A 113,990-nucleotide genomic window follows, 5' to 3' on the forward strand; every position below is an offset into this window, starting at 1 on the left:
TGTGCCGGGCCCACGGCGTGGCGGTGTGGTGCGGCGGCATGCTGGAGACCGGGCTCGGCCGGGCCGCGAACGTGGCGCTGGCCGCCCTGCCCGGCTTCACGCTGCCGGGCGACACCTCGGCCTCGCGCCGCTACTACGCCACCGACATCACCGCGCCGTTCGAGCTGAGCGACGGCCACCTGGACGTGCCGACCGGGCCCGGCCTGGGCGTGGACCCGGTCCCGTCGATCCTGGAGGAGGTCACCACGTCCACAGAGTGGATCCCGCTCTGAGGCGCGGGGGCCGCTTTCCGGCGTCCTTCCTGGGTAGGGGGTACGCATGGCTACGCTCATGGACAAGCTGCGCGGGTACCTGCGCAGCCCTCAGGGTCAGCAGACGATGGAGAAGGCCAAGCGGATGGCGAGCGATCCGCAGAACCAGGAGAAGGCCCGCCGGTTCCTGGACAAGCTGCGCACCAAGCGCCACTGAGCCGGGAGTCCCCGGGGCCCCCATGAGGGCCCCGGGTCCCGGACGGCCGCGATCAGGGCTCGGGCCGCGTGTCGGCCCGGATCTCGGACCGGGTGTCAGGCCAGGTCTCCAACCGCGGCTCAGGCCGGGTCGAAGCGCAGCCGGAAGGCGGCCGGCTCGGCGCGCAGCTCGTAGGCGGGCAGCGTGCCGGGGCCGCAGCTCGCCGTTCCGACGCCCTGCTGGGCGAGGTCCAGGTTGACGTGGACCCGGTCGCCGGGCACGAGGTCGGGCCGGTGGCGGGCGCGTTCGAGGTCGGCCGTGGTCCAGCGCCGGGCGGTGAGCCCGAACACGGGATCACCCGACACCCGCACGCCCCGCCCGCCGGGCCCGGTCAGCGTGGCCCAGCGCACCTCCGCACGGTGCCCGTTCTCCTGGGGGCGCACGTACGGGGTCTGCATCGCGTCCACGGTCGCCGACCAGCGGCCGACCCGCGCCGCCATCCCGGTGTCGGGATACGCCTCGCCGGGGCCGCGGCCGAACCAGGTGACCTCGCCCAGCTCGCCGGGCAGCGCCATGACGACGCCGAGCCTGGGGATCGGGCCGGTCCACTCGCCCTCCGGCTCGACCTCGACGGTGAGGACGAGGCCGTCGCCGTCGGCGGCCCAGCGGTAGGCGACGCGCATGCCGAGGTCGGTCGCCGCAGGGGCGACCCGGGTCCGCACGGCCAGGCCCGTCCCGTCGTCCACGGGGGTCACCTCGTCCACGCGGTGGGTGAGCCGGTGCAGGCCCGCCGCCCGCCAGGTGCCGGCCAGCCCGCCGTAGCGGTCGTTGTCCGTGGGCGCCCGCCACAGCTCCAGGCGCGGCCCCTCCACGTCCAGCCCGAAGAGCCGCACGAGCCGGCCACGGGCGTCGAACCGCCCGCCGCCGACCGCGAACTCCCCGACCACGAACTCCCCGACCACGAGCTCCCCGACCACGGGCTCCCCGACCGCGGACCCGCCCACGGCCGGCTGCCCTGCGGCGGGCTCACCGGCGACCAGCCGCGCGGCGGCGAGCTCCTCGGCGGCGCCGCCCGCGCCCGCATCCGCCCGCGGCGCCGCCGCGGGCAGGCGGGTCTGGCCCCACGCCACCTCGTGCCCGGCCTCGGCCCACGGCTCGTCGCGGGCCAGCACGGCGCGCACGGTGAGCCACCGCTCCCCCTCGCCGCCCGGCGCGGCGGGCGGCTCGACCTCGCCGCCCTCGGCGGGCACGTCGAGCGGGAAGCGCGCCACCTCCTCGCCGTCGGCCTCCACCGTGGCCACGAACTCCAGGTGCGACAGGTCGCGGAAACCGTACATGTTGTGGACCCGGACGACGCCGTCGTCGAAGGCGAAGCGGACCGGCTCGAACACCTTCTTCAGGTCCAGCAGCCCGGGCGACGGCGTGCGGTCGGGGAAGACGAGCCCGTCGATGACGAAGTTGCCGTCGTGGACCGGCTCGCCGTAGTCGCCGCCGTAGGCGTACCCGTGCTCGGGGTGGGCGAGGCCGTGGTCGATCCACTCCCACACGAAGCCGCCGGCCAGGCGCGGGTACCGCTCGAACAGCTCCTGGTAGTCGGCCAGCCCGCCGGGGCCGAGGCCCATCGCGTGGGCGTACTCGCACTGCACGAACGGCATCGCGCGCCGCCGCGCGTCGAGCCGCGGGTCGGGCAGCGGGTCCTCGACGCCCCGGCCGATCGCCTCGACCTCGGTGTGGCTCGCGTACATCCGCGAGTACACGTCGGCGTCCGCGCACGACCAGTCGCCCTCGTAGTGGATCGGCCGGGACGGGTCTCGCTCGCGCGTCCAGCGGGCCATGACGGCGAGGTTGCGGCCGACGCCCGCCTCGTTGCCGAGCGACCACATGATGACGCTCGGGTGGTTCTTGTCGCGCTCGACCATGCGGCGCATGCGGTCGAGCAGCGCCTCCTCCCAGCGCGGGTCGTCGGTGGGGTTGGCGCGCCAGCCGACCTGACCGAATCCGTGGGTCTCCAGGTCGCACTCGTCCACGACCCACAGGCCCAGCTCGTCGCACAGGTCGAGGAACGCGGGGTGGGGCGGGTAGTGGCTGGTGCGCACGGCGTTGACGTTGTGCCGCTTCATCAGCAGGATGTCCTGCCGCATGGTCTCGTACGGCACGGCCCGCCCGTGCTCGGGGTGGAACTCGTGCCGGTTCACGCCCTTGAGCAGCAGCGGCCGGCCGTTGGCGAGCAGGACGCCGTCCTCGATGGCGACGGTACGGAAGCCGACGCGCAGCCGCATGGTCTCCTCCGGGCCGGACACGACGGCGTCGTACAGGCGCGGCGTCTCGGCGGACCACGGCTCCACGTCCACGGTGACCGGCGTGCCGGGCTCCAGGCCGTCGACGCCCAGCTCGGGCACGCTGAGCCGGCCGGGGCCGTCGAAGCTCAGCGTTCCCCGCCCGGTGCCGGCGTCGTAGGAGGCGTGGACGAACACGTCGGCGGTGGAGCGGGTGAGCGTGACATCCCGGAAGATGCCGGGAAGCCACCACATGTCCTGGTCCTCCAGGTAGCTGGCGGCCGACCACTGGTGGACGCGGACGGCCAGCACGTTGCGGCCCGGTCGCAGGTACGGGCCGGCGTCGAACTCGGCGGGCAGCCTGCTGCCGGTGGTGAAGCCGAGCTCGTGGCCGTTGAGCCAGACCCGGGCGTACGACTCGACGCCCTCGAACCGCAGCCGGCCGCCGCTCCACCCCTCGGGCAGGTCGAAGGCGCGGCGGTAGTCGCCGGTGGGGTTCTCGGTGGGCACGTGCGGCGGGTCGATCGGGAAGGGGTAGGACACGTTGGTGTAGGCCGGGGCGCCGTGGCCGTGCAGCGGCCAGTGCGACGGCACGGGCAGCTCGTCCCACGCGGAGTCGTCGTGATCGGGGTCGGCGAAGTCCTCCGGCACGTCGGCCGCGGGCGAGAGGCGGAAGCGCCACATGCCGTCGAGGACGAGGGAGGGCGCGTCGGAACGCAGGGCCGCCCGGGGCGCCAGGCGGCCCGAGCCGGGGGTGAAGTGTGCGAGATCCATCGCCGCCCCAGCCTAGAGGTTGCGGCCTGTTTCGTCAGCGATGAGCTGATTGGGGCGTGGGAGCCGAGCGTAAGTGTTGCTTGGGCTTGGGCGGGAATCTGTCGGTCTGCCGGGTCTTGGTTTCGGCCGGACGTCCCCGCAAGGTGGGACGGAGGGATCCGGACGAGGGACGCGAGGGGGACATGGTGGGCACGGCCGCCGGCGACACCCGTACGACCGCCGAGGACGAGGGCGGCGGCGCGGACGCGAAGCTCGCGCGCCTGGTCGCCGCGCTGCGCGAGGCGGGCTGCGGCGAGGTGGCCGCCGACGCGGGCCGGCGCGCCCAGTACTCCGCCGACGCGTCCAACTACCGGCGCGTCCCCATGGCCGTGGTCTTCCCCCGCGAGCGGCGGCACGTCGTCGAGGCGGTCGCCGTGTGCCGCCGTCTGGGCGTGCCGATCACCTCGCGCGGCGCCGGGACGAGCACGTCCGGCCAGGCCGTCGGCTCGGGCGTGGTGCTCGACTTCTCCCGCCACTTCAACCGCGTCCTCGCGGTGGACCCGGAGGCGCGTACGGCGACCGTCGAGCCGGGCGTGGTCCTGGACGACCTGCAGGCGGCCGCCGCCGCCCACGGGCTGGTCTTCGGCGCCGACCCGTCCACGCACAGCCGCTGCACGCTCGGCGGCATGATCGGCAACAACGCCTGCGGCTCCCATTCGCTGGCCTGGGGGCGCACCGCCGACAACCTGGTGGAGCTGGAGGTGCTCACCTACGGCGGCACCGTGCTGACGGTCGGCGCGATGACCGCGGAGGAGGTCGCGGCGGCGGTGGCGGAGGGCGGCGAGCGCGGCCGGCTGGTCGGCGCGCTGGCGGAGCTGGCCCGCGCCAACCTGGCCACGCTGCGGACCGGCCTCGGCCGCTTCCCCCGGCAGGTGTCGGGGTACGCGCTGGAGCACCTGCTGCCCGAGCACGGCTTCCACCTGGCCCGCGCGCTGGCCGGCAGCGAGGGCACGTGCGCGGTGATCCTGTCGGCGACGGTGCGCCTGGTCGCTCCGCCGCCGGCGCGCGCCCTGGTCGTCCTCGGGTTCGAGGGGGCGGGCGAGGCGGCGGACGCGGTGCCCGCGCTGCTGGAGCACCGGCCGCTGGCCCTGGAGGGCCTGGACCGGGCGCTGACCGGCATCGTGACCCGCCCGGCGACGCGGGCCGAGATCGAGGCGCTGCCGCCGGGGCAGGCGTGGCTGTTCGCCGAGCTGGGCGGCGAGCCGGCGGAGCTGCCGGAGCGGGCGCTGGCCCTGGGCGAGGCCGCGGGACGGGCGGCCGGGTTCACCGGCGCGCTGACCGTCACCGACCCGGAGCGGGCGCGGCGCCTGTGGCGGATCCGCGAGGACGGGGCGGGCCTGGCGACCCGGATGCCCGACGGCTCGGAGGCGTGGCCGGGCTGGGAGGACGCCGCGGTGCCGCCCGCGCGGCTCGGCTCGTACCTGCGCGGCTTCACCGCCCTCATGGGCCGCCACGGGCTGCGCGGCGCCGTCTACGGCCACTTCGGCGAGGGCTGCCTGCACGTGCGGATCGACTTCGACTTCGGCACCGCCGAGGGCGTGGCGACGTTCCGGTCCTTCGTGACGGACGCGGCCCGGCTGGTGGCCGAGCACGGCGGCTCGCTGTCCGGCGAGCACGGCGACGGGCAGGCCCGCTCGGAGCTGCTGCCGCTCATGTACGGGCCGGAGATCATGGCGCTGTTCGAGCGGTTCAAGGAGCTGTGGGACCCCGACGGCGGGCTCAACCCGGGCATGATCGTCCGGCCCCGGCCGGTGGACGGCGACCTGCGCGTGGACCCGCGCCGGCCGGCGATCCCGCTGGCCACCGTGCTGCCGCTGCACGCCGACGGCGGCGACCTGGCCCGGGCCGCCCGCCGCTGCGTCGGCGTCGGCAAGTGCCGCACCGCCGGGCAGCGGGGCGACGTCATGTGCCCCAGCTACCGCGTCACGCTCGACGAGAAGGACTCCACGCGCGGGCGCGCCCGCCTGCTGTACGAGATGACGCAGGGGCAGGTGATCACCACCGGCTGGCGTTCGCCGGAGGTGCGCGACGCGCTCGACCTGTGCCTGTCGTGCAAGGGGTGCAGCGTGGACTGCCCCGTGGGCGTGGACGTCGCGACCTACAAGTCGGAGTTCCTGCACCATCACTACCGCCACCGGGTGCGGCCCGCCTCGCACTACTCCATGGGCTGGCTGCCGCTGCTCGCCCGGCCCGCCTCCCGGATGCCGCGCCTGGTGAACGCGGTCCTGTCCTCGCGCCTGTCGCCGCTGGTCAAGCGGCTCGGCGGGATCGCCGCCGAGCGCGAGCTGCCGCGCTTCGCCGACCGGACGTTCCTGTCGTGGTTCCGGCGCCGGCCCGCCCCCGTTCTGGAGGGCGGGGCTCCGCGCGGGCCGGTCACGCTCTGGGTGGACTCCTTCAACAACCACTTCGCCCCGTCGGTGCTGCGCGCCGGCGTGCGGGTGCTGGAGGCCGCCGGATACGAGGTGCGCGTGCCGCCGGGCACGCAGTGCTGCGGCCTGACCTGGTTCACCACCGGCCAGCTCGGCACGGCCCGCCGCCTCGGCCGCCGGACCCTGGACGCGCTCGGCCCGTCGCTGGAGGCGGGCGTGCCGGTCGTCGGGCTGGAGCCGAGCTGCACGGCCGCGCTCAGGACGGACCTGCCCGAGCTGCTGCACGAGGACGGGCGGGCCCGCCTGCTCGCCGGGTCGGCCGTGGGCCTGGCCGAGCTGCTGGTCCGCTCCGGCTGGGAGCCGCCCCGCGCCGGGGGCCGCTCGATCAGCCAGACCCACTGCCACCAGCACGCCACCAGCGGCTTCGACGCCGACGCCGAGCTGCTGCGGCGCATGGGCGTGGACAACACCGTGCTGCGGTCGGGCTGCTGCGGGCTGGCCGGCAACTTCGGGTTCGAGCGGGAGCACTACGCGGTGTCGGTGGCGGCGGGCGAGCAGGTGCTGCTGCCGGCCGTACGCGCCGCCGGGCCGGACACCGCCGTGCTGGCCGACGGTTTCAGCTGCCGCACCCAGATCGCCCAGGGCGCCGGACGCCGGGCCACCCACCTCGCCGAGCTGATCGCCGAAGCCCTCTGATCCCGCTCTTCTTCGCGCACCACCGGGAAAGGCAACGCATGTCATCGATCACCCAGGGGCGGCTGCGTGCCGCGTTCGCGCGCCGCCTGTCCGAGATGTACGGCCGGGAGGTCCCCGCGTACCGGACGCTCGTGGAGGTCTCCCACGAGGTCAACCTCGACGTCCTGCGGCGGGCCGGGGCCGGGGCGGAACGGCTGGGCTCCATCGGCCGGGTCACGGCCGAGCGGCACGGCGCCATCCGCGTCGGCACACCCGGCGAGCTGCGGCAGGTGGCGCGGATCTTCGGGGCGATGGGCATGCGGCCGGTCGGCTTCTACGATCTGCGCGACACGGCCTCCAGCGCCGTGCCCGTCGTCTCGACGGCCTTCCGGCCGGTGACGGAGGACGAGCTGGCCGTCAACCCGTTCCGGGTGTTCACCTCGATGCTCACCCCCGGCGACCCGCGCTTCTTCGACGCCGGTCTGCGGGGGCGGCTGGAGGCGTTCCTGTCGGCCAGGCGGCTGTTCCCGCCGGAGCTGCTGGAGCTCGCCGCCGAGGCCGAGGCCGAGGGCGGGCTGCCGGAGGAGCGGGCCGAGCGCTTCCTGCGGCTCGCGGTCGAGGCGTTCGCGCTGTCCGCCGAGCCGATCGACCGGGCCTGGTACGAGGAGCTGGAGCGCGTGTCGGCGGTCGCGGCCGACATCGGCGGGGTGGCGAGCACGCACATCAACCACCTGACGCCGCGCGTGCTCGACATCGACGAGCTGTACCGGCGGATGACCGGGCGCGGCATCACCATGATCGACGCGATCCAGGGGCCGCCCCGGTGGGCGGGGCCCGACGTGCTGCTGCGGCAGACGTCGTTCCGGGCGCTGGCCGAGCCGCGCGTCCTGCGGGAGCCGGACGGGACGGTGACGACGGGATCGCTGCGGGTGCGCTTCGGCGAGGTGGAGGCGCGCGGGATCGCGCTCACCCGCGACGGGCGCCGCCTCTACGACGACCTGATGTCCCGCGCCGACCACCTGGCCCGCGAGACCGTCCCCGCCGGCTCCTCGGTCTCGGGGGGCTCCTCGGCGGGCGGCTCGTCGGTCTCGGGCGGCTCTCCGGCCGGCGCCGGGCGGGGCGAGGCGGCGCGCCGCGACGCGGTGGCGCGCTCCCTTTGGGAGCGGGAGTTCCCCGCATCCGAGCGGGACCTCGCCGTGCGCCGCATGGGGTTCTTCACCTACCACGCGGTCGAGGACCGCCCGCGCGACGGCCGCCCGCCGGTGGCCGACCTGGCCGCGCTGCTGGACGCCGGCTGGCTGCGCGCCGAGCCCATCGTGTACGAGGACTTCCTGCCCCGCTCGGCGGCCGGGATCTTCCAGTCGAACCTCAGCGGCGAGGGCGTCAAGGACGACAGCCTCACCGGCGCCGGGTACGACCTCGGGCTGCTGTCGGAGGCGATCGGCCGCGAGGTGCTGGACCCGTTCGCGCTCTACGAGGCCCAGCAGGAGCGCTCCCTCCGGCAGGCCGCCCGCGCCCTCGGCCTCCCCGCCGTCCTCTGACCGGCCACCGCCCCCCATCGACCCCCACCGTCCCCTGACGGCCGCCCCCCCATCGACTCCCACCGTCCCCTGACGGCCGCCCCCCATCGACCCCCACCGTCCCCTGACGGGCGCGCCCCCACATCGATCCCCGCCCCTCCCCCCTCACGGAGACTCACCCATGACCGCGACCGCGCTTCCCTCCACACTTCCCTCCACCGACGCGCTGCGGCGGCGCGCGCTCGACGTCCTGGCCCGCCTGGACGCCGTCCCCGCCGAGGGCCACGGCGTGCGGGCCCGCACGCCCATCACCGGCGGGAGCCTGCTCGACCTGGCCGCCACCACCGCCGACGCCGCGGAGGAGGCGGTCGCCGCCGCGCACGCCGCGTTCCTGACCTGGCGGGCCGTGCCCGCGCCGCGCCGCGGCGAGCTGGTGCGAAGGCTGGGCGACCTGCTGCGCGAGCACAAGGCGGACCTGGCCGACCTCGTCACGATCGAGGCGGGCAAGATCCGTTCGGAGGCGCTCGGCGAGGTCCAGGAGATGATCGACATCTGCGACTTCGCCGTCGGCCTGTCCCGCCAGCTCTACGGGCGCACCATCGCCTCCGAGCGGCCCGGCCACCGGCTCACCGAGACCTGGCACCCGCTGGGGGTCGTCGGCGTCATCTCGGCGTTCAACTTCCCGGCGGCCGTGTGGGCGTGGAACACCGCCGTCGCCCTGGTCTGCGGCGACACCGTGGTGTGGAAGCCGTCCGAGCTGACCCCGCTCACCGCGCTGGCCTGCGACCGCCTGCTCGCCAGGGCGGCCGACGAGACCGGCGCGCCGCGCGAGGTGCACCGGCTGCTGCTCGGCGACCGCGTCCTCGGGGAGCTGCTGGCCGACGACCCGCGCGTGGCCCTGGTCAGCGCCACCGGCTCCGTGCGCATGGGACGCCAGGTGGGCCCCCGGGTGGCCGCGCGCTTCGGCCGCACGCTGCTGGAGCTGGGCGGCAACAACGCCGCCGTCGTCGCCCCGTCGGCCGACCTGGACCTCGCCGCGTCCGCCATCGTGTTCGCCGCCGCGGGCACGGCCGGGCAGCGCTGCACCACGCTGCGACGGCTCATCGCGCACGAGGACGTGGCGGGCGCCCTCCTCGACCGGCTGACCTCCGCGTACGGCCGGCTGCCCATCGGCGACCCGTTCGACGACGCCACGCTGGTCGGGCCGCTCATCACCGGGCAGGCGCACGACGCGATGCGGCACGCCCTGGACACCGCGCGGGCCGAGGGCGGCAAGCTGCTGGCCGGCGGCGGCCGGCGCCTGGCGCAGGCCGCCCCGGCCGCGTTCTACGCCGAGCCGGCGATCGTGCGCGTGGAGGGGCAGAACGGCATCGTGCGGGAGGAGACGTTCGCCCCCATCCTGTACGTCCAGACGTACCGCACGCTGGACGAGGCGATCGCGCTGAACAACGCGGTGCCGCAGGGCCTGTCGTCCAGCGTCTTCACCCGCGACGTGGGTGAGGCGGAGCTGTTCACCTCGGCGACGGGCTCCGACTGCGGGATCGTCAACGTCAACATCGGCACGTCCGGGGCGGAGATCGGCGGGGCGTTCGGCGGGGAGAAGGAGACGGGCGGCGGGCGCGAGTCCGGCTCGGACGCCTGGCGCGCCTACATGCGGCGCTCGACCGCCACCGTGAACTATTCCGACCGCCTCACCTTGGCCCAGAACGTCAGCTTCCTCTGAACCCGTCCGACCCCTGCCGGCCCCCGAGGCTCCCGGCCGTACGCCGCGCGCCTCGGGGGCCGCGCCGATTCTTCCGGGCCGATTTTTCCGGGCCGATATCCGCGCCGCTTCCCCGCGCAGGGAAGGACCGGCCGATATGACGGATACGGTGGTTTCCGGAACTCTGCGTTGATCTTGTGCGGATATCCGCGCGTCGAGTAGCGTCGCAGCTTGCAAACGGTTTCCGCAGATGTGAACCGATAATCCTCACGATCGGAGTGGATCGTGGCATTGTCCAAAGTCTCGCGATCACTGGCCGCGGCAGTCGCCGGAATCCTCTGTGTGAGCGTCAGCGCGACCCCCGCGTCCGCGCACTGGAACGGAACCGGCCAGCTCATCGCCCGCATCGGCGTCTACCCCTACAACTACAACGACACCTGGCAGAAGCCGATGAACAAGGCGCTGGCCAACTGGAACGCCACCTCCTCGCCCGCCGACCTCTACAAGAACCGGAACTCCGGCTCGACCATCACCGTGAAGTCGTATCGGAACACCTGGTACGGCCACTACACCCGATGCGGCGACAGCTGCTTCTACATCAAGCTGAACTCCCGCACCATCAACCGGGATGCGAGCAATTTCTCCAACTACGTGACGGGCGTCCTCGTGCACGAATTCGGGCACGCGCTCAATCTCGCGCACAACAGCACGACGTCCATCATGAACAGCAGCAGAAACCGCGACACGATGACCAAACCGCAGGCGCACGACGTCTCCGACGTCAACGCCTATTACTGACCCCCGGCCTCGCCCGACGACATTCACGACGAGAACGGGAGTCGAAGCCGATGAAGGCTCGAATGCGGCGACTCGGGGCGGTCGCCCTGGCCGTGCTGTTCATGTCCGCCTGCGCGGCGGAGCAGAAAACAGTCGTGTACGCGGCCGACTATCCGGCGTACGACAGCGCCGACGCGCTGTTCGCCGGGGCGAAGCTGGTGATCGAGGGCCGGCTGACCGGGACGAAACACGTCATGACCGAGGTCGAACCGGCGGATGACGACAGCGAGACCGATCCGCGGCTCAATCCGAACGCCGGGGCCACGCCCGATCCGGCGGCTCCGCCCGCCGCGCCGCCCACCGTCATGACGGTCAGCTCCGTCGAGGTGGTCAAGGTGCGCAAGGGGCTCGCCCGGGTCGGCCAGGTCATCCAGGTGAAGGAGCTCGGCGGCACGCTGGACGGCGTGACCTACGAGGAGGCGGACGCGACGCCGTTGAAGACCGGCGTCACCTACATGCTGTTCCTGGAGACCTATCCCGACTCGCCGGCCTCGCTGCTCAATCCGGAGCAGGCGAAGTACGTCGTCACCTCGGCGGGCACCTATACGGCGATGCCGGACAACCCGGTCAGGCTTGAGGACACCGACGTCCAGCGGTTGTCGATCAAGGAGTGATGCCCCAGCACGCTGAGCGCATTGCTTGTTTGTACAAACGATCGATAGAATAACCCGCATGGCGGAGCTTACGGGGGCGGCGGCCGGCCGTGTGCGCACCGTGCTGGGGGACGTCTCCCCCGACGCGCTCGGGCACACGCAGCCGCACGAACACGTCCTGTGCGACATGTCGGCGATCATCCATCCGTCGGGCCTGCGGCCGGTGGCGGGGGACGACGACGTCCCGCCCGGGGCGGCCGGCCGGGTCGCCCCGGAGTTCCCCGCCTCGGTGCGCGCCCGCATCAACGACCCGGTGCGCCCCGACACCTACGACTGGATCCGCCGCACCGTCCTCAACCTCGACAACCTGCGCCTGCTCTCCGAGGACGACGCCGCCGGGGAGCTCGGCCTCTACCGCGCCGCGGGTGGCGGCACGGTGGTCGACTCCTCCCCCGTCGGCCTGGGGCGCGATCCGCTGGGGCTGGCGCGGGTGTCGCGGGCGAGCGGCGTGCACATCGTGATGGGCAGCGGCTACTACTGCCGCGACTACCATCCGCCCGGCCTCGCCCGGACACCGATGGAGGCCGTGCGCGACGAGATCGTGCGCGACGTGGAGGAGGGCGTGGGCGACACCGGCGTCCGCGCCGGGCTCATCGGCGAGATCGGCCTGAGCTGGCCGGTCCACCCGGTCGAGGAGAAGGTGCTGCGCGCGGCCTGCCTCGCGCAGGCCGCCACCGGGGCGCCGCTGCAGATCCACCCCGGCCGCCATCCCGACGCGCCGCTCCAGGCGATGCGCGTGGTCGCCGAGGCGGGCGGCGTCCCCGAGCGGGTCGTCATGTCCCACCTGGACCGCACGCTGTGGCGGGCCGAGGACCTGCTGGCACTGGCGGGTACGGGGTGCTATCTGGAGCTCGACCTGTTCGGCCAGGAGTCCAGCTACTACGCCTTCAACCCCGACGCGCGCCGCCCCAACGACCGCACCCGCGTCGAATGGCTGCAGGCGCTGGCCGAGGCCGGCCACCTGGACCGGCTGCTCGTCTCCCAGGACATCTGCCAGAAGGTCTACCTGCGCCGCTACGGCGGCCCCGGGTACACGCACGTCCTCGACAGCGTCGTCCCGCTCATGCGGCGCATGGGGATGTCCGACAAGGAGATCACGACGCTGACGGTCGCGAACCCCGCCGCCGTCCTGACTGTGGGATAGTCGGCGCCATGGCCACGACCAACCAGACGGGCGGCAGCCAGCGCACCAAGGGCGGCAGGATGAAGGCGACGTCCACCAGACGGGCGCAGTCGGCGCGCACGGAGCTGGGCCTGTTGCGGACCGCGTGCTGGCTCTTCTCCGAGCGCGGCTTCCACGGCACCGGCATCCGCGACATCTCCGAGGCCGCCGGGGTGGCCGTCTCGGCGATGTACTACTACGCCTCCTCCAAGGACGAGCTGCTGGAGGCGGTCTCCCGCCGGGTCATGGACGCGCTGACCACCGCGAGCGCGCAGACGGTCGCCGACGTGGACGACCCGGCCGAGCGCCTGGCCGCTCTGATGGCCGTCCACGTCGCCTTCCACGCCCGCAACCCGCGCGCCGCCAAGGTGGCCGACCACGAGTTCCAGGCGCTGACCGGCGCGGCCCGGCGCGACATCCAGCGGATGCGCGACGCCTATGAGGAGGTCTGGGCGGACACGCTCCGTGCGGGGGTCGAGGCGGGGGTCTTCAAGGACCGCGGCAGCGTGGCGCGGCTGGCCATGCTGCAGATGGCGACGGGCGTCGCGCAGTGGTTCCGGCCCACGGGCGAGCTGGGCATCGCCGAGCTCTGCGAGCGGTTCGCCGACATGGGGCTCGCGCTGATGGGCGCCAACCGCGACGGGCGTCCGCTGGAGGCGCGCGACCTGCGCGTGCCGGAGCCGGACACACTGCTGGAGCGCGTCGAGCTGGCCATCGAGCCGCGCCGCAAGCCCTCCGGTCTCTGACCCGCCGGGCCCCGGCGCCGTCCCTTCCGGCTGATCAGGAGGACGGCGCCAGGGTCTTGACAGTGCGCTGAATTTGAGCGATCGTTCGATCAGATTTGCATTGTGTCCGGCGGCGACGCCGGACGGTGAGCGGAGATCCACGTGACGCGTACGGACCTGTCCCCCGCCGAGGAGACGCCGCGAGACCCCGGTGAGCCGGCGCTCGCCTCGGGCGTGGCGCGGGAGCTGTTCGGGCTGGAGGGGCGGCTGGAGCCGCTGCCGGGCGAGCAGGACCGCAACTACCGGCTGACCACCCCGGACGGCGACCGCTACGTCCTGAAGATCCACGCACCGGGCGCCGACCCGGTGGAGCTCGACCTGCAGGACGCCGCGCTGCTGCACCTCGCCTCGGCGCCCGGCGCCCCCGCCGCGCCGCGCCCGGTGGCGGCCCGCGACGGGCGGCACACCGTGCCGGTGCCCTGGCCGGACGGCACGCGGGCCGCCCGGGTGCTCACCTGGATGGACGGCCGCCCCTGGGCGCAGGTCCGGCCGACCGAGGAGCGGCTGCGCGACCTCGGGCGGCACGTCGCCGCCGTCGATCTCGCGCTGCGCGGCTTCACCCACCCCGGCATGCGCCGGGAGCTGCTGTGGAGCCTCACCAGCGCGCCCCGGGTGGCCGGGCTGGCGCCGCTGGTGGCCGGAGAGCTCCGGCCGCTGGTGGACGAGGTCTTCGACCGCTACCGCGCCCATGTCGCGCCGCGCCTGGCCGCGCTGCCGCACCAGGTGATCCACAACGACGCCAACGAGCTCAACATCCTCGTGGACGACAGGGGCGCGGTGACCGGGCTCATCGACTTCGGCGACGTGGCGTGGAATCCGCGCGTGTGCGGCCTGGCGATCGCCGCGGCGTACGCGGCGCAGGGGCACGCCGACCCGCTCGGAGCGGTCCTGCCGCTGCTGGCCGGGTACGACGAGGTGACGCCGCCGCGCCCGGAGGAGCTGGAGGTGCTGTTCGACCTGATGCGCACGCGGCTGGCGATCAGCCTGTGCCTGTCGGCCCACCACCACGCCCAGGACCCGGGCAACGCGTACCTGCTGGTCAGCCGGCACGGGATGGCGCAGGCGCTGCGGCGCCTGGCGGGCACGGACCCGGGCCTCGCGCACTTCCGGCTGCGCGACGCCGTCGGGTACGCGCCGGACCCCCGGGCCCGTGCCGTGCGCCGTCATCTCGACGCGGACGAGGCACGGCCGCTGCCGCCGCTGGAGGAAGGGCTGGAGGGCGGCGTCGTGGGCGCGTACGGCGATCTCGTCGCCCCCGCTCCGTCGCCGGACGACATGGAGCCGGAGGGCGGCACAGAACGGGAGGGCGGCACGGAACGAGAGGGCGGCACGGAGGCGGATGAGACCGGGCCGGCGGTGCGGCTCGGGGTCGAGGTGGCCGCCGTCGCCGGAGCCCCCGTGCGGTGCCCGCTCCCCTCGGTCGTCCACGCGGTGCGCGCCGAGGGCGAGGGGGTCGTGGTGCTGGAGCATCGCACCGGTGACGGGGAGCCGTTCTGGACGCTCTACCGGCGCCTCGCCCCGGCCTCCCTGACACGGCTGCGGCCCGGGACGCGGCTTCCGGCGGGCGCCCCCCTGGGCACCCTGGCCGTTCCCGCGCGGGGAGCGGCGACGCTGGGGGTGCAGCTCGTCACGCATCTCGCCGGCCTCGGAGCCGCGTTCCCCTGGGCGGCGCCCGCCGGCGAGGCCGGCCTGTGGACCGGCGTCAGCCTCCACCCCGGCGCGCTGCTCCACCCACGTCCCCGGGAACGGCCCGTCCCTCCCGACGGCGGTCCCGCGGCGCCCCGGCGGGCGGCGCGGGACCTCGCGGCGCGCCGCCGCGTCAATTTCAGCCGCGCGCTCGGCCTGTCCTACCGCGAGCCGCTGCACATCGTGCGCGGGGAGGGCGCCCACCTCTACGACGCCTCCGGCCGCCGCTGGCTGGACCTGGTCAACAACGTCTGCCACGTCGGGCACTGTCACCCGCGGGTGGTCGAGGCCGGTCACCGGCAGGCCGCGCTGCTCAACACGAACACCCGCTACCTGCACGAGTCGGTCGTCGCGTACGCGCACCGGCTGGTCGAGCTGCTGCCCGACCCGCTGCGCGTGTGCTTCTTCGTCAACTCCGGCTCCGAGGCCAACGACCTGGCCCTGCGCCTGGCCACCGCGCACACCGGCGCCGAGGACGTGCTGGTCCTGGACCACGCCTACCACGGCCATCTGAGCTCGCAGATCGCGCTCAGCCCGTACAAGTTCGACAGGCGGGGCGGGCGGGGCAAGCCGCGCGCCACGCACGTGTGCGAGCTGCCCGACCCCTACCGCGGGCGCCTGCGGGAGGGCCGCGACCGCGACCTGGGGCGCGGGTACGCGGCGTCGGTGGCGGAGCGGCTGGCCGAACTGGGCGCGGCGGGACGGCGGCCGGCGGCGTTCTTCGCCGAGTCGCTGCAGAGCTGCGGCGGTCAGATCGTCTACCCGGACGGCTACCTGCGCGAGGCGTTCGCGCTCGTGCGCGCGGCCGGCGGGGTGTGCGTGTCCGACGAGGTCCAGGTGGGCCTGGGGAGGGTGGGCCGGCACTTCTGGGGGTTCGAGACGCAGGGCGTCACGCCCGACATCGTCACGCTGGGCAAACCGATGGGCAACGGCCATCCGCTCGCGGCCGTGGTGACGACCCCGGAGATCGCGCGCTCGTTCGAGAACGGCATGGAGTACTTCAACACCTTCGGCGGCAACCCCGTCTCGGCCGAGGTGGGGCTCGCGGTGCTCGACGTCATCCGCGACGAGCGGCTCCAGGCGCGGGCGCGGCGGCTCGGCGAGCGGCTGCTGGGCGGCCTGCGCGCGCTCCAGGAGCGCCACCCGCTGGTCGGGGACGTGCGCGGCGAGGGCCTGTTCCTCGGCGTGGAGCTCAGCCTGGACGACCGCCGGCCGGCCACGGCGCAGGCGGCGGCCGTGAAGGAGGCGGTGAAGGCGCGCGGCGTGCTCCTGTCCACCGATGGTCCGTGCGACAACGTTCTCAAGATCAAGCCGCCGCTCGCGCTGGGCGAGGCGGACTGCGACCTGTTCCTGGACGTCCTCGGCGACGCCCTGGACGAGGTCGGGACGACCCTCTGAGAAACATCCCTTCTGTCAGAAGTGCCTTGACGCGGGCACATATTTGAGCGATCGTTCGATTACTTAACCGGCTGGGACGGCAGCGCCCCCGAGCACCATGGGCGGTTCAACAGATGCAAGGCATGCGGAAGACGGTCCTCGCGGCCACGGCGGCGACCCTGGCGATGACCACGGCCGGCTGCTACCGGGACACCACCGGCGGCGCCCCCGCGAACACGGCGGACAGCGGCGCTCCGGGCGGCGCGGCGCGGCGCGAGCTGGTCACCACGACCCCGCCCGGCACCGGCCGGGCGGACCGGGTCACCTGGGCCCTGTACCGGGGCACCACCTCCATCGACCCCATCACCGCGGGCGACTATCCCGAGATCACCGTGACGAGCCTCATGTGCGAGTCGCTGTTCCGCCAGGGCCCCGACGGCTCCCCCGGGCCGGGGCTGGCGACCTCGCTGGAGTACCCCGACCCGCGTACGGCCGTCCTCAAGCTGCGCGAGGGCGTGCGGTTCTGGGACGGCTCCCCCATGACCGCCGAGGACGTCGCGTTCAGCATCGAGCGCAACCGCGACCCGAAGGGCGGCGGCTACTGGGTGCCCGTGCTGAGCCGCGTCACCTCCGTGAAGGCCACCGGCCCGCTGGAGGTCACGCTGAAGCTGAGCCGGCCCGACCACTGGCTGCGCGACGTCCTGTCGTACATGCCGGGCATGGTGGTGTCCAAGGCGTATGTCACCGCGAAGGGCAAGGACTACGGCACCGCGCGGGGCGGGGCCATGTGCACCGGCTCGTACAAGCTCGGCGAGTGGCGCACCGGCGACGTCCTGTCGGTCGTGCGCAACGACGCGTACTGGAACCGCTCGGCCGTGCCCCTGACGGGCCGGATCGACTTCAAGGGCATCCCGGACGAGGCCACGCTGACGGCGGCGCTGCTGACCGGGGAGGTGGACGGCGCCTACCTGGAGCTGCCGCTGTCCACGATGGACCAGGTCCGGGCGAGCGACGCGGTCAAGGTGTACCAGGGGCCGTCGTACCTGATCGACGCGCTGATCGTGGCCGACCTGCGCCGCGGCCCGCTGGCCGACGCGCGCGTGCGCCGGGCCCTGTCCCTCGCGATCGACCGCGAGGCGTACGTCGCCACCCTCTACAAGGGCACCGCCCAGCCGGCCCGCGCGCTCGGCACACCCGGCACCTGGGGCTACGAGCGCGGCACGTTCGAGGCCGCCTGGAGCGCCCTGCCCGACCCGAAGGCGGACCTGGAGACCGCGCGCCGCCTCGTCCAGGAGGCCGGCGCGAGCGGGAAGACCGTGACGTTCGGCATGAGCAACGAGCTGAACAAGCTCGTCACCGAGGCCAACCTGTTCAAGACGGCCGCCGAGCGCATCGGGCTCAAGCCCCGGCTCAAGGCGGTCTCCGCCGACGCCTACGGCGGCTTCTTCCTGGACCCGAAGGCCCGCGCCGACGTGGACGGCTTCTTCACCACCAACTATCCCAACTGGGCCGACCCCGGTGCCCTCTACGCCTCCTTCGCCCTGCCCGGCGGCCCGCAGGACTACGGCGGCTACCGCAGCGCCGAGGCGGCGGACCTGCTCGAGCGCGCCCGCGGCGCGGCCGGGCCGAAGGAACGGGCCGAGCTGACCGTGCGGGCGCAGCGGACCGTGACCGGCGACCTGCCGTGGATCCCGGTCGTCGCCCCCGACACCGTGCTCGTGCTCAACGCGCGGCTGAGCGGCGCGACGGTCTCGTCCCAGCACCTGTTCGCGCCGTGGGCGGACCGGCTCGGGGCGGTGGGCTGAGGCATGGCCTCCTACCTCGTCCGGCGGCTGGTCATGCTGGCCGCGACGCTGCTGGTGTCGAGCCTGGTGGTCTTCGCCGGCCTGTCGGCCGCCCCGGGCGACCCGCTGACGACGCTGTCCGGCGGCCGGTCCCTGCCGCCGCAGACCGTCGCGCTGCTCGTCGAGCGCTACCACCTGAACGAGCCGTTCCTCGTGCGCTACGCCTCCTGGCTGGGCGGCGCGGCGCGCGGCGACCTCGGCGTGTCGATCCAGCTCCGGCAGGACGTCTCCGCCCTCATCGCCGCCCGCGCCGGCACCACTCTCGGCCTGATCGGGTACGCGGCGCTGATCGTGGTGGTCGCGGGCGTGGCGGCCGGGCTGCTGGCGGCGCTGCGGCCCGGGACCGTGGACACGGTCGTGGTCGCGGCGACGGCCGTGGTGGTGGCCGTGCCGCCGTTCGTGGCCGCGATGGCGCTCATCGGGGTCTTCGCGGTCGGCCTGCGCTGGCTGCCCGCCCTCGGCGACGGCGCCGGGCTGTGGGACGGGGTCCGGCACCTCACGCTCCCGGCGCTCGCGCTGGCGGCGGCCGCCGCGGCGGCCGTCGCCCGCATCACCCGCACCTCGGTGCGCGAGGAGCTGGGCCGCGAGCACGTGCAGACGGCCGTCGCCCGCGGCATCCCGTACGCGGCGGTCGTGCGCCGCCACGCGCTGCGCAACGCGGCCGTGCCCATCGGCACGCTCACCGGCATGACCGTCGCCTCCATGATCGCGCTGGCGGCCGTGGTCGAGCGCGCCTTCGGGCTGAGCGGCCTGGGCGCGACGCTGGTGAACGCCGCGCTGTCGAAGGACTTCGCGGTCGTCCAGGGCGTCTCGCTGGTGCTCGTCACCGCGTTCGTGCTCGTCAACACCCTGGTCGACGTGGGGGCGGCGCTGCTCGACCCCCGGATCACGCTGGGAGGCCGGTCATGACCGGGATCACCGTGGCGCGGCGGGCGGGAGCGGGGACGATCCGTCGCGCCGGGCTCGGCCCGCTCGGGACCGCGGCCGCGGGCGTCGTCGTCGTGGCGGTGGTGCTGGCCGTGCTCGGCCCGGCGCTGTCGCCCGCCGACCCGAACGCCAGCGACTTCGCCAGCGCCTACGCCCCGCCCGCGCCCGGACACCCGCTCGGGTTCGACGGGCAGGGGCGCGACCTGCTGGCCCGCCTGCTGGAGGGGGCGCGGACCTCGCTGCTCGGGCCGCTGCTCGTCGTCGCGCTGAGCATGGCGGCCGGCACGGCCCTCGCGATCGCGGCGGCCTGGGCGGGCGGCTGGCTGGACGCGGCGGTGTCGGCGGCGCTGGAGGTGGTCTTCGCCTTCCCCGGCGTGCTGCTGGCGATGCTGGTCGCGGCGGTCTTCGGCCCCGGGCTCGGGGCGGCGGTGGTGGCACTGGCCGTGGCCTACGTCCCGTACATCGCCCGGTTGCTGCGCGGCGCGGCGCTGGCCGAGCGGGGCAAGCCATACGTGCGGGCGCTGGAGGTGCAGGGGGCGGGCGCGCTCGCGATCTGCCTGCGCCACCTCGTGCCCAACCTCCTGCCGCTGATCGCCGCCCAGGCCACCCTGTTCTTCGGGTACGCGATGGTGGACCTGGCGATCGTGTCCTTCTTCGGCCTCGGCGTGCAGCCGCCCGACGCGGACTGGGGCGTCATGGTGGCGAGCGGGCGCTCCGGGGTCCTGCAGGGCTACCCGGCCGAGGCGTTGCTGGCCGGCGGCTGCGTGGTGGTGCTGGTGGTGGCGTTCAACGTGCTGGGCGAACGGCTGCCCGGCGCCGCGGGCGCGGGCGGGCGCCCGTGGCGGCGGACCGGGCTGCGGACCGGGCGGCGGACCGGGCGGCGGGGAGGCGCCGCGTGAACGCCTCCCTGCTGGACGTCGAGGGGCTCACCGTGTTCCTGCCCGTGGAGGGCGAGGAACGGCCGGTGCTCCGGGACGTGTCCCTGTCGATCGCCGCGGGCGAGGCGGTCGGCCTCGTGGGCGAGTCGGGCTCGGGCAAGTCCATGACGGCCCGCGCGATCGTCCGGCTGCTGCCGCCGGGTGCGCGGACCGAGGGCGTGATCCGCTACCGGGGCGAGGACGTCGGTTCGCTGCGCGGCGCGGCGCTGCGCGCGCTGCGGACCGACGTGGCCATGGTCTTCCAGGATCCGCGGGCCCATGTGAACCCCGTCCGGACCGTGGGCGACTTCCTGACCGAGGGACTGCGGACGCACCGGCGCCTGTCGCGGCGGGCGGCCGAGGAGCGCGCGGTCCGCGTGCTGGACGAGGTCGGGATCGCGGCGGGCGCGCGGCGGCTGCGCCAGTACCCGCACGAGCTGTCGGGCGGGCTGCTGCAACGCGTGATGATCGCCGCCGCGCTGCTGGCCGAGCCGCGGCTGCTGCTGGCCGACGAGCCGACGACCGCGCTCGACGTCACCACGCAGGCCGAGGTCATGGCGCTGCTCGACGAGCTGCGCCGCGAGCGGGAGCTGGCCCTGCTGTTCATCACCCACGACCTGGAGCTGGCCGCCGCCGTCTGCGACCGCACCGCGGTGATGTACGCGGGACGCGTCATGGAGGTACGCGCGTCGGCGCTGCTCCACGACGACCCGCTCCACCCGTACACGGCGGCGCTGGCCGCGGCCCGGCCGTCCCTGGCCCGGCGCGCCGACCGGCTGCCGGCCACGCCGGGCCGTCCGCTGTCGGCGTTCGAGGCGCCGCCCGGATGCGCGTTCGGCCCCCGCTGCGCGCACGCCCGCGACGCCTGCCACGAACGGCGGCCCGAGCTGCTGCCCCTCGCGGGCGGGCAGGCGGCCTGCGCCCGCGCCGAGGAGCTGCGCGGACTGCTCCGCGACCGGAACGGGAAGCCGGTGGTGTCCCATGACCACGCCTGATCCCCGGGGGCCCGTGCTGGAGGTCGAGGGGCTGCGCAAGACGTTCGGCGACGTCGTGGCCGTGGCCGGCGTGGACCTCACCCTCCACGCGGGCGGGGCGCTGGCCGTCGTCGGCGAGTCGGGCTCGGGCAAGACCACGGTCGCGCGGATGATCGTCGGCCTCGAACGGCCGGCGGCCGGGCGGATCACCGCCTGCGGGCGTGACCGCTCCCGGCCGGCCCGCTCGGCGCGGGAGCGGCGGCGGCGCGGCGGCGAGGTGCAGATCGTCTTCCAGGACCCCTACTCCAGCCTGGACCCGCGGCAGAGCCCCGCGTCGGCCGTGGAGGAGGTGCTGCGCCTGCACACCTCCCTCGACGCCGCCGGACGGCGCGGACGGGTGGCGGAGCTGGCCGGGCTGGTCGGCCTCGACGAGCGCCAGATGGCGGCGGCGCCGTCGCGGCTGTCGGGCGGGCAGCGGCAGCGGGTGGCCATCGCCCGCGCGCTCGCGGCCGAGCCACGGGTGCTCATCCTCGACGAGTCCGTGGCCGCGCTCGACGTCTCCATCCAGGCGCAGGTCCTGAACGTGCTGGCGGACGTGCGCGAGCGCACCGGCGTGGCGTACCTGTTCATCAGCCACGACCTGGCCGTGGTCCGCCAGGTCACCGACGACGTGGTGGTGATGCGAGGCGGCGCGATCGTCGAGCGCGGCCCCACGGCGCGCGTGCTCGACGCGCCCGCGCACCCGTACACCCGCCTGCTGCGCGAAAGCGTTCCCCGTCCCGGCTGGCGGCCCGCCCGCCGGGCCCTCCGAACCGGCCAGGACGACGAGCTGAAGGAGTCACGATGACCGAGACGACCCCGCGACCCGCGCTGAGGGAGCCGGTCGGCACCGGCCCGGAGGGCTGGCCCACCGCCATGGAGCTGGCCGGGCTCATCGCCCGGCGCGAGGTGAGCGCCCGGGAGGTGCTGGACGGCTACCTGGAGCGGATCGACGCGATCGACCCCGCGCTCAACGCCTTCTGCCGCGTCGACCACGACGACGCCAGGAAGGCGGCCGGCGAGGCCGACGCCCGCACCGCCCGGGCCGCGGCGACCGGCGAGCCGCTCCCGCCGTTCCACGGCGTGCCCACCGCGATCAAGGACCTGCACCCGGTGCGCGGCCGGCCGCTGTGCAGCGCCTCCAACGCCGTCGGGAGCCAGGTGATGGCCGACGACGCGCCCGCCGTGAAGGCGCTGCGCCAGGCGGGCTTCGTGTTCCTGGGCGCGACGACGTCGCCCGAGTTCGGCACCGTGTCGGTCACCGAGTCGGCCCGGCACGGCGTCACCCGCAGCCCGTGGGACCTCGGGCGCAGCCCGGGCGGGTCCAGCGGCGGCGCGGCGGCGGCCGTCGCGGCCGGGCTGCTGCCCGTGGCGCACGGCTCCGACGGGGCCGGCTCCATCCGCGAGCCGGCCAGCTTCTGCGGGCTCGTCGGCATGAAGCCGAGCCGCGGGCTCGTGCCGTCCGACGCCCACTACATGGAGGGCTTCGCGACCGAAGGCGTGCTGTCGCGGACGGTGCTCGACACGGCGGCCATCCTGGACGAGCTCGCCGCGGCCCCGCGCACCACCTGGTACGAGGTCCCCCGGCCGGAGGTGCCGCTGCGCGAGCGCGCCCTGCGCGACCCCCGGCCGCTGCGGATCGGGCTGGTCGTGCAGCCGGCCTTCCCCGCGGAGGTGGACCCGCGGGCCGTGGCGCTGGCGCGCCGGGCGGCCGACCTGCTGTCGGACCTGGGGCACGAGGTGGTCGACCACCGCGTCCCGGGGCTCGACCCGGAGTGGTTCACGCCGCGCTTCGACGTCCTGTACGCCACGGGCTCGGCCGACACCCCGGTCGTCGACGAGGAGGCCGTCGAGCCGCTCAACCGGACCCTGCGCGCGGCGGCGCGCCGCACCGACTCGCTCGCGTACGTCACGACGGTGCTGGAGCTGCAGTGGCGTTCGGCGGAGATGTACCGAGCGTGGGACGGCGAGGACGGCGTGGACGTCGTGCTCACCCCCACCAACCCGGTGCTCGCGCCGGGCGAGGGGGCGCTGTGGGAGGGGCAGGACGCCGACCCGTGGCTGCCGCTGCGGCGCGCCGAGGAGACCGCCTCCCTCACCGTCCTGGGCAATCTGCTGGGCCTGCCCGCCATCTCCGTTCCGCTGGTCGAGCAGCCCGGCGGCCTCCCCCTGGGCGTGCAGCTCATCGGCGGCAGGTGGCAGGACGGCACGGTCCTGTCCCTGGCCGCCCAGCTCGAACGCGCCCACCCGTGGCGGCACCGCCGGCCCGCCGGCCTCCCGCTCTGAACCCCTCTCACCCTCACCTGGAGGAGACACCCATGGATCCGACCGCACTGTCGACGGTGATCGACTTCCGCGTGCGCGTGCCGAGCGCGGCGCGGCCCCCGCTGTCCGCCGGAGGTGACGTCTACACGCAGTACGAGGCGGTCCTGGACATCGGCGGCGGCTGGCACAAGGGCATGGACGCGCTGCTGGCCGAGATGGACGAGGCCGGCGTCGGCCACGCCGTCCTGCACGCCGAGTACGAGCACGGCGACTACGCCGACGCGCTCAACGAGGAGGTGGCCGAGCAGGTGCGGCTGCGCCCGGAGCGGTTCTCCGGCTTCGGCACCGTGACGCTGGAGCCGCTCACGATCATGCGGGCGGTGCGTCAGGTGGAGCGGGCGGCGGCGCTCGGGCTGCGCGGGATCAACGTGCAGCCGTCGTTCTTCGGCCACGCGATCGACGACCGCCAGCTCTACCCGGTGTACGCCAAGGCGACGGAGCTCGGCCTGGCCGTGGCGATCCACACGGGCGTCAACTACTCGCGGGTCCACCCCATCGAGGGCGAGCGGCCGGCCCGCCTCGACCAGGTGGCCTGCGACTTCCCCGAGGCGACGCTCGTCGCCTGCCACGGGGCCTGGCCGTGGGTGCCGGAGATGGTCGCCGTGGCGCGGCGGCACCCGAACGTGCTGGTCGACTTCGGCGGCCTGGCCCCGAAGTACCTGGGGGTGCCGGGCTCGGGCTGGGAGACGATGCTGCGCTTCATGGACCGGGTGCTGCGCGGTCAGGTGCTGTTCGCCACCGACTGGCCGGTCTTCCCGCACCTGCGGGCGCTGCGGGAGTGGCACGGGCTCGGCCTGCGGGAGGAGACTTTGGACGCGCTGCTGCACGGCAACGCGGCGCGCCTGCTCGCGGCCGGGCATGATGTCCAGGAGGAGGTGGCGGTGTGAGCATCCCCCGGCTGCCGCGCATCACCGACTACGTCCACCACTGGGCCGAGCGCCGTCCCTCACGGGAGGCGCTGGTCGGCGAGGGCACGCGGTGGACGTACGAGCGGCTGCGCGACGAGGTCGACCGCTGCGCCACCGCGCTGCTCGCCGCGGGCGTGCGGCACGGCGACCGGGTGGCCCTGCTCGGCCATCCGGCGCCGGAGTCGTTCGCCGTGTTCCTGGCGGCGGCGAGCATCGGCGCGATCTGGGTGGGCCTCAACCCGAAGTACACGCTCGCCGAGCTGTCCCACGTCGTCGGCCACAGCGGTCCGGCGGTGCTGTTCGGCATGCTCGGCCCCGGCGATCCCGCGCAGGCGTCCATCCTCGACGCGCTGCGCCCTCTCGCCCCGGCACGGGTCGTCACGCTCGGCACGGAGGTGCCCGGCCTGTCCGTCTCGTACGAGGCGTTCGCCCGGACGGGCGAGGCGGTGCCCCGCGAGCTGCTCACCTCCGCCCGCGCCCAGGTGCGGCCGCTCGACCCGGCCGCCATGATCTACACCTCGGGCAGCACCGGCCGCCCGAAGGGCGCCCTCGTCCCGCACGGCGGGCTGGCGTTCTGCGGGACGGTCCAGGCCGGCCGCTGGTACGGCGACGCGCCGCGCAAGCTGTGCGACCTGCCGCTCAACCACATCGGCGGGCTCGGCGACATCAGCACCTCCGTCCTCACGGCCGGCGGCACCGTCGTCTACATGCGCCGCTTCGACCCCGCCGGGGCGCTGCGCATGGTGGAGAACGAGCGTCTGACCCACCTGTACTGCATCCCGACGCAGCTGCTCGCCATGGTCGGCACGCCCGAGTGGCGCGAGCGGGACCTCTCCTCGCTGGAGCACATCCTGTGGGGAGGCGCCGCGGCCCCGCTGAGCCTGCTGCGGACCCTGTCCCGCACGGGGGCCGGGCTCGCCACCAGCTACAGCCTGACCGAGTCGACCGGCTCCGTCACCTACACCGATCCCGGCGACCCGCTGGAGACGCTGGCGTGGAGCGTCGGCCGGGTCGACCCGAACTACGAGGTGGTGCTGCGACGCCCCGGCGGCGGGGTCGCCGCGCCCGGGGAGTCGGGCGAGCTGCTGGTGCGGGGCGACTTCATCACCCGCGGCTACTTCCGCGACCCGGCGGCCACGCGGGCCGCGATCGACGAGGCCGGCTGGCTGCACACCGGCGATCTGGCCGTGGAGGAGCCGGGCGGGCACATCCGGCTGGTGGGCCGGCTGAAGGAGATGTTCAAGTCGGGCGGCTACAACGTCTACCCGCGGGAGATCGAGGCGGCTCTGGAAGCGCACCCGGCCGTCGCGCTCGCCGCCGTGGTGGGCGTCCCGGACGAGCGGTGGGGCGAGGTCGGCCACGCGTTCGTGGTGCCGCGCGGACCGCTGACCGAGGGTGAGCTGCGCGACCACGCCCGCGCGCGGCTGGCCAACTACAAGGTGCCGAAGGTGTTCCGGCTGGAGGGCGAGCTGCCGAAGCTGGCCGTCGGAAAGATCGACAAGGTGGAGCTGCGCCGCCGCGCCGCCTCCGGCGCCGTCTGAGTCCGTCCTTTCCACCTCTGCCCGTCTCGTCCTCACGCCTCCGCCTTTCCAGGCGGGCTGCGACTGCACTGGAGATCCCCACATGTCTGATGTTCCCGTCCTGCGCAACGTGATCGGCGGCGAGTCCACCGCCTCCATCAGCGGCGCGACGGCGCCCGTGATCGACCCGTCCACGGGCGGGACGATCGCCCACGCTCCCCTGTCCGGCCCGGAGGACGTCGCCCGGGCGGTGGCCGCGGCCCGCGCCGCGTTCCCCGGCTGGGCCGGCACCACCCCGGGGGTGCGGGCGCGCGCCCTGCTCGAACTGGCCGACGCCATCGAGGGGCACGGCCCGGAGCTCGCCGCCCTGGAATCGGCCAACGCCGGCAAGCCGCTGCACGTGACGCTCTCCGACGAGATCGGCGCCATGGCCGACAACCTGCGCTTCTTCGCCGGCGCGGCCCGCTGCCTGGAGGGCCGTGCGGCCGGCGAGTACGTGGCGGGGTACACCTCGATGGTCCGCCGGGAGCCGGTGGGCGTGGTCGGGCAGATCACGCCGTGGAACTACCCGATGATGATGGCGGTGTGGAAGCTCGGCCCGGCGCTCGCGGCGGGCTGCACCACCGTGCTCAAGCCCGCGCCGACGACCCCGGTGACCACGATCCGCCTGGCCGAGCTGGCCGCGGAGCTCCTGCCGCCGGGGGTGCTCAACGTCGTCGCGGGCGGCAACGAGCCGGGTGCCGCGCTGGTCGAGCACCCGGACGTCGAGCTGGTCTCGCTGACCGGGTCCGTGGAGACCGGCAGGTGGGTGGCCGAGCACGCGGCCGGCACGCTCAAGCGCGTCCACCTGGAACTGGGCGGCAAGGCCCCGGTCGTGATCTTCGACGACGCCGACCTGGACGCCGCGCTGGACGTCATCGCGGGCGCCGCCTACTACAACGCCGGCCAGGACTGCACGGCCGCCACCCGGGTGCTCGTCTCGGCCCGCCGTTACGAGGCCGTGGTGGACGGGCTCGCCGCCCGGGCCGCGAAGCTCGTGATGGGCGACCCGCGTGACCCCGGCACGACGCTCGGCCCGGTCAACAGCGCCCGCCAGCGCGAGCGGGTGGCGGGCTTCCTCGACCGCCGGCCCGCCCACGCCGAGGTCGTCACCGGGGGGCGGGCCGTCGAGGGGCCCGGCTTCTTCTACGAGCCCACGGTCGTCGCGGGCCTGCGCCAGGACGACGAGCTGGTGCAGCGGGAGGTGTTCGGCCCGGTCGTCACAGTCCAGCCGTTCACCGGCGAGGAGGAGGCGGTGCGGATGGCCAACGGCACGCCGTACGGGCTGGCGGCGTCGGTGTGGACGCGCGACGTCGGCCGCGCCCTGCGGGTGTCGGGCGCGCTGCGCTGCGGCTGCGTATGGATCAACGACCACGTGCCGCTGGCCTCGGAGATGCCGCACGGCGGGTACAAGCAGTCGGGTTACGGCAAGGACCTGTCGGCGTACGCGCTGGAGGACTACACGCACGTCAAGCACGTGATGGCCGCCCTGAGCTGACCACCCGCGGCGGCGCCCGGGCCTGGCGCGGACCGGCCCTCCCGCGCGGGGGCGGGCCGGCCTTCCCCGCGCCGGGGTGGGCCGGTCCTCCGTGCGCCGGGTGGGCCGGTCCTCCGTGCGGCGCTCAGGTGGCCGGGGTGGTGAGCTCGGCCCAGGACGGGCCGTACGAGCGGCGCATGACGTCCGTCATCAGCCGCACCACCTCGACCGGTGCCTTGCCGACCGACCCCGCGTCGTGCGGCGGCTGAGGGTCGTACTCGATCCCCAGCTGCACCGCCTGGGCGTAGGCGGCGCCCTCCAGCCGGTCCACGACGTGCAGGGCCATGTCGATGCCGGAGGAGACCCCGGCCGCCGTCATGATCCTCCCGTCCTCCACGACCCGCTCGGACACGGGCTCGGCGCCGAAGCCGCGCAGGCTCTCCAGCTCGTACCAGTGCGTGGTGGCGCGGCGGCCCTCCAGCAGTCCCGCGGCGCCGAGCAGGAGCGAGCCGGTGCACACCGACGTCGTCCACCTGCTCGTCTCGTGCGCCCGGCGCAGCCAGGTCAGCAGCGCGTCGTCGCCGAGGAGGCGCTGGGTGGTGCTGCCCCCGGCGACCACGACCACGTCCGGCCGGTCCATGCTCTCCAGCGGCGCGGCCTCGAGCGCGAAGCCCGGCTGGTCGGCCGGGGTCATGCCGGGCGTCCCCGCGACGAACCGCACGCGGACGTCCGGCAGGCGGCTCAGCACCTCGAAGGGCCCGGTGGCGTCCAGCGCGGTGAACCCGTCGTAGACGAGGATGGCGACGTCCATGTCCGTTCGCCCCTTTCCTTGATTTTATCGACCGTTCGATTAAACTCCGTTCCATGGTAAGCCTCGCCACCCCCCATGACCAGCCCGTCCGCGCCGACATCGCGGTGCTCGGCGGCGGAACCGCGGGCGCGGTCGTCGCCGGCCGGCTGGTGGGCCGCACTTCCGCGTCGGTCGTGCTCGTCGAGGCCGGGCCCGACTACGGTCCGGCGGGCTCCGGCCGGTGGCCCCGTGAGCTGCTCGACAGCACGACACTGCCCACCACCCACGACTGGGGCTACCGGGGCCCGGGCGCGGCGGCCGGGCGGGAGCTGCCGTTCGAGCGGGCCCGGGTCGCCGGCGGCTGCTCCTCCCACAACGGCTGCTCGCAGACCGTCGGCCACGCCGACGACTACCGCGCGTGGGGGCTGTCCTGGACGTCCGGGTCGCTGTCCGGGCTGATGGAGCGCGCCGCGAGCCGGCTGCGCGTGCGGCGCGACGCGGACGAGGAGCTCACGCCGTTCCAGGCGGCGGCCATGGAGGCCATGGTGCAGTCGGGGATCCCGCGTACCGACGACCTGGACGACCTGCTCGGCGGCGCGGGCTGCGGCCCGTCACCGGTGAACAACCCCGGCGGGATCCGATGGAACACCGGCTTCGCCTATCTCGACCCGGTCCGCGGTGAACCGCGGCTGCGCGTGCTCGACCACGCGCTCGTCGACCGGCTGGAGTTCGAGGGCTCGGCGGTGCGGCGGGCGCGCGTGCGGCGTGGGGGCCGCCTCGTCACCGTCGAGGCGGACCGGTTCGTGCTGTGCGGCGGCGCGTACGGCAGCCCGGAGATCCTGCTGCGCAGCGGCGTGGGACCGGCCGCCGACCTGCGGACGCTGGGCGTCGAGGTCCGCCTCGACCTGCCCGGGGTCGGCCGCAACCTGCACGACCACCCCCTGGCCGAGCTGCGGTTCGCGGCGGGCGAGGAGCTGGCGCGGCGGCTGGCGGCGTACGCGCGGGTGCGGCCCGTGCCCGACGAGCAGGTCATCGGCAAGGCGCTGTCACCAGGCGGGCGCGCCCCGTACGACCTGCACCTGCTCCCGTGGACGGGCGCCGACGAGCGGAACGGGTGGACGTGCGTGCTGCCCGCCGCCTGCCTGACGCCGCGCTCGCGCGGCACGCTCCGGCTGGTCTCCCCCGATCCGGAGGTACGGCCCGTCATCGACCACGCGTACCTGTCGGACCCGGCCGGAGCCGACCTGGCGGCGTTGCGGGCCGGGGTGGAGCTGTGCCGGGCCATGGCCGCCTCCCCCGCGCTGCGGCCGCTGCTCGGGGAGCCGCTGGACGCGTTCAGCGGCTCCCCGGCGGCGGACGACGCGGCGCTGCGCCGTGTCGCGGCCCACTACTGGCACCCGGTGGGCACCTGCGCGATCGGCGCCGACCCCGCGGCCGGGGCGGTGGTGGACCGGCGAGGGCTGGTGCACGGCGCCGACAACCTGTGGGTCGCCGACGCCTCGGTCATGCCGGTGATCCCCCGGGCGACCACGAACCTCCCCGTGGTGGCGCTGGCGGAGCACCTGGTGGGCGAGCTCGTGGACGAGCTCGTGGGCGACCTCGCTCCGGAGCCGTCCGGTCGGAGGTGAGCCCGGTGGGAGCACGCTCCTGACCGGGGACGCGGTCAGAGGCGGGGAGTCAGAGGCGGGTGTCCGAGAGTCAGAGGCGGGGGGCGGTCAGGTCGTAGACGCGGCGGGCGTTCCCAGCGGCCACCATGGCGGCGACCCGCGCCGCCTGGCCGGCCGACCACTCCCCCTCGGCCACGAACTCGCCCAGGACCCGCGCCAGCGCCCGCCGCCACAGCCGCGCGCCGAGGTGGTGCAGCTCGGCCGGGCCCCACGCGTCCGAGGAGAACAGCACCTTGGCGAACGGCGCCACCTCCAGGCTCTGCGCCACCAGCGCGGCGGCGCGGGCGCCCGTGTAGGTGACGCCGAGGCCCACGTCGAGGTGGACGGCCGGGTAGGCGTGGGCGAGGTGACCGGCGCCCCGGACGTACGGGTAGCAGTGGAGCAGCAGGATCGGCACGCCGGTCGGCTCGGCCCGTTCGATGAGCCCGCGCAGCAGGAGCGGGTCCGCCCGGCGCAGGTCCACGTCGGGGTCGCCGAAGCCGGTGTGGAACTGGAGCGGCAGCCCACGATCGAGGCCGGTCCAGATGAGGTGCCGCAGGAGGACGGGGTCGGTGACCCGCCACCCGCTCCGCCCCGGCCCGGCGGCCGTCCCGGGCACCGGGTCCTGCACCGGGTCCTGCACCAGACCGAGCCGCCTGTCCGGCCTCCCGCCGGGTCCGCTGTCCAGCGCTCCGGAGGATTCCTCGTGTTCCTCGTCCGGCCCTCTCCCGGTCCCGCCGGCCGGCCCCCTCTCATCCCCTCCCCCGACGCCACCGTCCAGTTCTCTCCCGGCTTCTCCCCCAGGTCCCTCGTGCGGCGCCGCCTCGCGCTCCGCCAGCCAGCGGCCGGCCGCCTCCGTGACCTCGGCCGCCGAGGGCCGTGACGGGTCGAAGTCGAGGCCGTGGCGGTAGGCCACGACGGTCTTCAGGGCGCGCGCCGTACGGGTGCGTTCCCACAGCGCCTCGGCGAAGCGCCGCGCGAACGCGCCCGCCCCGCAGCCGGAGGCCGCCACCTGCTCGGCGACCTGCTCCAGCCGCACCACCTCGTCCACGGGGACGCCGGTGACCTCCGCCATGCCGCCGGGACCCAGGATCTCCTCGCCCCGGTAGCCGGTCTCCAGCAGGTAGTGCTCCACGCCGGAGGCGCCGAGGAGCCGCCGGTTGACCTCGTCGGCGCCGAGCCGGGCCCGGCGCGCCAGGTACTCCTCGGGCGAGGCGTGCGGGTCGAGCCCCAGCTCGGGAGCGCAGTGCCGGAGGATGGCATGCCCGACCTGGGAGTCGAACGTGGTCATCCAGGGCGGCACCGGGCGGTCCGACTCGGTGATCAGCTGCTCGAACGCGCGGCGGGACAGGTCGTGCGCGGTCGCCCCGTGGACGTGGTGGTCCACCAGGGGCAGTTCGTCGATGAGCTCGGTGAGGTCGGCGGCCATCGGCGGTCCTTCCCGGGTGCGGCGGCGTCCGATGCCGCCGTACCCGCCGGCCGTACCCCTCATGCGGCGGGCAGGGAGTGCGGTGGGCCGCCGCATGGGCGAGGGCGCCCGCCCGTGTCCGGGCAGGCGCCCTCGAAAGGGTCACGCCGATCCGGGCGGGCGCCCGGACGTCAGGCGGCGGCCTTGGCGGTGATCGCCACCGTGGCCTGGCGGGTGACCCCGCTGACCGTGACCGCGACCGTCACCTGCCCCGCGCGCCGCGCCGTCAGCGTCCCCGTCTCCGGGTCGAGCACCGCCACGTGCCACGGCTTGGCCGTACGGGCCGGGCCGACGTGCAGGTTGGGCGAGCCCGACCATGCGGCCGACACCGGGTACGCCGCGGGGACCGTCCGCGTCCCCTGCCTGATCTCGGCCGCGACCCGGCCGGTGCCGCCGGCGGCGAGCGTGGCGGGGGCCGTGAGCGTGAGCTCGTCCAGGTGCGGGCGCACCTGCGTGCCGATCCAGGCCGGCGCGTCGACGAACCAGTTGCGCCGCACCTGCTCGGCCTCCTTCTCCGTCACCGGGTCCACGCCCCACAGCGACCATCCGGTGAACCCGCCGTCGTCGGCGGCCGTGGCCGGGTTCTTGCCGGAGTTGCCGTTGATGAAGTACGGCACCGCGTCCACCCGCGAAGCGTGGAAGGTGCCGACGTGCGCGCCGATGTAGGCGGCGCCCTTGCCGGTGGTGCGCTGGAAGTCGGCGAGCCACTGCTCGACCAGCGCGGCCTCCTTGCGGTCGCCGAGCTGGCTGCCCTTGCCGGGCGTGGGGTCGCGCGGCGGCACGTGGAACAGCACGGCGACCGAGCCGACGGAGGCGTCGCGGGCCGCCGCGTCGAGCTGCTCACGCAGCATCGCGACCTGCTCGAAGCCGCCGCCGCGCAGGTTCAGGCGGGAGGTGTCGAGCGTGACGAAGCGGGTGCCCTTGTGGTCGAACGTCTTGTACGTGTCGCCGAAGACGGCCTTGAAGTTGTCGATCTTGCCGCCCATGACCTCGTGGTTGCCGGGCACGTAGTGGTAGGGCAGCTCGCCGCCCAGCTCCTCGTCGAGGATGCGCTTGGCCAGCGCGAAGTCCTCCGGCGACGCCTCGTCCACGAGGTCGCCGTTGATGAGCAGGAAGTCCGGCTTGGCGGCCTTGATCTCGCGCAGCGTGCGGCGGGCGTTGCGGACGATGTCGCTGTCGGGGTCGCGGGCGACGAACTGGGCGTCCGACATGACCGCGAACCGCCACGGCATCGCGGCCACGTCCGGCCTGACGACCGGGTCGGTGACCTTGGCGGCGGGCGGGGCCGTCACCGACGGCGGCACCTTGGCGACGAGCCCGTCGATGACGATCTCGTTGGCGTACTTCTGGTCGGCGCGCGTCTCGGCCACGTAGAAGCGCCGCAGCTTCAGCGGGTAGTTGACGCCCGCCGGCACGGCGAACTCGACGTACTTCCAGCCGGTCCACGTCATGTACGGCCCGCGCAGGATCTGCGACTGGCCGAGCGCGTCGTAGAACTCCAGGCTGGGCCACTCGCCCTTGCCGGTGGAGTTGATCCACATGCCGAACGCCTGCGGCTGTCCCGGCACGACGATCTGCTGGGGCGGGCTGGCGTACGCGGCGCGGGTGGCGGTGGACTGGGTGAAGTCGTAGGCCAGCTTGAGGCCGCCGCCGCTCTGCCCGGTCGTGGCCGACAGGGAGCCGGTGGCGCGGGCCGCGGCGAACGTCCAGGACGCGGCGTCGTCGAAGCCGGCGACCGGCTTGTCCTCGAAGCCGACGGTGACGGGCACGGCGGCGCTGATCGAGCCGACCTTGGCGGTGATGAGGCCGGAGCCGGTCTCCTTCTTGGCCTTGACCGTGAAGTAGCCCTGGTCGGCGGGCGTCACCTCGAACAGGTCCTTGTCGTAGGACAGGCTCAGGTCGGCGGGCTCGATGGGCGCCGAGTTGCCGTTGCGGTCGTAGCCGACGACGCCGAACGTGGCGCTGCCCGAGGCGCCGGGCAGGCCGACGCGGTCGGTGGTGAGGCCGAGCCGCCGCAGCGGCTGCAGGACGGTGAGCTCCAGCGTGCCCTTGGCGGCGCCGCGCGAGGCGGTGACCGTGGCCTGGCCGGGCACGAGCGCGTGGAACCGCCCGTCGCGGACGACACCGTGGACGGCCGGCTCGGAGCGCCAGGCCGGGGTGCCGGCGGCGGGGCCGTACGTCTCGTCGTAGCCGGCGGCGGTCAGCCGCCGGGTGAGGCCGGGGAAGACGCGGTCGGGCCGGCCGCCCGCGACCGGGCCGGTGCCGGGCACGCGGGACGGGTCGCCGGCGGTCTCCAGCCAGAAGCCCTTCAGCTTGCCGCTGCCCTCGGGGGCGAACAGGGCGAGGCCGTTGGGGACGTGCCGCTCGCCGCCGTCGGACGGGCTGTTCTCGACCTGGACGTCGGCCTGGCCCGGCTCGCGGGCGAGCATGGTCGAGGAGCCGCCGCCGTCGAGGTTGAGGGCGTTGGCGGCGCCGAGCTCGGCCATCATGGCGGCCAGCTCGTTGAGGGTGACGCCGCGGCTGTCGGCCTGGCGGCCGTCCACGGTCAGCAGGTACATCGTGCGGCCGTCGGCGGAGAAGCCGACCGCGGTGCGCGGGTGCGCGGCCGGGTCGGCGGAGTTCTGCACGACGCCGTCCTTGACCAGCACGTAGTTGCCGCCGACGGCGGCCTTGAGCGTGCTGCCGTCGGACGTCTTGGGCCGGTAGGCGACGTCGATCCGGTCGCCGGCCTTGAGCGCGGCCAGCGCGGCGGCCCCGGCGTCGCGGCCCAGCAGGACGGTCGTGCCCGCGGGGACGGGGCCGGTGCCGGCCGCCTGCCGCACCTCGGCCACGACGCCGTCCTTGAGGACGACCTCGGTGACGGCGGAGGCGCCCTCGACGGCGCGAGCCCGCGGGTAGGAGCCCCACAGCGGCGTGAACAGGCCGACGCCGTCCTTCTGGATCACCTGGTTGAACTGGGTGAGCGTGATCGGCGCGCCGCCCGCCGGGGTGGCGGTGCCCTCGAAGTACGCCTTGAGGACCCGGCCGACGCCGTCGCCGGTGATCGCGACGGCGTTCTCGTGGCCGGCGACGGGCGACTGGATGAGGGTGCCGTCCTGGACGCCGACGCCCTGGGCGGCACCGGAGGCGTTGATGTCGAAGAAGTCGCCGTTGACGGCCACGACGGCGCGGGCGCGCTTGGCGGGGCCGGACAGCGGCTCGGTCTTGGTGACCTCGCCGGAGTAGAGGTAGTCGGCCCTGGCGCCGCCGAGGTCGGCGGTGACGGCGTCGCCGCGTAGCCAGCCGAGCGCGTCGTAGCGGTCGAAGGAGGTGAGCGAGACGCCGGGGGCGACGGGCCGGGTCCGCTTGTCGGTCTCCAGCCGCTGCGTGGCGGTGGTGGCCGCGGCCGTGGCGTCGGCGAGGAGCGTGGAGGAGGGAGCGTAGGAGGACGCCTGGAGCGCGTCCTCGGCGGGGGGCTGGGGGTCGGCCTGCGCCGGGAGCGCGACTCCTAACAGGAGCGCGGACGCGGCGGCGGCCACGTAACGGAGGGTCTGCACGACCGAACTCAATCGCTCGTGGCTATAACTTTCAAGACTTGGCGATGAACTAAAAGAAAACTTCAAGGGCAGGTGCCGCGAGGGCGGGCCGCCCACGCCCCGGCTCGGCGGACGCGGGGCGCGGGCCGGTATGCGGAGAGGTAAGCGCGGGCGGCGCGAGGGCGGGCCGCCCGCGCCCCGGCTCGGCGGGAGCGGGGCGCGGGCGGGTACGTGGAGCGGTCAGGTGGGGCAGGGCGCGGGCGGGTGCGCGGAGGGGTCAGGCGGGGGTGCGGGCCGCGCCGTGGGGTTCGAGCGTGTCGGGCCGGGTGTCGGCCTCGGGCTCGGGCATCGGCGAGCGCAGGCCCGCGTACAGCACCAGCGGCACGGCCAGCGACACCGCCATCGACAGCACCGCCGTGCCCGAGTCGTTGACCAGCATGCCGACCACGCCGCTGACCAGCGCGCCGACGAGGCCGGCCCGCAGCATCGGGGCGCGCGCGAAGGCCTGCGGCACGAGGCCGGCGCTCACCTTGGCCGGCCGCAGCAGCGCGAAGATGAGGAACGCCAGCCCGACGATCACGATCGGCATGAGGTTGGGCGAGAGCATGGTGTTGAGCATCGCGCCGAGCTTGCGGCCGATCATGGGCCAGAACGTCCCGTCGATCACCTGGCCGACGAACCGGCCGAGGTGCGTCTGCGACGCGACCGGCCGCGTGTGGTCCAGCACCGCGATGATCGTCACCGCCACGCCGCCCAGCACGCAGAACCCGGCCAGCTTGACCAGCGACACCCGCCGTCCCGCCACCAGCATCGCCGTCACCGCGATGCCGGGCACGAACGCGATCACGCCGCCGAAGTCGCTGCCCACGCCCGGCCAGCCGGCCAGCAGCATGGCGACGAGGCCGAGCGTGGAGACCAGCGCCACCGCGACCGTCCGGCGGCCGACCCGCACCAGATGGTCGGCGGCCACGGCGGTCACCATGAGCACGGCGGTGGCGAGCAGCGCGAAGGGGATGTTGGCCAGCCCGTAGTAGCGGCCGCCCACGACCGCGGTGTAACCCATGAGGCTGTTGAACTGCAGGGTCGTGCCGCTCAGCAGGTCGCCGATCAGGGTGGCGGCGGTGACCCCGGCGACCACGGCGGGCGGGCCGAGCGGATGGCGCCGCCACGGGCCCGCCAGGGCCGCCAGCACGATCAGGGCCGCGATCCCGAGCACCCCGCCGACCAGGGCCGCGGTCGGCACGCCGGCGCGCACCCACGGCAGCAGGTTCACCAGGTACGTGGAGACGGGGATCGAGGCGACCCCCAGGGCGGCGACGCCGACCGCGTAGGGCCGCCGGCGGCGCGAGAGCAGCAGGTAGGCGGTGACGTAGAACGACACCTGCAGGATGGCGAACCCGGTGAAGAACAGGCCGGTCGTGGAGCGCACGGTGGTGCCGGTCAGGTCCGACTCGCGCAGGTGGGAGACCGCCTCGTCCAGCGTCAGCACGGCGCCCGGGTGCCAGGGGACGCCGATGACGGTGGCCGGCGCCGCGATGCCGGCGGCGGCCAGCACGGTGGGGGCGACGTCGGGCAGGATGACGATGTCGTCGCGGCGGGTCGAGGTGGTGCCGAGCAGCGCGCCCGGCTTCGCGTGCGCGCCCTTCCACATGGCCACCCGCAGGTGGGGCACGGTGCCGTGGTCGCCGATGCCGGCCAGCACCACGTCGCTGCCGGCGGGGACCTTGGCCAGCGCCTCGCCGACCTTCGCGTCGGCGGCGCGGGCCGCCTCCTCGCGCCGCGCCGGCGCCAGCGCCTCGGGCTCGGCGGGCAGCCCGCCGCCGGAGAGGTATGGAGTGATCAGCTCGTTCACGTCGACGGCCGTCACGCGGCAGCGGGTCCAGTCGGCCAGCGCGGCGGGTTCGGCGGCGTACACGTCCACCTTGCCCTCCAGGTCGGCCAGGGCGAGCGCCGCTCCCGGGCCGACCGCGGCGGTGCACTGCCCGGCGGCGTGGACGGCCTGGCCGAGCGTGCCCGCGTACGTGCCGTCGCGCAGGCCGCGCAGGTCCTGGAAGCCGGGCACGACCGCGCCGGCGCCGCGCGTCTCGGGCTCCGGCGGCAGGCCGCAGCCGTGGCCGACCGCGGAGCGGACGCCGGCGGAGACGCTGAGCCAGCCGTCGTACGGGCACGCGACGGTGCCGACGGTCTTGACCGAGATCGATCCGAGCGCGCTCTGGCCCGCGAGCCGCCACAGGTGGGGGGTGCGGGCCGGGTCGAGGTCGGTCCAGTGCAGGCCGGGCACGCCGATGAAGACGACCCGTCCCTCCGCGTCCATGGCCCGGGCCGTGTGCGTGGCCTGGGCCGTGTCCCCGGCCTGGGCTCTGTCCGTAGCCTGGACCGCGTCCACGGCACGGGCCGTGTCCATGGTCTGGGCCGCGGCGGGCTGTGCCAGCCACAGCGTCGTCGCGGCCGCGAGCAGCAGCGCCCACCTCACCGTCGGTGCCCCCATCCGGATGAGGAGCCCCGCGCGGCTGTGACACCCCGGCCGCCGCCCGGCGCTCGAGTCGGGAAGTGTCGGAAACCTAGCACGTGCCCGTCCCCGGGCGCTCTCCTTTTCGATCACGTGTGATCATGCCGTTGACCGTGAATCCGCACGGCGACGGGGTTCTCCCCCCGCTCGTCCCCCGTGCCGGACCTCCCCCGGCAGAGGTCTCCGAACAGCTACGTACCCGGCGATCCCCGCACCAACCTGCGCAGACCGGCCGCCGCCCCGGGAGGCGCCATTCGTCCGATGTCCGGCGCCCCGTGGGCCCCTGATCTGCGGCCACGAGGCGGACCGAGGCCGGAACATCCCATCACTGGCGCTCCCGCGATCGGCGGCGCAGACTGGAATCACGGCGATCCGTCGAGTTGGAGCACCCGTGGACAATCACCTTGATCACATGCCGGTCCTGTCCCGAGGGAGACATCGCAACCCGAAGCGCGGTGCCTGCTTCATGGAGCTGGCGTCCTATCTCGCCGGCGAGCGGTGGAGCGATCACCCGGCCTGCACGCACCCGCTGCTGGCCGCGCTCGCCCGCCTGGTCAACGACAACACCAGTGACGACAACCGGGGCAAGCTCATCGAACTGGTCCCGTCCATCATCGGCCTGGCCGGCGACGACCTGCGCCTCGACGCCCGGATCTCCCTGCGGTGCGCGACGACGGCGCTGCCGGTGGCCGCCGCCGAGCGGCAGCTCGCCCTGGCCGTCTCGGTGCTGGCGGCCGAGGAGGTCATGTGCCGGCTCGACGGCGCCCCGTCCGGGACGTTGAGCGAGCGCAGCGAACAGGCGCTGGCCCAGGTGCCGCGCGCGGCCGAGCAGGCCAGGAAGTTCAGCCGCGCGGCGAAGATCACGGAGAAGGGTTTCCGCCGCTACGCCGCCCCGAACGCGGTGCAGCTCTCGGTGGTGGGCATCGTGCAGGCGTGCATCCCCGACCCGGACACGCTGCTGCGGGAACTGCTGACCGAGGCGATCGCCGACTGCGCGGCGCTCGTCCGCGGCCCCGCCCTGCCCGTGCCCCGGCCCGCCGCCGAGCCGATGCCGGGCTCCGCCGGACCCGGCGCGGCCGGCCCGGCGCCCGCCCTGCGCGCACACCGGTAACGCCTCAGAGACCGGCCCGGGGACAGTCGACGCCCCCGGGCCGGTCCTTCGCCGGCCCGAGCACGTGTTCGACCCGGACGCGGCTTCCCCGGTAACGCCGCAGCTCAGGCAAGCCTCGCCTTCGTTGCGGCTGATCCGGAACTATGCCTAAATTTCACGTAGTAATAGGCATTTGGAGGCTTTGTCATGACCGTCGAGCTCGCCCAGCCGCAGTCCCCCGAGCTGCACCACACCCACCGTGACGTGACCGGTGGATGGCTGCGGCCGGCGGTGTTCGGAGCCATGGACGGACTCGTCTCGAACTTCGCGTTGATCGCCGGCGTCGTGGGCGCCGCGGGCGCGGGCCGCGGGGCGGTGCTGGCCGGGTTCGCCGGGCTGGTCGCGGGCGCGTGCTCGATGGCCGCCGGCGAGTACACCTCCGTGAAGTCGCAGACCGAGCTGATGCGCGCCGAGATCGCCGTGGAGCGGCGCGAGCTGGCCCGCAACCCGGAGGGCGAGCAGGCCGAGCTGGCCGCCCTCTACCGGGCCCGCGGGCTGGACGCCGACCTGGCCCGCAAGGTCGCCGCCGGGCTGTCGGCGGACCCGGAGCAGGCGCTGCGCGTGCACGTGCGCGAGGAGCTGGGCGTGGACCCCGACGACCTGCCCTCGCCGCGGCTGGCCGCCGCCTCGTCGTTCGGCGCGTTCGCCGCGGGCGCGCTGGTGCCGCTGGCGCCCTTCCTGTTCGGGGCGTCGGGGCTGACGGTGGCGGTGGTGCTGAGCGTGCTGGCGCTGTTCGGGTTCGGGGCGGTGGTGGCGCGCATGACGGCCCGGCCGTGGTGGCTGGGCGGTCTGCGCCAGCTCGCCCTGGGCGTCGGCGCCGCGGCCGCGACCTTCGGCATCGGCCACCTGCTGGGCGTCACCGTCTCCTGACCCGCCCGTGAACGGCGGAGGATCCCGTACGCCCGGAAAACGTACGGGACCCTCGCCGGGCTAGTGACGGCGGCGCTTCTTGAGTATGGACCGCAGCACGAGCAGGAGCACGACGAACGCGATCTGGCCGCCCAGCACGACGCGGTTGACGTCGAGCGCGGGCTGCCAGCTCACCTCACCGTCCTTGATCACGTAGACGCCCACGGGCGCGGCGCCGTAGCCGTAGCCGCCGCCGCTGCCCGTCTGCTCCTCCTCGCCCTTCTCGCCCTGGCGCCGGCCTCCCCCGCCGCCTCCGCCCTGGATGACGCGGGCGACGGGGATGACGGTGACGTCCCCCCGCTGCACGGGCTCGCCGAAGACCCGCCTGACGACCGCCTCGTCGACGGACTTCTCCATCAGTCGCATGATGTCCATCTCGTCATGATCCGTCCTGTACGCGGCGGAGCACCACCATCTCGCTGCGATAGTCGGGCCCGAACGGCGCCCAGGAGGCCGGCGTGAGCCCGTGGTGCATGAGCGCCGCGCCGTGCCGGCGCGCGCCCGCCCCGTCCTCGTAGACGGCGTCGGGGTCGAGCCCCTCCAGGCGCAGCCTGCGCGGCGGCCGCTCGTCCAGCTTGTACGGGTTGTAGGCGAGCACCACGACCCGGTCGCCCAGCGTGTACTGCACGGCCGAGACGGTGACGCCCGGCGTGCCGGTCAGGCGGCGCAGCTCGCCGTGCTGGATGACCGGCCGCACCTCCTTGTACGCGGCGACCAGCTCCCGCGCCTCGGCCAGCTCCTCCTCGCTCCAGCGGGTCAGGTCACCGCCGATGCCGAGCGTGCCGGCCATGGCCACGTGGAAGCGGTAGCGCAGCGGCACCTCGCGTCCGGTGACCGGGTTGGGGCCGTCGGTCACCCAGCACGACATCGTGCTCGCCGGGTACAGGTAGGAGAAGCCCTCCTGGATGGCCTGGCGGTCGCGGGCGTCGGTGTTGTCGGAGGTCCACACCTGGTCGGTGCGCCGCAGGATGCCGAGGTCGGCCCGGCCGCCGCCGCCGGAGCACGACTCGATCCGCAGGCCGGGGTGGCGGGCGCGCAGCTCGTCCATGATCGCGTACACGCCGAGGGTGTGCTCGATCCACAGCAGGTCGCCGCCCTCGGCCCAGCCGGCCTGGCTGAAGCTGCGGTTCATGTCCCACTTGAGGTAGTCCAGGCCGTACTCGGTGACGAGCCCGTCCAGCCAGGCCAGCGCCCAGGCCCGCACGTCGTCGCGGCCGAAGTTGAGGACGAGCTGGTTGCGCATGGTGTCGCGGCGGCGGCCCGGGTAGTGCAGCGTCCAGTCGGGGTGCTCGCGGTAGAGGTCGCTGTCGGGGTTGACCATCTCGGGCTCCACCCAGAGCCCGGCCCGCATGCCCAGGTCGCGGACACCGTCGAACAGCTTGCCGAGCCCCTGCGGGAAGCGGTCGGGGTTGGGCCACCAGTCGCCGAGGCCGCGCGTGTCGTCGGTGCGGGCGCCGAACCAACCGTCGTCCACGACGAACAGCTCGACGCCCAGCTCGGCGGCCCGGCGGGCGAGGGCGAGCTGGCCGTCCTCGGTGACGTCGAAACCGGTGGCCTCCCACGAGTTGTACAGGACGGGCCGCTCCTCGGCCGGGGTGGGCAGCACGTGCCCGCGCGCGTAGGCGTGCCAGGCGCGGCTCGCGGCGCCGTACCCGCCGGTGGTGTGCAGGCCGAGGACGGGCGGCGTGCGCAGGGCCGCGCCCGGCGCGAGGGGCCAGGTGAGGCCGTCGTGGCCGAACCCGGCGGTGACGGCCACGTCGCCCTCGGGGCGGCGCTGCGCGGTGAGGCGCCACGAGCCGCTCCAGGCCAGCGCGATGCTCCACACCTCGCCGCCGCTCTCGCCGGCGTCGCCGATCATGATCCAGGGGTTGGCTCGGTGCGAGGTGGTGCCGGTCCTGCTGGTGAACGTGGTCTCGCCGACCGGCAGCTCGCCCCGGTGCAGCCGGGTCTCACGCCCCCAGGCGCCGGCCACGCCCGCGTAGCGGGTGCCGGCCTGCTCGGGCAGCGCCCACGCGCCGGAGTCGAGCCGCAACAGGTGGACGGGCTCGCCGGACTCGTTGGTCACCTCGGTCCAGCGCTCGATGACGTCGGTGTCGTCGTGGACGCGCACGCCCAGGCCGACGCGCAGGCCGTGGACCTGGTCGCGCAGCACCAGCTCCAGCTCGCCGGGCCCGTGCTCGACGGCCTGCTCGAAGGACAGCTCGACCGAACGGACGCCGCCCGGGTAGACGGCCTGCAACGACGGCACGCCCCAGCGGCGCCCGCCGTCGACCGGCAGCAGCTCCGTGGCGTCGGCCGGGTCATGGAAGCCGGTGACGAACCAGGCCGTGGCGCCGGCGGTGACCTCCGCGAGCGCGGCCCCGGGCAGCCTCGGCCCCCAGTAGTGCTGGACGACGCGGGTGTCGTCGGCGCTCTCGACGCCGAAGACGTACGCGGTGGCCGGGGTGAGGGCGGCCCAGGTGCGCTGGCGGCCGGGAACCGGGATGACGGGCATGGGAGAGATCCTCCGGTGCCCCGGCACGCCACGTCAATCGGGCGGCCGGGGCTCCCGCGCCGGACCCCCGGCCGCCGCCGGCGGAGGTCAGACGCTCCGGCCGCCGCCGGAAGAGGTCAGACGCTCCGGCCGCGCAGCTCGCGGTAGCGGCGGACGAGCGTGGCCGTGGACGGGTCGGGCAGGTCGGCCGGCGGCTGCTCGCCGGTGAGGGCGGGCGCGAGGTCGAGCGCCATCTTCTTGCCCAGCTCGACGCCCCACTGGTCGAAGGAGTCGATGCCCCAGATCGTGCCCTCGACGAACACGATGTGCTCGTACAGGGCGACGAGCTGCCCCAGCGTGGACGGGGTGAGCTTGGGCGCGAGGATGGTGGAGCTGGGCCGGTTGCCGGGCATCACCTTGTGCGGCGCGATGTGCGCCGGCGTGCCCTCGGCGGCGATCTCCTCGGCGGTCTTGCCGAACGCCAGCGCGGAGGTCTGCGCGAACAGGTTGGCCGACAGCAGGTCGTGCATGCCCTCGCGGTCCTCGAACGGCTCGGCGAAGCCGATGAAGTCGGCCGGCACGAGCCGTGTGCCCTGGTGGAGGAGTTGGTAGAAGGCGTGCTGGCCGTTGGTGCCCGGCTCGCCCCAGAAGATCTCGCCGGTGTCGGTGGTGACCGGCTCGCCGTCGGCGCGCACCGACTTGCCGTTGGACTCCATCGTGAGCTGCTGGAGGTAGGCGGGGAAGCGGTGCAGGCGCTGGCTGTAGGGCAGGACGGCGTGGGTCTCGGCGTCGAAGAAGTCGGTGTACCACACCCCGAGCAGGCCCATCAGGACCGGCATGTTGGCGTCGAGGGGGGCGGTGCGGAAGTGCTCGTCGATCGCGTGGAAGCCGGCCAGCATCTCGCGGAACCGCTCCGGCCCGATGGCGATCATGAGCGAGAGGCCGATGGCGCCGTCGTAGGAGTAGCGGCCGCCGACCCAGTCCCAGAAGCCGAACATGTTGTCGGTGTCGATGCCGAACTCGGCGACCTTGGCGGCGTTGGTGGAGACGGCCACGAAGTGCTGGGCCACGGCCTCCTCGCCGAGCGCGCCGACCAGCCACTGGCGGGCCACCTTGGCGTTGGTGAGGGTCTCCAGCGTGGTGAACGTCTTGGAGCTGACCACGACCAGCGTGGTGGCCGGGTCGAGGCCGGCCAGGGCGCCGGTGATGTCGGCCGGGTCGATGTTGGAGACGAACCGGGCCTCGATGCCGGCGTCGGCGTAGTCGCGCAGCGCCTCGTAGGCCATGGCGGGGCCGAGGTCGGAGCCGCCGATGCCGATGTTGACCACGGTGGCGATGGGCTGCCCGGTGGCGCCGCGCCACTGCTTGGAGCGGACCCGGTCGGCGAAGGCGCTCATCTTGTCGAGCACGGCGTGGACGTCGCCGGCCACGTCCTGCCCGTCGACGGTCAGGTCGGTGCCGGGCGGCACGCGCAGCGCCGTGTGCAGGACGGCGCGGTCCTCGCTGACGTTGATGTGCTCGCCGGAGAACATGGCGTCGATCCGCTCGCGCAGCCCGGCCCGCTCGGCCAGCGCGACGAGCAGGTCGATGGTCTCGCCGGTGGCGCGATGCTTGGCGTAGTCGAGGAACAGGTCGCCGGCGGTCAGCGTCATCCGCTCCGCGCGCCCCGGGTCCTCCGCGAACAGCTCGCGCAGGTGCCTGCCGGCCAGCTCCTCGTGGTGCTTGCCCAGCGCAGCCCACTCCTGGCTCTGGGTGATGTCGCCGCTCACGTGTCCTCCTGCGTCATCGTTCAAGGGTGCCGTCAATCCGATCACACGGTTCACATGGTTCCGTAACCCCGTACCCAGGGCGACGGATTCCGCGCACGGCGCAGGCCACTCTTTGCCCCGGTGAGGGGCGACGGGGTCAGTGGGAGTCGCGGCCCACCGCGTCGCCGCCGGAGCCGGCGAGGAAGTCCAGGTCGGCGCCCCGGTCGGCCTGGGTCACGTGGTCGACGTAGAGGCGTTCCCAGCCGCGTGCGGGCCGGGCGTGGCCGGTCATGACGGGGTCGCGGGCGGCCAGCTCGCCGTCGGGCAGGTCGACGTCGATCCGCCGGGCGGCCACGTCGAGCACGATCGGGTCGCCGGTGCGGACCCGCGCCAGCGGCCCGCCGGCGGCGGCCTCGGGCGCGACGTGCAGCACGACGGTGCCGTACGCGGTGCCGCTCATGCGGGCGTCGCTGACGCGCACCATGTCGCGCACGCCCTTGGCGAGCAGCTTGGCCGGCAGCGGCAGGTTGCCGACCTCGGGCATGCCGGGGTAGCCCTTGGGGCCGCAGCCGCGCAGCACGAGGACGGAGGTCTCGTCCACGTCGAGGCCGGGCGCGTCGAGCCGGGCGCGCAGGTCCTCGACGCCGTCGAAGACGACGGCCCGGCCGCGGTGGCGCAGCAGCTCGGGCGAGGCGGCGGCGGGCTTGATCACGGCGCCGCGGGGGGCGAGGTTGCCGCGCAGGACCGCGATGCCCGCGTCGGGCAGCAGCGGCTCGGCGCGGCGCCGGATGACGCCGTCGTCCCAGATCTCGGCCTCGGCGAGGTAGGCGGTGAGCGGCCGGCCGGTGACCGTGACGGGTGCCGGGTCGAGCAGGTCCTCGACCTCCCGCAGCAGGGCCAGCAGCCCGCCCGCGCGGTACAGGTCGTCCATGAGGTGGCGCCCGGCCGGCTGGAGGTCGGCCAGCAGCGGGACGCCGGCGCCGGCGCGGTCGAAGTCGTCGAGGTCGAGCGGCACGCCGAGGCGGCCGGCGATGGCCAGCAGGTGGATGACGGCGTTGGTGGAGCCGCCGATCGCGGCCAGGGTGACGATCGCGTTGAGGAACGCGCCACGGGTCATGACCTGGCTGGGGCGGCGCTCCCGCCGTACGAGCTCGACGGCCAGCTCGCCCGCGGCGTGGGAGCGTTCGAGCAGCCTGCTGTCGGGGGCGGGGGTGCCGGCGGTGCCGGGGATGGTCATGCCGAGCGCCTCGGCCATGCAGGCCATGGTGGAGGCGGTGCCCATGGTGTTGCAGTGACCGCGGCTGCGGACCATCGACGTCTCCGAGCGCAGGAACGCCTCGCGCGACAGGGTGCCGGCGCGCACCTCCTCGCTGAGCCGCCACACGTCGGTGCCGCAGGCGAGCGGCACGCCCCGGAAGTGGCCGGTCAGCATGGGGCCGCCGGGCACGACGAGGGCGGGCAGGTCGACGGAGGACGCGGCCATGAGCAGCGAGGGGATCGTCTTGTCGCAGCCGCCGAGCAGCACCACGCCGTCGATCGGGTTGGCGCGCAGCATCTCCTCGGTGGCCATGGCGGCGAGGTTGCGCCACAGCATCGCGGTGGGCCGCAGGTTGGTCTCGCCGAGGGAGACGACGGGCAGGTCGAGCGGGACGCCGCCCGCCGCCCACACGCCGTGGGCGACGCTCTCGGCCACCTCGTCGAGGTGGGCGTTGCAGGGGGTGAGGTCGGAGGCGGTGTTGGCGATCGCGATGTGCGGCCGGTCGCCGCCGAACGCGGACTCCGGCAGTCCGCGGCGCATCCAGGCCCGGTGGATGTAGGAGTTCCGGTCGTCCTCACCGGAGTACCAGCGCGCGCTGCGGAGCCCCATGGGCGCAGCCTACCGTGTGGTCTTCATCACCATGTGGACCGTCGTCCCGCCCGGACCGGTGGCGAAGACGGCGCCGTCGGTCAGGCGGCGGATCAGCCAGATGCCGCGCCCGCCCACCTGCGAGGGGGCGGGCAGGCCGGTCTCCTCCAGGAAGGACGCCGGGATGCCGGGGCCGAAGTCGCGGATCTCGCACAGCAGCCGGTCGCCGTCGTGCCACAGGCGCAGCCTGCCGCGTCCGCCCGCGTGGGCGACGACGTTGACCAGGCACTCGTTGACCGCCATGACGAAGTCGAGGAGCCGCGTGGACTCGAGCCCGTTGGCCTGCGCCAGGCGCTGGGCGTCGGCGCGCGTGCCGGAGAGGGTGTCCTTCTCGAAGAAGGTGTCGAGCAGCGGAGGAGGGTCCGCCTGGCCGCGATCGGAGTTCACGGGTCGCCTGCCTGGGGTGGTTGGCCTGCGGGGACGGGCGCCGTCAGGGCGCGCCGCGCTCCCGGCCGGGCAGCGACATCACGATGCGCACGGCGGAGCCGTCCGGGCCGGTCGTGATGGTGACCTTATCGGCCAGGCGCCTCATGAGCCAAATGCCCCAGCCGCCCGCCGAGGTCATGGGCGGCGGGTCCTCCTTGTCCAGCGTGCGGCCGGAGATCCCGCTGCCGTAGTCACGGATCTCGCACACCACGTCGTCGCCGTCCCTCCATAGTCGTAGCACCCCCCTTCCCTCCGCGTAGGCGATCGCGTTGACGACCGCCTCGTTGACGGCGAGCACGAGATCGACGGCGCGCTCCTCCGCCAGGCCGTGGGCCTGCGCGAACCGCTCCACGGCCCCGCGTGCCCCCGCCACGTCCGCCTCGGTGAATGTCATGGCGAACGCCTGTGTTCTCGATGACCGGATGTCCATGACGCCTCACTCAGCCGGTTGCCTGGTCCCCTGCCACAGGAGGGCCGTTCTAATCAACGTGTGTGAGCCGTCGGCCAGAAGGAACCATCATGGGATGGACGATATCGACGCATACTGGCGGGCGGCGAACTATCTGTCGGTCGGCCAGATCTATCTGCTCGACAACCCTCTCCTGACGGAGCCGCTCCGGCCCGAGCACGTCAAACCGAGACTGCTGGGCCACTGGGGCACCACGCCGGGGCTGAACTTCTGCTTCGCGCACCTCAACCGGGTCATCCGCCAGCGCGACCAGGACATGATCTACATCGCGGGACCCGGTCACGGCGGCCCGGCGGCGGTGGCGCACGCCTGGCTGGAGGGGTCGTACACCGAGCGGTACCCGGACATCGGCCAGGACACCGAGGGCATGCGGCGGCTGTTCCGCCAGTTCTCCTTCCCGGGCGGCATCCCGAGCCACGTGGCGCCGGAGACGCCCGGCTCGATCCACGAGGGCGGCGAGCTGGGCTACAGCCTGGCGCACGCGTACGGCGCGGCCTTCGACAACCCGGACCTGGTGGTCGCGTGCGTCGTCGGCGACGGCGAGGCGGAGACCGGGCCGCTGGCGGCGAGCTGGCATTCCAACAAGCTGCTCGACCGGCGCCAGGACGGCGCGGTCCTGCCCATCCTGCACCTCAACGGCTACAAGATCGCCAATCCGACGGTGCTGGCCCGGATCCCCGAGGCGGATCTGCTCGCGCTCATGCGCGGCTACGGCTACGAGCCGTACGTGGTGGGCCCGGACCACGAGGAGATGGCCGCGACGCTGGACACGGTGTTCGACGAGATCGCCGCGTACAAGGCGGGCGACGCCGAGCGGCTGCCCATGATCGTGCTGCGCACCCCCAAGGGCTGGACCGGGCCGAAGGAGGTCGACGGCCTGCCGGTGGAGGGCACGTGGCGCGCCCACCAGGTGCCGCTGGGCGACGTGCGCAACCACCCGGAGCGGCTGGAGCAGCTCGAGGAGTGGATGCGCTCCTACCGGCCCGAGGAGCTGTTCGCGCCGGACGGCGGCCCCGTGGAGGCGATCAGGCGGACCGTGCCCGAGGGGCCGCGCCGGATGAGCGCGAACCCGCACGCCAACGGGGGCGAACTGCTGGCGCCGCTGCGGCTGCCGGACTTCCGCGAGCACGCGGTGGAGGTCAAGTCGCCGGCGGCCACGACCAGCGAGCCGACCCGGGTGTTCGGCGGGCTGCTGCGCGACGTGATCGCGGCCAACCCGCGCACGTTCCGGCTGATGGGGCCGGACGAGACCGCCTCCAACCGGCTGTCGGAGGTCTTCGAGGTCACCGACCGGGCCTGGAACGCCGAGCTGAAGCCCACGGACGAGAACCTGGCGCCCGGCGGCCGGGTCATGGAGGTCCTGTCGGAGCACCTGTGCCAGGGCTGGCTGGAGGGCTACCTGCTGACCGGCCGGCACGGGCTGTTCAACTGCTACGAGGCGTTCATCCACATCATCGACGCGATGTTCAACCAGCACGCCAAGTGGCTGGAGTCGTCGAAGAAGATCCCGTGGCGGCGTCCGGTGGCCTCGCTGAACTACCTGCTGTCGTCACACGTGTGGCGCCAGGACCACAACGGCTTCAGCCACCAGGACCCGGGCTTCCTCGACGTCGTGATGAACAAGAAGGCCGAAGTCGTCCGGGTCTACCTCCCACCGGACGCCAACACCCTGCTCTCGGTCGGCGACCACTGCCTGCGCTCGCGCGACTACGTCAACGTCATCGTCGCGGGCAAGCAGCCGGTGCTCGACCTGTTCACCATGGACGAGGCGATCGCGCACTGCACGCGCGGCCTCGGCATCCTGCCGTGGGCGAGCACCGACGACGGTACCGAGCCGGACGTGGTGCTGGCCTGCGCCGGCGACGTGCCCACCCTGGAGACACTGGCCGCGGCCGCCCTCCTCCGCGAACACCTGCCCGGGCTGAAGGTGCGCGTCATCAACGTGGTCGACCTCATGCGGCTGCAACCGCGCTCGGAGCACCCGCACGGCATGCCGGACGCCGAGTACGACGCGCTGTTCACCACCGACAAGCCGGTCATCTTCAACTTCCACGGCTACCCGCAGCTCATCCACCGCCTCACCTACCGGCGTGACAACCACGCGAACCTGCACGTGCGCGGCTACAAGGAGGAGGGCACCACCACGACGCCCTTCGACATGGCCATGCTCAACGACATCGACCGCTACCACCTCGTCATGGACGTCGTCGACCGGGTGCCGGGGCTCGGCGCCACGCAGGCGCACCTGCGCCAGCGCATGTCGGACGCCCGGCTGCGGGCCCGCGCCCACACCCGCGAGCACGGCGAGGACTCTGCCGAGATCAGCGGGTGGACATGGCCGCACGGATCCTCGTCCTGAACACCGGCTCCTCCTCCATCAAGTACGAGCTGATCGACGTCGGGTCCCGGGAGCGCGCGGCCCGGGGCCTGGTCGAGCGCGTCGGCGAGGAGGAGGGACGGCTGACCCACCACGCCGGCGACGGGCGGGGCCGGCCGTACACGTGCGAGCGGGCGTTCCCCGGGCATGCAGAGGCGCTGGCGGCCGTCCTGGAGGCGTTCGAGAAGGCCGGTCCGGAGCTGGACCCGGTCGCGGTGGGGCACCGGGTCGTGCACGGCGGGACCCGTTTCCGGGAGGCGGTGCTCGTCGACGACGGCGTGATCGCCGCCATCGAGGAGCTGGCCCCGCTGGCCCCGCTGCACAACCCGGTGAACCTGGCCGGGGTGCGGGTGGCGCGCGACGCCTTCCCGGGGGTGCCGCAGGTCGCCGTGTTCGACACGGCCTTCCACCGGACGCTGCCGCCGGAGGCGTACACGTACGCGGTGCCCGGGGAGTGGGGGGTGCGGCGGTTCGGCTTCCACGGGACGTCGTGCGCGTACGTGTCGCGGCGGGCGGCCGAGCTGCTGGGCCGCGCCCCGGAGGAGACGAACCTCATCGTGCTGCACCTGGGCAACGGCGCGAGCGCCACCGCCATCGAGGGCGGGCGCAGCGTGGACACCTCCATGGGGCTGACACCACTGGAGGGCCTGGTCATGGGCACCCGTTCCGGCGACGTGGACCCTGCGCTCCTGGGCTACCTGAAGCGGGCGCGCGGGCTGGACGTCGAGGAGGCCGAGCGGGCGCTGAGCCGGAAGGGCGGCCTGCTCGCCCTGGCCGGGTCCGGCGACATGCGGGAGGTGCGCCGGCGCGCCGCCGGCGGCGACGCGCGGGCGCGCCTGGCGCTGGAGGTGTACACGCGGCGGATCCGCAAGTACGTCGGCGCCTACTGCGCGCTGCTCGGCCGGGTGGACGCGGTCGTGTTCACCGGCGGCGTCGGCGAGCACGACGCCGCGACCCGGGCCGGGGCGCTGGCCGGGATGGACCGCTTCGGGCTGGCCCTGGACGCGGAGCGCAACGCCGCGGACGCCTCCGGGGAGCGGTTCGTGTCGGCGGACGGGTCCGCGACGGCGGTGCTGGTCGTCCCCACGGACGAGGAATGGGAGATCGCCCGCCAGGCGCTCGCCCTCCTCTGACGCTCACCTCCCCGGCTCGCCTCATTTCGCGCAACTGGGACGGAAGCCGCCAAATGGTACGGTCTCCGTGTCATCAGCGGATCACACGAGCGGGGAGACGGGTGGAGGTCGAGCAGACGGCGCTGCCGGGCATCGGGCTGCGGCACGAGTTCACGACGCAGAGCGGCAGACGGGTGGCGGTGATCTCCCACCGCACCGGCCGCCGCGACCTCGTGATCTACGACAAGGGCGACCCGGACCGCGCCTGCGAGACGGTCAAGCTGAACGACGAGGAGGCCGAGGCGCTGGTCGAGCTGCTCGGCGCGCCCCGCATCGTGCAGCGGCTCAACCAGCTCCACCAGCAGGTCGAGGGCCTGGTCAGCGTCCAGCTCCCCGTGCCGCCCACCTCCCCGTACGCCGGACGGCCCATGGGCGACGCCCGCGTGCGCACCCGCACCGGCGCGTCCGTCGTCGCCGTGGTGCGCGGGCCGCAGGTCGTCACCAGCCCCGGCCCCGACTTCGGCCTCGCGGCCAACGACATCGTCGTGGTCGTGGGCGGCGCGGACAGCACCGCCGAGGTGGCCGACATCCTGGCGCACGGGTAGGGCCGCGGGTGCACGATACCGCGATCCTCCTGCTCGAAATCGGTGCGGTCCTGCTCGGGCTCGGCGTGCTCGGCGCCCTCGCCCTGCGGGCCGGCATCTCCCCCATCCCCCTCTACCTGATCGCCGGGCTCGCCTTCGGCACCGGTGGCGTGCTGCCCCTCGCCACCAGCACGGACTTCATCTCCGCCGGGGCCGAGCTGGGCGTCGTCCTGCTGCTGCTCACGCTCGGCCTGGAGTACAACGCCGACGAGCTCGTCACCAGCCTGCGCGGCAACGCCCGGGCCGGGCTCGTGGACCTGGTGCTCAACGCCGCGCCCGGGGCGATCTGCGCGCTGCTGCTCGGCTGGGGGCCGGTGGCGGCCGTCGCCATGGCCGGCGTCACCTACGCCACCTCCTCCGGCATCACCGCCAAGGTCCTGTCCGACCTCGGCTGGATCGGCAACCGCGAGACGCCGACGGTGCTGTCGCTGCTGGTGTTCGAGGACCTGACGATGGCCCTCTACCTGCCGGTGCTGACGGCCCTGCTGGCCGGGCTGAGCCTGCTGAGCGGGGCGCTCACCGTCGCGATCGCGCTGGCCACGGTCAGCGTGGTGCTCCTCGTCGCGCTGCGCTTCGGCCGCTTCATCGAGGCGTTCGTCTCCAGCCCGAACTCCGAGGTGCTGCTGCTCAAGGTCGTCGGGCTCGCGCTGCTCGTGGCCGGGCTGGCCCAGCAGCTCCAGGTGTCGGCGGCCGTCGGCGCGTTCCTCGTGGGCATCGCCCTGTCGGGACAGCTCGCCCACGACGCGCGGGCGCTGCTGGAGCCGCTGCGCGACCTGTTCGCCGCGGTGTTCTTCGTCTTCTTCGGCTTCCAGACCGACCCCGGCAAGATCCTGCCGGTGGCCGGGCTCGCGGCGTTACTGGCCGTGGTCAGCATGGCGACCAAGCTGCTGACCGGCATGTACGCGGCCCGCCGGGCCGGCATCGCCCGCGCCGGTCAGGCCCGGGCCGGCATCGCGCTCATCCCCCGGGGCGAGTTCAACATCGTCATCGCGGGGCTGGCCGTGGCGGCCGGCGTCCACCCGGACCTCGGGCCGCTGGCGGCGGCGTACGTGCTGATCCTGGCGGCCTTCGGACCCCTCGCGGCCAAGCTCGTGCAGCCCCTCATCACCTCGCTGACCCGGCGCGCCGCCGGCGAGACCGCCTGACCCCCGCGGGTCGCCGGTTCTGTCGGTGACGGCCGCTAGCCTGCCCGCATGGCCGAACGCGAGCACGGGCACCGCCCTCCCCCGACCGACACGGAGATCGACTCCGCCGACTGGGACGGCCGCGAGCTGGATCGCGAGGTCCACCGGCGGGTCCTGTTCACCGGCGTGGACATGACGGAGGCGACCGACCACGGGTCCGTGTTCGACGAGTGCGTCTTCCGCGACGTCCGGTTCAACGTGTCGGTCCACGAGGACGCCCGCTTCGCGGGCTGCACGTTCGTGCGCTGCTCGTTCTTCGACGCCACGTTCCGGGGGTGCAAGCTGACGGGGAGCATGTTCGACGACTGCTCGTACGGGCTGCTCAAGGTCGAGGGGGGCGACTGGTCGTTCGCCGGGCTTCCGGGCGCCGACCTGCGGGGCAGCACCTTCCGCGACGTGCGGCTGCGCGAGGCCGACCTCACGGGGGTCCGGCTCGAAGGCGCCTCGCTGCTGCGCTGCGACCTGTCCGGGGCGTGGCTGCACGGCGCCGACCTCACCCGGTGCGACCTGCGGGGCAGCGACCTCGGCGGCCTCGACCCGCTCACCGCCAAGATCGGCGGGGCGATCATCGACGTCGGCCAGGCGGCGGCCGTGGCCACGGCCCTGGGCCTCGACGTGCGCTGACGCCCGTGGGGCCTTTGCGCGTTTCGTCCCGCCGAGCGGGCGGCCCGCCGCCCGCTCGCGCCATCCCCGCGCACGCCATCGCACCACATCCCCACCGCGGCGCGCCACACCCCCTCTCCCCGCACCCGGCGCCGCCCATCCCGCGCGCGCCACCGCACATCTCGCCACATCTCGCCGCAGGTCGCGGCTTCCCACGGAGTACCACCGCACGCAAGCCCCACAGGCGACGCCGTACCTCTCCCCCTCGCGCCGCCGTTCCCCCATCGTGGGAAGCCTCCGTAGGGGGTGCCGCGCCGCCCCGCCGTGACCCGGCAGCCCGAGGTTCTGAGAGGCTGGTGGGGTCGGTATGAGGGTGAGTCTGGGGAGGCGGACGTGAGCGACGAGTTCGACGTGATCGTGATCGGCGGCGGGCCGGCCGGGGAGAACGTGGCCGCGCGGGCCGTGCGCGGCGGGCTCACCGCCGCCGTCGTGGAGAACCGCCTGCTCGGCGGCGAATGCTCGTACTGGGCGTGCATTCCGAGCAAGGCCCTGCTGCGTCCGGTGGAGCTGGCCGCCGAGGTCAGGCGCGTGCCCGGCCTGACGATCGGCCCCATCGAGGCGGGCAAGGTACTGGCCCGGCGCGACGAGGCGGTGGCGCACTACGACGACTCCGGGCAGCTGCGGTGGCTGGACGGGGTGCCGGCCACGTTGCTGCGCGGCGCCGGACGCCTCGACGGGCCGCGCCGCGTGCGGGTCACCGCCCCCGACGGCTCCGAGCGCACCGTGACCGCGCGCCACGCGGTGGTGCTGGCCACCGGCAGCACCCCGGCCGTCCCGCCGGTGCCCGGACTGCGCGAGGCCAACCCGTGGACCAGCCACGAGGTGACCGCCGCCACGTCCGTGCCCGAACGGCTGGCCGTCATCGGCGGCGGCGTGGTGGCCTGCGAGATGGCCCAGGCCATGCACGGCCTCGGCGCCCGGCAGACCACGATGCTCGTACGCGGCGACCGGCTGCTGCCCCGGATGGAGCCGTTCGCCAGTGAGCTGCTGGCCGCCTCGTTCGCCGACGCGGGGATCGACGTGCGGTTCGGCACCGGCGCCGTCGCGGTCGAGCGGCCCGAGCCCGGCGGCAAGGTCACGATCCGGCTGCCCGACGGGCCGCCGCTGGAGGCCGACGAGCTGCTCGTCGCGACCGGCCGCAAGCCGGCCACCACCCAGGTCGGCCTCGACACCGTGGGGCTCGAACCCGGCCGGTACGTCGAGGTCGACGACAGCATGCGCGCCACCGGCGTCGACGGCGGCTGGCTGTACGCCGTCGGCGACGCCAACGGCCGCACCCTGCTCACCCACATGGGCAAGTACCAGGCGCGGGTCTGCGGCGACGTCATCGCCGCCCGCGCCAAGGGCGAGCCCGACGACCTGCCGGCGCTGCGCGACACCGCCGACGGCCGGGGCGCGCCCCAGGTGGTCTTCACCGACCCGCAGATCTGCGCGGTCGGCCTGACCGAGGCCGCCGCCCGGGAGGCGGGCTTCCGGATCAGGACCGTGGAGTACGACCTGGGCTCGGTGTCGGGCGCGTACCTGCTCGGCGACGGCTACCGGGGGCGGGCCAAGGCCGTGGTGGACGAGGACCGCCGGGTGCTGCTCGGGGTGACGTTCGCCGGTCCGGGGGTGGCCGAGCTGCTGCACGCGGCCACGATCGCGGTCACGGGCGAGGTGCCGCTGGAGCGGCTGTGGCACGCCGTGCCGTCGTTCCCGACGGTCAGCGAGATCTGGCTGCGGCTGCTGGAGACGTACGGACTCTGACGGCCGGCGCCCCGGGTCGGGGCGAGCCTGGACGTGGAGGGGCGGGCCGTCCCCTCAGTGGTGTGCGGCCCGCCCCCGGCACGGCAGGTGTGAACTCCCTTTACCGGGCCCGGTCCTCGTCGTCCTCGTTGTAGTAATCGGTCGGAGTGGCCTTCGCCGGGACGTGCACCGTGGCGCTTCCGGTCTGCTGAGCCGGGTGCGCGGACACGGCGGCGGCGACGAAGGCGCCCGAGACGGTGAAGGCTCCGGCCACCACGGCGGCGGCGACGAGCAGGTGCTTCAGCATCGTGGATCACTCCGTGGGTGTTCGGTGGTCCAGGTGGTCCGGACCGGACGGAGCGTCGACTGGGTTCCCGGGAATCGCCCATGCGGCGCGGAACATCTCTCAACGTAGCCAGCGGTCCGCGGCGGGGTCGCCCACGCGGCGGCAAAGCCTCGCCCATGGCGGCCGTCGCCTCGTTCGGGCCAACCTCTCCGGCGGGTCAGGGTTCCCCGGCGGCTCGCCGCGATCCACGAACCCGGGACGATCCGTTGACTCAGGAGGGCTTGCCGGACGACCGCCCGCTCCTGTCCCCTCTGTTCATGTCGCCGTGCGACGAGCGGCGGTTCTCGGCGACGCGGCGGCCCGCCCACACCAGGATCATCACCGCGGCGAGGCCGAGCAGGACGTTGGTGCCCGTCCCGACGTACCGCTCCACCCGGGACCAGTTGTCGCCCAGCAGGTAGCCCGCCATCACCAGCAGGGTGTTCCAGACGAGGCTGCCGAGCGCGGTCAGCGCGCTGAACGTGGCCAGCGGCATGCGCTCCAGGCCGGCCGGCACGGAGATGAGGCTGCGGATGACCGGCACCATCCGCCCGAACAGGACCGTCCTGCGGCCGTGCCGGTCGAACCAGCCCTCGGCCCGCTCCACGTCCGACGGCTTGACCAGCGGCACCCTGGCGGCCAGGGCGTGGATGCGTTCGCGCCCGAGCAGCGCGCCCAGCCCGTACAGGGCCAGCGCCCCCGCCACCGCGCCGAGCGTCGTCCAGACCAGCACCTCCCACAGCGCCATCCGGCCCTTGCCCGCCGAGAAGCCGGCCAGCGGCAGGATGACCTCGCTCGGCAGCGGCGGGAACACGTGCTCCAGCGCCACGACCAGCCCGGCGCCCGGAGCGCCGAGCGCGTCCATGATCCCCATGGCCCAGCCGGCGATCCCGTCGGGATGGGGGGACGTCCCGGTGGACGCCACGGTCGCGGAGGTCATCGATCCGGCTCCTCGTCTGTCGTCGGCGGGTCCGGAAGATCCTCTAGCCGGTGCGAACGGGTGTATGCGTGAACGGGCGCCAGGAATGGACGCGGCCACGGCGGGAACATGATCGTCGTGAGCCCCCCGCCCATCGACGCCGCCACGCTGGAGAGCCGGGTCCGCCGGCGGCTCTCGGAGGCGGGATTCGCCGTGGAACGCCGCGACGCGGACGGCGACGGCGGCCTGCGGGTGTGGCACGAGCCGGGCCGCGGCGTGGTCGTCTCGTGGGAGCCGGACGCCGCGCCCGGCGAGGAGCACGCGGCGCGTTACCGGCTGATCCGGGGCGCGGTGCGGCTCGCGTTACGGACCATCCTCGCCGAGGCCGGCTACCACGTGCGCGAGGACGACGGCCGGATGATCGTCACGCCCCACGACCAGCCCTGACACGCCTCGCCCGGGACGGCCGGATGGGCAGGAACGGTCGGGGACGGCAGGGTGGTCAGGGGGCGGGTTCGGCGTACGTGCGGGAGGTCATGTCGTGCTCCTTGGGGTGCGGGCCGCCGCGGGCGAAGTCCCGATCCTACGAGGCGGCACGCGGCCGGGCGGAGGGCCGCTCACCTCTCCAGGGCGCGGGCGTTCCAGGCGCGAATCGTCGCGTGCCACGGTTCCCAGGCTCGCCACAGGTCGCGGCCCCACTCCCGGACCAGCCTCCCGTGCTCGGCCGCGTCCCGGGCGGCCAGCACGTCGGCGACGGTCATCAGGTCGTCCAGCCGCGGAGGCCGCAGCCAGTGGAAGTAGTCGGGCCGGCCGGCCATCATCCGCTTGTGCAGCGCCGGGCCTTCACGGGGGTCGGCGCCCTCCTCGACGAACAGGCACAGCGTCATCAGGCACAACGCCATGCGCTGGACCTCCCGGCGGCTGTCGCCGGCGGGGTGCTGGGCGACGTACGCGTCCACGACGATCTGGTGGACGGGACGGTGGTCGGCCAGACCGTACGAGCGGGCCAGCAGCTCGCCGTAACGCTCCCAGCACTCCGCCGACGCCCCGTACCCGTCGGGCCGCGCCCCTCCCCCGGCCGGGGCCGCCAGCCCGCACCCGGGACAGACCACCACGCTCACCGCCACCCGCTCCTCCCGCCGCCGCACCGTGCGCGACGTTACGGCCTCACGCGGCGTGAGGGTCAAATCGCCGCCGTGTCCATGCGGGACGATAGGGTGATCCGCGGTGTGCCGGGAAGACTGGTCGGCGGTCCTGTCGTCATGCCCCGGGAGAGCCGCCATGCGTGCCCGTGACCTCGTCGCCGACTTCCCCACCGTGGGCCTCGACACCCCGGTGGCCGACGCCGCCCGGCTGCTGGCCGACCATGACCTGCCGGGCCTGATCGTGGTGGACGAGCGCGGGCTCCCGGCCGGGATCCTGCCCGGCACCCAGGTGCTGCGGCTGGCCGTGCCGGGCTACTGCCTCGACGACCCGGCGCTGGCGCGGGTGGTGGACGAGGCGCACGCCGACGTGTTCATGCGCTCGATCTCCGGCCGCACGGTACGCGAGGCGATGCCGCCCCGGCCGCGCGAGCTGCCCGTCGCCGACCCGGACGCGACGGTGCTGGAGCTGGCCGCGCTCATGGCGCGCACGCACAGCCCGCTGGTGGCCGTCGTCGACGCCGGCGGGCTGCGGGGCGCCGTGACGCTCCAGGCGCTGGTGGACCGGCTGGTCGAGCAGTGACGCTCACCGCGTGGCTGGCGGTCGCCGCCTTCCTCGGCGCGTACGCGCTGATCGCGACGGAGCGGGTGCACCGCGTCGCCGCCGCGCTGGGCGGGGCGGCGGTCATGCTGGTGATCCACGCCACCGCCGCCGGACCGGCGTTCTTCTCCGAGCGCACCGGCATCGACTGGAACGTGATCTTCCTGCTGCTCGGCATGATGATCATCGTGGGGGTGCTCAAGCGGACCGGCGTGTTCGAGTACCTCGCCATCTGGGCCGCCAAGCGCGCCCGGGGCCGGCCGTACCGGCTCATGGTGCTGCTCGTGGTGATCACCGCGTCGGCGTCGGCGCTGCTCGACAACGTGACGACCGTGCTGCTCGTCGCGCCCGTGACGTTCCTGGTGTGCGAGCGGCTGGCGCTGCCGGTGGCGCCGTACCTCATCGCCGAGGCCATGGCCTCCAACATCGGCGGCACCGCCACGCTCGTCGGCGACCCGCCGAACATCATCATCGCCAGCCGGGCCGGCCTGACCTTCAACGACTTCCTCGCCCACCTGACGCCGCTGGTCGTGGTGCTGGTGGCGGTGTTCGCGCTGCTGTGCCGGGTGCTGTTCCGCGACGCGTTCCGCTACGACCCCGACCGGGCCGCCGAGATCATGGCGCTGAACGAACGCGAGGCCATCGCCGACCGGCGGCTGCTGTGGCAGAGCCTGACCGTGCTCGCGCTGGTCATGGCGGCGTTCGTGCTGCACCCGGTGCTGCACTACGAGCCCTCGGTCGTGGCGCTGCTGGGCGCCGGGGCGCTGGTCGCCCTCACCGAGATCACCACGGAGGAGGCGATCGCCGAGGTCGAGTGGCCGACGCTGGTGTTCTTCGCCGGGCTGTTCGTCATGGTCGGCGCGCTGGTCCACACCGGTGTCATCGGCGAGGTGGCGCGGGCGGCGGCCGGCGCGGCCCAGGGACGGCCCGAGGCCACCGTGATGGCGATGCTGTGGGGCTCGGCCGGGCTGTCGGCCATCGTGGACAACATCCCGTACGTCGCCACCATGAGCCCCATCGTGGAGCAGCTCGTGCCGGCCGCCGGGGGCGGCGACCAGGCGCGGGCGCTGTGGTGGGCGCTGGCGCTCGGCGCCGACCTCGGCGGCAACGCCACGGCCGTCGGCGCGGCGGCCAACGTCGTGGTGATCGGCATCGCCGCCCGCAACGGGACGCCGATCAGCTTCTGGGGGTTCACCCGGTACGGCCTGATCGTGACGGTCACCACGGTCGCCTTGGCGACGCCGTACCTGTGGCTGCGTTACCTGCTCTGACGCCCGGCGGGCCCGTCAGCCGGCGGCGCCGTGCCGCTCGTAGAGCTGGCCGAGGCGGTCGATGCGCCAGAGCTGGCCGAGCACCACCAGCGTGGCGCCGAAGACCGTCGGCCAGACCTCCAGCGCGACCAGTCCCCAGATCAGCAGGGCGAACCCCGTGACGCCGACGGCGACGAGCAGCCGCTGCACCCTCCGGTGGTCGCCGTCGACGAGCGACCTGTCGTACAGCCACAGCTTCTCGCCGTAGATGCCCTTGGCGGTCCAGCTGTCGGGCCGCTCGACGGCGGGGAAGACGTGCGGGTTGGCGGCCAGCCACACGACGACCAGCGCCACCCCGGCCAGGCACCACCAGCCGACCCACGCGCGGCTCCAGACGGCCAGGATCATCAGCGGGATGGCCGCGAACCTGGTCCAGACGCTCCACGGGTTGGCGTGGCGCTTCCACGCCTCGTCGGTCATGCCGGCGGCCGTGGCGTATTTCTTCAGCACGCTCATGCGGTGAGCCCCCTTGCCAGCGCGTCGATGGTGGCGTCCAGCACCTGTTCGTAGTCGGCGCCGAACCGGTCGCGGTTGAGGACGACGAGCCCGGCCGTGCGGACGACGCCCACGAGGATCTCGGGCGGCACGCCGGGAACGATCACGCCGTCGGCCTGGCCCTGGGCGAAGTAGCGGATCAGGGGCTGCACCAGGTGCGGGGTGACGCGGGCGACCTCCTCGGGCCCCACCCGGCGGGCGACCGCCTCCAGCTCGTCGGGGTGGGTGAGCAGGCGCCGGTAGAACGGGTCGCCGGTCAGCACCTCGGTCGCCGCCCGCATGAGCGCGGCCAGCGCCTCGGTGCCGGGCGGCCTGCTCAGCGGCTCGGCCAGCCGCCTGGCGACGAGTGGCGCCCTGCGGATCATCACGTCCTTGTAGAGCGCCTCCTTCGAGTCGTAGAACGCGTAGAAGCTGCCCTTGGCGATGCCGGAGGGCGCGACGAGCTCCTCCAGCGAGGTCTTCTTCAGCCCCTGGGTCGCGAAAAGCTCTTCCGCGGTGTCGAGGAGGGAGGCGGTGATGCGCCCCCTGTCCTCGGCGGTGAAGGCCACAGCCATGCTGTCCACCTATGACCGGATCGGATATTGGGTCATAGCCTAACACCAGCTCACCCCCTAGATCCTGAAAAATCATGTGAAAGGAGGGTTGGGTGGATGACAAGCGGGCATGGCAGGACATTCCTGCACGTCAACCACGAGGAGGAGCCTAGTGCTCACCCTGACAGAAAACGCTGCCCAGGCCATCCGCGACCTCACGGCGTCCGCGCCGGAGCCGTCGCAGAGCGGCGTCCGCATCGCGTCGCAGGGACAGGACACGGGCACGCTCACCCTTTCGCTGGCCAGCCAGCCGGAGCCGACCGACGCCGTCGTCGAGGAGCAGGGGGCGCGCGTCTATCTCGACCCGGTGGCGGCGACCGTGCTCGACGACAAGTCGCTGGACGCGGGGGCCGACGAGAAGGGTGCCGTGTCGTTCCTGGTGACCGACCAGACCACCATCTGACCTCTCACGGGTCCGGCCGCGCCCGGACCCCGCCGACCGGCCCGGTACGTTCACCCGTACCGGGCCGGCGGCGTTCCGGCCCAAGACGTCGGACCCTCAGACGTCGGAGCCCCAGCCCTCGGACCCTCAGACGTCGGAGCCCCAGCCCTCGGACCCTCAGACGTCGGAGCCCCAGACGTCGGACCCTCAGACGTCGGAGCCCCAGACGTCGGAGCCTCAGGCGTCGGAGAGGAGCTTGTGCACGTAGCGGAGCTGCTCCTCGCGCTGGAAGCCCTGGCCGCCCTCGTGCCGGTTCCAGGGCCAGACCGTGATCTCCTTGGGCCCCTGCCAGTGGTTGTAGGCGGCGAAGACCGTGGACGGCGGGCAGACGTCGTCCATCAGCGCCACCGAGTACAGAGCAGGCACCTGGCCGCGGGCGGCGAAGTGGAGGCCGTCGAAGTAGGCCAGCGTGCGGAAGACCTGCTCCTCGTCGCCGCGCCGGCTGGCGAGGAAGCGCACGATCTCCTGGTACGGGTCGCAGTCGGTGATCTCGACGGCCCGGCGGAAGTGCGTCAGGAACGGCACGTCGATGAGCGCCCCGGCGACCGACGGGCACATGGCGGCCGTGGCCTGGGCGATGCCGCCGCCCTGGCTGCCGCCCGAGACGATGATCCGGTGGGCGTCCACGGCCGGGTGCGTGGCGGCCACCTCGACGGCGCGCACGGCGTCGGTGAAGACCCGCCGGTAGTAGTACTCCTCCGGGTCGAGGATGCCCTTGGTCATCATGCCGGGGGCGTGGGGGTGCGTGGCGCCGTGGGGGTCGCCGGTGGCGCCCGGGTGGCCGACGCTGGCGCCGCCGTGGCCGCGGGTCTCCATGACGAACACCGCGTACCCGGCGGCCGGCCACATGAGGTGGTCGTGCGGGAAGCCGCGCCCGCCGGAGTAGCCGATGTAGTGCATCACGCAGGGAAGCGGGCCCTCGGCGTCGCGCGGGGTGATGAACCAGCCGCTGATCCGGTGGCCGCCCCAGCCCGCGAACGACACGTCGTACACGTCCACGGAGGCGAACGGAAGGTCGTAGCGGGTGAACTCGGGAGCGAGGTCGAAGGCCCTGGCCTCCTCCAGCGTGCGCGTCCAGAAGTCCGCGAAGTCGGCGGGCTCGTCACGCTCGGGGCGGTACGTGCGGAGCTGCTCAAGCGGCAGGTCGAACAGGGCCACGAAGATCTCCAACCTGTGGTGCCTGGGAACACGGGTGAGGCCATTTCACCGCATCCGACCAGGTAAGCGCTATCCCGCGATGGGAGGAGCCTGCCCGGGCGCTTCCCGGGTAGGGGTGGCGGAATGAACGATCACCTGGTCAAGATCGCGCACCCCCGCCTCCGTCCCGGCCTGGCCATGGAGGCGCCGGTCGACCCGAGCGACTTCCTGCTGCTGTTCACGGACGACACCGAGGCGCGGGCGCGGCTCGTGCGCGACGACACGGGACGGCCGGTGCTGCGGGTGGGCGCCCGGATGCGGCTGGACGGGACGACGGTGGACGAGGAGATCTGGACGGTGCGCGAGCTGGTGCGCCGGCCGGGCCTGACCGTCATCCGGCTGGGCGACGTCCTGACCTGATCCGGCGCCCCTGGTCGGCGGTCACTCGACGACGAGCTCGACCGGGATGTTGCCGCGGGTGGCGTTGGAGTACGGGCACACCTGGTGGGCGGCCTCCACCAGGGCGCGCCCCTCCTCCCCCTGGAGGTGGTCGGGCAGCTCGACCCGGAGCGCGACCGACAGCGCGTAGCCGCCGTCGCCGTTCGGGCCGATGCCGACCTCCGCGGTGACGGACGCCTCCGACACGTCGGCCTTGGCCCGCCTGGCCACGACGCCGAGGGCGCTGGCGAAACAGGCGGCGTATCCGGCGGCGAAGAGCTGCTCGGGGTTGGTGCCGGCGCCGGTGCCACCCATCTCCTTCGGCGGGGCGAGGGGCACGTCGAGCCGGCCGTCGGAGGTGACGGCGCGGCCCTCACGGCCGGTGGCGGTGGCGATCGCGGTGTAGAGGACGCTCATGGCTGCACTCCTTATCGGTTGGATGCAACTCGATTGTGCACAACTTAATTGAGGACCGTCAAATCGGGTAGCATGGGGACATGGACGCCCTCCGCCTCGACGACCAGGTGTGCTTCGCCGTCCACGCCGCCTCGCGCGCCCTCGACGCGGTCTACCGGCGCGAGCTGGCGGCGCTCGGGCTGACGTACCCGCAGTACCTCGTGATGCTCGTGCTGTGGGAGCGGGGCCAGGTGTCGGTCAAGGACCTCGGCCTCGCGCTGCGGCTCGACTCCGGCACGCTGTCGCCGCTGCTCAAGCGCCTGGAGGCGGCCGGGCTCGTGCGCCGCGAGCGCGACCCGGGCGACGAGCGGTCGGTGCTGGTGCGGCTCACGCCCGAGGGCACGCTGCTGCGGGCGCGGGCCGAGCCGCTGCCCCGGCGCATCATGGAGGCGTCGGGGATGGGGCCGGACGAGCTGGCGGACCTGCACCGGACCCTGGGCCGCCTGACCCGCTCCCTCACCGAGTCCGCCGGCCGCCCCTGACCACCCGCACCCTCACCGAGCCCGACACCCCCGCCTGACCCTGGCCGCCGCCCGGAAGACGTACCCCTGGAAAGGGTGTCATCCACCCGAACGGCGAGCCAGGCGCTCGGTGTGCGCCGAGCGGCCCGCGGGCCGGCCCGCCGCGTGCGACGCCTCCTGGGCCAGGCCGTTGAGCGTGGTACGGACCACGCGCTCGGTCTGGAGATCGACCGCGTGCGGGTCGTCGAAGCGGACCAGGCCGTCGGCCAGCAGCACGGCCAGCCCGTGCAGCGCCGCCCACACCACGAACTCCGCTCCCTCGCGGGCGGGCTCCGGCAGGGCTCCGGCGCCGGCGAGCCGGTCGAGCTCCGCGGTGAGCACGTCGTGCGGGTGGGGGGAGATGGCGGAGTCCGGAGCGGTGGCGCCGCCACGCAGCACGAGCCGGGCGACGGCCGGGTCGTCGAGCGACCAGCTCACGTAGCTGCGCCCCAGGGCGATCAGCCGCCGCTGGGGGTCGTCCTGCCGGCCGGGCGCGCGCTCGCAGTCCTGCCGCAGGCGCTCCCCCAGCCAGGCGAGCGTCCGCTCGGACAGGGCGCGCACCAGCGTGTCGCGGGAGGCGAAGTGGTGGTAGGCGGCGCTGGGGCTGACGCCGACGCGCGCCGAGGCCTCGCGCAGGGACCAGCCGTCGGTGCCGCGCTCGCGTACGAGAGCCTCGGCGGCGTCGAGCAGCGCGCTGCGCAGGTCACCGTGGTGGTATCGCCCCTTCGCCATCGCCCGATCTTAACACTGCTCAGTTCTCTGCTACGCTCGCCGGTATCTAAACGCTGTTCAGATTGGAGTTGGATCATGTGCCCCGCCGGCCTGACACCGAACCCGTCCCCCGACCTGAGCGACCTTCCCGACGTACGGACGAGCCCGCCGCCGATCGTGCGCGGCGAGCCCGTCGAGCTGACCGACGGCGTGTACGTCATCCCCGACGACCGCGTCGAGCTGGTGCCGAACGTCGGGATCGTCGTGGGCGAGCACGCCGCGCTGGTCATCGACACGGGCATGGGCCCCCGCAACGGCGCCCACGTCCTGGAGCAGGCCCGGCGCCTGGCCGGCGACCGGCGCCTGTTCCTGACCATCACGCATTTCCACCCCGAGCACGGGTTCGGGGCGCAGGTGTTCAAGGGTGCCGCGACGATCGTCTACAACGCCTCCCAGCGCGCCGAGCTGCACCGCAAGGGCGCCGCCTACGTCGAGATGTTCAAGGGGCTGAGCGCCGCCGCGGCGGCCGAGCTCGAAGGCGTCGAACTCGTCGACCCCGACCTGGTCTACGAGGGCCGGGCCGAGATCGACCTGGGCGGGCGCACGGCGGCGCTGCGGGCCGTCGGCCCGGCGCACACGGGCTCCGACCAGGTGGTCGTCATCGACGACCGGGTGCTGTTCGGCGGCGACCTGATCGAGACCCGCATCTTCCCGATCGCGCCGTACTTCCCGCCGTACGACGTGGACGTGGACGGCGCGGGCTGGATCGGCGTGCTCGACGACCTCGCCGCCCGCGAGCCCGAGATCGTCGTGCCCGGCCACGGGGAGGTGGCCGGCGTCTCCTTGATCCGCGACGTCCGCGACTACCTCGCCTACGTGTACGAGGAGGCCTCACGGCTGCGCGCGGCCGGAGTCTCCGCCGACGAGGCGGCCGCGCAGATCGACGAGCGGGCCCGCGCCCGCTGGACCACCTGGGAACGCCCCGAGTGGATCGGCTTCGCCGCCCGCGCCTTCCATGCCGGCGCGCACCGGTGACCGGCCACGCACGTCCCGCACCGGAATCGGAGGACAGATCAGCAGCCCCGACGCGGTCATAGCCGCCCTGCGCACCGAGCACGACCGGCTGGCCGGACTGGTGCCCGCCTTCGGCGAGGACGACCTGGCCCGGCCGTCCGGCGCGGCCGAACGGGACGTCTCCCAGGTGCTCGGCCACCTGGGCAGCGGCGCCGAGATCAGGCGTGTGATCGCCGCCACCCGCCCCTGACCGGTAGGTGATCAGTGGACGGTCAGCGGGTGTCCGGCCCGGTGGAGGGGGCGGAGCAGTCGCCCGCCTTGACCCCGGCCACCTTCCAGCCGGCGTCCGGGAACGGCGACATGAAGTGCGTCAGCAGGTCCACCGCGTAGTCCGGCACCTGGCCGCCCGGGTCGAGCAGCGACACCATCTGCGGCCCGTCCGCGCCGCGCAGCGTGATGGAGTCGCCCGTGCGCCCCGCGGCGAAGCCCGGCCGGGCGTCCACCGTCAGGCACGCCAGCCGCACCCCGGCGGCGCTGATCGACTGCCGGGCGCCGATGCGCCGCATCCGCTGGTCGTAGCGGCGCAGCGCCAGGGACGTGGCGCGGCCCAGCCGTACCGAGTCGTGGAAGACGTCGGCGCCGACCCTGCGGCTCAGGCGCACGTCCAGCCGCACGTCGGGCCGCAGGTCCACGCCCTTGGCCGCGATGTCCAGCCGGCCGTACGCGCCCTCGAAGCCCGGCGCGAGGTAGCCGACCGCGGCCGGCGCCTTCAGCCCGAACGGGACCCTGCCCGGCCGCACCCGCAGCCACGACACGCGGCGCGCCGTGATCGAGACGTCCTCGATCGCGCTGCGCTCCAGCCCGAACTCGCCGCTGACCTGGTACGACAGGAAGCCGGTCGTGTACGGGACGTCCTTGGCGACGGCGAGGCGCTGGCGGGCGACCGGGTCGATGGTCAGCCCGGCGCGCACCGCGAGCCGCCCGGTGGGCACGGGCCTGGACATCACATCGGCGCCCTGGCCGCCGGGTCCGGGGCGGATGGTGGTGTCGGCGGCCAGGTCGGCGACGGAGAGCGCCACACCGCCGAGCCGCCCGCCCGGATCGACGAGCCCGCCCTCCACGGCCAGCCGCCCGTCGAGACCGTTCAGCCCCTTGCCCGTGGTCTGCCCCTTGCCCGTGGTCTGCCCCTTGCCCACGGCACGGCCGGTTCCGGCGCTGGGGGCGGGGAGGGCCTTGTAGGTCAGGGCGGGGACGCGCAGGGCGCCGCCGGACGCGTCGGTGTCCAGCCCGAAGACGGCCGGCACGTCGCCGAGCTCCAGCTCGCCGCTGCCCGCCCCCGGCACGGTGACCGCGGCGCTGAGCCTCCTGACCGGCGCGGAGTCGGTGACGCGGATACGGGTGCGCGCCCCGTAGGTGCCCTGGACGTCCAGCGCCGCGGGAACCGGATCGACCGCCAGCCGCCCGCGCACGCCGCCCGCCTCGGCGTGGACCGTGAGCGACCCCAGCGTCACGGCCGGGGCGATCCGGTACACGGCCCGCACGACGCCGTGCCCGCCGACCTCGAACGGCCCGATCGCCATGCTCGTGACCGTGCTCGGCAGGCCGGTGAGCGTGGCGCGCGCCTGCACCGGGACCGGCGAGAGGACGGAGCTGGCGAGGTAGACGTCGAGGCCGCCGCCCCGTGGCCGGAAGCCGTCGAACGTGACCGCCCTCCTGGCCGGGTCCACGGTGACGCGGTCGGGCAGCCCGTTCAGGTCCACGTACGCCTGGACGCCGAAGCAGCCGCGCCCGGCGACGCAGAACGCGCCCTCCTGGCAGCCGGGCGTCCCGGGGGCACAGCGGCCGTCGACCAGCGAGACGCCGCCGCTCACGGCGGGGGCGGCGGTCATGCCGCGCAGAGCGCCCACCTTCCCCGCCCAGGCCCGCGCCCGCAGATCCAGCCGGGCGCCCGCGCCCTTCCCCGCCCGCGCGCCCGTCTCAGTGCTCGTCTCGGCGCCCGTCTCAGCACTCGTCTCGGCGCCCGTCTCCGCACTCGTCTCAGCGCTCGTCTCAGCGCCTGTCTCCGTGCCCGCTTCCGCGCCGCCACTGTTCTCGCGCGAGTCGGCCGGGCCGCCGGTGTAGGTGATCACTCCGTTCGCGGACGTCACGGACAGCCGTCCCGGGAGCGGACCGACGTGCCCCAGCAGCCCGAAGCGCAGGTCGCCCCGCGTGACGTCGGCGTCGAGCGCCAGCCGCTGACGCGCCGCCCCCAGCCCGGCCGTGAAGCCGGCCTCCTCCGGGGTGAAGTCCACGGTCCTCAGGCCCGTGACCCGCACGCTCGCGTCCAGGTCGCCGGTGGCCTCGTCGTAGTGGGCCGCCAGGTGCGGTCCCGTGGGCACGCGGACGCCGTCGTGGTTGGTGAAGGCCAGCTCCGCCGACCCCACCGCCCCCGACAGACCGCGGAAGCGGTACGCGCCGGGAGCCCACGAGGCGTCGAAGCGAGCCGGTACGCCGGTGACGCGCGCGGAGGCCCTGACGTACCGGCCGTCCACCTTGGCGCGCGCCAGCGCGGCGACGGAGCCGACGGACCGGTCGGACGTCCAGGCGAGGGCGCGGTCCGCGGTGTCGGCCACCAGCCGCACATGCCGCCCCGCACCCGCGATCTCCGCCCGCACGTCGTCGCCCTTCCCGCCGTCCCCCACAGCCCCGGAGGCCGGGGCGGCCGACGTGCCGGAGACGGGGGCGGCCGACGTCCCGGAGGCTGGGGCGGCCGGTCCCCTGGCGGCGTACAGCCGGACCCGGGGCAGCCGGGAGGTGCCCGTGACCTCGACCTCGGACCTCTCCCCCAGCGTCCAGGACGCCGCCACCTCGCCGCGCGTCCCGAACACGGTGGCGTCGACGGTCGGGCCCTGCTTCAGGTCCGTGTACGCCACCCGGGCCTCGCGGATCACGCCCGTCCCCCGGTAGACGGCCTTGCGGGCGGCCGGAGCAAGGGTCACGTCCACGTCGCCGGGGGTGTTGGACAGCTCGACCCGGGCCAGGCGCGTGCCGTCGAGGCTCGCCGCGGCGACGAACGACCGTCCCGGGGCGCCCTTCAGGCTGGCGCGGGGCGTGGCCCCGTACGTCACGTCGAGCCCGGACACCCCGGACACCAGCGCCGAGACGCCCAGCGCGGCCCCGTCCTTGATCATGGTGACGTGGCCGCCGCGCGGGCTGGACACCGCGCCACCGCCCCGCTGGAGCACCACCGCGAGCCGGCCGATCGCCGAAGCCGACGTCTCGGTGACCCGGCGCGCGGCCGGGTCGGTCTCCAGGCGCACCTCGGCGGGCAGCCCGTCGAGCTCGGCCCGCAGCACGGTCTCGGCGGCGGCCCGGTCGAAGCAGACCAGCTCGGCCGATCCCGCCCGGCCTCCGCCGGAGGTCACCTCCAGCGCGTGGCGTCCCTGGTCGGTCTCGTACGAGGCCGTCAGCGACGGCGGGACGTCCCGCAGCTTCGCGCTCATCGCCCTGGACAGGCGGCCGTCACGGTACGCGTAGCTGCGCAGCTCGGCGCGCCCGGCCGGGCTCGACCCGGAGAAGCGCACCCGGGCGGCCCCGTCGCGCCGGGCCAGCTCGACCCGGGCGCGGGTGGGCATGCGGTCGAGCACCGCGCGGACGTACCTGCCGCCGTCCACGGCCACCGCGTCCACCCTGGCGGGGGCGGACGCGGACACCTCCAACGTGGGGGCGCCGAGCGCGGCGTCCACGGTGAGGCTCCCGGTCGCGGGCGTCTGGGTGAGGCTGACGGCGGTGCGGCCGGTCAGACCGGCCATGACGGCCGCGGACGCGCCCGGGTCCGTACGCTTCACCTCGGCCCGTACGCGCCGGCCGGACAGGTCGACGGTGAACGTCCCGCGGTCGGCCGCCGACAGGGACGCCCCCTTCCGGAGCCCGTCGAACCCGACCGAGACGCGCCCGTCGTACTCCGCCCACACGCGCGCCCGCAGCCTCTCCGCCTTCCGCGCCGCGCCGGGCAGCCGCCGCACGGCGAACCCGAGTCCCACGGCGCCCTCCTGAGGGCGGGCGGCGGGCACCAGGTCGGCGGCCAGGTCGGGAACGCCGTCGCCCGTCACGTCGGCCGCCACGGGCACCGCCACGGGGCGGACGGCCGAGCAGGACACCGGCACCTCGGCGCTCTCCACGCACAGCCGATACGCCAACCCGGGCGCCGCCGCCGCGCCGGCCGGCGCCGTCTCCGCCGCGGCGGCGCCCTGAGCCGCCACCGGGGCCCGCCCCTGCGCCACGTCGGCAGCACGGGCTCGCGTCGCCGCCACCGCCAGTCCCGGGGCCACCTCCGCCGCGCGGGCCGGCGCCGTCTCCGCCACGTGCGCTCGCGTCACCTCCGCCGCAAGGCCCGGCGCCGCCTCCATCCGCAGGGGCTCCGCAACGGGCGCCCCGCCCTTGAAGGCCGCGCCTTCCCGCTCGCCGCCGCCGTTACCCGCCCGACGCACTGCACGGCCCAATCCTGCGCCGCCTCCCGCTGCGCCGCGCCCCTCTGCGCCGCCTCCCGCTGCGCCGCCTCCCGCTGCGCCGCCTCCCGCTGCGCCGCCTCCGCCGCCGCCGAGCGCGCCGGTGAGGGTGTCGGTCAGGGAGCGCGACAGCGCGGCCGGCGGGATCTTCACCGTCAGGGGGCGGGCGTCCTTGGTGTCGGGGAGGACGGACCGCACGTCAGGCCCCTTGGCGCCGACCTGACGGGACGCCTCGCGCTCGACCTCGCTCACCAGCCGCGAGCCCGCCGGAACGGTGATCTCCGGCGCGGCGGGGCCTTCGGGCCGCCCGCCGGCCTCCCGGAGGGCGGGGGAAGGCTCCATGGGGACGTTCACGGTGGCGGGAGCGGGACGCCGGACGGACGGCACCGGCCGCACCTCCGCCCCGGCGACCGAGGCGACCCCAGCGACCGCGGCGGAGGCGGAGGTGGAGGTGGAGGAACGCGCCGTCCGGGCGGCGCCGGAGACTTGCGCCGCCCGGACGGTACCCCGCATCGGGTGGGGCGCCACGCCATCCACGGCCGCCGCTCCCGCCGGCCCCGCGGCCGACGCGGGCTCCGCCGCTGTGGAACCCGCCGTCAGCACGGCACCGGCCAAGGACGCGGAGGCGAGCACGCGCGCGAACGCGTGCCGTGGATACCGCGACATCTAACGCCTTACCCCCGAAGCGGTCTCAATCATCACATCTCTAACAAGAGTTACGACCCGACCACATTTCCTCACTGGTCGTCAATCTGGACCCGACATGGGGCTCCAGGTGTCGATCACTCTGCCGGTGCGATGCCGCCCCGCGTGTCGCGTTCAGCGCTCCATGACCGTGACGCCGAGCGCCTGCGGCAGGTACCTGACCTCGCTGTAGACCGAGCGGCTCTTCCCGCCGACCTTGGCCACCCCGCTGTGGATGCCGTACGCGGAGGTGCCGTTGAACCACGGACCGCCGCTGTCCCCGGGCTTGGTGACCGCCTTGTCCATGGCGACCATGTCGCACTCCTGGTCGAAGCACAGGTTGATCCGGTAGATCTTGGCGCTGGACTTGTAGCCGCTCGTCCGGCCGTAGTTCGACAGGCGCACGCCCTGCACGGCCCAGCGGGTCTCGTCCACGTACCGGGTCTTGCCCTTGTTGTAGTAGAAGGTCTTCGCCGCCGTGTAGCTGCCGCGCGAGAACCACGCCACGTCGCCGTGACCGCCGCTGTGGCTGCCCTTGCGGGTGACGATGGTGTAGTCGTTCGTGTCGTGGTTGTGGTAGCGCTGCTTCGAGGGATAACCGCAGTGGGCCGCCGTCGTGACTCCCGTCGTGCTGCCCTTCTTGACGGTGAACCCGGTGGTGCAGTGCGCTTCGCCGCCCGTGGTGTTCAGCAGGCCGCCGCCGCGGAGGTACGCCTGGGGCTGGTACTCGAGCTGGTCGGCGACCTCGATGTCGACCTTGATGGCGGGGTTGGCGGACGCCAGCCGGGCGGGCAGGAGAGAGGCGCGGAAGCGCTCCTTGGCCGCCGGGTCGGTGATCGGCTCCTTCGGCTGCGTCCGGATGGTGATGACGCCGGTCTGGACGTCGTACTCGCCGGCGCTGGTGGCGACGTCGGGCCGGGCGAGGATCTCGTAGTGCGTGGCCTTGAGCGTCTGCCGCAGCTCCTCCTCGGAGTACGGCCGGCCGCCGAAGACCTTCACGGGGTGGCGCACGGTCTTGGCGAGGTTCGTCACCGTCGTGGGGGCCTCACCCTTGAAGGCGATCGACGCGCTGGAACCGTCCTCGGAGATCACCGCTCCGGCGTAGGTGTCGGGGAAGGAGTCCCGCGCCTCGTTGGCGACCCTGACGAAGTCGTCCTGCCAGCCGTAGCGGGCGACGGCCTCCTCCAGCGTGATGCCCTCCTCGGTGGCCGCCTGCCGGAGGTCCTCCATCTCGGCGGCGTCGACGTTGCCGACACTGGCCGTGTCCTCCGCCGTCTCCTCCGGGCCGCTCTCCTCGGGCACGTCGGCGGAGTCGTCCTGCGTGACGGCCTCGGCCTTAGGGGTCTCGCCGCCGGTGGCCGCCCCGGAGCCCGGGGTGGCGCCGTACGCGACGGCGGGGGCCACGGATATCGCGACGGTGGCCGCGACCGCGACCCCGAGTAACCTACTGATCACGTGCCGGTCCTTTCTTCATGTCCCTCATGCGGGACAGACGCGGCAAGATCATCACAGGTGGCGGTTCACAAACGGTTCACCTCACAGCGTCATCGGTCATGACATATCGTCCTTTATCGTGTTGTCCTTTATCGGGAGATCGACGTCGGGCCGTGAGGCCTGAGTGGAGGTACGCCTCCTCGGCGCGCTGCACGTCCTGACCGCCGACGGCCGTACCGTCGCGGTGACACGGCGCAAGCACCGCCAGCTCCTCGCCCTGCTGTGCCTGACCCCCGGCCTCGGCGTCTCGGTCGACCGGCTGGTCCGCGGGCTCTGGAACGGCCGGGAGCCGCGATCCGCGCGGGGGAACGTCAAGACCTACGTCTGCGACCTGCGCGTCCTGCTCGGCCCGGAGGTCACGATCGAGCCCGTCCCCCAGGGGTACCGCGTCGAGGGCGCCGACGTGGACGCCGTGCGGTTCGCGGCCCTGGCCGACGCCGGCCGGCGGGCCCTGGAGGGCGGACGGCACGAGGAGGCGGCCCGCGAGCTGGCGGGGGCGCTCGCGCTGTGGACCGGGCCCGCCCTCGACGGCCTCGGCGACGGCATCGACCCCCTCGGCATGGCCGCCGCCCGGCTCACCTGCCGGCGCCTGTCCGCGGTGCACGACCACGTGGAGGCGCTGCTGGCGCTGCGGCGCCTGGACGAGGCCGTCGCCCACCTGCTGGCGGCGCTCGCCGACGAGCCGCTGCGCGAGCGGCTCTGGGCGCAGCTCATGCTGGCGCTCTACCGGGACGGCCGGCGGGCGGAGGCCCTGGACGCCTACCGGGGCGCCCGGGCGGTCATCGCGGAGTCGCAGGGGCTGGACCCCGGCAGGGAGCTGACGGCCCTGCACGCGAGGATCCTCGCCGACGACCCGTCACTGGGCTGAACCCCCGCGGCCCGCTTCCCGACCGGCCACGCCGTGGAGGACGGCCGCGTCTTGGCGCGGCGCACGCCTCCGGCGGTTTTGTACCCGGCGGTCCTGCCCTGGTCGGTCAGGTAGGCATTCTCGACGATTGACAACGAGCGCCCCCATCCAACACCATTTCACTATTCGACTAGTGAAAGGGTGTTTTGGTTGATCGAGTTCAACCTGGACCGCGGCTCGGGGGTTTCGACGTACCTGCAGCTCGTTCACCAGGTCAAACAAGCGCTCCGGCTCGGTACGCTGCGGCCCGGCGACCAGTTGCCGACCGCCCGCGAGGTGGTCGAGAGCCTGGCCATCAACCCCAACACCGTGCTCAAGGCGTACCGGGAGCTGGAGCGCGAAGGTCTGGTCGAGGGGCGGCCGGGGATGGGGACGTTCGTCCGGCAGGGCATCGCGGGTGCGACGCTCGCCGAGCACACGCGGCTGCGGCGCAGTCTGGAGGAGTGGGTGCGCGACGCCCGCGCGGCCGGGCTCGATCAGGAGGATCTGCGGGCGCTGTTCACCGTGGTCCTGGCCGACGCCGCGAAGGAGGGCGTGGCATGAGGCCCGCGCTGGAGGCGACCGGGCTGGGAGTCCGCTATCGCCGCACGTGGGCGTTGCGCGACTGCTCGCTGTCCGTGCCCGCCGGGCGCGTGGCGGCGCTCGTCGGGCCTAACGGCGCGGGCAAGACCACGCTCATGCACGCGGCCGTGGGCCTGTTGCGGCCGACGCTGGGAAGCGTCCGCGTGGCCGGCGAGGCGGCGTTCGTGGCGCAGGACAAGCCGCTGTACGAGAGCTTTACCGTCGCCGAGATGCTCGCCTTCGGCCGCCGCATGAACACCCGCTGGGACGACGCCGCCGACCGGCTCGCCGGGCTGGGCATCCCGCTGAAGCAGAAGGTGAGCGGGCTGTCGGGCGGGCAGCAGGCGCAGGTGGCGCTCACGCTGGCACTGGCCTGTCGGCCCGACCTGCTCGTGCTGGACGAACCGCTGGCCAACCTCGACCCCGTCGCCCGCCACGACGTGATGCGCTCGATCATGGCGGAGGTGGCCGGCCGGGAGCTGACCGTGCTGCTGTCCTCGCACGTCGTCTCCGACCTGGAGGAGACGTGCGACTGGCTGGTCGTGCTGAACGGGGGCCGGCTCCAGGTCAGCGGCGACATCGAGGACCTGCTCGACGGGCATCTCGTGCTCACCGGGCCGGAGGGGGCATCGGCGGCGGGCACGCAGGTGGTGGGCGCGAGCCGCGTCGGCAGGCAGGTCAGCATGCTGGTCAGGGGCGCGCCCCCGCTCGATCCGCGCTGGCAGGCGCGCCGCCCCGGGCTGGAGGAGCTCGTCATGGGCTACCTGCGCAGCCCCGAGTCGGCGGCGCTGCCGGGACTGACGGGGGTGGGCGCGTGATCTGGGTGACGTGGCGCCAGCACCGGGCGCAGATCCTCGTGACGGCGGCCTTCCTGGTGCTGCTGGGGATGCTGCTGCTGGGTTCGGCGGTGGAAGCGAGCCGGTACGTGGCCGAGCACGCCCCGCCCGGCTGTCCCGGGGTCGCCGTGGCGTGCGGAGACCTGGCGGTCGCGCTCGGGCAGCGCTACGAAGCGGTCTACTCGATCTTCGGCTGGATGCCTCTGGTGGCGCCCGCGTTGATCGGGGCGTTCTGGGGCGCGCCGCTACTCGGCCGCGAGTACGAACGCGGCACCCACCGCCTGGCCTGGACCCAGTCCGTGCCCGTCGGGCGGTGGTTGGCCGTCAAGCTGTCGCTCCTGGGCGGGGCAGTCGTGGCGGGCGGGCTGCTGCTGTCGCTCATGGTGAGCCTGTGGCGGCCGGTGTTCAGGACGGGGGCCGACTCCACGTTCGGCAACATCGGCGTGTTCAACATGGTCGGGGTGGGGCCGGCGGCGTGGTGGCTGTACGCGTTCGCGCTCGGCACCGCGGCCGGCACCCTGTTCCGGCGTACGCTGCCCGCGATGGCGCTGGTCGTGGCCGGTGTGGCGGTGTCGATGTTCACGCTGTTCCAGCTGAGCGACTACTACGCCGAGCCGGCGCGTACCGAGCTGTCCGGCACCGTGCTGCCGGCCGATCCCGACGCCCGGCTGGTGAGCGCCGCCTGGGTGGAGCCGTCCGGGAGGGAGGTCGCCGAGCCGGCCGACAGCGGCTGCCCGCGTCGGGTGGACGTGGGGCAGAGCAGCAAGAATGCCGAGGCGTGGCAGGCGTGCCTGTTCGGCAAGGGCTACCGGTACGCGGTGTACTACCATCCGCCGTCCAGGTTCTGGCGCTTCCAGTGGACCGATGGGGGGATCCTGGCGCTCGCGTCGGCGGCCCTCGTCGGCCTGGCCGTGCACCGCACCCTCCGCCGCCCCGGCTGACACGCGGCTCGCAGCGGAGGCGGCGGCTGCCCACTCCTGGCGCGTGTCGCAATCGCGACATGGCAGACAAACGGCATAGGTGACACCTGGTGTGGGTGGCACTCCATCACCCACTCTCGTGTCCACTGTTTGCTGCTAGGAGAGGTTTCGCCCCCATGCACTGGTCCGTCCCTGTGGCGGTGGCCGGAGTCACCACCGCCGCGTTGTTGAGCTCCCCGTTACCCGCGGCCGCCGCCGAGCCCGCCGGCGAGAGCGTCCACCGGGTCACGTTGATCACCGGTGACGTGGTGACCGTCAGGCAGGCCGGACCGGGCAGGCACGCGGTCGAGGTGAAGCCGGGGCCGGGCCGTGAGCGGATGGCGTTCAGCACCACCGAGGAGAACGGCGAGCTGCGGGTCCTGCCCAACGACATCGTCCCCTTCCTGGCGGCCAAGCGGCTGGACCCCGGCCTGTTCTCGGTCACCCGGCTGATCGCCCAGGGGTACGACGACGCGCGGACGGACAAGCTGCCGCTGCTGTTCCTCTACGACGGCTCCGCGCCGAAGAGCGCGACCGGGGCCGAGCTGGAGAGCGTCAACGGCCGGGCCGTCGCCGCGGACAAGCGCACGATCGGCACGCTGTGGAAGTCGCTCGACGAGCCGCGGGCCACGCTGGCGCAGGGCGTGACGAAGATCTGGCTGGACGCCAAGGTCAAGGCCACGCTCGACCACAGCGTCCCGCAGGTGGGCGCGCCGGAGGCGTGGCGGGCCGGGTTCGACGGCAAGGGCGTCAAGGTCGCCGTGCTGGACACCGGTGTCGACGCCACCCACCCCGACCTGGCCGGACGCGTCAAGCAGACCAAGGTGTTCACCGGCGAGCCGAGCGTGCGCGACGGCAACGGGCACGGCACCCACGTGGCCGCCACCATCGCGGGCGGCGACGGCAGGAAGGGCGTCGCCCCCGGCGCCGAGCTGATGGTCGGCAAGGTGCTCGGCAACGACGGCTCGGGCACCCTGTCCGGCGTCATCGAGGGCATGGAGTGGGCCGCCGCCGAAGGCGCGTCGGTGATCAACATGAGCCTCGGCGGGGGCGCCACCGACGGCACCGACCCGCTCAGCGTCGCCGTCGACACCCTCACCGAGCGCACCGGCGCCCTGTTCGTGGTCGCGGCGGGCAACGACGGCTCCGCGTACTCCATCGGCACTCCCGGCGCGGCGACCTCGGCGCTGACCGTCGGCGCGGTCGACGGCAAGGACGCGCTCGCGCCGTTCTCCAGCCGCGGCCCGCGCCTGGACGACGCGCCCAAGCCCGACCTCACCGCCCCCGGCGTGGCCATCGTCGCGGCCCGCGCGGCGGGCACCAGCATGGGCGAGCCGGTCGACGAGCGTTACACGGCCGCCTCCGGCACCTCGATGGCCACGCCGCACGTGGCCGGGGCCGCCGCGATCGTCAAGCAGCGCCACCCCGACTGGACGGCGAAGCAGATCAAGGACGCGCTGATCGGCTCGGCCAAGCCCGTCCCGGGCCAGCGGATCGACGACGCCGGCGCGGGCCGCCTGGACGTGGCCCGCGCGGTGCGCCAGGGCGTGACCGCGACCGGCGTGGTCGACCTCGGCGAGCACCAGCGGGGCGCGGGCCCGGCCACGGCCGAGGGCACGATCACCTACACCAACGGCACGTCCGCCCCGGTCACGCTGGAGCTGGCCAGCTCCCTCGACGGGGCCGCGCTCAGCGCCGGCACCGTGACGGTCGCGGCGGGCGCCACCGCCGACGTCAAGGTCACCGTGGACCTGGCCAAGCTCTCCTTCGGCCGGTACGGCGGGCTCGTCACCGCCACCGCGGGCGCGGACCAGGTGCACACCACGCTGGCGCTGACCTGGAAGGGACCGCAGCACAAGGTCCACTTCACCGCCCTCGACGCCGCGGGCCGGCCGACCGGCGCCGACACGCTGTCGATGTTCGGCGCGTCGCAGCAGGACGACCTGTTCACCTGGCTGCCCGTGGAAGGGCTGACCGTCGAGGTGTCCGAGGGCACCTACATGACGCAGTCGCTCAACCTGGGCGGCGGCTGGGGCCGCATGCACCCGCGGGACGGCATGGTCGTCATCCCCGAGCTCAAGGTCGACCGCGACCTCGACGTGGTGCTCGACTTCCGCCGGACCACGCCGGTGACCATCAGGACCAGGGAACCCGCCGAGCAGGTGGGCATCTACACCTCCTTCACCTATCGCGCGTTCGGCTCGCGCAAGATCTCCCAGGGCGTCATGAACTTCGACGTCGTCGAGGGGCTCAACGTCTCACCGACCCAGCCGGTGCGTGACGGCTCGTTCGAGTTCGCCTCGCGCTGGCAGCTCGTCGCGCCGAAGCTCACCGCCCGCGTGCCCGGCACGGCGCAGCCGTACCGGATGGGGTTCCTGGGCCGGTCGCCGGGCGTGGAGGGGCGGCACCTGTGGCGGCTCGCCGACGGGGCGGCCGGGTCCAAGGGCCGGGCCGCGGTCATCCGCAGCGAGGACATCGACTGGGCCGACCCGGCCGCCGCCGCGATCAAGGCGGGCGCGGCCGCCGTGATCCTGGTGCTGTCCCCCGACGACGCGTTCGGACATGGCTGGAAGCCGGTCGGCGCCGACCTGCCGATCCCGGCCCTGGTGGTCGCTCATGACGACGGGCAGCGCCTGCTGGAGCGGATCGGGAAGGGCGAGGCGAGGCTCGAGGTCACGGGGACGATGAACTCGCCGTACCTCTACGACGTCATGCAGGTCTCCGACGGCCGCGTGCCGGACAGGATCGTGCACGAGGTGAACGACAGCAACACCGCACGCGTTGACACGACATATGCCGACAACGGGGGCTTCGCCTGGGCCAAGGAGCAGCGCTTCGGCTGGCGCCCCTGGCAGTCGTACGCGCTCGGCCAGCAGATGGAGACCCAGCGGATCGTGAAGACCCCGCTGCGCCGCGCCGAGTACGTCAACGCCGACGGCTCCTTCTGGCAGCACATCGTCAACCACCAGTACGTCTGGGACGACATGGGCCCGCTGGTCGACGGCATGACCGAGCAGCCACGCACCTACCGGCCCGGCACGCGCACCGCCGAGAGCTGGCACGCCCCGGTGGTCCGCCCGGCGATCCCCGCCTGGCTCAAGCCCTCCACCCGCGAGGGCGACACGATGGAGATCCGGATCCCCGAGTTCGTGGACTCCTCCGGCCACGTCTCCCGCGCGGGCGTGGACAACGACACCGCGTCGGCCCGGTTCTTCCGCGACGGCACGCTGGTGGCCGAGCGCGACGCGGCCTGGGGCGCGTTCCCCGCCGCGCCGCAGGAGGCCGCCTACCGGCTGGAGCTGTCCACCAGGCGCACCTCGGAGGAGTGGACCACGGCCACCGCGACCGAGACGGCCTGGACGTTCCGCTCCAAGCCGGGCGAACGGGTGCTGCCGCTGCTGCAGGTCGACTATGACGTGCGCCCGGAGCGCCCCGGTCTGGTGGGCTTCACCGTACGACACCAGGAAGGCGTGAGCGGGGCGCGCGCGAAGGACCTGAAGCTGGAGCTGTCGTACGACGACGGCGCGACATGGGCCAGGCAGCCGGTGATCGCGCTCGGCGGCGGACGCTACAGCGCGCTCGTCCTGCGCCCGCACCCGTCGCTGCGGGTCACCGCCACCGACTCGGCCGGCAACACGGTCCGGCAGACGGTGATCAGGGCCTACTGATCGGTCAGAGCCAGTTCTCGCGGGCGGCGTGCCAGGCCAGTTGCATCCGGGTCCGGGCGCCCGCCCGCTCCATCAGGTAGGCGATCCGGCGCTGCACCGTACGCTGCGAGATCCTGAGCTGGGTGGCGATCGACTTGTCCGGAACGCCGGCGACCAGCAGCGACAGCAGGAAGAGGTGGTCGGAGTCGAGCGGGCTGCCCGGGCTGGTGAGGCTGACCGGCGTGGCCCGCTCCCACAGGCTCTCGAACAGCGCCTTGAGCGCGTCGAGCAGGCTGCTGGGCCTGATCAGCGCGGCGGTGAGCTGGGTCAGGCCGTCGGTGTGCTGGATGAGCGGGAGCACCCCGAGCTCGCCGTCCGCGATGATCATCCGCACCGGCAGGGCGGGCAGCGCGCGGGCCTGCTCCCCGAGCGTGATGCCCTCGGCGAGGTTGACCAGCATGCCGGGTTCCTCCAGCAGCGCCCCTTCGTAGATGACGCGGAAACCGACGCCGCGCCGCAGCGCCGCGAGCTCCTCGATGTTCTCCTGCGAGCTCATGGCCACGTGCCCGGCCCGGCACAGGCTGAGCACCTCGTGCCGGGCGCCGTCCTGCAGCAGCCGGAGCTGCTCGCGCAGCGCCGTGCGGCTGGTGATCACCTCGATGAGCTGCGCCGCCTCGCGGCGCCGCGCGTGCGCGAGGTACTCCCCCGTGAGCTGCTCCATGGCGTGCCGGGCCCGGTCGACCTCGGCCTGCCTCCGGTGGAGGCGGGGGGCGAGCGCGACGTCGGGCGCGACCGCCGTGAACCGGCCGGGATCTCCCGGAACGGCGCGCGCCAGCCCCTTGGCCAGCAGCGAGCCGAGCGCCCGCCGCGCGACCTCGGCCGCCACGCCGAGCTCCTCGGCCAGGGCGTCGGGCTCGGCCTCGGTGGTCCTGACCAGCAACCGGTAGGCGGCCTCCTCCTCCGCGTCCAGCCCCGCCGCGCTCAGCACGTGCCGCTCACGACCAGATCCGGATTCACCCGGCCATTGTAGGGAGGAGCCGCCGGGTGATGTCCGGGCCGGTGGTGGCGGACGCGCCGCCCGCGGCGACGGTCATGGTGCGGCGGCCCGGTCGAGGGAATCGACGGTGGCGCGCAGCCACGCCAGCTCGGCCCGGCTGGTGGCCCGGGCGATGCTCAGCAGCCCCTGGCGGAAGGGGTCGCCGAACTCCTCCGCCCGCATCGGCCGGTCGCCGTCGTAGAAGAAGCTCGCCGGCTGCTCCAGGAACGCCAGCCGCCGGCGCAGCACCTCGGCCTGCGCGGCGGGGTCGTCCAGGTGGCGCAGGAAGGCCAGCAGCGTGAACCAGCGGTTCTCGTCGCTGAGGTCGAGCGGGTCGGGGTCGCGCAGCCTGCGCTCCAGCTCCCGCTCCCCCGCCTCGGCCAGGTGGAGGACGCGGCGGGGCGCCGCGGCGGCGCCGGGCTCGTCCTTGCGGGTGATCCACCCGGCTGCCGCCATCCGCTTGATCGCCGGGTAGAGCGTGCCGTCCGCCACCGGGCGGACGTGGCCGGTCAGCGCGGCCACCTTCGTGCGCAGGTCGTAACCGTGCGTCGGGCCGTCCTTGAGGAACCCGAGTATCGCCAACTCCAGCATGTGTACTACTCTACATCGGCACCGAGATACCTCGGATCCGATGTATTGAACGAGCAGGAGGTCACCCATGCGTGACGCGATCGTCCACGCGAGCGGCGCCCGGATGCGCTGGGTCGAGCTGCCGGGCACGGACCCGGCCGTGGTGTACGTCCACGGGCTGGGCGCCGCCTCGGCCCCCTACTACGCGGCGGCGGCCGCCCATCCGCTGCTGACCGGCCGCCGCTCCCTGCTGGTGGACCTGCTCGGCTTCGGCATCAGCGACCGGCCGGCCGACTTCGCGTACACGCTGGAGGCCCACGCCGACGCGCTGGCCGCGGTGCTGCGCGAGGCGGGGGCGGAGGGGGCGTCCCTGGTCGCCCACAGCATGGGCGGCGCGGTGGCGATCGCCCTGGCCGCGCGTCACCCCGGCCTGGCCGCCCGCCTGATCCTCGTCGACGCCAACCTCGACCCGTACCCTCCCGGGCTCGTCAAGCCGGGCGGCAGCGGCATCGCGAGCTACACGGAGGACGACTTCGTCAGCCACGGCTGGAAGGAGGTCCGCGAGCGGGTGGGGGCGCACTGGTGGGCGACCATGCGGCTGGCGGACCGGCGCGGGCTGCACCGCACGGCGACGAGCCTGGCGAAGGGCACGGACCCGGCCATGCGCGAGCTGCTCGTCTCCCTGCCGATCCCGCGCGCCTACCTGTACCCGGAGGGCGAGGCCCCGGCGGCGGCCGGCGACCTCGCCGCCGCGGGCGTGCGGCTCGTGGAGGTCCCGGACGCGGGTCACAACATCATGCTCGACAACCCGGACGGCTTCGCCCGCGCGGTCTCCGCGCTGCTGGCCTGACCTGGCGCGCTCAGGGGCGGGAGGCGAGGGAGGCGATGAGGGCGTCCGCCCGGGCGAGGACCTCGGTGAGGGCCGCCCCGGGGTCGTCGGCACGGGCCACGAGCATGGCGCCCTCGCACAGCGCCCCGAAGAGCAGATGCGCCCGCACCGTCACGTCGCCGGGCCCGATCCGGCCGGCGCCGGCCGCGGCGGCGAGCCCCTCGCGCAGCAGCCGCAGCGTGTGCCCGTACTCGATCCGCCGCACCTCGTCCCAGCCCAGCACGGCCGGCCCGTCCAGCAGGACGATCCGCCGCGTCTCCGGCTCGGCGCAGGCGAGCAGGAACGCGCGGGCGCCGCGTCGCACGGCCGCCAGCAGGTCCGCGTCCTCGCCGCCCTCCGCGCCGTCCGCGCCGGTCGCGGGGTGGAGGGCGGCCTCGGCGATCACGGTGGTCAGGCGCTCCTGCTGCCGGACGAAGACGGCCCGGAACAGGTCGGCCTTGCCGGAGAAGTGGTGATAGACCGCCCCCTTGGTCAGGCCCCCCGCCCGCGCCACGTCGTCGATCGACGTGGCGGCGTACCCGTCGCGCCCGAACAGCAGCCCAGCCGCCTCCACCAGCTCACCGGTGGTGGCCCGCGTCCGCTCGGCCTGCGTGCGCCTGCCCACCCCGCCCCCTTCCGGAACGACCGTCCTCCTCGGCGGTCCCCCGCATGCAACCACAGGCACGGCGGGGAGAACACGTCGAGCCGGGCCCGGGCGGCTGGCTAGCGTTCGTCCATGGACATCTTTCTCACGACCGACCGGCTCCTCCTGCGGCGCTTCACCGAGGCGGACGCCGACCTGCTGGTCGAGCTGGACAGCGATCCCGAGGTGATGCGCTACCTCAGCGGCGGCCGGCCGACCCCGCGCGAGGTGATCGTGCGCGAGACCCTCCCGGCGTTCGTCCGCTCGGGATTCTTCGCGGCGGTCGAACGCGACACGGGCGCGTTCGCCGGCTGGTTCCACCTGCGGCCCGCCCACGACGGCGACCCCGAGGAGCCCGAGCTGGGCTACCGGCTGCGCAGGGCGTCCTGGGGCAAGGGGTACGCGACCGAGGGCTCGCTCGCGCTGATCGACAAGGCGTTCGGCGAGCTGGGCGCCCGGCGGGTGTTCGCCAGGACGCTGACCGTCAACCGCGGCTCCCGGGCGGTGATGGAGAAGTGCGGCCTGCGCCACGTCCGGACGGACCTCCAGGACCGGTCGCACGCGATCGACGGCGCGGAGGAGGGCGTGGTCGAGTACGAGCTGACCCGGGCCGAGTGGGAGGCGAGGAGAGCGAACACGTCGTGAATCCCGTGCCGCCCGGTGTCGAAACCGCGGCGGCCCGTTCGTGTGGAGGATGAGAGGACGGCGACGACGCCGCGCACACGACAGCGAGGAGAGCACCGATGCGCCAGCAGTACCTGCTCAACCTGTACCAGCCCGACGGCGACCCGCCGCCGCCCGAGGTGCTGGACCCCATCATGCGGGAGCTGGCGGCCGTCGACCGGGAGATGCGGGAGGCGGGCGCGTGGGTGTTCAACGGGGGCCTGCACCCCGCGAGCAGTTCCACCGTGGTCCAGGTCCGCGACGGCGACACGCTCATGACCGACGGCCCGTTCACCGAGGGCAAGGAGCACATCGGCGGGCTCGTGATCGTCCAGGCGGACGACCTGGACGGCGCGCTGGAGTGGGCGCGCCGCATCTCGGCGGCCAGCGGGCTCCCGGTCGAGGTGCGGCCGTTCAAGGAGCTGCCCTGACCGGCGCCGGGCCGCCCCCGCCCGGCGGCCCGGGCCGGGACCCGGACGTGGACGTCGAGGGGGTGTTCCGGCGGGAGTACGCCCGGGCGGTGGCCGTGCTGGTCCGGCACTTCCGCGACATCGACCTGGCCGAGGAGGCCGTCCAGGACGCGTTCGCCGTGGCGCTGGACCGCTGGCCGGCCGAGGGCACGCCGCCGAGCCCGGCCGGGTGGATCATCACGACCGCCCGCAACCGGGCGATCGACCGCCTGCGCCGCGAGTCGTCCCGGGCCGGCCGGCACGCCGCCGCGGCCCTGCTGCACGCCTGGGACGACCCCGGTTCCCCCGCCGAGGAGGGCCCCGTGCACGACGACCGGCTCCGGCTCATCTTCACCTGCTGCCATCCCGCCCTCGCCGTGAACGCCCGGGTGGCGCTGACCCTGCGGCTGCTGGGCGGGCTCGGCACCGCCGAGATCGCCCGCGCGTTCCTGGTGAGCGAGCAGGCCATGGCGCAGCGGCTGGTCCGGGCCAAGGCCAAGATCCGGGACGCGCGGATCCCGTACCGCGTGCCGCGCGAGGCCGACCTGCCGGACCGGCTCCGCTCCGTGCTCGCCGTCATCTACCTGATCTTCACCGAGGGTCACACCGCGGCCTCCGGCGACCGGCTCGTCCGCGACGACCTGTGCGCGGAGGCGGTGCGGCTGGGCCGGCTGCTGGCCGAGCTGATGCCCGACGAGCCCGAGGCGCTCGGGCTGCTCGCGCTGATGCTGCTCGTGCACGCGCGCCGCGCCGCGCGGACCACGCCCGGCGGCGACCTCGTGCCGCTGCCGGAGCAGGACCGCTCGCTCTGGGACCGGGAGCTGATCGCCGAGGGGCACGCGCTGGTCCGCCGGTGCCTGCGCCGCGGCCAGCCGGGGCCGTACCAGATCCAGGCGGCGATCAACGCGGTGCACGGCGACGCGCGCACGGCGGCGGACACCGACTGGGGGCAGATCGTGCGGCTGTACGACCAGCTCATGGTGGTCGCGCCGTCGCCCGTCGTGGCGCTGAACCGGGCCGTCGCGGTGGCCGAGACCGACGGCCCGCGGGCCGCGCTCGCGCTGGTGGACGACCTGGACCTGACCGGCTACCACCTCTTCCACGCCGTCCGCGCCGACCTGCTGAGACGCCTCGGACGCGACGCGGAGGCGGCGGAGGCGTACGGGGCGGCGATCGCCCGCACCGCCAACGCCGCCGAGCGGGACTTCCTGCGCCGCGCCGAGCGGAGGGCCCGGCACGGGGATCGGCGGTAGCCGCCGCGCGCGTACCGGTTCGGCGGAGACTCCACCCCCGTGCACCTGGTGCACTGGTCAGACCAGTCGCTAGGGTTCCTCCTATGACGGGATACGACGCGTTGTTCCGCCTGGACGGGCGGCGGGCTGTGGTGATCGGGGCCGGGAGCGGCATCGGGCGGGAGGCGGCCCTGGCCCTGGCCGCGCACGGCGCCGAGGTGGTGTGCGCGGACCGCGACCTGCCGGCCGCCGAGGAGACCGCCGCGCGGGCCGGCGGCCGGGCCCGGCTGCTCGACGTGCTCGACGCGGAAGCGGTCCGGGAGGCGGCGGCCGGGGAGCCGGCGGACGTGCTGGTGTTCACCGCCGCCACCAACGTCCGCAAGCGGCTGCTGGACTACTCCGGCGAGGAGTTCGCCCGGGTCGTGGACCTCAACCTGCGGGCCTCGTTCGACGTGGTGCGCGCCTTCGGGGCGGGGATGGTGGAGCGGCGGCGCGGCTCCATCGTCGGGTTCGCGTCGATCCGGGCGTCGGTCACGGAGCCGGGGCAGAGCGTCTACTCGGCCACCAAGGCGGGGCTGGTGCAGCTCCTGCGCACGGCCGCCGCCGAGTTCGGCCCGTACGGGGTGCGGGTCAACGCGGTCGCGCCCGGCGTGGTGGAGACGCCGCTGACGCGGCAGATCAAGGAGAGCCCCGCCTGGTACGACGCGTACGCGGCCAAGAGCGCGCTCGGCCGCTGGGCGCGGCCCGAGGAGATGGCCGGGGCGGTGGTGTACCTGGCGAGCGACGCGGCGAGCTTCGTCACCGGGTCCGTGCTGTACGTGGACGGCGGCTGGACGGCCGTGGACGGCCGTTTCGACCCGCCCAACTGAGCCGCCTCGACCCCGAACCGCTTCGGCCCCGCCCGGCCGGGTGGGTCGCGAGGCGTCCGAACAGGCTGTTAGCGTTCACACACCAGCAGGGCGGGGAAGGGGAACGGCACCATGGAGCAGCGGGTTCTCGGCCGGACGGGCCGCCGGGTGGGAGTCGTCGGGCTGGGCGCCTGGCAGCTCGGCGCCGACTGGGGCGACGTCCCGGAGGACGACGCCCTGGCCACGCTCACCGCCGCGGCCGAGGCCGGGGTGACGTTCGTCGACACCGCCGACGTCTACGGCGACGGGCTGAGCGAGCGCCTGGTCGGCCGCTTCCTCAGGACCCGGCCCGCCGGCGAGGTCACCGTGGCCACCAAGATGGGCCGCCGCGTGCCCCAGGAGCCCGGCGCCTACACGCTGGACAACTTCCGCGCCTGGACCGACCGCTCCCGCGCCAACCTGGGCGTGGACGTGCTCGACCTGGTGCAGCTCCACTGCCCGCCGACGCCGGTCTACTCCTCCGACGAGGTGTTCGACGCGCTGGACACGCTGGTCGCCGAGCAGCGGATCGCCGCGTACGGGGTGAGCGTGGAGACGCGGGAGGAGGCGCTGACGGCGATCGCCCGGCCGGGCGTGGCGACCGTGCAGATCATCCTCAACATGCTGCGGCTCGGCCCGCTGGAGGAGGTGCTGCCGGCGGCCCGCGCCGCCGGGGTGGGCGTCATCGCGCGGGTGCCGCTGGCCAGCGGCCTGCTGTCCGGCAGGTACGACGAGCACACGACGTTCGCCGCGGACGACCATCGCACCTACAACCGCCGCGGCGAGGCGTTCGATGTCGGGGAGACCTTCTCCGGCGTGGACTTCGCGACCGGGCTGGAGGCGGTGCGGCGGCTCGCGCCGCTGGTGCCGGAAGGGGTGACGATGGCGCAGTTCGCGCTGCGCTGGATCGCCGACCAGCCGGGCGTGAGCGTGGTGATCCCGGGCGCCCGCAACCCGGAACAGGCCCGCGCCAACGCGGCGGCTGCGGGGCTGGCCCCGCTGCCGCCGGAGTCGCTGCGCGCCGTGCGCGACGTCTACGACGAGCTCGTCGCCCCGCAGGTGGCCGGCCGCTGGTGACCCGCCCCGGCCGGCCGTACGATCATGGTCGTCGATGACGGTCCACACGGGTGGGCCGCTCGCCGCGCGGACCGGCGGGACGAGGGCCGCCACGGGCGACGAGGGGTGACATGGAGACGGGGTTCGCGGCGGGTGAGGGCCGGTGGCGGGCGCGGCTGGGCACGCTGCGGCAGGTCGTCCGGCAGGAGCTGGTCACCCGCCAGCTCCGGGCCCACCTCCCGGGGCGGGCGCCGCTGCGCGTCCTGGACGTGGGGTGCGGGCAGGGGACGCAGACGCTGCGCCTCGCGCGGCTCGGCCACGAGGTGACGGGGCTGGACTCCTCCCCCGCGCTCCTGGCCGACCTCGGCCGCGCCCTGGCGGGCGAGCCGGAGGAGGTGCGGCGCCGCGCGCGGACCGTCGAGGGCGACGTGCGCGACCTGGCGTCGCTGTTCGAGCCCGGGAGCTTCGACGTGGTGCTGTGCCACGGCGTCCTGATGTACTTCGCCGACCCCGAGCCGGTGCTGGACGACCTCGCCCGGCTGCCGGGGCCGGGGGCGTCGTGTCGCTGCTGGTCCGCAACGGCGACGGGCTGGCGATGCGGCCGGGGCTGACGGGCGACTGGGCGGCGGCGTGGCGGGCGTTCGAGGAGCCGTCGTACGGCAATCGCATCGGCGTGACGGCCCGCGCCGACCGCCTGGACGCCCTGACCGCCTCGCTCGCCGGGCGGCGGCTCGACGTGGCCGCGTGGTACGGGGTGCGGGTCTTCACCGACACCGCCCCGGACGACGCCGAGGTGCCCGGGGAGGCGGAGCTGGCCGCGCTGCTGGCGTGCGAGGAGCGGGCGGGCGCCACGGACCCGTACCGCCGCGTGGCCGCCCTGACCCATGTGATCGCGGTACGGGCGGCGTGACGGCGCGCGCTCAGACCGGGGGGACGAGGACGAAGTAGCGGTCCAGCAACCTCGGGTCGCCGCGCACCTCCAGCCGATCCTCGGGGATCCGCCGCCACAGGTAGAGCATGAGGTCCGACGCCGTCCCCGTCACCTCCACATCGGCCGGGCCGGCGTCGGCAGGGCCGTCGGCGGCGAGGCCGTCGGCGGCGGCGCCGTCGGCGGCGGCGCCGTCGGTGGCGAGGCCGTCGGTGGCGAGGCCGTCGGTGACAGGGCCGTCGGTTGCAGGGCTGTCGGCGGTGGGTCCCGCGTCGGCGCCCGGCGGGCTCGCGCTGAGGTGGATGGCGTCGGCGTCGAAGCGGACCGTCCACACGCCGGGGCCGTCGCCCTGCCGGAAGCGGTACCGCTCTCCCAGTCCTGGAGGCGCCTGCGTCCAGCCGCGCCGCGCCGGCGCCATGACCTGGAAGGTCTGGGTCACGGCGTCGGCGGCCAGCTCGGGGTCCATGGGGCCGGCCGCGCCGAGCGCGCTCTCGGCGTCCCACCGGTGCACGGCCGCCTCGATGGCCTGCATCCGCGTCCAGAAGCCGACGCTCCGCTCCGCCGACCAGGTCCAGGCGGGCGTCGCGGGGTCGTGCGCCCTGAACCGCTCCTCCAGCAGCGCGGCCCCTTCGGCGAACCACTCGCCGAGCCCGCGCGGGATCGGCCCGCGGTTGGGGGCGTTCTCGGGCCGCGGCCAGCCCGTGAGGTCGGCGGGCAACCGGAGGAAGGACAGGTCGCTCGTGTCGGGCAGGCCGCTCAGCCCGTCCTCGATGATGCGGGTCAGCCCGCGGTGCACCCCGCCCAGATGGACGATCAGGTCCGCGACGGACCAGCCCGGACACGACGGCACCAGGGGCGCGCCGTCCATGACGGCCGCTCGGGACGTCGCGTTCCGGAACGCCGTGATCTCGCGATGGAAGTGGGCGACATGATCCATGACTCCACTGTCACATCCGCGGCCCGATCCCCGAACCCGCCGGGCCGATCCGCTCAGGCGGGCCGATCCGCTCAGGCGGGCCGATCCGCTCAGGCGGGCCAGGCCGCGAGGGCCAGGTCGGCCGTGGCGGCCAGCTCGGCCGCCGTCGCGCCGTCGAGGGAGCGCTGGGACATGCCCTGGATGATCGTCGCGAAGTAGGAGGCCAGCGCTCGCGGGTCGGCGTCCTCCGGCAGCTCGCCGTCGCGCTGGGCGGCGCGCAGCCGCGCCTCGAAGGTGACCAGGTTGGCGTTGCGCAGCTCGCGCAGGAACGCCGCCACCTCCTCGTCCTCGACGCTCACGTTGGTGGCGGCGCAGATGGTCAGGCATCCGGCGGGGTGCGACGGGTCGGCGTAGATCGCGGCGGCCTCGCGCAGGATGCGGGCGAACGCGCCCCGCGCGGTGGGCTCCTCCTCCAGCGCCACGCCCATGAACGCGCCTGCCGGTGAGCGGCCGTAGGCGGCCACGGCCTCCCTGAACAGGGCCTTCTTGTCGCCGAAGGCGGCGTACAGGCTGCCCGGCCGGATGCCCATCGCCTCGGTCAGCTCACCGACCGAGGTGGCCTCGTACCCGCGCCGCCAGAACAGCAGCGTGGCGGCGGCGAGCGCCGCCTCGCGGTCGAACCCCCGCGGCCTGCCCCGCGCCGCCCGCCGGCCCGGCGCGGCCCCTGTGCCCGTCGTCATGCCCGCATTCTAGAGCGACCACTCAACAAATCGTGCTACCGTCTTTCTTGAGCGATTACTCAAGAAATGGAGAGCATCCATGAGCAGGAGTCTTGACGGCAAGGTCGCGCTGGTCACCGGAGGCGGCAGGGGCATCGGCCGGGCGATCGCGGAGCGGCTGGGCCGCGACGGCGCGGTGGTGGCCGTGGCCTACGCCCGTGACACCGCCGCGGCCGAGGAGGTCGTCGCCCGGATCGGCAAGGACGGCGGCCGGGCGTTCGCGATCCAGGCCGAGCTGGGCCGGCACGGTGACGCGGCCGCGTTGTGGGAGGCGTTCGACGCCGCGGTCGAGGAGTTCGCGCCCGGCGGGGGCGTGGACGTCATCGTCAACAACGCGGCCGTGGCGACCAGCTCCGACCTTGGCGGGCTGAGCGAGGAGGAGTTCGACCGGGTGTTCGCGGTGAACGTGCGGGCGCCGTTCTTCATCGTCAAGGAGGGGCTGGGCCGGCTGCGCGACGGCGGCCGGATCGTCAACGTCTCCAGCGGCGCCGCCCGCATCGCGATGCCCGAGATCATCGCCTACAGCTCCACCAAGGGGGCCCTCGACACGTTCACCCTCACCCTGGCCAAGGCGCTCGGGCCGCGCGGCATCACGGTCAACTCGGTCGCGCCCGGCATCGTGGACACCGACGTCAACGCGAGCTGGCTGCGCGGCGACCCGGAGGCGTGGGAGCGCGCCGCGTCGGTGGCGGCGCTCGGCCGCGTGGGGCGGCCGGAGGACATCGCGGACGTCGTCGCGTTCCTCGCCTCGGACGACGCCCGCTGGGTGACGGGCCGCATCGTGGACGCCACGGGCGGCTCCGGCCTGTGACCCTCCTCGCCTCCTCGCCTCAGGCGGCCGGGGCGAGCGCCTCGTGCCAGCGCGCCGTGTCGGTGTACTGGTGCAGGCGGCTGATCCGGCCGTCGGCGACTTCCCACAGGTGGACGAACTCGGCCTCGTACGCCCGGCCGGTCGAGCGGGCCACGCCCCGGTAGGTGCCCGCGACGACCACGGTGCCGTCGGCGGCCTCGTGCCACCGCTCGGCGTACGGGGCGGTGGCGAACGCGGCGTTGATCGGGCCCCAGATCCCGGCCATCGCCTCCCGCGGGCCGTGGAAGGAGCCGCCGGCGCCGCACGGCAGGCCGGGCGCGGTGCGCGCCTCGAACGCGGGATGCAGGACCGCGAGGATCCCGGCCCCGTCCCCCGCCTGGGTCGCCTCATAGAAACGCTGGACGATCTCGGTGGATCGGCTCATGCCGCCCTCCCTTTTTTAGATGGTAGATTCTAGAATCAATCATCTAATATCACGGGAGGCGGCGGGTGGGAAGGCCGGGCAAGTTCACCGAGGACCGGATCCTGGACACGGCGATGGCGATCACCGCCGAGGAGGGGCCCGCCGCGGCCACCATGGCCGCCATCGCCGGGCGGCTGGGCGCGCCGACCGGCTCGCTCTACCATCGCTTCGCCTCGCGCGACCTGCTGATGGCCGCGCTGTGGCTGCGCGGCGTGCGCCGCTTCCAGCACGGCGTGATCGAGGCGCTGGCGGCGGGGGACGTGGAGGCGGCCGCCCTGCACACCCCGCGCTGGTGCCGCGACCACCTGGCCGAGGCGGCGACGGTGCTGCTCCACCGCCGGGAGCTGGTCGCGCGGTGGCCCGGCGAGCTGGCCGGCCAGCTGGAGGGCGTCAACACCGGCCTGGCGGCGGCGCTCGACGCGTGCGCGGCCCGCCTTCCCGGCGTGGGCCGCGAGCGGCTGCTCTTCGCCGTGGTCGACCTGCCCTACGGGGCCGTGCGGCGCCACCTGATGGCCGGGCAGCCTCCCCCTCCGCTGGTCGACGAGCTGGTGGCCCGCGCCTGCCGCGCCGTGCTGGACCCCGTACCCGAGGTCAGGGGCGGATGATCGCCATGCGGGTGACCGTGAGCTCCTCGATGGCGAAGCGGGGGCCCTCCCGCCCGGCGCCCGAGTCCTTGACGCCCCCGTACGGCATGTTGTCCGCCCGGAACCCGGGCACGTCGTTGACCACCACGCCCCCGGCCTCGATGCGCTCGATCGCGGCGAACGCCGTGGCCAGCGAGCGGGTGAAGACCGCGGCGTGCAGGCCGTACCGGGAGGCGTTGACCGCGGCGAAGGCGGCGTCGAGGTCCGGCACGGAGCGCACGCACACGACCGGGCCGAAGATCTCCTCGTCCCACGCGGCGGCCCCGTCCGGCACGTCCGCCAGCACCGTCGGCGCGATGGCCCGGCCGTCGCGGACGCCGCCCGTGACGAGCGTGCCGCCCGACTCCCGCACCCAGCCGAGCACCCGCTCGGTGGCGGCCGGGTCGATCAGCGGCGCGACCCGGGTCTGCGGCGAGCGCGGGTCGCCCGCGACGACGTCCTTCACCCGCTCGGCCAGCAGCGCCACGAACGCCTCGCGCGCCGGCTCCTCCACCAGCACCCGCTGCACCGAGATGCACGCCTGGCCGGAGGCGTAGTAGCCGCCCCGCACCACCGCGTCCGCGGCGGCCTCCAGGTCGGCGTCGGCGGCCACCACGAGCGCGGCGTTCGAGCCGAGCTCCAGCAGGACCTTGGTGGGCGCGGCGGCCCGTGCGATGGCGTGGCCGGCGGCGGCCGAGCCGGTGAACGACACCGCGCCGATCCGCCGGTCCTCCACCAGCGTCCGCCCGACCTCGACGTCGCCGGTGACGAGCTGCACCCCGGCCGGGGGAAGCCCGGCCGCCGAGCGCAGCAGGTGCACGAGCCAGAGCGTGGCCAGGGGCGTCGCGGGAGCCGGCTTGACGATCACCGGGCAGCCCGCGGCCACCGCGGGGGCGATCTTGTGGGCGGCCAGCAGCAGCGGGTAGTTGAAGCCGGTGATGCCGACCACCACGCCGATCGGCCGCCGGGTCCAGAAGCCGACCAGCCCCTCGCCCGAGGGCAGCAGGTCGAGCGGCACGGTCTCGCCGTGCAGCCGGGCCACCTCCTCGGCCGCCGTGGCGAGCGTGACCAGCGTGCGGGCAACCTCCACCCGGCAGTCCACCAGCGGCTTGCCGGTCTCCAGCACGAGCAGCCGCTCGACGTCCTCCCGGCGGGCCGCGAGCGCGTCGTGCGCGCCCATGAGCGCGGCGCGGCGGGCGTGCGAGGGCAGCGCGGCCATGGCCGGCGCCACCGCCAGCGCCTCCTCGACGGCGCGCCGGGCCAGGTCCGGCGTGCCGACCGGCGAGCTCGCCACCACCGAGCCGTCGTACGGGAAGACGACCTCGCGCTCCTGCCCCGTCTCCGCCCATCCGTCGCCCACGGGCAGCCCGGACGGCCACGCCCCCTTCAGATCGTCCACCGTCACGCCACTCCCCCTCGAGCGCTGGGAAACACGTCGAGGTACGCGGGCGCGCCCTCGCGGCCGGTCGCGGCGAGCATGGCGTGCGCCACGGCCCGGCTGAACACGTCGGCCCCGGCGGCGAGCAGGTCCTGCAGCCCGTCGGGGTCCGGCGCGGGCTCGCCGCAGGTGGCCAGCCCGAAGACGGTGTCGCCGTCGACCATGGTGTGGGCCGGCCGGATCGCGCGGGCCAGCCCGTCGTGGGCGACGCCGGCCAGCTTGCCGCACTGCGCCTTGGTCAGGGTCAGGTCGGTGGCGACGACGCCGATCGTGGTGTTGAACGAGGTGACGGCGGCGGGCCGCCAGGCGTCCGACTCCTCGGCCGACGGCTCGCGCAGCGGCCCGAACTCGCCGGGCAGGCCGTACCGGGTGCCGGACAGGAAGGCGCGGCCCGGGTCGAGCACCGAACCGGCGGCGTTGACCACGGCCAGCGCGGCGACGGTCACGCCGGAGGGCAGCACGGCGCTGGCCGTGCCGACGCCCCCGGCCAGCCCGCCCGCCACGGCGCCGGCGCCCGCGCCGACCGACCCGTTGCGCGCCTCGGCGGGCGAGGCGGCGTCGTAGGCGGCGGCGCCCAGCGCGGCGTCCGGCACGGCGCGGAACCGGCCGCCGCGCCCGAGGTCGTAGATGACGGCGGCGGGCACGATGGGCACCACGCCGCCCTCGACGGGGAAGCCGATCCCGGCGTCGGCCAGCCGCTCCATGACGCCGCAGGCGGCGCTCAGGCCGTACGCGCTGCCGCCGGTGAGCGTGACCGCGTGGACCCGCTCGACGAGGTTGCGCGGGTCGAGCAGCTCGGTCTCGCGGGTGCCGGGCGCGGCGCCGCGCACGTCCACCCCGGCGACCATGCCGCCCGGGGGCGCGAGCACGACGGTCGTGCCCGTGCGGTAGCCGTCGCCGACCCGCTCGGCGTGCCCGACGCGCAGCCCGGCCACGTCGACCAGGGCGTTCGCCCGCCCGGCCTTCACGACGCCCTCCCGGCCGCGAACCGCCCGCCCCTGACGACCGCCTTCCGCGCAGCGAAGCACCCGGCCTCCACGACCGCCTCCCGCGCCGGGCTCACGAGGCGCTCCGCGTCAGGAAGCGGCGGGCGGCCTCGGCGAAGACGCGGGCGCAGCGCACGATCTCCTCCACCTCGACGTACTCGTCGGCCTGGTGGGCGATCCACTTGCCGCCCGGCCCGTACACGACGGACGGCACGCCGCCCCAGTGCGTCAGGACGGTACCGTCGGTCGAGCCGGGCACGCCCCCGTAGACGGGCTCCTCGCCGGTGACGGCCCGGTGCGCTGCGGCCAGCGCGGCGACCACGGGGTCGTCCACGGGCACCTCCACCGGCGGCCGGTCCACGAGGACCGACACCTCCGCCGCGATCCCGTCGTGGGAGGCCAGCTCCCGCACCCGGGCGGCGACGTCCGCGTGCGCGAGCCCGGGGATCGTCCGCACGTCCACGAAGACCGACGCGACCGCCGGGATGACGTTGACCTGCTCCTCGGTGCCCGCCCGCACCACGGTCGGCGTCACGTACACCTCGCCCAGGTGCTCGTGCGCGGGATGCGCCGCCTGGAGCTCCTTCTCCAGGGAACGCAGCCCCACGAGCAGGGCGCCCACGGCCTGGATGGGGTTGCGCCCGTGCTGCGGCATCGCGCCGTGCGCCATCTTGCCGGTGAGGTCCACGCGCAGCCGCAGCGCGCCCTTGGCGACCGCGCAGATCTCGCCCGCCTCCGGCTCGGCCACGATCGCGCCGTCGACGTCGGCGGCCAGGCCCTCGGCGACGAAGTGGTGGGCGCCGATCATCAGGCCCTCCTCGTCGGCCAGCGCGCACACCTTGATCCGCCCGGGGAACGGCCCGGCGAGCTGGAGCGCCCGCGTGGCGTAGAGGGCGGCGGCCAGGCCCGACTTCATGTCGGCGCTGCCCCGGCCCCACAGCTTCCCGTCGCGGATCTCGCCGCCGAACGGGTCCACGGTCCAGCTCGACAGGTCGCCCTCGGTGACCACGTCGGTGTGCCCCTCGAACATGAGGGTCGGCCCGTCACCGCCGCCGCCCTCGACGACGGCCACCACGTTGGGCCGGCCGGGCTCGACCTCGTACACGCGCGGCTCCCAGCCCCACTCCCGCATCCGCGCCTCGACCAGCTCGGCGGCCGGCCGCTCGCAGCGTCCGCGCGCCGGGTCGTTGGTGCTGGGGATGCGCACCAGCGCCTGGGTGAACTCCACGACTCCCCGGGCGTCGACGTCGATCACAGCAGTCCCTCCAGGGTCGGCACGGCCGCCAGCAGCGCCCGCGTGTACGGGTGGCCCGGCGCCTCCCAGACGTCGTCCACCGGGCCGGTCTCCACGATCAGCCCGTCGTGGACGACCGCGACGCTCTCGCACAGGTGCCGGACCACGGCCAGGTCGTGCGAGACGAAGACGAGGGTGAGCCCCAGCTCGTCGGCGAGGTCGGCGAGCAGGTTGAGGATCTGGCCGCGTACCGACACGTCGAGGGCGCTGACCGGCTCGTCGGCGACGAGCACCTCGGGGCGGGGGGCGAGCGCGCGGGCGATCGCGATGCGCTGGCGCTGCCCGCCGGAGAACTGGTGCGGGTAGCGATCGGCCGCCGAGGCGGGCAGGCCGACCGCGTCCAGCAGCTCGGCGACCCGGCCGCCCACGGGCTCGCCGAGCGCCACGAGCGGCTCGGCGACGAGGTCGCGCACCCGCATGCGCGGGTCGAGGGAGCTCATCGGGTCCTGGAAGACGATCTGGAGGCTGCGCCGCAGGAAGCGCAGCGACCGCTCCGGCAGGCCCGCCACCTCCCGGCCGGCGAAGGTGACGGAACCGCTCGTGGGCCGGTCGAGGGCGCACAGCAGGCGCAGCAGCGTGGACTTGCCCGAGCCGGACTCGCCCACGATGCCGAAGCGCTCGCCCCGGTGGACGGTCAGCGACACGCCCTTGAGCGCGTGCACGGCCTCGCCGGGGCGGGTGAGGGAGGTGCGGGGGCGGCGGTAGACGCGGGTGAGGTCGCGCGCCTCGATCAGCGGCTCGCGGGCGGGGCCACCGGCGGGGGCGCGCACGGGGTCAGCCTCGGGGGTGCCAGCAGGCGAAGGCATGACCGTCTCCTCTCGGCTCCGGGCCCGTCAGCTCAGCGGGGCCCGTCGGCTCCTCGGGGCCCGTCGGCTCCTCGGGGCCCGTCAGGTCGGGGGCGGTCTCGCAGGTCTCGGTGGCGTGGGCGCAGCGGTCGCGGAACACGCAGCCCCCGGGGAAGCGCCCGGCGGCGGGCACGGCGCCCGGGATGGTGGCCAGGCGAGTGCCGCGCGGCGGCAGCCGGGAGGCGGCCAGCAGGCCCTCGGTGTAGCGGTGGCGGGGGTGCTTGAACACCTCGCGCAGGGGCCCGCTCTCGACGACCCGCCCGCCGTACATGACCAGCACCCGCTCGCAGAGCGAGGCGACGACGGCGAGGTCGTGCGTGATGAACAGCAGCGCGGGCGCGACCTCGGCGATGAGCTCCAGCATCTGCTTCTGCACGGTCACGTCGAGCGCGGTGGTCGGCTCGTCGCAGATGAGCAGGTCGGGCTCGTTGGCCAGGGCGATGGCCAGCATGACGCGCTGGCGCTGGCCGCCGGAGAGCTGGTGCGGGTAGGAGCGGGCGATCCGCTCCGGGTCGGGCAGGCGGACCCGGCCGAGCAGCTCGGCGGCGCGCTCGCGGGCGCGGCCCTTGGCGACGCCGTGCAGGGTCATGACCTCGGCGACCTGCGCGCCGACCCGCATCAGGGGGTTGAGCGCGGTCATCGGCTCCTGGAAGACCATCGACACCGTACGGCCGCGCAGGTCCTTGAGCCTCCGCTCGGGCACGCCCACCAGGTCGCGATCACCCAGCCTGGCCGTGCCGGACGCGGTGACGCCGTCGGGCAGCAGCCCCATGAGCGCGAGCGCGGTCAGCGACTTGCCGGAGCCCGACTCACCGATGAGGCCGACCCGCTCGCCCGGCCCGATGCCGAACGACACCTCCCGCACCAGCTCCAGGTCCTCGGCCCGCACGCTCAAGCCCTCAACCGTCAGCACGGCTCCCCCTAACCACGGGCACTCCTCAGCTTCGGGTCGAGGTGGTCGCGCAGACCGTCGCCCAGCAGGTTGAAGCCGAGGACGGCCAGCGCGATGGCCAGCCCCGGCCACAGGGCCAGGCGGGGCGTGGAGAACAGCAGCTCCTGCGACTCCTGGAGCATGCGCCCCCACGACGGCGTGGGCGGGCGGGTGCCGAAACCGAGGAACGACAGCGCCGCCTCCGCCAGGATGGCGATGGCGAACGACACCGACGCCTGGACGATGAGCACCGAGCCGATGTTCGGCAGCACGTGCCGCACGGCGATGGCCGGGCCGCGGCGGCCGGCCGCCCGCGCGGCCAGCACGTAGTCGGTCACCATGACCTGCATCGTCGCCGCCCTGGCCACCCGGGCGAACGCGGGCACGGTGGCCACCCCGATCGCGATCATCGCGGTCAGCGTGCCCGCCCCGTAGACGGCGCCCAGCATGACGGCCAGCAGCAGCGCCGGGAACGCGAACACGAGGTCGTTGACCCGCATGATCAGCTCCGAGAGCCAGCCCCGCGAGCGGGGCGCCATGCCGGCGGCCACGCCCAGCGGCGTGCCGACGACGGCGGCGATGCCCACGGCGACCACCCCCACGTAGAGCGTGGTGCGGGCGCCGACCATGAGCTGGCTGAGCGTGTCGCGGCCGAACTTGTCGGCGCCGAGCAGGTAACCGCCGCCGGGCTCGCGCAGCTTGCCGGCCGCGTCGACGAGGGTGGGGTCGTGCGGCGTCCACACGAAGGACACGAGCGCGGCGGCCACGACGACGCCGACCAGCGCGCCGCCGGTCACCAGGCCGAGGTTGAGGCGCCGGCCGCTCATCGGGCGCCCCGCAGCCGCGGGTCGAGGACGGCGTAGCAGACGTCCACCACGAAGTTGATCAGCAAGACGGCGGCCACCAGCACCATCACCACCCCCTGGACGAGCAGCAGGTCGCGCCCGGCGACGCCGTTGAGCAGCAGGTCGCCGAGCCCCGGGATGACGAACACCCGCTCCACCACCACGGCGCCGATCAGCAGGGTGGCGAGCTGGAGGCCGAGCACGGTCACCACGGGGATGGAGGCGTTGCGCAGGCCGTGCCGCCACAGGGCGCCCATGCGGCCGCGGCCCTTGGCGCGGGCCGTGCGCAGGTAGTCCTCGCGCATCACGTCGAGCACGGCGCTGCGCACGTACCGGGTGAGGACGGCGCCCTGCACGAGGCCGAGCGACAGCCACGGCAGCAGCAGGCTCCGCAGCCACTCGGCGGGGTCGTCGGCGATCGGCACGTAGCCGCCCGAGGGCAGCGCCTGCGCCTTCACCGCGAAGACGAACACCAGCAGGATGCCCGCCAGGAACGCGGGGATCGCGATGCCGACCTGGCTGACCGCGCTGATGGCCGCGCCCAGGGGGTCGCGGTGGTGGACGGCGGCGAACGTGCCGGCCGGCACGGCGACGATCAGCGCCACCACCATGCCGCCGAGCACGAGCACCGTGGTGACGCCGAGGCGCTCGGCGATCTGCGGGCCGATGGGCGAGCTGGTGACGTAGGAGGTGCCGAAGTCGCCGTGGGCCAGCCCGCCGAACCAGTCGAGGAACTGGGCGGCGGGCGGCCGGTCGGTGCCGAAGCGGGCGCGCAGCTCGGCGACCGCCTCGGGCGTGGCGTTGACGCCGAGCGCGATCTCGGCGGGGTCGCCGGGCAGCACGGCCATGAACGCGAAGACCGCCACGCCCGCGGCGGCGACGCTCGCGAGGAGCACCGCCAGCCGCTTGAGCAGGTAGACGATCACTGCTTGGCGAGCCCGGTGAAGTCGAAGGACTCGGCGATGGCGTTCTGGGGCAGCCCGGTGACGCCCTTCTTGGCCACGATCAGGTTGGGGAACAGGAACAGCCAGTCGGCGGCGGCGTCGTCGGACAGCAGCTTGGCGGCCTGCTTGAGGTCGTCGGTCTGCTGCTGCTCGCTGCCCTCGTCGGCGGAGGCGAGGAGCTTGCCGAACGCGGGGTTGTCGTACCTGAAGTAGTAGGACTTGTCAGCAAATATGCCCATGTCGCGGGGCTCGACGTGGTTGATGATGGACATGTCGTAGTCGCCCTGCTTGAACACCACGTCCAGCCAGCGGGCTGGGAACTCCAGCGGCTCGATGTCGGCCGTGATGCCCACCTGCGCGAGCTGCGACTTGACCACCTGGGCGGAGGCCACGGCGTACGGCAGGTTGGGGATGCGCATCTTGACCGTGTACGTCTTGCCGCCGAGCAGCTCCTTGGCCTTGGCGGGGTCGTACGGGTAGTCGCCGGTGCGGTCCTCGTACCAGGGGTCGGTGGGCGGGACCATGGAGCCGATCAGCTTGCCGCGCCCGGCCCAGGCCGTGTCGAGCAGCGCCTTGTGGTCGATCGCGTACCGGACGGCCTGGCGCGCCTTCTTGTCGTCGAACGGCGGCCGGCCGTTGTTCAGCGACAGGACCACCTCGCCGTTGGTGGTGCCCTCGACCGTGGTGAACCGGTTGGGGTCGGCGAACTGCTGCAGCGACTCGGGCGCCTGGACGCTGGAGATGACGTCGATGCCGCCGGTCAGCAGCGCGTTGTTCATGGCCGTGGCGTCCTTGAAGTACTTCAGCGTCACGGTGCCGGCGGCCGGCTTGGTCCCCCAGTACTTCGGGTTGGCGTCGAGCCGGATCGAGTCGCCCCGCTTCCAGGCGCCGAGCTGGTAGGGGCCGGTGCCGACGGGCTTGTTGGCCAGGTCGGCGACGCCGGTGCGGCTGAACATCGCGCCGAGCCGGGTGGCCAGCGCGTAGAGGAAGCCGTTGCTGGGCCGCTTGAGCGTGACGACCGCCGTCGTGTCGTCCTTCTTGTCCACCTTGTCGATGACGTCGAACTGCGACTTGATCTTCAGCTTCCAGTCTGTCCTCACGCGGCCGAGCGAGAAGACGACGTCGTCGGCCGTGAACGGGGCCCCGCTGCTGAACGTGACGTTCTTGCGGAGGGTGAAGGTGTAGGTTTTGCGGTCGGGCGAGACGTCCCACTTCTCGGCCAGCAACGGCTGGATCCTGCCGTCCTGGTCGAGCTTGACCAGACCCTCGTAGACGTTGACGAGCAGCGCCTGCGGGATCGCGGCGCCCTCGGTCGAGGTGAAGTCGAGATTGGCCGGCTCGGCGACGAACCCGACCGACAGCGACTCCTTCGCGGCCGTCCCGCCGGAGCGGCCGCCGGAGCCGCCGCCGCACGCCGCCGTGCCCAGCAGGAGACCGCCCAGGGCGATCCAGATGCCGATGCGCCTCATGTTCAAGCCTCCTGGCTAGTGCCCTGGCTAGTGCACTGGTCGGACCAGTAGGCTACGCACACTGCCAGCCGACGACGGCTCAGGTCAAGGGGGCTTCATGAGTGGTCCACGCTTCGAGCCGGTGCGCACCGTACGCGCCTATGAGCGGATCGTGGAGCAGGTCGAGCAGGCCATCGAGAGCGGCGCCCTGTCCCCCGGGCAGCGGCTGCCGAGCGAGCGCGACCTGATGGGCCAGTTCTCGGTCAGCCGGTCCACGGTGCGCGAGGCGCTGCGCGTGCTCCAGGCGCGCGGCCTGGTGCGCTCGCGTCCCGGCGACCCGAACGGCGCCGAGGTCCTGCCGTTCAGCCCCGACGCGCTGCAGAAGTCCATGGCCTCGCTGGCCCGGGTCGAGGGCCTGTCGCTGGGTGAGCTGGTGCAGTTCCGCATGGTGCTCGACGGGTCGGCGAACCTGCTCGCGGCCCGGCTGCGCACCGCCGGTCAGCTCGCCGAGATGCAGGCGGCCATCGAGCGGATGCGCGAGGCGGTCACGGAGGGCTACGACGCGTTCAGCGCCGCCGACGTGGCCTTCCACGACGCGGTGGCGCGCGCCAGCGGCAACAAGCTCATCCAGATCTGCGTCGAGGTCGTGCGCTCGATCGTGCTCGGCCTGGTCGCCGACCGGCTCGCCGACGCGCCCGACCGGGAGGCGCTGATGCGGCGCAGCATCCGCCACCACGAGGAGGTGCTGGCCGCCGTGCGCGACGGCGACGGCCCGCTCGCGGCGCGGCTGGCGCGGCGGACGATGTACGACTACTACGCGGGGTACGTGCCGGCGGCCGAGCGCCCCGCGCTGCGCGCCCTGCTGGACCAGCCGAACGCCGTGCCGGAGTAGGCCCGCGCCCGCCGGGCCGGGTCCGGTCCCGGCGCTCGGTATGGAGCGGGACACGTCCGGTCACCTTGGGATTTGGACGCGCTATCTGCCGTTAACGGTGTATCTTGCAGCCGTGGCTCGCGAGGATTCGGACGGGCTCGCCGAGGCGTTCCTGCGCGAGCCCCGTCGCTACACCAGCCACCAGGTCGCGGAGATGGCCGGGGTGCCGGTCTACCGCGCGCGCCGGTTCTGGCGCGCGCTCGGCTTCCCCAACGTGGCCGACGACGCCGTCGAGTTCACCGACGCCGACGTGGAGGCCCTGAAGACCCTGCTCGGCATGGTCAGCTCCGGCGTCTACGACGAGGAGCACGTGCTGCTCATCGCCCGCTCGCTGGGCCGGGCCACCACGCGGCTGGCCGAGTCGCAGGCGCAGCTCGGCGCCGAGGAGCTGGACCAGGCGGGCGTGCCGCTGGCCGAGCGGGCCCGCGCCTGGCGCCGCCGGGCCGACCGGGTGGTGCCGCCGCTCGCGCGGCTGCTCGTCTACTCGTGGCAGCGGCAGCTCGCCGCCGCGGCCGGGCGCATGGTCGACCAGGACCACAGCGCGGTACGCCTGGCCGTCGGCTTCGCCGACCTCGTCGGGTTCACCCGGCTGAGCCGGCAGATCACCGAGCGGGAGCTGGCCACGCTGGTCGACCGCTTCGAGGGCCGGTCGGCCGACGTCGTGACCTCCTCCGGCGGCCGGGTGGTCAAGACGCTCGGCGACTCGGTGCTGTTCGTCTCGGGCAAGGCCCACGAGACCGCCGAGATCGGGCTGCGGCTGCTGGAGACGCACGCCAAGGTCCGCGGCATGCCGGAGCTGCGGGTGGGGCTGGCCGCGGGGCCGGTGATCTGGCGGATGGGCGACGTGTTCGGCACGACGGTCAACCTGGCCAGCAGGCTCACGGCGCTGGCCCGGCCGGGCACCATCCTGGCCGACCCGGAGATGGCCGAGGAGCTGGAGGGCGACCGCGCCTTCGAGCTGCGCCCGGTCAGCAAGCTGTCGGTACGCGGGCTGGGCGAGCTGGTGCCGTTCGCGATCACGCGCTCGGGCCGCGCCACCTGACGGTCTCCCCGGGCGGGCAACCGGGCGGGCGCGTCGATGCGTCACTAGCCGCAGTGGCCCTCACCGGGAGGGCCGCGGGACACGCGTGCGGCGCGCCGCGCCGGCGGGAGGCGGACTGGTGGCGGACAGAGCGATCTATCAGGAATTCGTGCAGGCGCGGTCGGACCGCCTGTTACGCACGGCCTACCTGCTGACCCGCGACTGGGCGCTGGCCGAGGACCTGCTGCAGGAGTCCCTGGCCAAGGTGTGGTTCGCCTGGCCCGGCGTGGAGGACCCGGAGGCGTACGTGCGCCGGGTGCTGGTCACGACGTACACCTCGTGGTGGCGGCGGAAGTGGCGGCGCGAGCTGCCCAGCGACGACCTGCCGGACACGCCCGTGGACGGCGGCGCCGAGCGCGCCGGCGACCGGGAGTCGCTGTGGAGGGCGGTCGGCCGCCTCCCGGCCCGGCAGCGCGCGGTGATCGTGCTGCGCTTCTACGAGGACCTGCCGGTGGCCGAGGTGGCGCGGACGCTCGGCTGCGGGACCGGGACGGTCAAGAGCCAGACCGCCAAGGCCCTGGCCAAGCTGCGCGTGGACGAATCGATCCTGGAGGAGGTCTCCCGATGACCGTACGCGACCTGCGGGACGTCCTGCGCGAGCACGGCGACGCCGCTCCCCCGCCCAACCCGGCCCGCCACGAGCAGGTGCGGGCCCGCATCGGCCGGATCCGGCGGCGCCGGCGGCTCCTGGCGACCGGAACCGCGGCGGCGGCCGTGGCCGCCGTGCTGGGCGTCGTGGTCCTGCCAGGCGGGCCCGGTCAGCGCGGCGACACGACGGTGGCCGTGGACTCCGCCGCGACACCGGCCGGGGACACCCCCACGCCGAAGCTGCCGGAGACGTTCACCGCGCCCGACGGGACCGTCTACCGGCGCCTGGCCATGACCTCGATCGGCGCGACGGGCAGCAGGAAGGCCACCGTCACGATCCCGGTCACCGGCAAGCCGCTGGACGTGGCCGGAGTGTGCACCCCGCGGGGCGAGGCGCCCTCCGGCATCCAGATCCGCATCGACGGCCGGCCGACGACGAACGGCGGCCTCATCTGCGCGCGCGGCCGGCAGCCCCAGCGCCGGCTTGAGCCGCTGACCGTGCCCGCGGGCCTGGGCCGGGCCACGATCACCTTCGACACGACCACGCACGGCTCGACCTGCGGGCGGCCCGACCCCAAGAATCCCTGTCGCCCGGTGACACCGGAGCGCGTCCCCTGGGACCTGGCCGTCTACGAGTGGACGCCCCCGCAACAGCCGGTCCAGCCCGCCGCGCCCAAGGCGTTCCCCCGGACCAGCGCCGGCTGGAAGCTGGCGGACACCGGGACCGGGACCTGGCCGGGGAGGACGTCCCTGAAGTTCCGGGTGCGCGGTGACGGCGGCCAGATCGGCCTGGACGCGGTCTGCACCGGTGACCTGGGCGCCCGCCTGTGGTTCAGGTACGAGATCGACGGCAAGGACACCGGCGCGGCCGGCGGCTGCGCCGTGTGGGAGAAGGGGCCGTACCCCATGGCCATGACGTTGTTCAAGAGCCGCAAGGGCAAGCCCATGACGATCACTGTCAAGCCGTTCGTGGAGTCTTCCGTCGAGGGCCGGCCGATCCGGTGGTCGGTGGGGCTCTTCCGGCGCTAGCCGCGACGACGGGAACGGTCCCGGGCGGCGGCGTGGAGGGCGCGCGAGCACGAAATCGGCCGGCGGTTGTTGGCAACTGATCGGCTTGCGCGCCCCCACGGCCCCGGGTGATAACGGCATGTCACCCCAACAAACCCGGGCAACACCCACAAAAGGGGGTTCCATGGCGCGCCACCGGATCATCGGGCTCGCAGCCACGCTCCTCGCCTTACCCCTCCTCACGGCCCTTCCCGCCACCGCGGAGGCCGCGCCGAAGGCACCGGCGCCGTCGGACGTGCGGGAGCTCACCCGCAAGGACTTCACCCTCGACGGCAAGCCCGTCAAGGTGCCCTCCGCCTACAAGGCCAGGCCCAGCGCCAGGGCCAAGGCCGCGGACACGCCGCCGGTCGGCACCGTGCGGCAGTGGCTCGGCATGGACGACTTCAACGGCAGGCTCTACCGCAAGGACTACACGCTGCGCGCCGTCGGCGAGAACATCGAGGTCTGGGTCGCCAACGACCTGGCCTTCCCGGCCGGCGACTGCCGCGCGCAGGTCCCGAGCAGCACGCAGATCACCGACGCCCAGGTGACGGACCTCGCGCGCGAGTTCGACACCAACATGTACCCGAAGGAGACCGCGGCCTTCAGCCGGCCGCCGGACCGCGACGGCACCCACGCCGTCCTGGGCCCGGACGCCAACGGCAACGGCGGCGTCTACACCGGCGCCGGCAACCGGACCGTGACGCTCGTCGACAACGTCAGGGACGACAACTTCTACCAGTTCCCGGCCGCCCCGACCTACATCGCCGGGTTCTTCTCCGCGCAGTTCAACGAGCTGCTCGACCGCAACGTGATGACGATCGACGCGTTCGACTGGCTGCACCGCACCGGCGCCAACCCGCCGGACGAGCCCACGGCCGACCTGTGCACCTCGCGCCCGGCGCGGCCCCGCCAGTACGAGAAGACGTTCGCGCACGAGTGGCAGCACCTGGCCCACTACTACACCGACCCCCTCGAGACCACCTGGATGAACGAGGGCCTGTCGGACTTCGCGCAGACCATCACCGGCTATGCCAACGCCCAGGCCACCGTCTTCGACCGGGGCGCCGACAGCCACATCTTCTGCTACCAGGGCTTCGGCACCGTGCAGACGCCGTACAACACCAACCCGCGTGACTGCGGCGGGCCGGAGAACTCGCTGAACCTGTGGGGCGAGGGCGCCGACGCCAGCGGGGTGCTCGCCGACTACGGCAACGCGTACTCGTTCATGCTGTTCCTGTACGACAGGTACGGCACGGACTTCATGAGCCGGCTGCACCGCGACGGCGACCTGCAGGGCCTGGCCAGCCTGAAGGCGGCGCTGGAATCGCGCGGCGTGAAGAACATGTACCAGGTGATCCACGACTACCAGACGATGACACTGGTGGACAAGGTCGTCGGGGAGTCGGCCCATGGCGTGATGCTCGGCGTGCCGAAGAAGCGGGTGACGACCGCCAGCCTGCGCTCGACGGTCAACCTGGACAACCCCGCCGCGTACAAGACCGCCGGGGCCGCGCCGAACGGCGCCGACTTCGTGCCGCTGCAGAAGGCGGACGGCAAGGTCCTGCGCGGCGCCGACCTGCGGTCGCTGTCGTTCGAGGGCGCGAAGACGCTGCCGCCGCAGCCGCTGGCCTGGACCGTCGTCTCCGACGACCCGGACCGCGCGGGCAACCCGGTGCTCTGGTCGGGCAACGCCAGCAACCTCGACGCCGCCGCGGTGACCAAGCTGACGGTCCCCACGACGGACCCGACGCTGCGCTTCCTGGCCAAGTACGGGGCGGAGGCCGGGTTCGACTACGGCTACGTGATCGTCTCGACGGACGGCGGGGCGACCTACACCGCGATCGCCGGCGACCACACGGTGACGGGCCCGCTCGGGCCGGCGGTCAACGGCACCACCACCGGCTTCCAGCCGCACACCTACTCGCTGGCCGCGTACGCGGGCAAGGAGATCCTGCTCGGCTTCCGCTACGTCAGCGACGGCGGCGTCAACGAGGGCGGCTTCAAGATCGACGATGTCACGGTCGGCGGGACGGCCGTGAGCGACGGGTCGAGCCTGGAGCCGTTCGACTCGCCGACGGAGATCTACCCGACGCCGGTCGCCAACTGGAACGTCCGCCTCGTCGGCCTGGACGACAAGCACCAGGTGGCCCTGCAGCTGGAGTCCGACGGGCGGCGCACGATCACGCTCAACCGGCTGCAGCTCGCCGTGCTGGCGCCGTTCCCGAAGGTGGTGGCGGTGGTGGCCTACGACGACCCGACGGAGCAGGTGGGGCAGTACGCGCCGTACACGCTGAAGGTGAACGGCGTCACCCAGCCGGGCGGCGCGGCGCAGCCGTGACGCCGATGTGACCCGTGAGGGAAGGCGCCTGCCGCGCGGCGGCGGGCGCCTTTCTCGCGCGTCCGTCCGCCCGGGCCGGCGCCTTCTCGCGCCCGGCCCGCCGTCAGAGGGGGCCGACGGCGAGCGCGACCTGCGCGATGATCGCCACGGCGGCCAGCGCGCCGAACGCGGTGAGCGCGATCAGCACGAGCAGCACGCGCAGCAGGGTGGACACGACCCGCGACGCCTGACGGATCAGCATGATCATGAGCCAGAAGGACACGGCCGCGAGCAGGTAGAGGACGCCACGCGCGGCGGTGACCCCCTCGGGGCTGGCCATGGTGGCCTGCGGCCCGGAGGAACCGCTCATGGCCGTTGCCAGGAGGGTGTGGAGGGTTAGGGTTGCAGACATCGAGGTTCCTGAGGTGTGACGCGCCGATGGGGGCCTGGACGAGTGCGGGCACTCCTGGTGATCGTTTGCGCCGACCCGGGGGTGCCTGCCCTTTTCGTGAGTGCTCAGCCCGCGCCCTTGGCAGCGGGTCCGGCGGATCTCTGATCCTCATGGCGGCCTCGCCGGTATAGTTTCAGTTAATCTTCAGCGGCTTTGACAGCCTTTCCTGACAAAGGGATGCCCCCTCCCCGTACGCTCTAACCACCCCCACGAGCCGGGGTTGACCTGCAGATCAACCCCATGCGAGGCAGACCGGCGACCTCGCGCCGCCGACCAGGGCATTCACCCTCGCATTCAGGATTGAGTAGAGGTTTACTGAAGGCACTGAACTTCAGATTTGGGGGTGGCACCATGGAGGGTTCCGGTCAGGCCCTGGCGCGGCGCCTGCGCGCGCTGCGCACCCAGCGCTGGCCGCACTCCAGGATCAGCCAGGAGCGGCTGGCGCGGGCCCTCGGCGTGAGCGCCCCGCTCATCTCCTCCTTCGAGTCGGCCAAGGACCCCAAGACGCCCAAGCCCGCCCGGCTCGACGCCTACGCCACGCTGTTCTGCACCGAGCGGTCCCTGCGGGACGGCGACCTGCGTCCGCTGGCCCTCGACGAGCTGACGCCCGCGGAGCTCCTCGCCCGCGAGGAGCTGCGACGCGAGCTGCTGGACCTGCGCGCCGCGGCGCTCGGCGACACGGTGCGCGCGCCGCGACGGCCCGCCGCCAACCTGTGGGACTTCGGCGACGGCAACCAGATCACCCTGGTCTGCGCGCGGCTCCCGCCGACCATGCTGGCCCGCATGCCGTACGTCGAGCCCGACGACCCCGACTACATCGAGCTGTACACCTACGCCGACCTCGACGCGCTGTTCGAGCTGCACGGCCACATCCGCGCCGTCAACCCGGGCAGCGAGGTGCGCCGCCACACGCCGCCGGACCTGGAGCCCGACGACCTGACCGCGCACCTGGTGCTGCTTGGCGGCATCGACTGGAACGAGATCACCACCGACGTGCTCAAGCGCCTCGACCTGCCGGTCGAGCAGGTCACCGACTGGGAGAGCGGGGCGCCGCCCTACTTCCTGGCCGGCGGCGAGCGGCACTGCCCGCGGCTCGACGGCGGGGTGCTGCACGAGGACGTGGCCCTGTTCTACCGCGGCCCCAACCCGCTGAACCGCAAGCGCACCCTGACGATCTGCAACGGCATGTACGGCCGGGGCACGCTCGGCGCCGTGCGGGCGCTGACCGACAGCCGCTTCCGTGACCGCAACTCCGCCTTCGTCCGGGAACGCTTCGCCGGTGAGGCGTCGTTCGGCATCCTGAGCCGGGTCTCGATCGTCAAGGGCCTGGCGCTGACGCCCGACTGGACGCAGAAGGAGTCGAGGTTGTTCGAATGGCCTGAATGACGGCCGCGCACCGGCGGCGCGGGCGTCGAGGGTCTCGCCCCTGTCCCTCATGGTTGCTGTCTCTCTTGGACGCGTGAACGTTTGAACCACACCCTTGCCAGCTCTCCGCCGCCCGCCGGCGGGGACGGCGCGCCCGCGCGGTCGTCCTGCGCGCCGGGCGTGCGCTCGGGGGACCACCACGGGTCCCACCGGCACCTGCTCCTGGCGCCCGGCGCCGCGACCGGAGAGGGCCGGATCGACGCCGTCGTCGTGCCGACGGTGCGACATCGTCTGCGGCTGGGCCACGCCGCGACCCTGGCGAGGGAGCTCGGCTGCCCGCTCCTCGTGCTCTGCAGCGGCCCGTACACTGGGACGGCGCACCTGCGCCCCCTCGGCGCGCTGGGGGCCGAGGTGATCGCCGTCGACTTCGCGGGCAGCGCGGCGCTGCGGCTGCCCCGCTTCGAGACCTCGGCGATCCTGCCGCCCCGCTTCCGCCGCAGGACCGACACCGCGGCCAAGCGCAACCTCGCGCTGGCGCTGGCGCGGATGCTCTCCTGGGAGCGCGTCGTCTTCCTCGACGACGACATCGAGGTCGGCGAGCCCGGCGACCTGCGCCGGGCGGCCGGGCTGCTCGACCGGTTCAGCGCCGTCGGCCTGTCGATCGCCGGCTTCCCGGACAACTCGGTCGTCTGCCACGCCTACCGGGCCGTCGGCGGCGCGCAGGAGTCGTTCGTCGGGGGCGGCGCGCTGGCCGTGGAGACCGCGCGCGACGTCGCGTTCTTCCCCGACATCTACAACGAGGACTGGTTCTACCTGCTCGAAGGTGACGGACTGCGCCCGCTGGCCGTGACCGGCACCGTACGGCAGGCGCCGTACGACCCCTTCCGCACCCCCGACCGGGCGCGCAACGAGGAGCTGGGCGACGTGCTGGCCGAGGGCCTGTTCTGGCTGCTGGACGAGGGCCGCACCATCGACGACGCGCACCACGGGCACTGGGAGGAGTTCCTGGCCCGCAGGCACCGGTTCATCACGGGCGTCCTGCGGCGTCTCCCCGGCGCGTCCGTGGAGCCCGCGGAGAGGCGGCGCATGGAGGAGGCGCTGAAGGCGGCGCTGGGCCGTCTGGCGATCATCACGCCGGACCTGTGCCTGGCCTACCTCGACGCCTGGCGGGCCGACCGGAAGTCCTGGAGCGACTTCGCCGCCCTCCTGCCGGCCGCCGGGACGGTGGACGAGGCCCTGCGCGCGCTGGCGGCCCCGGGCCACCGGCCGTTCACCACCCTGCGCCTGAACCCGCCCAGATCTGCCAAGCGTGATCGGTCGCCTTCGGCGTGACCTGACAGATTGTCGTTACGCGCTTGTTATGAACCGATTGACCCGTCGATCGTGAACGTATGCGCTATGTCCGGATTCGGGCGGCCGTGGAGAAGGATCTTCCCGCGCTCGCGGGCGCCCTCGGGGAGGAGCCGTACTTCGTCACCCACCTCGCCCGGCAGCGAGCCGGGCACGGCGTGCTCCTGGTCGCCTGGCGGGCCTTCACCCCGGTCGGGCACGTGTACCTGTGGCTGGCACCGGCCGAGGAGCCCGAGGTCCGCGACCGGCTGCCCGGCGTGCCGCTGATCGTCCATCTGCGGGTGGCGCCGCAGCACCGCGGGCGGCGGATCGGGAGCCGGCTGATGGACGTGGCCGAGCGGCGGCTGAGCGAGCTGGGGCACGCGCGGGTGGCGCTCGGGGTGGACCTGGACAACCATCGCGCCCGCGCGCTGTACCGGCGGCGCGGCTACCGCGACTGGCCGTACCCGCCGGTGCCGACCACGCGTGAGGTGTTCCGGCCCGACGGGCGCGTGGAGGCGCTGGCCGACGTGTGCCACATCCTCGTCAAGGATCTGCGGGACGCGCCGCGGCCCTACTCCCGGCGCCCCGCCCCGGGCGAGGCGCGCCGCCTGTGAGGCGGCTCCGGCGCGTCGGGGAACGTCCGGCCGGGAATCTCGGGGCGCGCGCCACGTCGCAGAGCGCGACATCGGCCGCCCCTTCCGCGACGACCCGCCGGTCCTGACCGGCTTCATGCGCTTCCTCAGGCACGCCGACCACTGGCGGTGGGCCGAGGAGGAGAACGCGGCGGCGCTCGACGCGGCGCGCGCGGCGGGCGTCGGGTGCGGCCGTGGTCCGGCGGCCCCTCGCGGGCTAGGATCACCGAACATCGTTCTGGCCCCATGTGAGGATGTGCGCGGATGACCACTCGCCGGCATGCCATCGGAGACCTCCTGCGCCGCACGGCCGCGCGGCACCCCGCCAAGACCGCGATCGTGTACGGCGAGCTGCGGCAGAGCTACGCCGACCTCGACCGGGTGGTCAACCGCACCGCCAACGCCCTCGCCGCCCGCGGCGTGGGCAAGGGCGACCGGTTCGCGGTGTTCAGCCACAACAACCACGCGTTCGTGGTGGCCTACTTCGCGCTGGCCCGCCTCGGGGCGATCTCCGTGCCGGTCAACTTCATGCTCGGCGCGGCCGAGGTGGCCTACATCCTGGAGCACTCCGGGGCGACGGGCATCCTCGTGGAGGAGGCGCTGCTGCCGGTCGCGCGGGAGGCCGTCACCGGACGGGTCGCGGTCCGCGGGGTCATCGGCGCCGCGGACACCGGCTGGGAGGCGTTCGAGGAGTGGGCGGCGCACGGCGACGACTCCGAGCCCGACGTGGACATCGCCGACGACGACCCGGTGCAGCTCATGTACACCAGTGGCACCGAGTCGCGGCCCAAGGGCGCGGCCCTGTCCGGCCGGAGCCTGATCGCCCAGTACGTCACCTGCGTGGTGGACGGCGAGATGCGCCACGACGACGTCGAGGTGCACGCGCTGCCGCTCTACCACTGCGCGCAGCTGCACTGCTTCCTCACGCCCGGCGTCTACCTGGGCGCCACGAACATCGTCCTGCCCGGCCCCGACCCGGCCGCCGTCCTGGCCGCGATCGAGGCGGAGCGGGCCACCAAGCTGTTCTGCCCGCCGACCGTGTGGATCGCGCTGCTGCGCCACCCCGACTTCGACCGGCGCGACCTGTCGTCGCTGCGCAAGGGCTACTACGGGGCGTCCATCATGCCGGTGGAGGTGCTGAAGGAGATCGCCGCGCGGCTGCCGGAGGTGCGGCTGTTCAACTTCTACGGCCAGACCGAGATGGCGCCGGTAGCCACGATCCTCGGCCCGGACGAGCAGCTCACCCGCCTCGGCTCGGCCGGCCGCCCGGCGCTGAACGTGGAGACGCGCGTGGTGGACGAGGAGGACCGGCCGGTGCCGCCCGGGGTGGTGGGCGAGATCGTGCACCGCAGCCCGCACGCGATGCTCGGCTACTGGAACGACCCGGACAAGACCGCCGAGGTCTTCCGCGGCGGCTGGTTCCACAGCGGCGACCTCGGGGTCATGGACGCCGACGGCTACCTCACGGTCGTGGACCGCAAGAAGGACATGATCAAGTCGGGTGGCGAGAACGTGGCCAGCCGCGAGGTCGAGGAGGCCATCTACGGGCACCCGGCGGTGGCCGAGGCCGCCGTGTTCGGGGTGCCGGACGAGAGGTGGATCGAGGCGGTGACGGCCGCGGTGGTGCTGCGCGAGGGGGCCACGCTGACAGCCGAGGAGCTGATCGCGTTCCTGCGCGAGCGGCTGGCGCCGTTCAAGACACCCAAGCGGGTGACGTTCGTCGAGGCCCTGCCGAAGAACGCCAGCGGCAAGGTCCTCAAGCGCGAACTCCGCACCACCGCCCGCTGAACGACCGGCGGGATCAGCGCCGGCCTCTGACGACGGGCCGGGTGAGTGGCATCGAGAGCGGCTCGGACATGGTCGGATGAGCGACGGCAAGAGCGTTCGGCCGGCCTTGGACGACGGTCGGGTGGGCGGCGTCAGAGAGCTGCTCGGCCGGACGCGTCACGTGAGCGGCTTGTAGGCGCGTCCGGCGGCCTCGATGTGGGCCTTCGCGGCGCGCCGCGCGGCCTCCGCGTCGCCGGCCCGGATCGCGCGCACGATGGCCTGATGCTGCTCGGTGATCGCGCCGGCCCAGTGGGGGTCGTCCAGGTTGGCCACGGTCGTCACCGCGATCCGGTCCCACACCCGGTGCAGGGTCTCCTCCAGGAACGGGTTGCCCGCGGCGGCGCCGATCGCGCGGTGCAGCGCCAGGTTGGCCTGCGCGGAGGCCCGCGGATCGTGCGCACGCACCGCGGCCTCCACCTCCTCCACCGCGCGGTCGAGCGCGTCGACCTCGGCGGGGGCGAGGCGGCCCTGGGCCTGCCGCCCGGCGGCGAGTTCCGCCGCCAGGGCCTCCAGGTCGGCGCGCAGCACGAACAGGTGCTGCGCCTCCATCGGACTGAGCGCCGCGACGGCCACGCCCCGCGCGGCCGGGACGACCAGCCCGTCGGTCAGCAGCCGGCCGATGGCCTCGCGGACCGGCGTCCGGCTGACTCCCAGGTCGGCGGCCAGGGCCATCTCGGTGAGCCGCTGGCCGGGCGCGTACGCGCCGTCGGAGAAGCGGCGGCGCAGGGCCGCGTACACCGCTTGGGCGCTGCCGGGCTGAAGATCGGTCATACCATCAGTATACGTTGCATGCAACCCTGTGGATCATGATGTCGGGACGAGCGTGGCCGCCTTGGCGTGGCGGTACCAGTCGAGGATCTGCCCGCCGGTCCAGAACTCCACGTCGCGGTGGGCCCGGATGTGCGCCAGGGCCTGGTCGAAGTACTTCAGGCGGTGCGGCGCTCCCATGATGTACGGGTGCACGACCAGCGCCATCACCCGCGCCGACCCGGCGGAGTCGGCGTGCAGCTGGTCGAACTGGTCGGCCGCCCGCTGGAAGTACTCGCGCGCCGGATGGTGCTGGATCAGCATCATCGCCACGTCGTTGCACTCCTGCGTGTACGGGATGTTCACGATGGGGCTGGTGCGGGTGGCCAGCTCGACGGGCTGGTCGTCGAGCACCCAGTCGCAGACGTACTCGTAGCCCTCCTCGACGAGGATGTCCGGCGTCTCCCAGGTCTCGGTGAGGCCGGGGCCGAGCCAGCCGCGGGGCCGCCGGCCGGTGGCCGCCTCGATGGCGCGGGTGGTGGCGCCGATGTCGGCCCGCTCGTCCTCGACCTTCTGCATGTTCTTCTGGGTGAACCCGTGGCCGACGAACTCCCACCCGCGTTCGAGGGCGGCCCGGGTGATCTGCGGGTAGTGCTCGACGGCCTGGCCGTTGACGGCGAGCGCGGCCGGGATGCCGTGGCGGTCCAGCACGTGGAGCATGCGCCAGAAGCCGACGCGGTTGCCGTACTCGTGCCAGGCCCAGTTGGGCACGTCGGGGGCGGGGATGCCGCCCGCCGGCGGCGTGAGCACGGTGCGCGGCATGGGCTCGGTGTCGGACCAGGTCTCGACGTTGACGATGACCCACACCGCCATCCGCTTGCCGCCGGGCAGGGTGAGCGCGGGACGGCCCTCGATGGGGTCGTAGGCGAGCCGTTCACTGGGACGCATGCGTGTCTCCTTCGGTGATGGTCACGGTGAGGGCGGGCAGGCCGGTGATCTCGACGTGGATCCGGTCGCCGGGCCGCACGGGGGCGACCCCCGCGGGAGTCCCGGTGTAGATCAGGTCGCCCGGCATCAGCCGGTACGAGCGGGACAGATGGCTGATGATCTCGGGGACGTCCCAGATCATCAGTTTCAGGTCGGTGTGCTGCTTCAGGTCGCCGTTGACGCTCAGCCGCAGCTCGCCGGACAGCGTCCAGGCGGCCTCGTCGGCGGGCAGGATGGGCCCGCAGGGCGCGGAGTGGTCGAACGACTTGCCGGCCTCCCAGGGGCGGGCCATCTCGCGGCAGGTGCGCTGCAGGTCGCGGCGGGTCAGGTCGATGCCGGCGGCGAACCCGAAGACGTGGCCGAGGGCGTCCTGCGGGGCGATCCCGGAGCCGGCCGTGCCGATGGCGACGACCAGCTCCCCCTCGAACTGCAGGTCCGCGGTCTGCGGCGGGTAGGGGACGGCCGCGCCGTCGGGCATGACCGCGTCGGCGGGCTTCTGGAAGAAGAAGGGGTCGTCGCGCTCGTCGCCCTCGCGCATCTCGCGGATGTGGTCGAGGTAGTTGCGCCCGACGCAGTAGACGCGGCGGACGGGGAACGCCTCGTCCCGTCCGGCGACGGGCAGGGCGGCCGGGGCGGGCTGCCAGAGCAGTGTGGTCATGAGTCATCCCGTACTGGTGTGGTGGTGACCGGGGCGGTGGTGCTGAACAGGTGGGGGCGCAGGATCAGGGCCAGGACGGCGCCGACCGCCGAGAAGCCGACGATCTGCACCAGGGCGGCGCCGGTCCAGCCGGCCGTCGAGACCAGGCTGCTGAACAGCAGCCCGGCGGCGCTCACGGCGACGTAGACGCACGTGACGAACATCCCGGCCGCGCGGCTCACGTTCGCGGCGTCCACGGACTTGACGAGGTAGCCGGCCGCGGCGACGTACACGCCGCTGCTGGCGAACAGCCCGAACAGGAACGAGAACGCGCCCTGCCAGCCGGCGGAGCCGGGCCCGAGGAACAGTGCGCACCCGCACGCCGCGACGGCGAGGTTGAGGCCCGCGAGCACGACCCGGGGGCTGAACCGGTCGACCAGGTGGCCGCCGAGCGGGGAGGCGAACGCCGCCAGCCCCGAGAGCCCGACCACGAAGCCGGCGGCGCCGGAGTCGAAGCCGAGCTCCGCGCGCAGGTAGCTGGCGTACAGGCCGATGAAGGCGAAGTCGGCCAGGCCGAACAGCACGATGACGGCGGCGAGCACGAGGGGGTTGCGCGACAGCAGCGAGGTGGCGCCGCCGGTGTGCGCGGCGGTCGCCGTGGCGGGCTCGGCCTCGGTGAGCCGGGGCGAGACGAGCAGCACGACGGCGGCGGCGAGCACGATCCCGACGGCTCCGTAGGCCAGCATCGGCGCCCGCCAGGTGCCGTAGTGCTCCAGCAGGCTCGCGCCGAACGCCGGGCCGACGACCGAACCCGCGGCGAAGGCCATGTTGATGCTGCCGATCGCCAGGCCGCGGCGGGCGGGGAACGCGTTCGACGCGACCGTGATGATCGCGGCGAGCTGGAGCGCCTCGCCCGCGCCGGACAGCACCCGCCACAGCAGCATGTCGCCGAAGCCGGTCGAGGCCGCGGTCAGGGCCGTCGCGACCGAGAACAGCACGGTGCCGGCCACGATCGTGCGCTTGCGGCCGAGCGCGCGCTGCAGCCGTCCGGCGGGCAGCCCGGCCAGGCCCATGCCGAGGGCGAAGACGGTGGCCTGCAGCCCGGCCGCCTCCAGGCTGAAGCCGTACTCGGCGCGGACCTCGACGAGCAGCACCGGGAAGACCATGCGGTCCATGGCGTTGACGGCGTAGGCCACCAGCAGCAGGCCGAACATGGCCACGGCGGCGCGGGTGGCGGGGAGTTCGCGGGCTTGGATCGAGGGCCGGGAGGTGGGGGTGGCGCTCATGGGCGGCTTCTTTCCTGTGCGATGGTCACCGGCCTCGAGCCGGCTTCCCGTGCGGCGGTCACCGGTCCGGGCCGGTTTCCCGTGCGGCGGTGGTGTCGCCGGCGGCCGGTGGGCGCCAGTCACCTGCCGCCGCGGCCCGGCGCAGCAGCGCGTCACGGTGGGCCGCGGCCATGGCGACGGGGTCCGGCTCGCCGTCGGCGAGGACGCGCCGGCCGTGCCGTTTGAGGACGCGGCCGTCGGCGATGACGGTGTCGATGTTGTCGATCTGACCGGTGTAGACGAGGGCCTCGGCCGGGTCGCCGGAGGGCGTCAGGTTGATGTCGGTGGAGCGCAGGATCACCAGGTCGGCGCGCTTGCCGGGCGTGACGGAGCCGGTGACGTCCTGGAGCCCGAGGTCGTGGGCGCCGTCGAGGGTGGCCAGCCGGAGCAGCCTGCGGGGCGTCACCGTGGCCGAGCCGGT

General features: G+C 74.2%; 101 protein-coding genes (2 of these 101 cut by a window edge). 60 read left to right on the top strand and 41 right to left on the bottom strand.

What is annotated here, in order from left to right; all coding sequences use genetic code 11:
• A protein-coding gene (gene menC, locus HD595_RS42730) for an o-succinylbenzoate synthase (RefSeq protein ID WP_253779810.1) crosses the window boundary here: on the top strand, positions 1 to 272 show its 3' end. Its footprint begins 829 nt before the window's first position; the window shows 272 of its 1,101 coding nt (coding positions 830-1,101); its start codon lies beyond the left edge, outside the window; it ends in the stop codon at positions 270 to 272.
• A 46-nt stretch (positions 273 to 318) separates the two neighbouring features.
• Entirely contained in the window at positions 319 to 468 is a 150-nt protein-coding gene (locus HD595_RS42735; RefSeq protein ID WP_253779813.1) for a hypothetical protein, read from the top strand.
• A gap of 119 nt (positions 469 to 587) precedes the next feature.
• Here the strand turns inward: HD595_RS42735 and HD595_RS42740 are convergent, their stop codons facing one another.
• A complete protein-coding gene (locus tag HD595_RS42740) occupies positions 588 to 3,497 on the bottom strand; it encodes a glycoside hydrolase family 2 TIM barrel-domain containing protein (RefSeq protein WP_253779816.1) in 2,910 nt (969 codons plus the stop codon).
• 182 nt (positions 3,498 to 3,679) lie between these two features.
• On the opposite strand from HD595_RS42740, the gene HD595_RS42745 reads away from it, so the two are divergent.
• The 17 genes from HD595_RS42745 (at position 3,680) to HD595_RS42825 (ending at position 27,293) form a co-directional block, all read left to right on the top strand.
• Positions 3,680 to 6,601 (top strand): FAD-binding and (Fe-S)-binding domain-containing protein, encoded by a 2,922-nt coding sequence (locus tag HD595_RS42745; protein ID WP_253779818.1) that lies wholly within the window; start codon positions 3,680 to 3,682, stop codon positions 6,599 to 6,601.
• A 38-nt stretch (positions 6,602 to 6,639) separates the two neighbouring features.
• Complete coding sequence (gene hglS / locus HD595_RS42750) at positions 6,640 to 8,121, top strand: 2-oxoadipate dioxygenase/decarboxylase (protein ID WP_253779821.1); 1,482 nt, start codon at positions 6,640 to 6,642, stop codon at positions 8,119 to 8,121.
• A gap of 160 nt (positions 8,122 to 8,281) precedes the next feature.
• Positions 8,282 to 9,823 carry an L-piperidine-6-carboxylate dehydrogenase gene (gene amaB, locus HD595_RS42755; RefSeq protein WP_253779824.1) on the top strand — a complete coding sequence of 514 codons (1,542 nt, stop codon included), beginning with the start codon at positions 8,282 to 8,284 and terminating at the stop codon, positions 9,821 to 9,823.
• Positions 9,824 to 10,144: 321 nt separating this feature from the next.
• Positions 10,145 to 10,600: a matrixin family metalloprotease gene (locus HD595_RS42760; protein ID WP_253779827.1), complete on the top strand. Its 456-nt coding sequence runs from the start codon at positions 10,145 to 10,147 to the stop codon at positions 10,598 to 10,600.
• 62 nt (positions 10,601 to 10,662) lie between these two features.
• Positions 10,663 to 11,253: a hypothetical protein gene (locus HD595_RS42765; protein WP_253779830.1), complete on the top strand. Its 591-nt coding sequence runs from the start codon at positions 10,663 to 10,665 to the stop codon at positions 11,251 to 11,253.
• Positions 11,254 to 11,311: 58 nt separating this feature from the next.
• Complete coding sequence (locus tag HD595_RS42770) at positions 11,312 to 12,436, top strand: phosphotriesterase family protein (protein WP_253779833.1); 1,125 nt, start codon at positions 11,312 to 11,314, stop codon at positions 12,434 to 12,436.
• A gap of 8 nt (positions 12,437 to 12,444) precedes the next feature.
• Entirely contained in the window at positions 12,445 to 13,200 is a 756-nt protein-coding gene (locus HD595_RS42775) for a TetR/AcrR family transcriptional regulator (RefSeq protein ID WP_253779835.1), read from the top strand.
• 141 nt (positions 13,201 to 13,341) lie between these two features.
• Complete coding sequence (locus tag HD595_RS42780; RefSeq protein ID WP_253779837.1) at positions 13,342 to 16,323, top strand: aminotransferase class III-fold pyridoxal phosphate-dependent enzyme; 2,982 nt, start codon at positions 13,342 to 13,344, stop codon at positions 16,321 to 16,323.
• A gap of 122 nt (positions 16,324 to 16,445) precedes the next feature.
• Positions 16,446 to 18,107: an ABC transporter substrate-binding protein gene (locus HD595_RS42785; protein ID WP_253779839.1), complete on the top strand. Its 1,662-nt coding sequence runs from the start codon at positions 16,446 to 16,448 to the stop codon at positions 18,105 to 18,107.
• Positions 18,108 to 18,110: 3 nt separating this feature from the next.
• Entirely contained in the window at positions 18,111 to 19,055 is a 945-nt protein-coding gene (locus HD595_RS42790) for an ABC transporter permease (RefSeq protein ID WP_253779841.1), read from the top strand.
• A complete protein-coding gene (locus HD595_RS42795) occupies positions 19,052 to 19,972 on the top strand; it encodes an ABC transporter permease (RefSeq protein WP_253779844.1) in 921 nt (306 codons plus the stop codon). The genes HD595_RS42790 and HD595_RS42795 overlap by 4 nt, the downstream gene beginning before the upstream one ends.
• Positions 19,969 to 20,985, top strand: coding sequence for an ABC transporter ATP-binding protein (locus tag HD595_RS42800; RefSeq protein ID WP_253779847.1), 1,017 nt, complete (start codon positions 19,969 to 19,971; stop codon positions 20,983 to 20,985). Before HD595_RS42795 ends, HD595_RS42800 begins: the two co-directional genes overlap by 4 nt.
• On the top strand, positions 20,972 to 21,811 hold the full coding sequence (locus tag HD595_RS42805) for an ABC transporter ATP-binding protein (protein ID WP_253779850.1): 840 nt from the start codon (positions 20,972 to 20,974) through the stop codon (positions 21,809 to 21,811). The genes HD595_RS42800 and HD595_RS42805 overlap by 14 nt, the downstream gene beginning before the upstream one ends.
• Positions 21,808 to 23,289, top strand: a complete 1,482-nt coding sequence (locus HD595_RS42810; protein WP_253779852.1) for an amidase — start codon at positions 21,808 to 21,810, stop codon at positions 23,287 to 23,289. The genes HD595_RS42805 and HD595_RS42810 overlap by 4 nt, the downstream gene beginning before the upstream one ends.
• A gap of 32 nt (positions 23,290 to 23,321) precedes the next feature.
• Entirely contained in the window at positions 23,322 to 24,215 is an 894-nt protein-coding gene (locus HD595_RS42815; RefSeq protein ID WP_253779854.1) for an amidohydrolase family protein, read from the top strand.
• Positions 24,212 to 25,777, top strand: coding sequence for a class I adenylate-forming enzyme family protein (locus tag HD595_RS42820; protein ID WP_253779857.1), 1,566 nt, complete (start codon positions 24,212 to 24,214; stop codon positions 25,775 to 25,777). Before HD595_RS42815 ends, HD595_RS42820 begins: the two co-directional genes overlap by 4 nt.
• An 82-nt stretch (positions 25,778 to 25,859) precedes the next feature.
• Entirely contained in the window at positions 25,860 to 27,293 is a 1,434-nt protein-coding gene (locus HD595_RS42825; RefSeq protein WP_253779860.1) for a gamma-aminobutyraldehyde dehydrogenase, read from the top strand.
• A 124-nt stretch (positions 27,294 to 27,417) separates the two neighbouring features.
• Here the strand turns inward: HD595_RS42825 and HD595_RS42830 are convergent, their stop codons facing one another.
• The gene (locus HD595_RS42830; RefSeq protein ID WP_253779863.1) at positions 27,418 to 28,083 is read right to left on the bottom strand and encodes a DJ-1/PfpI family protein; all 666 of its coding nucleotides are present in this window, start codon (positions 28,081 to 28,083) and stop codon (positions 27,418 to 27,420) included.
• A gap of 53 nt (positions 28,084 to 28,136) precedes the next feature.
• Here HD595_RS42830 and HD595_RS42835 point away from each other — a divergent pair, with 53 nt between their 5' ends.
• A complete protein-coding gene (locus HD595_RS42835) occupies positions 28,137 to 29,690 on the top strand; it encodes a GMC family oxidoreductase (protein WP_253779866.1) in 1,554 nt (517 codons plus the stop codon).
• Positions 29,691 to 29,760: 70 nt separating this feature from the next.
• On the opposite strand, the gene HD595_RS42840 is transcribed toward HD595_RS42835, so the two are convergent.
• The 3 genes from HD595_RS42840 to HD595_RS42850 all read right to left on the bottom strand — a co-directional run bounded on the left by HD595_RS42840 (position 29,761) and on the right by HD595_RS42850 (position 37,179).
• Complete coding sequence (locus tag HD595_RS42840; RefSeq protein WP_253779869.1) at positions 29,761 to 31,137, bottom strand: amidohydrolase family protein; 1,377 nt, start codon at positions 31,135 to 31,137, stop codon at positions 29,761 to 29,763.
• Between the two features lie 170 nt (positions 31,138 to 31,307).
• On the bottom strand, positions 31,308 to 34,712 hold the full coding sequence (locus tag HD595_RS42845) for a phosphodiester glycosidase family protein (RefSeq protein WP_253779871.1): 3,405 nt from the start codon (positions 34,710 to 34,712) through the stop codon (positions 31,308 to 31,310).
• A gap of 256 nt (positions 34,713 to 34,968) precedes the next feature.
• Positions 34,969 to 37,179, bottom strand: coding sequence for a hypothetical protein (locus HD595_RS42850; protein ID WP_253779873.1), 2,211 nt, complete (start codon positions 37,177 to 37,179; stop codon positions 34,969 to 34,971).
• Between the two features lie 487 nt (positions 37,180 to 37,666).
• Here HD595_RS42850 and HD595_RS42855 point away from each other — a divergent pair, with 487 nt between their 5' ends.
• On the top strand, positions 37,667 to 38,311 hold the full coding sequence (locus HD595_RS42855) for a hypothetical protein (RefSeq protein ID WP_253779875.1): 645 nt from the start codon (positions 37,667 to 37,669) through the stop codon (positions 38,309 to 38,311).
• A 186-nt stretch (positions 38,312 to 38,497) separates the two neighbouring features.
• The gene (locus tag HD595_RS42860) at positions 38,498 to 39,220 is read left to right on the top strand and encodes a VIT1/CCC1 transporter family protein (RefSeq protein ID WP_253779877.1); all 723 of its coding nucleotides are present in this window, start codon (positions 38,498 to 38,500) and stop codon (positions 39,218 to 39,220) included.
• Between the two features lie 60 nt (positions 39,221 to 39,280).
• Here HD595_RS42860 and HD595_RS42865 read toward each other — a convergent pair whose 3' ends face one another.
• The 6 genes from HD595_RS42865 to HD595_RS42890 all read right to left on the bottom strand — a co-directional run bounded on the left by HD595_RS42865 (position 39,281) and on the right by HD595_RS42890 (position 46,206).
• Positions 39,281 to 39,634 carry a spore germination protein GerW family protein gene (locus HD595_RS42865; protein WP_253779879.1) on the bottom strand — a complete coding sequence of 118 codons (354 nt, stop codon included), beginning with the start codon at positions 39,632 to 39,634 and terminating at the stop codon, positions 39,281 to 39,283.
• Positions 39,635 to 39,638: 4 nt separating this feature from the next.
• Positions 39,639 to 41,753, bottom strand: a complete 2,115-nt coding sequence (locus HD595_RS42870) for an alpha-galactosidase (protein WP_253779881.1) — start codon at positions 41,751 to 41,753, stop codon at positions 39,639 to 39,641.
• A 116-nt stretch (positions 41,754 to 41,869) separates the two neighbouring features.
• Entirely contained in the window at positions 41,870 to 43,501 is a 1,632-nt protein-coding gene (gene pgi / locus HD595_RS42875; protein ID WP_253779883.1) for a glucose-6-phosphate isomerase, read from the bottom strand.
• A gap of 136 nt (positions 43,502 to 43,637) precedes the next feature.
• A complete protein-coding gene (locus HD595_RS42880) occupies positions 43,638 to 45,347 on the bottom strand; it encodes an IlvD/Edd family dehydratase (RefSeq protein ID WP_253779885.1) in 1,710 nt (569 codons plus the stop codon).
• Between the two features lie 9 nt (positions 45,348 to 45,356).
• Positions 45,357 to 45,773: an ATP-binding protein gene (locus tag HD595_RS42885; RefSeq protein ID WP_253779888.1), complete on the bottom strand. Its 417-nt coding sequence runs from the start codon at positions 45,771 to 45,773 to the stop codon at positions 45,357 to 45,359.
• 43 nt (positions 45,774 to 45,816) lie between these two features.
• The gene (locus tag HD595_RS42890) at positions 45,817 to 46,206 is read right to left on the bottom strand and encodes an ATP-binding protein (RefSeq protein WP_253779890.1); all 390 of its coding nucleotides are present in this window, start codon (positions 46,204 to 46,206) and stop codon (positions 45,817 to 45,819) included.
• Positions 46,207 to 46,336: 130 nt separating this feature from the next.
• On the opposite strand from HD595_RS42890, the gene HD595_RS42895 reads away from it, so the two are divergent.
• The 6 genes from HD595_RS42895 to HD595_RS42920 all read left to right on the top strand — a co-directional run bounded on the left by HD595_RS42895 (position 46,337) and on the right by HD595_RS42920 (position 54,007).
• Positions 46,337 to 48,640, top strand: coding sequence for a phosphoketolase family protein (locus HD595_RS42895; protein ID WP_253779892.1), 2,304 nt, complete (start codon positions 46,337 to 46,339; stop codon positions 48,638 to 48,640).
• Entirely contained in the window at positions 48,616 to 49,791 is a 1,176-nt protein-coding gene (locus HD595_RS42900; RefSeq protein WP_253779894.1) for an acetate/propionate family kinase, read from the top strand. The genes HD595_RS42895 and HD595_RS42900 overlap by 25 nt, the downstream gene beginning before the upstream one ends.
• A 101-nt stretch (positions 49,792 to 49,892) precedes the next feature.
• Positions 49,893 to 50,375, top strand: a complete 483-nt coding sequence (locus tag HD595_RS42905) for a cation:proton antiporter regulatory subunit (RefSeq protein ID WP_253779896.1) — start codon at positions 49,893 to 49,895, stop codon at positions 50,373 to 50,375.
• An 8-nt stretch (positions 50,376 to 50,383) separates the two neighbouring features.
• Entirely contained in the window at positions 50,384 to 51,559 is a 1,176-nt protein-coding gene (locus tag HD595_RS42910) for a cation:proton antiporter (RefSeq protein ID WP_175591713.1), read from the top strand.
• Between the two features lie 48 nt (positions 51,560 to 51,607).
• Positions 51,608 to 52,222 carry a pentapeptide repeat-containing protein gene (locus HD595_RS42915; protein WP_253779898.1) on the top strand — a complete coding sequence of 205 codons (615 nt, stop codon included), beginning with the start codon at positions 51,608 to 51,610 and terminating at the stop codon, positions 52,220 to 52,222.
• A 372-nt stretch (positions 52,223 to 52,594) separates the two neighbouring features.
• Positions 52,595 to 54,007, top strand: coding sequence for a dihydrolipoyl dehydrogenase family protein (locus HD595_RS42920; RefSeq protein ID WP_253779900.1), 1,413 nt, complete (start codon positions 52,595 to 52,597; stop codon positions 54,005 to 54,007).
• 100 nt (positions 54,008 to 54,107) lie between these two features.
• Here HD595_RS42920 and HD595_RS42925 read toward each other — a convergent pair whose 3' ends face one another.
• Positions 54,108 to 54,293, bottom strand: coding sequence for a hypothetical protein (locus HD595_RS42925; RefSeq protein WP_253779903.1), 186 nt, complete (start codon positions 54,291 to 54,293; stop codon positions 54,108 to 54,110).
• A 250-nt stretch (positions 54,294 to 54,543) separates the two neighbouring features.
• Positions 54,544 to 55,251 carry a DedA family protein gene (locus HD595_RS42930; protein ID WP_253779907.1) on the bottom strand — a complete coding sequence of 236 codons (708 nt, stop codon included), beginning with the start codon at positions 55,249 to 55,251 and terminating at the stop codon, positions 54,544 to 54,546.
• Positions 55,252 to 55,368: 117 nt separating this feature from the next.
• On the opposite strand from HD595_RS42930, the gene HD595_RS42935 reads away from it, so the two are divergent.
• Entirely contained in the window at positions 55,369 to 55,677 is a 309-nt protein-coding gene (locus HD595_RS42935; protein WP_253779910.1) for a hypothetical protein, read from the top strand.
• A 170-nt stretch (positions 55,678 to 55,847) separates the two neighbouring features.
• Here HD595_RS42935 and HD595_RS42940 read toward each other — a convergent pair whose 3' ends face one another.
• Positions 55,848 to 56,378, bottom strand: coding sequence for a DUF5946 family protein (locus tag HD595_RS42940; protein WP_253779912.1), 531 nt, complete (start codon positions 56,376 to 56,378; stop codon positions 55,848 to 55,850).
• 133 nt (positions 56,379 to 56,511) lie between these two features.
• Between HD595_RS42940 and HD595_RS42945 the strand changes: the two genes are divergently transcribed.
• Entirely contained in the window at positions 56,512 to 56,955 is a 444-nt protein-coding gene (locus HD595_RS42945; protein ID WP_253779915.1) for a CBS domain-containing protein, read from the top strand.
• On the top strand, positions 56,952 to 58,244 hold the full coding sequence (locus HD595_RS42950; protein ID WP_253779918.1) for an ArsB/NhaD family transporter: 1,293 nt from the start codon (positions 56,952 to 56,954) through the stop codon (positions 58,242 to 58,244). The genes HD595_RS42945 and HD595_RS42950 overlap by 4 nt, the downstream gene beginning before the upstream one ends.
• A gap of 15 nt (positions 58,245 to 58,259) precedes the next feature.
• Here the strand turns inward: HD595_RS42950 and HD595_RS42955 are convergent, their stop codons facing one another.
• Together HD595_RS42955 and HD595_RS42960 are read right to left on the bottom strand one after the other, a co-directional pair.
• Positions 58,260 to 58,739: a DUF6653 family protein gene (locus HD595_RS42955; protein WP_253779920.1), complete on the bottom strand. Its 480-nt coding sequence runs from the start codon at positions 58,737 to 58,739 to the stop codon at positions 58,260 to 58,262.
• Positions 58,736 to 59,332 carry a TetR/AcrR family transcriptional regulator gene (locus HD595_RS42960; protein ID WP_253779922.1) on the bottom strand — a complete coding sequence of 199 codons (597 nt, stop codon included), beginning with the start codon at positions 59,330 to 59,332 and terminating at the stop codon, positions 58,736 to 58,738. Before HD595_RS42960 ends, HD595_RS42955 begins: the two co-directional genes overlap by 4 nt.
• 151 nt (positions 59,333 to 59,483) lie before the next feature.
• Between HD595_RS42960 and HD595_RS42965 the strand changes: the two genes are divergently transcribed.
• Positions 59,484 to 59,774 carry a Fe-S cluster assembly protein HesB gene (locus tag HD595_RS42965; RefSeq protein ID WP_253779924.1) on the top strand — a complete coding sequence of 97 codons (291 nt, stop codon included), beginning with the start codon at positions 59,484 to 59,486 and terminating at the stop codon, positions 59,772 to 59,774.
• 216 nt (positions 59,775 to 59,990) lie between these two features.
• Here the strand turns inward: HD595_RS42965 and HD595_RS42970 are convergent, their stop codons facing one another.
• Positions 59,991 to 60,971, bottom strand: a complete 981-nt coding sequence (locus HD595_RS42970; RefSeq protein ID WP_253779925.1) for an acetylxylan esterase — start codon at positions 60,969 to 60,971, stop codon at positions 59,991 to 59,993.
• A gap of 123 nt (positions 60,972 to 61,094) precedes the next feature.
• Between HD595_RS42970 and HD595_RS42975 the strand changes: the two genes are divergently transcribed.
• Entirely contained in the window at positions 61,095 to 61,370 is a 276-nt protein-coding gene (locus HD595_RS42975; protein WP_253779927.1) for a hypothetical protein, read from the top strand.
• Positions 61,371 to 61,391: 21 nt separating this feature from the next.
• On the opposite strand, the gene HD595_RS42980 is transcribed toward HD595_RS42975, so the two are convergent.
• On the bottom strand, positions 61,392 to 61,805 hold the full coding sequence (locus tag HD595_RS42980; protein WP_253779929.1) for an organic hydroperoxide resistance protein: 414 nt from the start codon (positions 61,803 to 61,805) through the stop codon (positions 61,392 to 61,394).
• A gap of 80 nt (positions 61,806 to 61,885) precedes the next feature.
• On the opposite strand from HD595_RS42980, the gene HD595_RS42985 reads away from it, so the two are divergent.
• Positions 61,886 to 62,326 (top strand): MarR family winged helix-turn-helix transcriptional regulator, encoded by a 441-nt coding sequence (locus HD595_RS42985; RefSeq protein WP_253779931.1) that lies wholly within the window; start codon positions 61,886 to 61,888, stop codon positions 62,324 to 62,326.
• A 78-nt stretch (positions 62,327 to 62,404) separates the two neighbouring features.
• On the opposite strand, the gene HD595_RS42990 is transcribed toward HD595_RS42985, so the two are convergent.
• The gene (locus tag HD595_RS42990) at positions 62,405 to 63,076 is read right to left on the bottom strand and encodes a TetR/AcrR family transcriptional regulator (protein WP_253779933.1); all 672 of its coding nucleotides are present in this window, start codon (positions 63,074 to 63,076) and stop codon (positions 62,405 to 62,407) included.
• Between the two features lie 75 nt (positions 63,077 to 63,151).
• On the opposite strand from HD595_RS42990, the gene HD595_RS42995 reads away from it, so the two are divergent.
• Entirely contained in the window at positions 63,152 to 64,090 is a 939-nt protein-coding gene (locus tag HD595_RS42995; RefSeq protein WP_253779936.1) for an MBL fold metallo-hydrolase, read from the top strand.
• A complete protein-coding gene (locus HD595_RS43000; protein WP_253779938.1) occupies positions 64,071 to 64,319 on the top strand; it encodes a maleylpyruvate isomerase N-terminal domain-containing protein in 249 nt (82 codons plus the stop codon). Before HD595_RS42995 ends, HD595_RS43000 begins: the two co-directional genes overlap by 20 nt.
• A 22-nt stretch (positions 64,320 to 64,341) precedes the next feature.
• On the opposite strand, the gene HD595_RS43005 is transcribed toward HD595_RS43000, so the two are convergent.
• A complete protein-coding gene (locus HD595_RS43005) occupies positions 64,342 to 69,069 on the bottom strand; it encodes a hypothetical protein (RefSeq protein ID WP_253779941.1) in 4,728 nt (1,575 codons plus the stop codon).
• 306 nt (positions 69,070 to 69,375) lie between these two features.
• On the bottom strand, positions 69,376 to 70,695 hold the full coding sequence (locus HD595_RS43010) for a chymotrypsin family serine protease (protein ID WP_253779943.1): 1,320 nt from the start codon (positions 70,693 to 70,695) through the stop codon (positions 69,376 to 69,378).
• 163 nt (positions 70,696 to 70,858) lie between these two features.
• Between HD595_RS43010 and HD595_RS43015 the strand changes: the two genes are divergently transcribed.
• The 5 genes from HD595_RS43015 to HD595_RS43035 all read left to right on the top strand — a co-directional run bounded on the left by HD595_RS43015 (position 70,859) and on the right by HD595_RS43035 (position 77,665).
• Positions 70,859 to 71,602: an AfsR/SARP family transcriptional regulator gene (locus HD595_RS43015; RefSeq protein ID WP_253779946.1), complete on the top strand. Its 744-nt coding sequence runs from the start codon at positions 70,859 to 70,861 to the stop codon at positions 71,600 to 71,602.
• Positions 71,603 to 71,782: 180 nt separating this feature from the next.
• Positions 71,783 to 72,184 (top strand): GntR family transcriptional regulator, encoded by a 402-nt coding sequence (locus tag HD595_RS43020; protein WP_308211347.1) that lies wholly within the window; start codon positions 71,783 to 71,785, stop codon positions 72,182 to 72,184.
• Positions 72,181 to 73,020 carry an ABC transporter ATP-binding protein gene (locus HD595_RS43025; RefSeq protein WP_253779952.1) on the top strand — a complete coding sequence of 280 codons (840 nt, stop codon included), beginning with the start codon at positions 72,181 to 72,183 and terminating at the stop codon, positions 73,018 to 73,020. The genes HD595_RS43020 and HD595_RS43025 overlap by 4 nt, the downstream gene beginning before the upstream one ends.
• Positions 73,017 to 73,979 (top strand): ABC transporter permease, encoded by a 963-nt coding sequence (locus HD595_RS43030; protein ID WP_253779955.1) that lies wholly within the window; start codon positions 73,017 to 73,019, stop codon positions 73,977 to 73,979. The genes HD595_RS43025 and HD595_RS43030 overlap by 4 nt, the downstream gene beginning before the upstream one ends.
• A 155-nt stretch (positions 73,980 to 74,134) precedes the next feature.
• On the top strand, positions 74,135 to 77,665 hold the full coding sequence (locus HD595_RS43035; protein WP_253779957.1) for a S8 family peptidase: 3,531 nt from the start codon (positions 74,135 to 74,137) through the stop codon (positions 77,663 to 77,665).
• A gap of 4 nt (positions 77,666 to 77,669) precedes the next feature.
• On the opposite strand, the gene HD595_RS43040 is transcribed toward HD595_RS43035, so the two are convergent.
• Both HD595_RS43040 and HD595_RS43045 read right to left on the bottom strand, forming a co-directional pair.
• The gene (locus tag HD595_RS43040) at positions 77,670 to 78,632 is read right to left on the bottom strand and encodes a helix-turn-helix domain-containing protein (RefSeq protein WP_253779959.1); all 963 of its coding nucleotides are present in this window, start codon (positions 78,630 to 78,632) and stop codon (positions 77,670 to 77,672) included.
• Positions 78,633 to 78,734: 102 nt separating this feature from the next.
• Complete coding sequence (locus HD595_RS43045) at positions 78,735 to 79,271, bottom strand: PadR family transcriptional regulator (RefSeq protein WP_253779961.1); 537 nt, start codon at positions 79,269 to 79,271, stop codon at positions 78,735 to 78,737.
• Positions 79,272 to 79,338: 67 nt separating this feature from the next.
• Between HD595_RS43045 and HD595_RS43050 the strand changes: the two genes are divergently transcribed.
• Positions 79,339 to 80,100, top strand: a complete 762-nt coding sequence (locus HD595_RS43050; RefSeq protein WP_253779964.1) for an alpha/beta fold hydrolase — start codon at positions 79,339 to 79,341, stop codon at positions 80,098 to 80,100.
• A gap of 10 nt (positions 80,101 to 80,110) precedes the next feature.
• Here the strand turns inward: HD595_RS43050 and HD595_RS43055 are convergent, their stop codons facing one another.
• Complete coding sequence (locus tag HD595_RS43055; RefSeq protein WP_253779966.1) at positions 80,111 to 80,743, bottom strand: TetR/AcrR family transcriptional regulator; 633 nt, start codon at positions 80,741 to 80,743, stop codon at positions 80,111 to 80,113.
• Positions 80,744 to 80,854: 111 nt separating this feature from the next.
• On the opposite strand from HD595_RS43055, the gene HD595_RS43060 reads away from it, so the two are divergent.
• The 7 genes from HD595_RS43060 to HD595_RS43090 all read left to right on the top strand — a co-directional run bounded on the left by HD595_RS43060 (position 80,855) and on the right by HD595_RS43090 (position 85,958).
• Positions 80,855 to 81,406 carry a GNAT family N-acetyltransferase gene (locus HD595_RS43060; RefSeq protein WP_253779969.1) on the top strand — a complete coding sequence of 184 codons (552 nt, stop codon included), beginning with the start codon at positions 80,855 to 80,857 and terminating at the stop codon, positions 81,404 to 81,406.
• 98 nt (positions 81,407 to 81,504) lie between these two features.
• On the top strand, positions 81,505 to 81,855 hold the full coding sequence (locus HD595_RS43065; protein WP_253779972.1) for a YciI family protein: 351 nt from the start codon (positions 81,505 to 81,507) through the stop codon (positions 81,853 to 81,855).
• Between the two features lie 47 nt (positions 81,856 to 81,902).
• A complete protein-coding gene (locus HD595_RS43070) occupies positions 81,903 to 83,126 on the top strand; it encodes an RNA polymerase sigma factor (protein WP_253779976.1) in 1,224 nt (407 codons plus the stop codon).
• Between the two features lie 83 nt (positions 83,127 to 83,209).
• Complete coding sequence (locus HD595_RS43075) at positions 83,210 to 83,974, top strand: SDR family NAD(P)-dependent oxidoreductase (protein WP_253779979.1); 765 nt, start codon at positions 83,210 to 83,212, stop codon at positions 83,972 to 83,974.
• 111 nt (positions 83,975 to 84,085) lie between these two features.
• Positions 84,086 to 85,069 (top strand): aldo/keto reductase, encoded by a 984-nt coding sequence (locus HD595_RS43080; RefSeq protein ID WP_253779982.1) that lies wholly within the window; start codon positions 84,086 to 84,088, stop codon positions 85,067 to 85,069.
• 110 nt (positions 85,070 to 85,179) lie between these two features.
• Positions 85,180 to 85,659 carry a class I SAM-dependent methyltransferase gene (locus tag HD595_RS43085; RefSeq protein ID WP_253779986.1) on the top strand — a complete coding sequence of 160 codons (480 nt, stop codon included), beginning with the start codon at positions 85,180 to 85,182 and terminating at the stop codon, positions 85,657 to 85,659.
• Positions 85,608 to 85,958, top strand: coding sequence for a hypothetical protein (locus HD595_RS43090; protein WP_253779987.1), 351 nt, complete (start codon positions 85,608 to 85,610; stop codon positions 85,956 to 85,958). Before HD595_RS43085 ends, HD595_RS43090 begins: the two co-directional genes overlap by 52 nt.
• Before the next feature lie 10 nt (positions 85,959 to 85,968).
• Here the strand turns inward: HD595_RS43090 and HD595_RS43095 are convergent, their stop codons facing one another.
• Together HD595_RS43095 and HD595_RS43100 are read right to left on the bottom strand one after the other, a co-directional pair.
• On the bottom strand, positions 85,969 to 86,913 hold the full coding sequence (locus HD595_RS43095; protein WP_253779989.1) for a maleylpyruvate isomerase family mycothiol-dependent enzyme: 945 nt from the start codon (positions 86,911 to 86,913) through the stop codon (positions 85,969 to 85,971).
• Positions 86,914 to 87,002: 89 nt separating this feature from the next.
• A complete protein-coding gene (locus HD595_RS43100; protein WP_253779992.1) occupies positions 87,003 to 87,632 on the bottom strand; it encodes a TetR/AcrR family transcriptional regulator in 630 nt (209 codons plus the stop codon).
• Between the two features lie 79 nt (positions 87,633 to 87,711).
• Here HD595_RS43100 and HD595_RS43105 point away from each other — a divergent pair, with 79 nt between their 5' ends.
• Positions 87,712 to 88,482: an SDR family oxidoreductase gene (locus HD595_RS43105; protein WP_253779994.1), complete on the top strand. Its 771-nt coding sequence runs from the start codon at positions 87,712 to 87,714 to the stop codon at positions 88,480 to 88,482.
• 19 nt (positions 88,483 to 88,501) lie between these two features.
• Here the strand turns inward: HD595_RS43105 and HD595_RS43110 are convergent, their stop codons facing one another.
• Entirely contained in the window at positions 88,502 to 88,906 is a 405-nt protein-coding gene (locus HD595_RS43110) for a nuclear transport factor 2 family protein (protein ID WP_253779996.1), read from the bottom strand.
• A gap of 65 nt (positions 88,907 to 88,971) precedes the next feature.
• Between HD595_RS43110 and HD595_RS43115 the strand changes: the two genes are divergently transcribed.
• Positions 88,972 to 89,550: a TetR/AcrR family transcriptional regulator gene (locus HD595_RS43115; protein WP_253779999.1), complete on the top strand. Its 579-nt coding sequence runs from the start codon at positions 88,972 to 88,974 to the stop codon at positions 89,548 to 89,550.
• Here HD595_RS43115 and HD595_RS43120 read toward each other — a convergent pair.
• From HD595_RS43120 to HD595_RS43155, 8 genes are all read right to left on the bottom strand, one after another.
• Entirely contained in the window at positions 89,537 to 90,973 is a 1,437-nt protein-coding gene (locus HD595_RS43120; protein WP_253780001.1) for an aldehyde dehydrogenase family protein, read from the bottom strand. The two genes, HD595_RS43115 and HD595_RS43120, sit on opposite strands and share 14 nt — an antisense overlap.
• On the bottom strand, positions 90,970 to 91,974 hold the full coding sequence (locus HD595_RS43125; RefSeq protein ID WP_253780003.1) for a P1 family peptidase: 1,005 nt from the start codon (positions 91,972 to 91,974) through the stop codon (positions 90,970 to 90,972). The genes HD595_RS43120 and HD595_RS43125 overlap by 4 nt, the downstream gene beginning before the upstream one ends.
• A gap of 91 nt (positions 91,975 to 92,065) precedes the next feature.
• Positions 92,066 to 93,247 (bottom strand): M20 family metallopeptidase, encoded by a 1,182-nt coding sequence (locus tag HD595_RS43130; RefSeq protein ID WP_253780006.1) that lies wholly within the window; start codon positions 93,245 to 93,247, stop codon positions 92,066 to 92,068.
• Positions 93,244 to 94,092, bottom strand: a complete 849-nt coding sequence (locus tag HD595_RS43135; protein WP_253780008.1) for an ATP-binding cassette domain-containing protein — start codon at positions 94,090 to 94,092, stop codon at positions 93,244 to 93,246. Before HD595_RS43135 ends, HD595_RS43130 begins: the two co-directional genes overlap by 4 nt.
• The gene (locus tag HD595_RS43140) at positions 94,061 to 95,044 is read right to left on the bottom strand and encodes an ABC transporter ATP-binding protein (protein ID WP_253780010.1); all 984 of its coding nucleotides are present in this window, start codon (positions 95,042 to 95,044) and stop codon (positions 94,061 to 94,063) included. The genes HD595_RS43135 and HD595_RS43140 overlap by 32 nt, the downstream gene beginning before the upstream one ends.
• A gap of 8 nt (positions 95,045 to 95,052) precedes the next feature.
• Positions 95,053 to 95,889: an ABC transporter permease gene (locus tag HD595_RS43145; protein WP_253780012.1), complete on the bottom strand. Its 837-nt coding sequence runs from the start codon at positions 95,887 to 95,889 to the stop codon at positions 95,053 to 95,055.
• Positions 95,886 to 96,833, bottom strand: coding sequence for an ABC transporter permease (locus HD595_RS43150; RefSeq protein ID WP_253780014.1), 948 nt, complete (start codon positions 96,831 to 96,833; stop codon positions 95,886 to 95,888). Before HD595_RS43150 ends, HD595_RS43145 begins: the two co-directional genes overlap by 4 nt.
• Positions 96,830 to 98,320 carry an ABC transporter substrate-binding protein gene (locus HD595_RS43155; RefSeq protein ID WP_253780016.1) on the bottom strand — a complete coding sequence of 497 codons (1,491 nt, stop codon included), beginning with the start codon at positions 98,318 to 98,320 and terminating at the stop codon, positions 96,830 to 96,832. Before HD595_RS43155 ends, HD595_RS43150 begins: the two co-directional genes overlap by 4 nt.
• A 97-nt stretch (positions 98,321 to 98,417) precedes the next feature.
• Between HD595_RS43155 and HD595_RS43160 the strand changes: the two genes are divergently transcribed.
• The 5 genes from HD595_RS43160 (at position 98,418) to HD595_RS43180 (ending at position 104,287) form a co-directional block, all read left to right on the top strand.
• Complete coding sequence (locus HD595_RS43160; RefSeq protein ID WP_253780018.1) at positions 98,418 to 99,191, top strand: FadR/GntR family transcriptional regulator; 774 nt, start codon at positions 98,418 to 98,420, stop codon at positions 99,189 to 99,191.
• Positions 99,192 to 99,303: 112 nt separating this feature from the next.
• Positions 99,304 to 100,272, top strand: coding sequence for an adenylate/guanylate cyclase domain-containing protein (locus HD595_RS43165; RefSeq protein ID WP_253780021.1), 969 nt, complete (start codon positions 99,304 to 99,306; stop codon positions 100,270 to 100,272).
• Positions 100,273 to 100,390: 118 nt separating this feature from the next.
• The gene (locus HD595_RS43170) at positions 100,391 to 100,879 is read left to right on the top strand and encodes a SigE family RNA polymerase sigma factor (RefSeq protein ID WP_253780024.1); all 489 of its coding nucleotides are present in this window, start codon (positions 100,391 to 100,393) and stop codon (positions 100,877 to 100,879) included.
• Positions 100,876 to 101,928, top strand: a complete 1,053-nt coding sequence (locus tag HD595_RS43175) for a hypothetical protein (protein ID WP_253780027.1) — start codon at positions 100,876 to 100,878, stop codon at positions 101,926 to 101,928. Before HD595_RS43170 ends, HD595_RS43175 begins: the two co-directional genes overlap by 4 nt.
• A 163-nt stretch (positions 101,929 to 102,091) precedes the next feature.
• Positions 102,092 to 104,287: a choice-of-anchor J domain-containing protein gene (locus HD595_RS43180; protein ID WP_253780030.1), complete on the top strand. Its 2,196-nt coding sequence runs from the start codon at positions 102,092 to 102,094 to the stop codon at positions 104,285 to 104,287.
• 103 nt (positions 104,288 to 104,390) lie between these two features.
• Here HD595_RS43180 and HD595_RS43185 read toward each other — a convergent pair whose 3' ends face one another.
• Positions 104,391 to 104,678: a hypothetical protein gene (locus HD595_RS43185; RefSeq protein WP_253780032.1), complete on the bottom strand. Its 288-nt coding sequence runs from the start codon at positions 104,676 to 104,678 to the stop codon at positions 104,391 to 104,393.
• Between the two features lie 390 nt (positions 104,679 to 105,068).
• Here HD595_RS43185 and HD595_RS43190 point away from each other — a divergent pair, with 390 nt between their 5' ends.
• The 4 genes from HD595_RS43190 (at position 105,069) to HD595_RS43205 (ending at position 109,834) form a co-directional block, all read left to right on the top strand.
• Complete coding sequence (locus HD595_RS43190) at positions 105,069 to 106,103, top strand: helix-turn-helix domain-containing protein (protein ID WP_253780034.1); 1,035 nt, start codon at positions 105,069 to 105,071, stop codon at positions 106,101 to 106,103.
• 81 nt (positions 106,104 to 106,184) lie between these two features.
• Positions 106,185 to 107,414: a hypothetical protein gene (locus HD595_RS43195; RefSeq protein WP_253780040.1), complete on the top strand. Its 1,230-nt coding sequence runs from the start codon at positions 106,185 to 106,187 to the stop codon at positions 107,412 to 107,414.
• Positions 107,415 to 107,473: 59 nt separating this feature from the next.
• A complete protein-coding gene (locus HD595_RS43200; protein WP_253780041.1) occupies positions 107,474 to 108,028 on the top strand; it encodes a GNAT family N-acetyltransferase in 555 nt (184 codons plus the stop codon).
• A 282-nt stretch (positions 108,029 to 108,310) separates the two neighbouring features.
• On the top strand, positions 108,311 to 109,834 hold the full coding sequence (locus tag HD595_RS43205; protein WP_253780042.1) for an acyl-CoA synthetase: 1,524 nt from the start codon (positions 108,311 to 108,313) through the stop codon (positions 109,832 to 109,834).
• A gap of 156 nt (positions 109,835 to 109,990) precedes the next feature.
• On the opposite strand, the gene HD595_RS43210 is transcribed toward HD595_RS43205, so the two are convergent.
• The 5 genes in view from HD595_RS43210 to HD595_RS43230 are tightly spaced (at most 58 nt apart) and all read right to left on the bottom strand, a layout consistent with a single transcriptional unit that may run on beyond the window.
• Positions 109,991 to 110,644 (bottom strand): GntR family transcriptional regulator, encoded by a 654-nt coding sequence (locus HD595_RS43210; protein WP_253780043.1) that lies wholly within the window; start codon positions 110,642 to 110,644, stop codon positions 109,991 to 109,993.
• Positions 110,645 to 110,677: 33 nt separating this feature from the next.
• Positions 110,678 to 111,568 carry a polysaccharide deacetylase family protein gene (locus tag HD595_RS43215; RefSeq protein ID WP_253780044.1) on the bottom strand — a complete coding sequence of 297 codons (891 nt, stop codon included), beginning with the start codon at positions 111,566 to 111,568 and terminating at the stop codon, positions 110,678 to 110,680.
• Complete coding sequence (locus HD595_RS43220; RefSeq protein ID WP_253780045.1) at positions 111,555 to 112,265, bottom strand: fumarylacetoacetate hydrolase family protein; 711 nt, start codon at positions 112,263 to 112,265, stop codon at positions 111,555 to 111,557. The genes HD595_RS43215 and HD595_RS43220 overlap by 14 nt, the downstream gene beginning before the upstream one ends.
• On the bottom strand, positions 112,262 to 113,530 hold the full coding sequence (locus tag HD595_RS43225) for an MFS transporter (RefSeq protein ID WP_253780046.1): 1,269 nt from the start codon (positions 113,528 to 113,530) through the stop codon (positions 112,262 to 112,264). Before HD595_RS43225 ends, HD595_RS43220 begins: the two co-directional genes overlap by 4 nt.
• Positions 113,531 to 113,588: 58 nt before the next feature.
• Positions 113,589 to 113,990, bottom strand: partial view of an amidohydrolase family protein gene (locus HD595_RS43230; protein WP_253780047.1) — the end only. The gene runs 1,032 nt beyond the window's last position; the window shows 402 of its 1,434 coding nt (coding positions 1,033-1,434); its start codon lies beyond the right edge, outside the window — the gene reads right to left on this strand; it ends in the stop codon at positions 113,589 to 113,591.

The sequence above is a fragment of the Nonomuraea roseoviolacea subsp. carminata genome, from assembly GCF_024172185.1.
Classification (GTDB): domain Bacteria; phylum Actinomycetota; class Actinomycetes; order Streptosporangiales; family Streptosporangiaceae; genus Nonomuraea; species Nonomuraea roseoviolacea.

Excerpts from the sequence above, each read along its gene's own strand:
- HD595_RS43145 (WP_253780012.1), bottom strand. The coding sequence starts at position 95,889 with ATGAGCGGCCGGCGCCTCAACCTCGGCCTGGTGACCGGCGGCGCGCTG.
- HD595_RS43160 (WP_253780018.1), top strand. The coding sequence starts at position 98,418 with ATGAGTGGTCCACGCTTCGAGCCGGTGCGCACCGTACGCGCCTATGAG.
- HD595_RS42850 (WP_253779873.1), bottom strand. The coding sequence starts at position 37,179 with ATGGGGGCACCGACGGTGAGGTGGGCGCTGCTGCTCGCGGCCGCGACG.
- HD595_RS42985 (WP_253779931.1), top strand. The coding sequence starts at position 61,886 with ATGGACGCCCTCCGCCTCGACGACCAGGTGTGCTTCGCCGTCCACGCC.
- HD595_RS43060 (WP_253779969.1), top strand. The coding sequence starts at position 80,855 with ATGGACATCTTTCTCACGACCGACCGGCTCCTCCTGCGGCGCTTCACC.
- HD595_RS42990 (WP_253779933.1), bottom strand. The coding sequence starts at position 63,076 with ATGGCGAAGGGGCGATACCACCACGGTGACCTGCGCAGCGCGCTGCTC.
- HD595_RS43155 (WP_253780016.1), bottom strand. The coding sequence starts at position 98,320 with ATGAGGCGCATCGGCATCTGGATCGCCCTGGGCGGTCTCCTGCTGGGC.
- HD595_RS43005 (WP_253779941.1), bottom strand. The coding sequence starts at position 69,069 with ATGCGGGGTACCGTCCGGGCGGCGCAAGTCTCCGGCGCCGCCCGGACG.
- HD595_RS43035 (WP_253779957.1), top strand. The coding sequence starts at position 74,135 with ATGCACTGGTCCGTCCCTGTGGCGGTGGCCGGAGTCACCACCGCCGCG.
- HD595_RS43100 (WP_253779992.1), bottom strand. The coding sequence starts at position 87,632 with ATGACGACGGGCACAGGGGCCGCGCCGGGCCGGCGGGCGGCGCGGGGC.
- HD595_RS43095 (WP_253779989.1), bottom strand. The coding sequence starts at position 86,913 with ATGGATCATGTCGCCCACTTCCATCGCGAGATCACGGCGTTCCGGAAC.
- HD595_RS43050 (WP_253779964.1), top strand. The coding sequence starts at position 79,339 with ATGCGTGACGCGATCGTCCACGCGAGCGGCGCCCGGATGCGCTGGGTC.
- HD595_RS42795 (WP_253779844.1), top strand. The coding sequence starts at position 19,052 with ATGACCGGGATCACCGTGGCGCGGCGGGCGGGAGCGGGGACGATCCGT.
- HD595_RS42735 (WP_253779813.1), top strand. The coding sequence starts at position 319 with ATGGCTACGCTCATGGACAAGCTGCGCGGGTACCTGCGCAGCCCTCAG.
- HD595_RS43045 (WP_253779961.1), bottom strand. The coding sequence starts at position 79,271 with ATGCTGGAGTTGGCGATACTCGGGTTCCTCAAGGACGGCCCGACGCAC.
- HD595_RS42855 (WP_253779875.1), top strand. The coding sequence starts at position 37,667 with ATGGAGCTGGCGTCCTATCTCGCCGGCGAGCGGTGGAGCGATCACCCG.
- HD595_RS42790 (WP_253779841.1), top strand. The coding sequence starts at position 18,111 with ATGGCCTCCTACCTCGTCCGGCGGCTGGTCATGCTGGCCGCGACGCTG.
- HD595_RS42995 (WP_253779936.1), top strand. The coding sequence starts at position 63,152 with ATGTGCCCCGCCGGCCTGACACCGAACCCGTCCCCCGACCTGAGCGAC.
- HD595_RS43205 (WP_253780042.1), top strand. The coding sequence starts at position 108,311 with ATGACCACTCGCCGGCATGCCATCGGAGACCTCCTGCGCCGCACGGCC.
- HD595_RS42770 (WP_253779833.1), top strand. The coding sequence starts at position 11,312 with ATGGCGGAGCTTACGGGGGCGGCGGCCGGCCGTGTGCGCACCGTGCTG.
- HD595_RS43085 (WP_253779986.1), top strand. The coding sequence starts at position 85,180 with ATGGAGACGGGGTTCGCGGCGGGTGAGGGCCGGTGGCGGGCGCGGCTG.
- HD595_RS43215 (WP_253780044.1), bottom strand. The coding sequence starts at position 111,568 with ATGCGTCCCAGTGAACGGCTCGCCTACGACCCCATCGAGGGCCGTCCC.
- HD595_RS42945 (WP_253779915.1), top strand. The coding sequence starts at position 56,512 with ATGCGTGCCCGTGACCTCGTCGCCGACTTCCCCACCGTGGGCCTCGAC.
- HD595_RS42900 (WP_253779894.1), top strand. The coding sequence starts at position 48,616 with ATGGCCGCACGGATCCTCGTCCTGAACACCGGCTCCTCCTCCATCAAG.
- HD595_RS42860 (WP_253779877.1), top strand. The coding sequence starts at position 38,498 with ATGACCGTCGAGCTCGCCCAGCCGCAGTCCCCCGAGCTGCACCACACC.
- HD595_RS43200 (WP_253780041.1), top strand. The coding sequence starts at position 107,474 with ATGCGCTATGTCCGGATTCGGGCGGCCGTGGAGAAGGATCTTCCCGCG.
- HD595_RS43225 (WP_253780046.1), bottom strand. The coding sequence starts at position 113,530 with ATGAGCGCCACCCCCACCTCCCGGCCCTCGATCCAAGCCCGCGAACTC.
- HD595_RS42915 (WP_253779898.1), top strand. The coding sequence starts at position 51,608 with ATGGCCGAACGCGAGCACGGGCACCGCCCTCCCCCGACCGACACGGAG.
- HD595_RS42980 (WP_253779929.1), bottom strand. The coding sequence starts at position 61,805 with ATGAGCGTCCTCTACACCGCGATCGCCACCGCCACCGGCCGTGAGGGC.
- HD595_RS42830 (WP_253779863.1), bottom strand. The coding sequence starts at position 28,083 with ATGGACGTCGCCATCCTCGTCTACGACGGGTTCACCGCGCTGGACGCC.
- HD595_RS43110 (WP_253779996.1), bottom strand. The coding sequence starts at position 88,906 with ATGAGCCGATCCACCGAGATCGTCCAGCGTTTCTATGAGGCGACCCAG.
- HD595_RS42775 (WP_253779835.1), top strand. The coding sequence starts at position 12,445 with ATGGCCACGACCAACCAGACGGGCGGCAGCCAGCGCACCAAGGGCGGC.
- HD595_RS42740 (WP_253779816.1), bottom strand. The coding sequence starts at position 3,497 with ATGGATCTCGCACACTTCACCCCCGGCTCGGGCCGCCTGGCGCCCCGG.
- HD595_RS42840 (WP_253779869.1), bottom strand. The coding sequence starts at position 31,137 with ATGGCCGCCGACCTCACCGAGCTCATCGACGAACTGCCCCTGGTGGAC.
- HD595_RS43175 (WP_253780027.1), top strand. The coding sequence starts at position 100,876 with ATGACCGTACGCGACCTGCGGGACGTCCTGCGCGAGCACGGCGACGCC.
- HD595_RS43105 (WP_253779994.1), top strand. The coding sequence starts at position 87,712 with ATGAGCAGGAGTCTTGACGGCAAGGTCGCGCTGGTCACCGGAGGCGGC.
- HD595_RS43025 (WP_253779952.1), top strand. The coding sequence starts at position 72,181 with ATGAGGCCCGCGCTGGAGGCGACCGGGCTGGGAGTCCGCTATCGCCGC.
- hglS (WP_253779821.1), top strand. The coding sequence starts at position 6,640 with ATGTCATCGATCACCCAGGGGCGGCTGCGTGCCGCGTTCGCGCGCCGC.
- HD595_RS42825 (WP_253779860.1), top strand. The coding sequence starts at position 25,860 with ATGTCTGATGTTCCCGTCCTGCGCAACGTGATCGGCGGCGAGTCCACC.
- HD595_RS42955 (WP_253779920.1), bottom strand. The coding sequence starts at position 58,739 with ATGAGCGTGCTGAAGAAATACGCCACGGCCGCCGGCATGACCGACGAG.
- HD595_RS42975 (WP_253779927.1), top strand. The coding sequence starts at position 61,095 with ATGAACGATCACCTGGTCAAGATCGCGCACCCCCGCCTCCGTCCCGGC.
- HD595_RS42765 (WP_253779830.1), top strand. The coding sequence starts at position 10,663 with ATGCGGCGACTCGGGGCGGTCGCCCTGGCCGTGCTGTTCATGTCCGCC.
- HD595_RS43000 (WP_253779938.1), top strand. The coding sequence starts at position 64,071 with ATGCCGGCGCGCACCGGTGACCGGCCACGCACGTCCCGCACCGGAATC.
- HD595_RS42865 (WP_253779879.1), bottom strand. The coding sequence starts at position 39,634 with ATGGACATCATGCGACTGATGGAGAAGTCCGTCGACGAGGCGGTCGTC.
- HD595_RS43220 (WP_253780045.1), bottom strand. The coding sequence starts at position 112,265 with ATGACCACACTGCTCTGGCAGCCCGCCCCGGCCGCCCTGCCCGTCGCC.
- HD595_RS42785 (WP_253779839.1), top strand. The coding sequence starts at position 16,446 with ATGCGGAAGACGGTCCTCGCGGCCACGGCGGCGACCCTGGCGATGACC.
- HD595_RS43210 (WP_253780043.1), bottom strand. The coding sequence starts at position 110,644 with ATGACCGATCTTCAGCCCGGCAGCGCCCAAGCGGTGTACGCGGCCCTG.
- HD595_RS42835 (WP_253779866.1), top strand. The coding sequence starts at position 28,137 with ATGGTAAGCCTCGCCACCCCCCATGACCAGCCCGTCCGCGCCGACATC.
- amaB (WP_253779824.1), top strand. The coding sequence starts at position 8,282 with ATGACCGCGACCGCGCTTCCCTCCACACTTCCCTCCACCGACGCGCTG.
- HD595_RS43135 (WP_253780008.1), bottom strand. The coding sequence starts at position 94,092 with ATGCCTTCGCCTGCTGGCACCCCCGAGGCTGACCCCGTGCGCGCCCCC.
- HD595_RS43190 (WP_253780034.1), top strand. The coding sequence starts at position 105,069 with ATGGAGGGTTCCGGTCAGGCCCTGGCGCGGCGCCTGCGCGCGCTGCGC.
- HD595_RS43075 (WP_253779979.1), top strand. The coding sequence starts at position 83,210 with ATGACGGGATACGACGCGTTGTTCCGCCTGGACGGGCGGCGGGCTGTG.
- HD595_RS43180 (WP_253780030.1), top strand. The coding sequence starts at position 102,092 with ATGGCGCGCCACCGGATCATCGGGCTCGCAGCCACGCTCCTCGCCTTA.
- HD595_RS43080 (WP_253779982.1), top strand. The coding sequence starts at position 84,086 with ATGGAGCAGCGGGTTCTCGGCCGGACGGGCCGCCGGGTGGGAGTCGTC.
- HD595_RS42880 (WP_253779885.1), bottom strand. The coding sequence starts at position 45,347 with ATGGGGCTCCGCAGCGCGCGCTGGTACTCCGGTGAGGACGACCGGAAC.
- HD595_RS42930 (WP_253779907.1), bottom strand. The coding sequence starts at position 55,251 with ATGACCTCCGCGACCGTGGCGTCCACCGGGACGTCCCCCCATCCCGAC.
- HD595_RS42810 (WP_253779852.1), top strand. The coding sequence starts at position 21,808 with ATGACCGAGACGACCCCGCGACCCGCGCTGAGGGAGCCGGTCGGCACC.
- HD595_RS42870 (WP_253779881.1), bottom strand. The coding sequence starts at position 41,753 with ATGCCCGTCATCCCGGTTCCCGGCCGCCAGCGCACCTGGGCCGCCCTC.
- HD595_RS42960 (WP_253779922.1), bottom strand. The coding sequence starts at position 59,332 with ATGGCTGTGGCCTTCACCGCCGAGGACAGGGGGCGCATCACCGCCTCC.
- HD595_RS42745 (WP_253779818.1), top strand. The coding sequence starts at position 3,680 with ATGGTGGGCACGGCCGCCGGCGACACCCGTACGACCGCCGAGGACGAG.
- HD595_RS43185 (WP_253780032.1), bottom strand. The coding sequence starts at position 104,678 with ATGTCTGCAACCCTAACCCTCCACACCCTCCTGGCAACGGCCATGAGC.
- HD595_RS43065 (WP_253779972.1), top strand. The coding sequence starts at position 81,505 with ATGCGCCAGCAGTACCTGCTCAACCTGTACCAGCCCGACGGCGACCCG.
- HD595_RS42890 (WP_253779890.1), bottom strand. The coding sequence starts at position 46,206 with ATGACATTCACCGAGGCGGACGTGGCGGGGGCACGCGGGGCCGTGGAG.
- HD595_RS42805 (WP_253779850.1), top strand. The coding sequence starts at position 20,972 with ATGACCACGCCTGATCCCCGGGGGCCCGTGCTGGAGGTCGAGGGGCTG.
- HD595_RS42895 (WP_253779892.1), top strand. The coding sequence starts at position 46,337 with ATGGACGATATCGACGCATACTGGCGGGCGGCGAACTATCTGTCGGTC.
- HD595_RS42925 (WP_253779903.1), bottom strand. The coding sequence starts at position 54,293 with ATGCTGAAGCACCTGCTCGTCGCCGCCGCCGTGGTGGCCGGAGCCTTC.
- HD595_RS42815 (WP_253779854.1), top strand. The coding sequence starts at position 23,322 with ATGGATCCGACCGCACTGTCGACGGTGATCGACTTCCGCGTGCGCGTG.